Genomic DNA, 115,343 nt, shown 5'->3' on the forward strand with positions numbered 1-115,343 from the left:
GAGATGCTTTCGTAAGTATTGGTATTCATTATGGCTTTAGGTTAATGGCTTATAAAAACCCAGTTAGAACCACATTTTCGAGTCCATATAGTCGATACAAAAATCTTTTGGTTGACATAAAACTAAATAATATTAATCAACTTTGGACGAGTGATATAACATACTTTAATGTTGGTGAAAAAGTCTATTATATCACAATGATAATGGATGTCTATTCCCGCAAAATAGTAGGTTATACCGCTGCAGATAATATGAGAGCAGAAAACAATTGTGAGGCTCTAAAGATGGCATTTAAAGCTCGGAAACAGACTATTTTTACAGAACTAATTCATCATTCTGATAGAGGTGGGCAGTACGTCAGCAATGAGTACGTAGAAATGTTAAATGCTGCCAAAATCAAAATAAGTATGTGCAACGAAGTCCATGAAAATGCTCATATTGAAAGAGTAAATGGAACTATAAAGAACCAGTACCTCAGATATCGAAATATTACAAGTTTTGAAGAACTTAAAAAACAATTGAGCCGAACAATTGAAGCCTATAACAATAGCAAACCACATGTAGCTTTGAATAAGCTATCACCAAACTCGTTTGAACAATATATCAAAGAACAATATGTCGAAAATCGACCGATATTACCAATTTGGACTTGTAATGAAACGAAAAATATCAACCCAAATCAATGTATATTACAATTTTAACTATATTACATTTGTCTAAAAAAACGTCAACCTATTTTAGGCAAGCACAGGAGAAGTTCGATTCTAAAATATTAGTTCCCTATCCTAATTTCAATCCTGAGGAATCACAAATTATCAAAGGCTGCTGACATAGGGTTGTCATTTCATAAAATTACTTTTGCTTCATAGAAATTTCAAATCGAATCTCCCGATAGCCATCGGGACGTAAATCTAAAATCGTAAATAAAACTATGATCTCTTTTATTGAAGCATTTAAGAAAGAATTAGAGGCAGAAGCCATCCAAACTCGCAGGATGTTGGAAATTGTACCAACCGACAAAATGGATTGGAGACCCCATCCAAAAAGCATGAACATCAAAACATTAGCTACTCACTTAGCTGAGATTCCACTCATGATAGTTATGGGTCTAAAACATGACAAGTGGGATTTTGGAAACTCTCCTTATCAACCTGCAGATTGCAACAATGCGGAAGAACTGTTGGCATGCTTTGATGATTGCATTGCGGAGGCGAGAATTGCTCTTGATGAATCAACAGATGACATTTTGCAAAACCTATGGCAAATGTGTTCGGGCGATCAAGTTTGGCTTACGCTAGAAAAATGGGAGACTTTCCGGCATGCCATGGGTCAAAATGCACATCACCGTGCTCAGCTGCAAGTATGCTTACGCTTGCTAGATATTCCTGTACCAGGTCCATACGGCCCAAGTGCAGACGAAATGTAGAATTTTAGAAGACCAAGCTCCTTCCAAAAACAGGCCCGAATTAAACGAAATCTAAAATTCAGGCCTGTTTTTTTTGAATTCAATAATATTTACGAATTTCTTAACGCCTTCAAAATTAAATGGACTCCATAAACGTAAGATTTCCGAAGTCATTTCTTAAAGGTTATTTGAACAGTATCTGGAAAATACTTGACAATCAAAACTTTACAAATTTCCAAACGGAATAGTTATTCGAACTGGAAGACGATGATTAAATTTCGGCCAACAGTATTTTACGATACTGAATACTCATATTATTGCCTGGGTGCAATTGTATACCCACTGGACCAGAGGTAGGTATTTTTTCAGAAGTATACGTCATTACTTCTTGACCATTTAGCCAAACAGTATAGGTTTTATCCACCACTTTTATTTTCATCGTATTCCAGTCACCCACATTCAGTATTCCCTCAGTTTTGGCTTCTGAAGGATATCGCAAGCCTGGAATATAAGGCGATGCCGTAAGGTCTCTTTTAAGCGAACCCGAAATCCCAATTTGAATCTGGTCGTTTTCACCTCTCAAAAAAACACCCGAATCCACCACCCCACTTACGTCTTTATATTCTACTTCAACTATAAAATCTTTGTAGGATTTCTCTGTCCAAAGAATACTTCCTTTGAGGTCATCACTACTTTTCACCAAAAGCATCTTATCTTTTACCGACCAATTGTCGTTATTGGGCTGAGGAACAACCCAACCGCTTAAATTTTTACCATTAAATATTTTTTTAAGTTTTTGGCCAGAAACAACCAGTGAAAAACCCAATATCAAGAAACAAAGTATTACTTTTTTCATGGAAAACTTTAATTATTAAAATAAGAAAGTACCCAAAACTGCTCCTAAAATTGGTCCGATAACTGGAATCCAAGCATATGACCAATCACTAGAGCCTTTGCCAGCTATTGGCAAAATAGCATGGGCTATCCTCGGAGCCAAATCTCGAGCTGGGTTTATGGCATACCCTGTTGTGCCACCTAAGGCATTTCCGATAACCCAAACGAGCATTCCTACTAGGTAAGGCGATAAGCCTGAACCGTCTGAGGCATAGATAGAGGAAACCCCAACGAACAATATAAATGTTCCTGCAAGCTCGCCAAAAAGGTTAGAGGGCGTATGTTTAATAGCTGGTCCCGTCGAAAAAACGGCCAACTTTGCTCCTTTATCTTCGGTAACAGCCCAATGTGGATAATAAAATAACCAGGTGCTTACGGCACCAAGAAATCCTCCAATCATTTGAGCGGTAATATAAGGCAAAACACTAGACCAATCACCTGATTTTAAGGCAAATGCGATAGTGAGGGCAGGATTGAGATGAGCATCCTGACTACCGAATTTTTGTGAAACAAATACCCCCATCATAACGGCCAAGCCCCATGCGGTGGTTATAACTATCAGTCCAGAATTGTGCCCTTTGGTGCCTTTGAGCAAAACATTGGCAACAACGCTTTCTCCGAGAAAAATCAAAACAAAAGTACCGAGCAGTTCGCCCAAAAATGGTGAAGGTGTCATAAATCTATAAGAGTTTTAAGGTTGATTGTGGGAGCAATTTAGTAATTTTGCGGTTTATTAAATATAATATGCAATTAAATTCTTTAAGTGCCATTTCGCCTATAGATGGTAGGTATCGCAGACAAGTGGAAGATTTGGCCGCCTATTTCTCTGAATTTGGCCTCATAAAATATAGAGTAAGGATAGAAATAGAGTATTTCATACAACTTTGTGAACTTCCGTTACCACAATTGTCTGATTTTCCTAAAAATCTTTATGCCGAACTGAGAAACATTTACTTGAATTTTTCAGAAGAAAATGCACTTGAAATTAAAGAAATAGAAAAAACGACCAATCATGATGTAAAAGCCGTCGAATATTTCATTAAAAAACGTTTCGAAAATTTCGGAATCGAGAAATATTCGGAATTCATTCATTTTGGCCTCACTTCTCAAGATATCAACAATACATCTATACCTCTTTCATTAAAAGAAGCACATGACACAGTGTTTTTCCCTAACCTGATGGCCGTAGTTGAGCAAATACAAGAATTGGCCGAAGCGTGGAAAGCCATTCCGATGTTGGCAAAAACCCACGGACAGCCTGCTTCTCCTACTCGTTTGGGCAAAGAAATGAAGGTATTTGTAGAAAGATTGGTAAATCAGATTGGACTTTTGGCCGCTATTCCATATTCAGCAAAATTTGGTGGTGCGACAGGAAATTTCAATGCCCATTTTGTGGCTTATCCTGAAACAAACTGGGTGGATTTTGGGAATAAGTTCGTAAATACCACGCTAGGACTTAGCCGTAGCCAAACCACCACACAGATAGAGCACTATGACAATCTTGGAGCTTATTGTGACAATATCAAACGTATCAATACCATACTCTTGGATTTTTCACGTGATGTTTGGCAGTATGTTTCAATGAATTATTTCAAACAAAAAATCAAAGCGGGAGAAATCGGGTCATCGGCCATGCCGCACAAAGTAAACCCCATAGACTTTGAAAATGCTGAGGGGAATTTAGGTATCGCAAATGCACTTTTCGAGCATTTTTCGGCCAAATTGCCTCTCTCGAGACTTCAAAGAGACCTAACAGATTCTACGGTTTTAAGAAACCTAGGAGTGCCTTTGGCTCATACGCTTATAGCCCTGAAATCACTGCTAAAAGGAATAGGAAAACTGGAATTGAACCAAGCCGCTATAGACGCTGACTTGGAAGAAAACTGGGCCGTAGTAGCCGAAGCTATTCAAACGGTTTTACGAAGAGAAGGTTTCCCGAAACCATACGAAGCCTTGAAAGATTTGACCCGTAAAAACGAAAAAATCACTGAAAGAGCTATCAAAGAGTTCATAGAGACCTTAGATATTTCTGAAAAAACAAAGTATGAGTTAAAACAAATAACTCCCTTTACTTTTACAGGAGTGTAAACAATAAGCTTTTGATAATGAACAAACTAAATAGACTTTCCATTGCATTTTTTGTATGCTTCATGGCTTTTAGTTTGTTCATTTTTACAGATATTTTTGTAAACTACCCTATACTAGACGATTTTGGTGCCATCGTGAATTTTATGGTGGATTACCTCAAAACCACTGGTTTTTCGGAAACAATAAAACTGCTTTTTTCTCAAAATAACGACTTCCGTTTGGTTGTATTAAAGCTCATTACGCTTTCAGATTATTACATATTTGGGAAAATCAACTTTCAGCATTTGAGAATTATCGGCTTCTCTTTTTTCTTAAGCACGTTGTTCTTGTTTTTCAAATTAGGCAGATTTCAAACTTCAAAATTCTATTACTTTTTACCTGTCCCTTTGCTTTTGATTTCTTTTGCATACGCCGAGATCAACAGTTTGGCAATGGAATCGCTTTCTCATTTTGTGGTGATTTTCTTTGCGATATCCTGTCTTTATTACCTTTTTGAAACCAAACAAATCGTTCTGCCCATCATACTTTTGTTTCTGGGCATATACTCCAATGGAAATGGCCTGCTGCTGGTCCCGATAGGCATTTTAGGACTTATAGTAACTAAAGATTACAAAAGACTTGGCATTTGGAGCCTTTTCTGTGCTTTGGCTATTTTTGTTTTTTTCCTAGACTATGAAAAAGGAAATACCCCGCTTGATGCATCGGTCTTTAAACGAATAGCCTACGTTTTCCCTATTTATCTGGGAGGAATCGGTGGTATGGAATCCATTAAAATCAACATGATATTTGGTATTTTGGGAATTATCCTAGCCATTTACTTTCTAATCATAAAAAAATCCTACAAAAATAATACAGCTCTATCAGCACTAATGCTTTTCTTTTTGGGTACTTATCTGCTTATATCATCCAAAAGACAATATACCGATTCCACAGCTCTTCTTAGAGGTGCTTACCTCATAAACAGCGTTTGTGTTTTTGTAACATTTTATATTCTTTTTTATAAAATACACCTATCGAAGTGGATTGAAGCCAAAAACACTAAACTTACAAATGGGTCTTTTCTTGCGATACTTTTTGTCTGTTTGGTTTACCAAGCAAGAAATTACACCAAATGGATTCAAGTTTTTGGATATCAAAAAAGGTCTATCCAAGCTGTGATGGTGATGATTTCGGGAAGCACCAAACAACTTTATGCTGATGAAGGAGCCATTCATAATATTCCTTTAAACATGCGTCCTGGGCTTGACACCTTGATTAACAAAGGCGTTTTTGACAATTCTGATGCTTTGGAATCATTAATTGTAAAGCCTATAAAATTTAATTCAAATGAAATTTCTGGAGAACTCAAAAACAAAATAGACATTATCAGCATAGATGGAACACAAATAATTGACAATCCGTACATAACCATTTCTGCAAGAATCAAAGACTATTTGAAAAATCCTTTAAATGGCTTAGGAATAGTTTGTATTCAAAATGGAGTGAAAAACTATTACGAACTTCCGCTCAAAAATGACAAGCTGTTTCTTATAAAACCTGTAAAGGGGAGAGATTTTTATTTTGAGTTTATGATACCGAAGAAAATACTAAAAAGTGGCAGTTTTGAGATGTCTTTCGTGAAGTTTGAAAACAAAAGAATATTTCAATCAAAAGAAACACTGAAAATAAATTGGAATGGCCAGACAAATTCAAATTTGGCTTTATCAAAATTCGTTAATTTAGATACGAAGAATTCCTCAGCAGACTCCGTTAATAAACCTGAGTTCTTTGAAGCCTATTACAATGGTTTAAAGCATGAAATTATAGTAGAATTAGACGCTAAGCAAAAGGAAAACACAAACTATTTACAGTTCCAAGATACCGAAAGCATAAACACTTTTCAAATAAAACTCGCCACTGATAATAGCCTTAGTGAGAACAATATGGCAAACGCTATTTTTAGCCAAAACGAAGCCAAGTCCTATTTAAAAAACAAAACCGGCCTTTTCAAATTATCCCTGATTAGTAAAAAAGGAGAAGAAAACTTTAAAACCTACCCTTTGAAATCGCTTTACTATTTTAGATTCTATTAAACAAAAAAGAGTCCTTTCAGACTCTTTTCATACTTTAAACTATATTGTAGGATTACACACCCGCAGTTTCTACTTCAGGCGAAATCTTCTTCACTAAACCTTGTAATACTTTACCAGGACCACATTCTACAAATTTTGTGGCACCGTCAGCCACCATATTTTGCACGCTTTGAGTCCAACGTACGGGTGCTGTCAATTGGTGAATCAGATTCATTTTGATATCCTCAACCTCAGTAAATGGCTTGGCACTTACGTTTTGGTAGATAGGACAAATAGGAGTTTTGAATTCAGTATTTTTGATAGCCTCCGCCAATTCTTCGCGAGCCGGCTCCATCAAAGGCGAGTGAAATGCTCCTCCAACTTGAAGAACCAATGCACGCTTGGCACCTGCCTCTTTCATTTTCTCGCAAGCAATATTAGTACCTTCTATGCTTCCTGAAATCACCAACTGACCCGGGCAGTTATAATTTGCAGCTACAACTACTTCCTTAGTTTCGGCATGAACAGCAGCACAAACCTCCTCTACTTTTTCGTCTGACAGATTCAAAACTGCAGCCATTGTAGATGGATTTAATTCACAAGCTTTTTGCATCGCATCAGCTCGTTTTGCAACTAATCTAAGCCCATCTTCGAAAGACAAAGCACCTGCTGCCACAAGAGCTGAAAACTCACCTAAAGAATGACCCGCAACCATATCGGGCTTAAAATCCTCGATAGTAGTAGCCAAAATAACCGAGTGTAAAAAGACGGCTGGCTGCGTCACATTGGTTTGCTTGAGTTCATCGTCAGAACCTTCAAACATTATTTTTGTAATATCAAATCCTAAAATTTCATTGGCTTTGTCAAAAAGAGCTTTGGCCTTTTCGTTGGTTTCGTAAAGCTCCTTTCCCATGCCACTAAACTGTGCACCTTGTCCCGGAAATACGTATGCTGTCATCTTATCAGAGGTTTTGTTTATGGTACAAAATTAGTTAAAAAGTTTGGAAGATGGAAAGTTGGTAAGTTGGTATGTTAGAAAGTTGGTAAGCTCGAAAGTCGGGAAGAAAATGATCGAAATTAATGCGATAAGGTTTGTGCCAAACGCATAGGCCTTCGCTTGTGTTCTCACAAATGAAAACCATTCAAACCAAAAAATCCCCGAATTGCTTCGAGGATTTTTGAATATTAACATTTTTCGCCTTGAAGTTTGTTAAGACACAAACTTCGGCGACACAAACATTTGCGGTTCTTAGTTATTTTCTGGTCTAAGGCTTCTTACAGTCTTACCAGCTCTCCACATTTCTGATTCACGAAGTTCTGCTAACTCAACTTCCAATTTCTCACGGTAGTCTGGCTGAGAGTTACGCTCAATAGAAATCGAAGCTTCATTTTGAGTAACTACAGAATTATATAATTTCTCAAAAACAGGCTTAGTTGCATCACGGAAAGGCTTCCACCAGTCCAAAGCACCTCTTTGAGCAGTTGTTGAACAGTTGGCATACATCCAGTCCATACCGTTTTCTGCTACCAATGGCATCAAGGATTGCGTTAATTCTTCCACAGTTTCGTTGAAAGCCTCAGATGGCGAGTGACCATTTGCACGTAATACTTCGTATTGTGCAGCAAAAATACCTTGTATAGCACCCATCAAAGTTCCTCTTTCTCCAGTAAGATCAGAAGATACTTCTTTGTAAAAATCTGTTTCGAACAAATATCCTGAACCAACACCGATAGCCATTGCGATACATTTCTCACGAGCCTTGCCAGTCGCGTCTTGGTAAACGGCGAAAGATGAGTTCAAACCTTTTCCTTCTACAAACAAACGACGAAGTGAAGTACCCGATCCTTTTGGAGCAGCCAAAAATACATCAACATCAGCTGGGGGAACAATACCCGTTTTTTCTTTGTAAGTGATGCCAAATCCGTGAGAGAAATACAATGATTTTCCTGGAGTAAGGTATTTTTTAACAGTTGGCCAAAGCTCGATTTGAGCAGCATCTGAAAGCAAATAACAAATGATTGTTCCTTTTTCAAGAGCTTCTTCGATTTCGAAAAGTGTCTCGCCTGGTACAAATCCGTCAGCAACAGCTTTGTCGTAAGTTTTACCTTTACGTTGTCCAACTATTACCGGAAGACCGTTGTCACGCATGTTCATTGCTTGACCAGGACCTTGCACGCCATATCCAATCACAGCGATTACCTCGTTGCTTAATACTTCTCTTGCTTTTTCAAGGGGAAATTCTTCTCTTGTTACTACTTCCTCCTCAACACCACCAAAATTTAACTTTGCCATTTTTATTAATTACTGATTTGTTTTAAAATTACGTTATATTTTATTTTTTAATAGTTCACCAAAATCTTCTAGTGAAATTATATTTATTTTCGGAAAATCAATGCTCTTCAAAATATTGTAATCGTTATCATTTGTTACTATATAATCTACATTTGCAGCAAAGCCACAATCTACGAACTTGTTATCGTCAGGGTCGTTTTCGATTAGACCCAATTTAAAAGAAACATTCATTTTTTCTACATTTTTCGCCGAAACTAATAACTCGTAAAACGGTTCAGCAACACTTGTAGAAAAATATTTTCCAATTATTTCCTCATATTCATTTAGAATTTCAGTCGTTAAACATATATTAAATTCATGGTTTACTAGAGACTGAATTAACCAATTATACTTAGATTTTCTTGAAAGTGCCACCAATAAACAATTGGTATCTATAACAACTTTCATTTCCTTAAATCTTTACTTAACCACTCATCCATTAATAAATTCGAGAAGCCTTTCTCATCCCACTGCAAATCAGCATTATCCTGCACTTTATTTGCTAAATAATTCACTATCAGTTGATTTATAGCTTTCAAATCATCGTCAGACACACCACTCTCGTAGAGTTTCAAAAACTCCAATTGAAGATTAGAAAAAGGAAGTTTAGCTATTGCACCCATGCATAATTTTTAATTTTAGCTCTGCAAATTTCCGAATAAATTCGGCGAAAACCAAGCCAAAAACCAACTTGGATTTTATTTATTATTAATCAATTACAAACTTTATATTCTGCAGTTGAGTCTTTTTGCCAATGGATTTTATTTGCTAAATTCAAATCTGCAACACAAATATTTTTTATTTTATTATCACTACAGGTCAAATAAGTCAAATTCTTGTTTTTAGCAACATTTAAATTAATTAAGTTATTTTTTACACAACGCAAACTCACTAAATTGATATTTGAATTAAGGTTTAATTGTGTTAATTGATTAAAATCACAAATAACTGTTTCCAAATTAATATTTTTATTTAACAGCAATTCCTTAATTAGATTGTGAGAACATCCTAATTCTAAAAGGTTAACATTATCAATCAAGTTTATATGTTCAATGAGATTATTATCACAAGACAAAAATTGTAACGAGATATTAGTCTTAAAATCAATCGAACTCAACATGTTATTTGCAATTGTTAATCTTGTTAATTTACGATTGTTAGTTAAATCAATTTTTTTTAAACGATTGTTAGAGCAATTTAAAACAGTAATATTAACATTTGAATTAAGGTCTAAATCTGTTAACAAATTATCAAAACAACGCAAATCTTGAAGATTTACATTTCTTCTTAAATCTAAATTATTTAACTGGTTTTCAGAACAATACAATCTAGACAAGTTAACATTATTACTAATTTCTAGATGCTCCAACTGATTATTGTTACATGATAAATGATTTAATAATACGTTCTCCCTCAAATCTAATTTAATAGAACTATTATACCCACAAACCAAAACTTCTAGTTTTAAATTGTTTTTTGTTTTTAATTCTAAAATATTATTATTCATGCAATCTAAAACACCTAAAAGAACATTTTTACTTATATCTATTAATTTTAATTTATTGAAACTAACATTTAATGTTTCCAAAACTACATTTTTTGTAATATCTAGATTTTCAAGTTGGTTACCACTGCACTCTAAGTGATATAGTTTAAGATTTTTTGTCAAATCCAAATTGGAAATTTTATTATTTCCACAATTTAATCTAATCAATTCTTTATTATATGACAAATTCAAGAGGGCCAGTTGATTCCTATAACAGTAGACCTCTTTTAACTTAACATTTGTTTTAAAGTCCAATACTTGTAAAGAATTTTCCTCAAAATTAACATACTCTAAATTAACACAATCGGATAAATCTACCTCAACAAGCTTATTAAAACGGGAATCCAATCTTTTTAAATTTTTTAAATTATTTAAAGAAATTGTACTTATTAAATTGTTATCAAATTCTATGTTTTCTAGATTTTTAAGATCTTTTATAATTAAATTTGAGAGTTGATTATTATTACATATTAGACTTTTTAAATAAATGTTCTTTGATAAATCTAACTCTATTAATTCATTACGACTACAATCCAATTCTATCAAATCTTTAAATGCATGAATCCCACTCAAATCTTCAATCCCCATTCCGTATAAATTCAATTTTGCAACTCCAATTACATCTTTATTTGCAATTTTTTGGTCTATTTGTCCATCTTTATCGATGCCCAAGTCAATTAAAGCCTTTTCAAAATTTGCATCTGGAATATTTACAAAACCATCATCCTGTTTTACAAAAAATGACTTTTGCTTATTTTCATTGAACCCTATCAAAAGGGAACTAATAATACTTAATAATACTATGTAATTCATTATGTTGATTTCAATAAGACTTCTTCACTGCCCAATCAATTCCCTAATCACAATAATAAAATTCTCGGCTTCAGAAATAAGTGGTTCTATTTCTTCCTTTGTAAATATTTTTACATCCTCGTAATCTCCTTCTTGTCTTTTGTTGAATAGATTTCCGTAGAGAACTCCTAAATCTTTTTTTACAAGACCAGTTTTAATGAATTCATTACTGAAGGTTGACCTTGCTCCAGAATGAGACTTTGTCCTGAAACTTTTTTTAAATAATAGTGCGATTACAATGTAAAAACAAGCGTAATACAGCCTATTTGCAACAGTGTTCCAATGATTTCCAGTAGAGAGAATTTTAGCCTCTTCAAGCGTTTCTAAAGCTCTATCTATTCTGTACTTTATTATTGTCTCTCTCTCGTAAATCATAAAACAATGCCATCTTCATGCACATTTTGATAGAAATCCGTAATGGCTTGCCCTTTCCATTCTATTCTATTTTCAATAAAACTCGAGAAACATTGGCCAGTCTCCATTTCTTTTTCAAAAAGATTTCTTCTAAAAACTGTCTTCAGAGGCTCATTTACATTCCTATCCGTCAAAATCAAAAAATCCCAATCTGAGTCCTTTTTATAATCTCCTCTTGCCCTTGAACCAAACAAAATCACCTCAGCGTTCGGGTCAAATTCTATCACTGTCTGCTTAACTTTCGAGGTTATCTCATAAAATAATTTTGTTTGTACTTTTCTCATGTTATTGAAATTCAAGGTTCAAAGATACAAAATTTCAAATTATCACAGATAATATTCCCATTCCTGATCCTCAGGTAGATACTCAACCAATCCTTGTGGAGTTTTACCTATGGCCACTCTTCCAGAGCGGACAAATTCTATGATTCCGTGGGGTTTGAGATATCTGAAAAAATCAAAAATTTCTTCTTCCGTACCTGTTTTTTGGATGGTTACATAGTCCAAGCCCCAATAAACCACCCAAGCCTTATAAATGCGGTTAATAGTGTCTATATCTAAGGCTTTTCCACCAATTGGCGTAGATATCTTGAAAAGAGCTATTTCGTTGTAAACGATTTCGTCGTTCAGATATCCAAACACTGCCAAAACTTCTACAATTTTTCTGATTTGGCGAACCAGCTTTTCTACCTCTTCACGCTTTTCGTGTTTGATAACTATCGTAAAACGAGAAACGCCTTTTCTGACAGTTTCAGAAACGGTGAGGCTTTCTATATTTATTCTTCTACGTGTAAATATTACCGTGATCTTATTCAAAAGACCAATGCTATTTTCGGTAAAAACACATATGGTATATTGCGTCATAATTTTTCTAATTTGCTGTAAATGTTACTCTTAAATTGTTTTAAACAAGTCTGATTTCACTTACACTTCTTCCGGCAGGTACCATAGGAAATACATTTTCCTCTTTCTCTACCACTACTTCCAACACATATCCGCCATCATGAGCCAACATTTTGTCAATGGCCTCACTCAATTGTTCTCTTTCTGTAATTTTCTCACCTTCCAGTCCAAATCCCTTCGAAATCATGATGAAGTCTGGATTTTGAAGCTCTACGAAAGAATACCTTTTATCAAAAAACAATTGTTGCCATTGACGGACCATTCCTAAATAGTTGTTATTCAGAATAATCAATTTCACTGGCAATTTACTCTGAGCAATAGTTCCCAATTCTTGTATAGTCATCTGAAAACAACCATCACCAATGAATGCAATTACGTCTCTATCCGGAGCTCCCATTTTGGCACCTAAAGCTGCCGGTATGGCAAAACCCATGGTTCCTAATCCACCCGAAGCTATATAAGAATTGTGTCTTTTAAACTCAAAATATCTGGCCGTAACCATCTGATGTTGACCTACATCTACTACAACACAAGCTTCACCTTTGGTTTTATCCGAAACCATTTTCACCACCTCAGCCATTTTTATTTGACCTTCAAACTTGAGGTCTCTGTCGGTAACGGCTTCTTTTTCTTTCGGTTCAAGTTTCCTGAATTCGTTCTTCCAGCCTTTAAAATCACCCTTTTTCACCAATGGTGTTAGCAACTCCAAAACTTCTTTTACGTCCCCAATTACAGGAGCTTCTGTTTTCTTAATTTTTTCAATTTCTGCAGGGTCTATCTCGATGTGCACAATTTTTGCCTGCTTAGCAAAAAGTGAGGCATCTCCCGTAACTCTATCGTCAAAACGCATACCGATGGCTATCAAAACATCACACTGGTCGGTCATTACGTTAGGTGCATACATACCGTGCATACCCAACCAACCCATATAGTTGGGGTGGTCTATTGAAATGCCAGAAAGGCCTAAAAGTGTACTAGCACATGGAATATCGGTTTTTTCTACAAACTCTTTAAACTCCTGCATAGCACCTGAAATAAGCACTCCATGTCCAAAAAGTATATAAGGTCTTTTGGCTTTGTTGATCAGTTCAGCGGCTTTCTCCACTTGGTCCATTTTCGGAACTCTCCTTGGGTGATAACCTGGCAGTCCTTCCACTTTTTTATACTCAAATGGCTTCGTCATGCTTTTTACCTGAGCATCTTTGGTGATGTCAATCAAAACCGGACCAGGCTTTCCAGCTCTCGCAATAAAAAATGCTTTCGCCAATATCAACGGAATCTCGTCTGGATCAGTGATTTGGTAGTTCCATTTACAGATGGGCGTAGTAATACCAATTACGTCGGTTTCTTGAAATGCATCAGTTCCCAACAAATTTGAAGCCACCTGACCTGTAATAGCCACCATAGGCGTACAGTCAATAATGGCATCGGCGATTCCCGTTACTAAGTTAGTAGCTCCAGGGCCTGATGTGGCCATACAAACACCTACCCTACCACTTGATCGGGCATAGCCTTCGGCAGCATGCGAGGCACCTTGCTCGTGACGAACTAAAATATGGTTTATACGATCGGTGTAGTCGTAGAGGGCATCATAAATAGGCATAATGGCTCCACCTGGATACCCAAAGATGGTATCTACACCCTCTGCCACGAAGCACTCCATCAATGCCTGACCACCAGACAAAAATTTCACCTCTTCTATTTTAATGTCTTCTTCCATGAAAGCTATTTCTTTACTCATGGTATATTTAGTTTTTATTTGTTTTTTTTCGAGAGTCTTTTCTTTAGAATTGGGGATTCGTAAAGAAATTATAAATCAGTCACACAGCCTTTGCTGGCTGAGCTAACGTTTTTCACATATTTTCTTAAAATTCCTTTTGTAAATGGCGAAGGAATCTGTTTCCACTGAGCCCTTCTTATGGCCAATTCGTCATCAGAAACATGCAGCGTCAATGATTTGGTGACTGCATCAATCGTAATTTTATCTCCATCCTTGACCAATGCAATAGTACCGCCTTCGAATGCCTCTGGAGTGACATGACCTACTACAAAGCCGTGGGTACCGCCTGAAAATCTACCATCGGTAATCATGGCGACAGAATTACCCAAACCTGCACCCATCACTGCAGAAGTAGGCTTTAACATTTCTGGCATACCTGGGCCGCCTTTTGGTCCCTCATTTCTAATCACTACAACCTGTCCAGGTTTTATCTCACCTTTCGACAAAAATTCTATGGCATCCTCTTCACACTCACAAACCTTGGCTGTACCTTCAAACTTCTCACCTTCTTTTCCTGTAATTTTAGCCACGGCACCTTCTGTGGCAAGGTTGCCATAGAGTATCTGCAAGTGACCGCTAGATTTTATAGGATTGGATAACGGACGAATAATCTTTTGATTCTCGAACTCTAGATCAGGAACATCCGCTAAATTTTCTGCGAGAGTTTTACCTGTAATGGTCATACAGTCGCCGTGTAGTAAATTGTTATTTAGGAGATACTTTAACAAGGTTGGAAGGCCTCCGATAGATAGCATATCTTCCATGTAGTACTTACCTGATGGTTTTAAATCTGCCAAAAACGGAACACGGTCAGAGATAACTTGTATATCATCAAGTGTAAAATCAACATCTGCTGCATGGGCAATAGCCAAATAATGCAAAACCGCATTGGTAGAACCACCCAGAGCCATCACAACAGTTACTGCATTTTCAAAAGCCTTGCGGGTCATAATGTCTTTTGGCAAAATATTCAGCTCCAGCATATTTTTCATTGCAGCACCTATGGCTATACATTCAGCGGTTTTGCCTTCATGTGTAGCGGGGTAGCTTGAGGAGTTTGGCAATGTCAAACCCATCGCTTCCATTGAAGATGCCATGGTATTGGCCGTGTACATACCTCCACAAGCACCAGCACCAGGTATTGCATTTTTTATAACTCCTTCATAATCCTCATCGGAGATATTTCCTGCGAATTTCTTCCCAAGTGCCTCAAATGCAGAGACTATATCCAGTTTTTGACCTTTATATTCGCCAGAGCGGATAGTACCTCCATAAACCAACATTGCGGGGCGATTAAGTCTAGCTATGGCTATCATGGCACCGGGCATATTTTTATCACAACCCACAACGGCTATCACTCCATCATACCATTGAGCAGAAACCACGTCTTCAATCGAATCTGCGATCAAATCTCTACTAGGCAAAGAATATTTCATTCCGTTGTTGCCATTGGTCATACCGTCAGATACACCTATCGTATGAAAAATAAGACCTACCATGTCGTTGGCCTGAATCCCTTTTTTCACATGTACAGAAAGTCCATTTAAGTGCATATTACAGGTATTGCCTTCATAACCAGTACTTGCAATACCAATCTGCGGCTTTTGCATGTCATCTGAAGAAAGGCCTATACCGTAAAGCATGGCTTTAGCGGCTGGATTCGTGATTTCTTGCGTTAGGGTTCTGCTGAACTTATTGAGGTTTTGCGACATTTTATTTTTAAAGTAAATTGTTAATTAGCGAAAATTCGCTAAAATACTTATTTCAACTTTACAAATAAAAAAACATAAAATAATAATTACAAATAAAACTTGTAAAAATCGGCAGCAATAGGCCTCCTTGTTGAATTAGTGAAATATCGCACTTAAAAAAGTACAATTATTTGGAGTCCATTCCCTCCACATTGAACATATCAAAGCCCTCGTTTTTCTTTTTTTGGCCGAAATTGTAGCGAATGTTGATGCCGAAACGACGAGAATCGTTTCTGCGGAAGCCTGTGGCGTTGATATTTCCCTGGTTAAGCGTAAAGGAATAGTTATTAGAATAAAACAAATCTCGCATCTGGGCAGTAACGACCAACTTCTTGTTAAAAAACTGCCTATTGATACTCAAATCCAGGTTGCCAAAATTGCTGAGTTCATAGAATTGTTGCTGTCCGTTGGTTCTGAAAAAACCATTCATGTAAACTGACGAATTACCATCAATTTTGAGTTGGTGAAAGGTAAAGAAAGACCAAGTGCCTTTTGAGAAAGTGATGGGTTTATTGTCCAGTTGCCCTTCATAATCGTTAAACATAAACATAGTACCCACCACAAAAAAATACTTTTTGCCAGGAGGAACAGCACCCAAAAGCCTGAAATACGTTTCAGTATTTTTACCCAAATTTTGATAAGTTCTGTACGAAACTCTAGCGTCCGATTTGTCCTGAAGCACCACCGAAGTGAAGATGTCCTTCACGTAGTTGCGACCAATGGCGAAAATCGGCCTTTCATCAAAACTAATATTGGCCTCTATATTATTGGTAAACTGTGGCCTTAGGGATGGATTTCCAGCCTCATATATGTATTGATCCACAAAACGAGGAAATGGATTCAGGTATTCATAAACTGGCCTACTAATGGTTCTGCGTGCTATTAAATATCCGCGAAGGTCATAAGATGCTATTTTAAAGAGTTTTCTACTGAAGAAAATATAAGGAAAAAGATCTGTTCTGTTGATACTAAAAGTAGTATCCGAAGGCACTGTTTGACGACCTTTCATTACGGTATTTTCTAACCTTGCTCCAGTCTTCAACACATACTTTCCGAAGGATTTTGACATTTGGGCATAGGCTGCATTAATGTTTTCAAAATAATCAAAGGCGTTGGTTCTAAAAGCATCTTTTGCCGTAATGCCATTTCTGGTTATGGTGTATTCGGTTTTAGAGTCAAAATTCTGAATCGAAGTTTTCAGACCAGTCTCCAAAGTAAATTTTTGGGGAAAAAGATATTTAAAATCTAGCATCGAAGCGAACAATGTCCTTGAATTGAGCCAGTCACCTGCACCACTGAAACTTATGGGTGTTGGAATCAAAAAGTTAGTACTATAATCCTGCACTCCGTTGGTCTCAAAATAATCTAAAGACGTATCAAACCTTAATTCTGAGCCTTTTTCATCAAATTTATATTTGGCGTTTACGCCTTGATTAATGTTGTAGTTTTGGGTATTATTATCTACCAAGTTGGTGTTTTGAGAAAACTTTTCAACAAAACTCGCAGAATTGACCACCTCACTATTGTTTTCGATTCGACTTTTATTATCGTTAAAACTCAGTCTTCCGTCATACCCAATTTCTAGTTTTTTAGACAAGTCAAAATTCGCCCCAAAGCCAGAGAAAATACTGTAAGCTGGAAAAATAGAATAGCTATCCGTATTCAGATTTCGATTTTCTGTTTCTAAAACACGCTCAAAAGTCGATTCGTCAAACGATTTGCGGTGGTTGAAGTTTAAGTTGAGATACGAACTTCGGGTTTCTAGACTCCGGTTGAGATTTATTCCTACAAACTGATTCCCGAATCTTCCTTGGTTAAAACCTGCGTTTATCGTACCCGTTCTTCCCAATTTTACGCCTTTTTTTAAAACTACATTGACTGCTCCGCCCGAACTGGAGGCATCCATGCTGGCCGATGGGGTTCTGATAATTTCTATTTTTTCGATGCTATTGGGCGGCAAACTCTTGAGAATTGAAGCAATATCCGAAGGTCCCAACTTTTGTTCTCGGCCGTTGATATAAATTCTCGCTGGACTCGAGCTATTAAGATAAACATTGCCATCCTGGTCCACAAAAAGCCCTGGTGTTTTTTCTATCAACTCAAAAGCATTGGTGCTCATACCAGCTAGAGGCTCTGGATCTACAATGGTTTTGTCGTCTTCCTGAGTCATGAGCGGCTTTTTGGCCGTTACGGTAACCGAACTAAGCGTTTGAGAATCATCCTGCAAAGTAAAAATATAGGCTTTACCCTTTTCAGAAGTATTTATAATTGAGGTAAAAGGCTTGTACCCAACCGAACTTGCTTTCAGAAGATAAATAGAATTGCTTTTAAGATTAAATTCCGCCCTTCCAGAAGTATCCGTGAAATTGTTTAGCTGAAAAGATTTATTCAAAGAATCTCTTAAATTGACGGTAACTCCAAACAGCGGTGCTGAAAACTTATCGACGAACTTTAATTGTATTTTTTGAGAAAAAGCTTGGAGGCCTATATTAAAGATTAGGAAAAGTAGGAAAAGCTTTTTCATGCTGATTTGAGAGAGTCGAATTAAATTGGATTCAAAATTAGGTATTTTCCAAGAGTTTCATGACGGAAATTGATGAACGGATAAACAATCACTGTTTCACAGCCCTCGTTTCATTTATATTTCCCTCACAGGTAACTTTTCCAAACAATTCTATCATTTTTAAACGTTTCAGGGAAGCTAAATGTAACCTCAATGCCTCCTCCACTATTTCCTCTTTAGTTTTTAATGGCACCAAAAGTTGAGCTTCATCCAAAAGTATGTTATCAATTTGAAGTTTAATTTTCATTTAAATTCTTTGGTCATTGTCTCTAAGGATACAAACTAATAGGGTAAAAAAAAGTATCCGCATTTTTTTAATCACGCAAAAAAAGCCAATTTCGCAAAGAAACCGGCCTTTTCAAATATCCTAAAACGCCAAACCTCACTTCTTCTCCGCCAATTCCTGAATTTTTTGGAATTTAAAAATCAAAAAAAACTAATTTCATTTTTCAAAATACCCTATGATTGTTTTTATTTTCTTCTTGTTAATTTTAGAAATTAGTTTAGAATTCTCAACATGGTTTCTGATTGCTCCAAAATCGTGAACTAAATCAAAAAAAGGAACTAGCTCAATTATTTCGCTTTCATTTAACTCAAAAAGTGGATTTACCTCAGACATCGCAATTTTATCCAAAAAAGCAGAAACAATTCTAAAGTTATTAGTGTAAAATTCTTCCAATTTAATATTACTTGATAATGCCAATTTAGGATCTCCGTTCAAGATATACAATTCTTGCAGTTTTACTTTAAATTCTTGTTCAAATGAACCCTCCAAAACTTTAATTGCTTTATTTAGCTCCTTTAATTTTATGTAAGAATCAACTAACATTTTTTTCTGAAAATCAATCAGTTTATACCCTTCCAAGTTAGCAATTACCTCATCAAATTTATTCTCTTTGAACAATCTCTCAGTCTCTTCACTTTTTTCTGCTGTAATTCCTCCATTAATATAACCCAATCTAACATTTTCAGATTCAGGCATTTCAAGAAACATATTATCAATATTTTCCAAATGACTATAATCCTCTATTTTCAATTCAACTATTTTAAATTCGAAGTTATCAACTTTGGAAATCTCAATTGATTCTTCTTTAAAAATATTACTTCTAAAAATTTTGGGGAATTCAATTTCTAAAACAACATAATATTTTCTAATCGGACTGTCATAATTAAAAGAAATTGTCCCGGTTGCATTTTTTTTCTTCCCAAAATTATTACTTACAATTATTCTCTCCTTAGCATTAATACCAGTCAAATCTTTAAAAGAATTAATTTTTGACAACGATTTACCCCATAAAGTATAGAGGTTATTTGCGGAAACTTTGATAGCAATAGATTTTCCCTCTTCTGAAAATAAACCTTCGTGGCAGGCACAAATGCAGCTAATTAATTCTACATCGCTAAACTTTTTACGATTCAACTCTACAGTATCTTTTCCCTTATTAATTAATTGATCTGAAACAAAAAAAACATCTACTTTCTGTGCAAAAGTTAGTGTTTGACTTATAGTTAGTAAAACAAATAAAATTAACCTCATTCTTAATTATTTAATTTAAAACTCAATAACTTACTTCTTCTCAGCCAATTCCTGAATTTTTTGGTGGATCATTACTTGGTTGGAGGCTATTTTTGAGAAACCTCTTACGTCGTCACCAGACCAAGCATTGTTCATTTCGCCGTAGCTTCCGAATACTGGGGACATTAGGTCGTAGTCTGATTTTATACCTAAAATCTGGAAATTGTAAGGAGCCAATTGTACTCTTACTACGCCAGACACATTACTTTGGCTATTATCAAAATAAGCTTCTATGTCACGCAAAACTGGCTCATTAAACTGACCTTCGTGTAGTAACATCCCGTACCATTCGGCCAGGTTTTGTTTCCAGTATTGTTGCCATTTAGTCAGTACATGTTTCTCTAGCAAATGGTGTGATTTTATGATAATCAAGGGTGCTGCAGCTTCGAAACCTACACGGCCTTTGATGCCGATGATGGTGTCGCCCACGTGTGTGTCACGCCCAATGGCATACGGAGAAGCCAATTCATGCACTCTTCTGATGGCTTCAACTGGATTCTTAAATCTGCGATTGTTTACAGCTTTGAGCTCACCTTTTACAAATTCTAAGGTTATTTCGGTTGGCTTTTTCTTGGTCAATTGTGTCGGCCAAGCACTTTCAGGGAGGTTATCCCATGAGTTCAGCGTTTCTTTTCCGCCAACTGAAGTTCCCCAGAGACCTTGATTGATAGAATACGTTGATTTATGCCATTCACGCACAACGCCTTTGGCTTTCAAAAACTCTATTTCTTCTTCTCTAGATAGTTTTAAGTCTCTGATTGGCGTGATAATTTCGGCTTCAGGAACTATAATTCTGAAGGCCATGTCAAATCTCACTTGGTCGTTACCCGCTCCTGTAGAACCGTGGGCGATGGCGTTGGCACCAATGGATTTGGCATATTCTGCCACGGCGATGGCCTGAAAAATACGCTCTGCACTTACCGAAAGCGGATAGGTATTGTTTTTTAGAATATTTCCGAAAACCAGATATTTGATGCACTCTTTATAGTATTTGTCTGCAACGCGAGCGGTGTAGTGAGATTTTACACCCAGTTCATAGGCTTTTTTCTCAATGTCAGCTACTTCGGCGTCTGTAAATCCACCTGTATCTACCAACACAGAATGCACTTCCATGCCTTTTTCTTCGCCCAAATACTTCACACAAAAAGATGTGTCTAAACCACCGCTGTAAGCCAAAACTACTTTTTTCATCTATCTGATTTTAAAAACCCCAAAAATTTCCGCAAAATTAGGACTTAATGGCTTTAATTGGAAGTTTTATCAATTATTGTTTACCCCAGAAACCAAAAATGTCTCTTTAGTTTAGCCCAAAGAGACATTTAAGCAAAGAAAAACGTATCAACGCATCTCTTTTTTGTATTTTTCAATGTGTTCTTTTATTCTGCCTATCCTGTTGTCTGGACTTGGGTGCGAGCTCATGTACTCATCTCTGCTTCTACCACCTGAGGCTTCTGCAAGAATTTCCATTACCTCTATCATCGATTCGGCATTGTAACCTGCCTTGAGCATATATTTCACACCAAATTCATCTGATTCTAACTCATCGTCTCTACCGAATTTCATGAGTTTAACTTGGGCCACATAATTGGCTATTTGGGAGGCTCCCATGTCGCCAGCAGCAGCAGTGGCTGCCCCTGCCAAGCCTTGGTAAAACTCCGTTTTGGCCATTTGTTCAGACGAATGCCTGTACACTACATGTGCAATTTCATGCCCTAAAACTCCGGCAATCTGATCCTCGGATTTTAGCCTACTAAGCAATCCAACGGTTATAAAAATCTGTCCACCGGGAAGTGCGAAGGCATTGACAGTTTGGGGATCACGAAGAACGTGAAAATCGAATTGATAAGGGTTTCCATGGCCAAATGACTCCACTTCTCTGTTGAAAGTAAGAACAAGCTCACGCCCGATGGATTTAATTTTCTGCTGTACTTTATCGTCGGGATATAAACCTCCATATTCTTGGGCCATTTGGGGAGCAGACTGCAGACCCATAGCTACCTCCTCCGCAGGAGACAAGCTAACTTGTTGTTTTTCACCTGTTAGTGGATTTTCTTGGGTTTTACCGTAATAACTCAAAAGAGCCATACCAGCCATTACCAAACCTATAACTAATCTTAATTTTAAACCGTTACTATTCATTTTTATAGCATAAATTGAAAACTATCTCGGAATTCCAAACCTAAAATTAGGATAAATAATAAACAAAAAAAACGGTTTGCAGTTAATAAAATCAATGACTTCAAAAAAGGTAAAAAAATATTTTTGTTACTAACTTTTTGATGTAATTTTGAAATAAAGAATCAAAAAAATATACTACGCTCAAATAATGACAGACGCAGACCTAAAACTTACTGAACCCTTACTGATTGAAGACCCAAATCGATTCGTAATTTTCCCTATCAAACACTCGAATATTTGGGAATTTTACAAAAATGCTGAAGCCTCGTTCTGGACAGCCGAAGAGTTAGACCTATCACAAGATACCAAAGATTGGGAAGCCATGAATGACGGCGAACGTCACTTTATCTCTCATGTTTTGGCATTTTTTGCAGCCTCCGATGGTATAGTTAATGAAAACTTAGCTGTTGGTTTCCTTTCAAACGTACAATTTCCTGAAGCCAAATGTTTTTATGGTTTTCAGATCATGATAGAAAATATACATGCAGAGGTATATTCATTGTTGATAGATACTTACATAAAAGACCAAAAAGAAAGAGACAGACTATTGCACGCCATAGACCACATTCCTTGTGTGGCCAAAAAAGCTGCTTGGGCGATGCGTTGGATAGAAAACGGTAACTTTATCGAGCGTTTGATAGCATTCGCTGCTGTAGAAGGCATATTTTTCTCAGGTTCGTTCTGCTCGATTTTCTGGTTAAAAAAACGTGGTTTGATGCCAGGTTTGACCTTCTCAAATGAGCTAATCTCGAGAGACGAGGGTTTGCACAGAGACTTTGCTTGCATGTTGTATACCGAGTACATCAAAAACAAAATGAGCCCTTCTGACGTGACAAGAATTATCACTGATGCAGTAGAAATAGAGAAAGAGTTCGTTTCGGATTCATTGCCAGTATCTTTGATTGGCATGAACGCACCGCAAATGTGCCAATACATAGAATTCGTGGCTGATCACCTTTTGGAGCAACTGCAACTTCCTAAAGTTTACAATGCCACCAACCCATTTGATTTCATGGATTTGATTTCGTTACAAGGCAAAACCAATTTCTTCGAGAAAAGAGTTGGGGAATATCAGAAAGCTGGTGTAACATCTGATAGAGAGAAGATGTCATTCTCATTGGACGAAGACTTTTGATTAGAACTTAGTTTTTTAGAAATAACAATAAAAGCCTCACTCAGAAAGTGGGGCTTTTGACATTTATTATTAACCTAAACTACCTTAATTCTATCTAAATCATGTCCGCAATAACCAGCGGACACACTTTACATGCCCTTGTGCCGTCTTGGGCATACCAACGGCAATCATTCATGATGGGGCAATTCTGAGATTTAAAGTCTTGTACTTGCGACTCCAAAGTCAGAACTTTGTCAACCACCCCGCACTTTTCACCCGTCCACTGCCTACAGCCTGATTCAGCACAGGTATTGGTATATCTAAACCTAGCTTCGGGGTTTCCACGGTTATTACCGGCCTTAATCAACTCGGCATCCAAAGGCACCACATGCGGAAGAAATTTCACGAAACCATCGTTACCCACAATACCGAAAAGCGATGCCCCCTCGCTGTTGGTAGCGGAAGGGCATGCGTACTTTTGTTTTTCCATTGCTCAAAAAGGCTTGAAAGTCTTCGCTTTGTTGAGTAAGGCCTCGTTTTTGAACTTTTTGAGCCAAATACCCAACCATTCAGGATTGATTCGAAGTTTTGTACCAATAGATTTGCTGACTTGAGCATTTACCAAATGCTTGGCCACCAATCCATTTACCTCTTTTTCAAGCCCTTTCAGTTGACTATCGGACAAGTCAAATCCTTCAAGAACGATTTCTAATTTTTGATTTCTCATGGCTATAAATTTTAACAGTTTTCATGATGTAAAGCTACACCAAGTACCCTAGCCATTTTAGCGTAAAATGTCCTGATTTTGAATAAGGTAGAAATACTTTAAGAGCAAGTAAAAAAGACCTAAAGGTCTATTTCTTGAGGATATTTTGCAAAAAAGCCGTCAAAATTTTAAGGCCATTTTCAAAATGTTTGTTGTTGTTAATGATGATGTCGGCGTCTTGCTTGGTAGGTTTTATAAATTTTTCATACGTAGGTGCCACATGATTTTCCCACCTGTAGAGAACTGAGTCCAAGTCATACCCACGCTCATTGTTGTCTCTGATTATTCTTCGGCGGATTTTGATATGCTCCAGTGCATCTATAAATACTTTGAGGTTGAGCAATGCCGAAATGTACGGATCATGAAATACAAAAATACCCTCTACAACGATAATGGGAGCAGGTTTGAAAACCAGTATGTTGGGTTCTTTGTCAAAAATATCAAAAGTATATTCTTGCATTCTGACCTCCTTTCCGCTCTTGAGGTCGTTGATATGCTGCGAAAACAATTCAAAATCGATAGACTCGGGTAGATCAAAATTTTCAACTTTATTCTTGTCTTTTGGTACCAAATCACGGGTTTTATAATAATTGTCTTGAGAGATAAGACAAACCTCGTCTTTTGTAAAATGGCTAAGTAAACTATGCAGAAAATAAGTTTTACCCGAAGCACTACCTCCCGTAATACCGATTATGTAAGGCTGAGCCATTTAAATTACCAAAATTGTTTAAAAATTAAAATTTCGGATACAAAACTAATAAATCTCGCTGTGGAATTGGGCATTTTTGAGCAGAAAACATTTTTTCTAAACCATTATATTTCAAAATTCGTTGTCAAAAGACTATGAATACAATATCGATTTTAGGTTGTGGGTGGTTGGGAAAACCTTTGGCCTCGGCTTTTTTATCCAGAAAATTTAGCGTGAAAGGCAGCACCACAAGCTCAGAGAAAATGGAGGCTTTGAAAAAAAATGGCATCGAAGCCTTTCAAATAGCATTTCAACCGGCCTTTGTCGGTGACAGTGTTTTCTTTGATTCCGAAATATTGATAATAAACATTCCGCCCAGGGCAAAGTCTCTGGGAGAAGAGTTCCACCTGCAACAGATTGAAAATATACTGGAGGAATGCAAAAAATCTGAAACCTTGCAGAAAATAGTATTTGTAAGCTCCACATCAGTGTATCCTAACCTCGAAAAAGAAATGAAAGAGGACAACGCCAACCCAAAGCATTTCTTATTTATGGCTGAAAATTTGGTCAAGAACTTTTGTAAAAACCACAATAAACAACATTTGATTATACGATTTGGTGGTCTGATGGGCTATGACAGAAATCCTTGTAAATATTTCACATCACAAACTTCGGCCGATTATTCAAGGGTCAACTACATCCATCAAGACGATGCCGTTGGTGCAATCCTGAGTTTGGTTGAAGAAAACATTTGGGACGAAACATTTAATATTGTTAGTCCCGAACATCCTACAAGGTCGGAAATTTGGGCGAAGTGTGGTGAAAACAAACCAGAGGCAAGTTCCAAAAACAGAGATTCATCTAAAAAAATTATCTCGATTGAAAATTTCTCGAGTAAAAGCCAATACCAATTCCTATTTCCTGACCCTTTGGCATTCAAGTATTTATAAGAAATTCGAAATTTAGATTTTAGCAGATTCCAAAAACCAGAGGATTTTCTTAAAATATTTTTAGGAAACTGTTTGGAAGAATTGCAAAGGTGGCTTAATTTTGCACCCACATTACAGGATTGGCTTATGGTGTAATGGTAACACAGCGGTTTTTGGTGCCGTTATTCAAGGTTCGAGTCCTTGTAAGCCAACAGAAAAAGTCGCTTTCGAGCGACTTTTTTGTTTTTTCTCCATCTCCCACTTCATTTTCCTTTTTAATATTTGCTTATCCTAAAACTTTTTGCCTAATTGAATTCCAAATAATATTCAATTCCTTACCCATGAGTTTTACGGAAAAAGACCTTAAACAAATAGCTAACAGAGGCAGCGATTTAAAAACGATAGAACAACAAATAGAAAACTTCAAGACGGGGTTTCCATTTATGACTGCCAAAAGAGCCGCCACCATAGGTGATGGCATGATAAAACTCGACGAAAAAGAACTCAATGAATATCTAGAGATTTTTAACCAAGAAACTTCCAAAAAGAAACTTTTGAAGTTTGTACCAGCCTCAGGTGCGGCAAGTAGGATGTTCAAGTCGCTTTACGCAGCCAAAGACGAAGGCAAGTCAGACAAGTCGGTGGAACAATTTCATGAGCAAATCAAATCTTTTGCGTTTTATAATAGTCTGTCCAAATTTTTAAAAACCAACGAAAAACAAGAACAATTAGAAGCACTATTGGGCTCAAATGGGCTGGATTATGGCAACTTACCCAAAGGCCTTCTAGAGTTTCATGCCTATGGAGATTCTACCCGTACAGCATTAGAAGAACACCTTGTGGAGGGAGCACAATATGCCAACAACAAAGGTAAAGTAAGGTTGCACTTCACCGTTTCGCCAGAGCACCGAAAAAAATTTAAAGACCTCATAAACAAGGTTTTAAAAAGCTATGAAGCCGAATACAATGTAAAGTTTGATATATCATTTTCTGAACAAAAAGCCTCCACTGATACCATTGCGGTAGGTATGGACAATGAGCCTTTTCTAGACAATAAAGGTGATTTGCTATTTAGACCAGCTGGCCACGGAGCTCTACTCGAAAATCTAAATGATGTTGATGCCGACATTATTTTCATCAAAAATGTAGACAACGTAGTGCCTGACCACCTCAAAAGTGAGACTATTCTCTATAAAAAAGCCTTGGCGGGTTTATTGTTGTGTTTCCAAAAACAGATTTTCTATTTCCTTAAAAGATTAGAAAAACCTGAACCTTCGGTTTACATGGTCAACAAGGCTATCAGATTTATCAAAGAAAACCTCAGTGTAGAAACTCCGAAAGGATTTAGAAATTGGTCGCCTGAAGAAAAATATAAATTTGCGATAGCCAAACTCAATCGTCCACTTAGAATTTGTGGCATGGTAAAAAATGTCGGTGAGCCGGGTGGAGGACCTTTCTGGGCGAAAAACAGTGACGATTCTATATCTTTACAAATCGTGGAGTCGGCTCAGTTTGATATGAAAAACAAAAAACAAAAAGAGATTTTTGAAAAAGCAACACACTTTAACCCGGTAGATTTGATTTGTGCCACCAAAAATCACAAAAAAGAAAAATACGATTTATTGAAATTCAGAGACCCGAAAACTGGATTCATTACTGAGAAATCACAAAGTGGAAAAACGCTAAAAGCTCAAGAATTGCCAGGTCTATGGAACGGAGCCATGTCTGACTGGAACACGCTTTTTGTGGAAGTACCTTTGATTACCTTCAACCCGGTGAAAACTGTGAATGATTTGCTTAGGAAAGAGCATCAACCGGCATAATTACAATTTTTTGTAAAGTAAAAAAGAGTGGCGATCCACTCTTTTTTGCTTTTGATATTATCAGTACACTTTCTCTCCTTTTTTGACCCACACACCCCATTTCTGGTTATAGGCATGTACTTTTTGCGTGGGCTTCTCCTCCATATCTACCACCTCGTTGCCTTGGTTTACCCATTCAAAAATACTCCCGTAGCAGTTTCTAACGTTGGTATAGCCAGCAGCCAATAACTTCTCGCCTATTTTTTCACTTCTTACACCGATTGAACAATATACCACAATAGGACTGTTTTTGGGAATATCCTTTATACTTTCTATCGAAAAATCGTTAAAACCCACATAACGTGCATCTCTTAAATGACTCACCTCAAACTCCTTTCGCTCACGTGCATCCAGGAGAACGACCTTCTCCTTTTGGGATTTCAGTTCCTGTACTTTTATGATAGGCACAGTTTTTTTAATCATACTTCTCAGAAGCAAATCGAATGACTTGGATTGGGCAGACACGGCTAGGGTTTGAAAAATGGACAAAACAATAAAAATGATTTTCTTCATTAGTTGGATATATGACCTAGATAAAACAAAATAAAATCAATAAAATTTCATAATTTCGCAAAAAACCAAATAAACTAACATGCGTTTCATTAAACACTTCTGGAGCTATCTGGTCATGGTCGGCTTGATCTATCTCCTCCATAATCCCATCGGTATGCTCCCTCCTTTGGGTAGGTTATTCAGTCCTTTCGAAGGATTTTTACAAAATAGTACAAACAAAAGCACCCTTTTGGATCAAAATCTTGACTTAGAAGGTGTAAAAGAAGAAGTAAAGGTAATCTATGACGTGAACCAGGTACCTCATATTTTTGCAAATAACGAGGACGACCTCTATTTTGCCCAAGGTTATGTGATGGCCAAGGACAGAATCTGGCAGATGGAGTTCTACACCATGGTGGCAGCAGGCCGACTGACCGAAATTGTAGGTGAAAGAGCCTTAGAATATGATAGATACAACAGAAGACTGGGAATGGCCAGAGCTGCGGCCAAAATTGCCGAAAACCTCAAAAGTGACCCTATCTCTTCGAAAATATTAGATGCCTATACCAATGGCGTAAATAGTTACATTGCTCAGATTGACTACAAAAACCTTCCAGTAGAGTACAAAATATTGGGTTACAAACCAACCGCGTGGTCGCCCTACAAAACAATTCTGATGCTCATGAATATGCGTAACACCCTCAATGGCGGTAGCGACGACTTCAGAATGAGCAATGTAGTGGACGAATATGGCTTAGATACCGTCAAAGATCTTTTTCCTAATTATCCCGCAGAAGAGTCTCCGATAATCCCTGTAGGTACACCTTGGAACTTTAAACCTTTACCAGTTACTACTCCGAGCAAAGTAATGGCAGGCAAAAATGACGATAAAGTAATTGTGAAAATACCTAGTCCTGCACCAGAAATTGGATCAAACAACTGGGCCGTGGGCGGAGCTAAATCTGCTACAGGATTACCAATTTTATCTAACGACCCACATCTTGGGCTTACATTGCCTTCGATTTGGTATCAGATGCAGTTGAGCTGTCCAACGGTAAATGTCTATGGTGTGGCATTGCCTGGTTGTCCTGGCATAGTAATTGGCTACAACAAAGACATTGCTTGGGGAGTGACCAATGTGGGTAGCGATGTGATGGACTTTTACAAAATAAGATTCAACAATCCTGAAAAAACGCACTATATGTATAACAACAAGTGGACTCCAACCACTAAATACACAGAGGAATTCAGACTTAAATCAGGAAAAATCGTAAAAGACACCTTGATTTATACACACCATGGACCCGTTGTTTACAACGAATCAAAAGAATCTAATTTTAACAAAAACGCTCCTGCGGGACACGCTATGCGTTGGATAGCTCTAGAAACCTCTGGCTCGGACCTGATGATTTTTTACTATCTCAACAGAGCCAAAAACTACGATGATTATAGAAAAGCTCTAACATTCTACACGGCACCTGCACAGAACTTCATATTTGCAAGTAATCAGAACGATATAGCCATCACGCCAAACGGCAAACTCCCACTCAAGTGGAAAGAACAGGGCAAATTCATATTAGATGGCTCTATGCCCGAACACGACTGGCAAGGATGGATACCGGCGGAGCAGAACCCGACCGTTAAAAACCCACCTAGAGGGTTTGTAAGCTCGGCCAATCAGTTTTCTGCTGACCCAACTTATCCGTATTACCTCGGTTGGAAATTTGCCGCACCAAACCGTGCAGTTAGGATAAATGAAAGACTTACGGCCATGAAAAACGCCAATGCGGATAGTTTAAGGTCGATTTTGAACGATAATTACAATGTGGCAGCGAGAAGAATTTTGCCTACTTTGTTGCCCATTTTAGAAACTTCAAAAGATGCAAGCATTGCTCCGGCCAGAGAAATTATGAAGAAGTGGGATTTGATGAATAATCCAGATGCAGTAGGAGCTACAATTTATGAACGTTGGGTGAAAGAACTTGAAAATTGGATTTGGGAGGATGAATTCCCAAGCAAACAATTTATGCTACATCCTACGGAAGATAGAACTTTTGAAATGATTAAAAAGCAATCAACCGCCAAATGGTTTGATAACAAAAACACAAAAGACAAGGTGGAAACCATCAATGATATTGTATTGGGGAGTTTCAAGGCTACCTTAGATAGTCTAACACTGCACAATGGCCCTTTGACACCAGAAACTTGGGCATGGGCAAAAGTTAAAAATACATCAATTTCACACTTGGGTAAAATTCCGGGATTTGCGAGAAGTGGCATAATGAATGGAGGGGGAAGGGGCATTGTAAATGCCACAACCGAATCAACTGGCCCATCTTGGAGAATGGTGATAGAACTAGATAAAGACTGGCCAAGAGGCTATGGATTATACCCAGGCGGACAGTCGGGCAATGTAGGTAGCAAATATTACGACAACATGGTAGATAAATGGGCTGCTGGCAAACTCGACACTTTGGTTTTTATGAAAAACAAAGACGAAAAATCAGCCAAACTGACTAGAACAATGACAATTAAACCTAAAAAATAAAATACTAGATTATGTTATATTTATTGATATTGATAATTGGAGGCATAGCCTCATACTTCGGCCCTTGGTGGATTATTGCCCCAGTGGCCTTAGCTCTTTGTTGGTGGAAAGCCAAAACTCCAAAAGAGGGTTACTTAGTTTCTGCTGCCGCCACTGTAAGTTTGTGGATTGGTTATGCCACTTTTTTAAACGCCACGGCTGATGTGAGTTTGGTGGACAAAGTAGCCGAGATGTTCACAGGTGGCGTGGGTTTTTTATCCAAAATACCTAAGATTGGGCTGGTCTTTACAGTAATGACCCTCATTGCCACGGCAATTGGAGGTTTTGCTGGTATGTCAGGGGTACAAATGAGAAGATATTTTAAGTGAGGAACGTGCTTGAAAAATCGGTCAAACGGTTTTTCAAGCGGTTCTTTTTTTTGACTTTACGGTTCCTGAAAGGGCTCCCGATGTCTACCGGGAGGCTTTAAGTATTTATGAAACTATAATGTTCGTAAAGAGAGTATTTTAATGTTTTTGATATTTAATAATAACGCTTTTATATCTCGAAGTTATTCTATTTGAACGTTTTCTAATCCATATGGAATTTTATCCCAACACTTGGGTGGAATGTAATTTAGCGTATCTGGCACTTTAATATCCCAGACTATCTCTGAAAGTTTGGGGTCTTCGCAATAAAACTTTACAAAATACCTTCGGTTTAAATAGTAATCCTCTCCGTTTTTTCTATAGTCCATTTTATCAAGCATTTCTTCAGTTTCTATTTCTTGAGATATTGAATTGAATGTATAGTGTATTTTAAGAATTGCTTTTCCGCCACCTGAAACTTTTGTAATTGTTCCAATTGTAACTTTAAAACAGTCTGAAATTAAATATTTACGATAATATTGTTTAGTAATAATCAAAATAAAAAACAATGCTACAACTAAATATAGAATTGCATTTAATTTTTTCCCCTTCATTTGATTGTGCTATTTATTTTTATCTAATTGTTTTGGTGTCTCTGCAGTAATGAATGAATTTGCAATTGATTGTTGACAAATTATGCGAAGGCTCGACCTAAGTAATAGTGTATTTCGGTCTTTGACGAAGTAAGATATTTTGAGTTTTGCCATTCATTTATTTCAATTATACGGAGAATTCAGGAGATGAGTGCAACATTTGATAAAATTTTCTCTACCAAAAACAATCCAAATTAAATTCCATTTGGCTAATTATACGCTTTAGACAACGAAGAAGGTAATAAACTTCGCAGGAATGATATTTCTAATTTGAAAATACCAATTTCCAAATCAACTAAGTTTTAACACATCTCTTTTTATTCTGGAATAAAGGAAATATTAACAATTTGCCAATTTGTTCCTTGTTTAACACCTAGTCCCGAGAATAAAAAAGTTTTCTTTGATCCAACAATTTTTCCGTCAAATTTCAAAGAATCAGAATTAAAACCAAATAGTTTTCTTCTATTTAAAGTAGACCCTCTAAATCCCCCCCTCTCTTCAACAAGTGCCTTGCTTTGCTCGAAACGAAACTCAATTTTATCCAAAGTAATTTCATCCTTTCCTGGGGATTCCAAATAACTTGAAAAGAAAAAAATGAAACAGTAAATCAAAACTAAGGACAGAATAAGTTTCAGATTTTTCTTTATGAGAATTATCATTTTAAATTTATTATTTTAATCAAAGAAAAACAATAACCAACCCTACTCTACCAAAAAACAATCCAAATTAAATTCGATTAGGATAATTATCCGATTTATAAATATTTAGACCTCAGAAAATCTCCATAATTTTCGATAAATAATTATATTTGCACCCTTATTCAGAAAATAAAACATTTAAATGAAAAAAATAAGCTTACTATTTTTAGGTCTTTCGATGGCCATTTTGGGTTGCGACAAAGCAGCTGGTGACTCAAAAACTGGCGGTCAACCTTCAGGAAGAATTGTATATGTAAACACAGATACATTATTGAACAACTACGAATATTACAAAGACGTAGTGAAAGAATTCGACAGCAAAAGATTTGCTCTTGAAAACGACTTGGCAAAAAGAACACAATCGTTCCAAAACGAAGTGGCTTTGTTTCAAAGACGTGCACAAGCCGGTGGAATGACCGAAGAGCAAGGAAAAAGCACTCAGCTGGCCCTTCAACAAAAAGAGCAAGACATCATGATGTTTAGAGATAATGCAGCAGGAAACTTGCAACAAGAACAAGCTAAAAAAACAGACGAATTGTTGACAAACATTCAGACCTACTTGAAAAAATATAACTCAGGAAACAAGTTTGATATGGTTATTGGCTACTCAAAAGGTGGTGGTGTATTGTATGCCAAAGAAGATTTGGATATCACTCAAGACGTTTTGAAAGGTCTTAACGAGGAATACAAAAATTCTGGCAAAAAACCTGCAGCAGCTGATTCGACTAAGAAATAATATTTTTAGAAATAAATATTCAAGAAAAGGCGAGACCAATAATCTCGTCTTTTTTATGTTTAAAACTTACGTTTCAACTCGAAATTCATACCCAAATACACCTTTCTCACCAACTCATCAGCCGCCAATTCCTCTGCAGTACCTTGTCTCAGAATTTTACCTTCGAAAAGCAAATATGCACGATCCGTAATGGAAAGTGTTTCGTTTACGTTGTGGTCGGTTATCAGTATTCCAATGTTTCGATGTTTTAGCTTGGCCACTATACTTTGTATTTCTTCTACTGCAATAGGGTCGACTCCTGCAAAAGGCTCATCCAATAAGATAAATTTTGGATCAACCGCCAAAGCCCGGGCAATTTCGGTTCTCCTTCGCTCACCACCCGAAAGCACAATACCCTTGTTTTTGCGAACATGTGTAAGGCTGAATTCCTCCAAAAGCGACTCCGTTTTTTCTTTTCGCTCTTGATTGGTCATTTTTGGCAAAGCCAGTTCCATTACGCCCAGAATGTTTTCTTCAACAGTCAAATCTCTGAACACGGAAGCCTCTTGAGCCAAATAACCAATTCCTAGTTTTGCTCTTTTGTACATCGGCAGACTAGTGATATCGACATCATCCAACCAAATTTTGCCCTCATTGGGCTTAACCAAACCTACCGCCATATAAAAAGAGGTAGTTTTACCAGCACCATTCGGCCCTAAAAGCCCAACAATTTCTCCCTGAGCTACCTGGTAACTCACTTCATTGTTCACGAGCCTTTGTCCGTATTTTTTTATAAGATTTTCGGTGCGTAATATCATTCTGTATCAATTTGGATGTAAAAATACCAATTTATTCTTTAAGTGAGGATGTTAAAAAATGTTAGGCGGTTCCTAAAACTTTATATCCCGCACAAACAACTGCAAAGTTGTTTTATCTCTAAACGTATTTTCCTCAATCGAATACGCCATGCTGAATTTGTTCCCAGCTTTTAGACCTTGATAAAAATCGTCCACCATTCCGAAGCCAATGGCCGAAAAAACTGAGCCCGTGTCTTCATCCAAAATCTCTAATTTTAGGTGTTTTTCTTTTAAAATTCTTGGCTCTGCCGATAAAGAAAGGTTCTCAGAAACAAAAATGGGCTGCATATTGTGAGGACCAAAAGGAGCCATTTGCTTCATGATTCTGTAAAACTTCGGACTGATTTCAGACAAATCTATTTTGATATCAATGTTGATTTTCGGAACCAAATGCTCCTCCAAAATCATTTCGTTCACTATTTGATCAAAATGAGCTCTAAATTCATCAATTTTATCTATTTCGATGGTCATCCCAGCAGCATGCATGTGCCCACCAAACTGTATCAGTAAATGTGCACTTCGTTCTATGGCCGCATATAAATCAAAGCCTGGAACCGAACGAGCAGAGCCAGCTGCTGTTTTATCTCCTGATTTTGTGAAGATGATGGTGGGTCTGTGAAAGTTTTCGATACACCTTGACGCCACAATGCCAATGACTCCTTTGTGCCAATTTTCCGAAAACAAAACCGTACTTTTAGCCATATTGAGCAACCAATCGTCTTTCCGAATCATATCTAAAGCTTCCTCGGTAATACGGGAATCATGGCCTTTTCGCTCGGTGTTGTTGGCTTGAATTTCGTAAGCAAACGCAAGTGCTTCATCAAAATCATCGGCCAAGAGCAATTGTACAGCGGCCTTGGCATGTTTTATCCTTCCTGCAGCATTTATTCTTGGTCCAAGAACAAAAACCACATTTTCAATACTCATTTCACCTGAAAAACCCGCCACTTGTTTGAGTGCCTTCAGACCAGTTCTAGGGTTTTCATTGATTTTTTTAAGTCCAAAATAGGCCAAGATTCGATTTTCACCGATGATAGGAACTATATCAGAAGCAATACTGACCATGGCCAAATCAAGAAATTCAAATAGATTTTCGATAGGTATTCCTTTTCGAATACAAAATGCCGTAAGTAACTTAAAACCAACCCCATTACCTGTTAATTCTTTGAAAGGATAAGGACAATCGTTACGTTTTGGGTCTAAAACCGCCACAGCTGCTGGGAGTTCATCACCCGGTTCGTGGTGATCACAGATAATAAAGTCTATACCGTATTTGGTTTGGGCGTATACAATTTTGTCGATGGACTTTATGCCACAATCAAGGCTAATCATCAACGATGCCCCAATCTCGGCAGCATAATCTATTCCTAAATTGGAAATCCCATATCCTTCTTTGTATCTGTCAGGGTTGTAATACTCGATGTTGGGGTAATAATTTTTCAGAAAACCATAAAATAAGGCCACAGCTGTGGTTCCATCTACGTCATAATCTCCGAAAATCAAGATTTTCTCATTTTCATCTATTGCTTTTATGAGCCTTTCTACGGCCACATCCATATCCTTCATCAAGAATGGATCATGTAAATCTTCGATTTGAGGTCTGAAAAAGTGTTTGGCTTCATCAAAATCCTTCACGCCTCTCTGCCAAAGCATGGTAGCCATCGACTTGGACACAGAGAGTTGATTTACCAAATCTCCTACAATTTGGAGATCATCTGACTGCGTTGGTGTGGGTTTAAAATTCCAGTTTTTTTCCATAATCAACAAATTTAGAAATTATGGCACAGAAATTGAAATCTATTAAAAAGAAAACAAAAAAGATTGACAATTCACACATTGTTCGGTTTTACCCAGAAAATGTAATTTCGTTAAATTTGTCAAATAATTCGTTTAAGGGAGTGTCGTGGAGGCACTCTTTTTTTTGTTTTTAGCAAATAATGAAAGTTTGTTTTGATAAATCCTCTTTCGTGTACTTATTTTAGATTCCAAAAAAAGTATTAATGAAAAAACTCCTCGAAAGCCTTATTTCAGCCACCGATTTGAACCTTGAAGAATCGCGAGATGCCATACTCAAAATCGGATCGGGTGAAATAAATCCTGCACAAATAGCCGCTTTTTTGATGGGAATACAACAAAAAGGCATTGCGGTGGAGGAGCTAAAAGGCTTTAGAGAAGGCATGTTGGAGTTGGCCATTGGCATAGACCTGAGCGAATTTGACGCTATGGACGTATGCGGCACTGGCGGCGATGGCAAAGACACTTTCAATATATCTACGACAGCGGCATTTGTGGTGGCTGGAGCCGGCCAAAAAGTGGCCAAACATGGCAATCATGGTGTGAGTTCATTGGTAGGCAGCAGTACCGTATTGGAGCATTTGGGTGTAAAATTTACCAATGATGCCGATTATCTGAGGTCTAAAATCGAAAAAGCCGGTATATGTTACCTCCACGCCCCACTTTTTCATCCGGCCATGCGGTTTGTGGGTCCTATACGTAAAGAACTGGGTATAAAAACCTTTTTTAATATACTCGGGCCATTGATGAACCCAGCCAAAGTACAAAAGCAACTCAGCGGGGTTTTTGACCAGAAAACTTTTGAACTTTACAAAAATCTTTTCCTTTCGTCTGGGACAAAATTTGGCGTTTTGCATGCTCTGGATGGCTATGATGAGGTATCGTTGACAGGGGACTTCAGATTTGCGAACGGACAAATTGATGATTTACTGAGCCCTTCAAATTTCAATTTCGAAAAAATCAATGCTAAAGAACTTTCAGGAGGAGATACTTTAGAAGAATCGGGAAAAATCATGATCGATATCCTGAAAAACCAAGCAACAAAAGCCCAAACCGACACCGTAATTATCAATGCGGCAATAGCATTGAGTGTAGCACAAGACATAAAAATAGAAGAAGGAATAGCCCAAGCGAAGGAATCCCTTGAAAGTGGTAAAGCCTTAAGGAGTTTGGAGCTTTTGGTGGCGTAAATTTAAAATTTCAATATATAAGATACCTTAAATATGCTAAAACTAGGTTTTGTGTCTGCCATACTTGCAGATTCGAGTTTTGAGGGAGTTGTCGATTTTGCGGCAAATAATGATTTCAAATGTGTGGAAATGATGTGCTGGCCGGGCAATTCGGCGGATGCTCGCAGATACGCAGGTGTGACACATATCGATGTGGAAAACATGGACATCAACTACATCAACGGATACTTGAAACAAAAAAATATCAGCATCTCTGGTTTGGGCTATTACCCCAACCCTCTTGATGCCGACACCAAAAAGTCTGAATTCTATATTGAACACATCAAGAAAATCATAAGAGCCTGCAACCAATTGGGTGTGCCAGTTATGAATACTTTCATAGGTAGAAATCAAGCACTTAACATGCAAGACAACCTCGAATTGTTCAAAAAACTTTGGAAACCTATCATAGAAACTGCTGAACAAGAAGACATAAAAATAGGCATAGAAAACTGCCCAATGTTTTTTACAAATGACGAATGGCCAGGAGGTAAAAACTTGGCGATTTCTCCTGCCGTGTGGGACAGAATGTTCCAAACCTTCCCTACCCCACTTTTTGGATTAAATTATGACCCCTCGCACATGATTTTTCAGATGATGGACGAAATCAAACCGATTTATCAATACAAAGACCGTTTGCACCATGTCCATATCAAAGACGTAAAAGTGTACAGAGACAAACTCGACAGAGTAGGAATTTTGGCCAATCCGCTAGAATATCATTCTCCAAAGCTCCCAGGATTGGGCGATGTAAACTGGAGGGCATTCTTTGCGGCATTGACAGACATCCGCTACCGAGGTCCCGTGGTGATAGAAGTAGAAGACAAAGCCTACGAAGGTAGTCAGGAAGATGTGCATGCGGCCATCAGAACTGCAAGGAATTATGTAAAGCAATTTTTGGATTAAAAATAGAAACTTTGGAAAATACCCTTCATATTTCTCATGATTACATTTCGGAAAAAGATAGAAATAATAAATTTGGTTTAAAACAAATTGTACTTCTATTTGGATTAGTTTTAATTATCAGTTTACTAAAAACAAGAAATTTTGGAGCTAGCTTTTTTATTGTTTTCATTATTTTTCTTTTTGGTTTTATTTATCATAAACTATGGTTTCAATCAAAGTTTTCTGACATATACTTAAGAGAAGTACAATCCAATGGGGCTGAAATTAGACTTACTTATTTAGAAGGAGAATTAGAAAAGAAATTAACCGAGAACCTAGAAAATGTAGAAATAAAAATCGTCAATACTTCAAGTAGAAGTGGTTTTAGTTGTTATTTGTCAATTATAACAGATTCTCTAGAATTCAATATTGATAATTCAATTTCTTGGACACTACTAGAAATAAAGGAAATTTTCATTTTTACAAAAAAATCAAAAAAAAACCAACTTAGCTTTAATGAAGAAGTACTATTAACCGCTATTAATGAACAGCTCAAACTACCATTAACTAAGACCATTGAAGAAATAAAATGGATTAATAAAATGTAAGTATTTCCATTAAAGTTTTATATCCTAAGAATAACATAAACTGAATCAAATATTTCTAGCTAAAACCCATTAGAATATTTATCAATAATAGAGAATACTTTCAAAATAAATTAACACCTAATTTACTATCTATCAATACTTTAATATTTATATTCGCAGCCATTTTATATATTTTTGCTGGTAAAATGGCTGTCAATAATTATTTATCCGCATCCAAAATGTATACATTTATGGTTGTTTTGGCTGCGAATATTTAAAAAATCGTCTCCGAAAACATCGCCAACAAAATTCAAATTTTCAAAGAAAAAACCAAAACTAGAAAATCGATTTTCATAACTTTCGTAACTGTTTTTGGACTTTTAGAAAACGAGTATAAACTGAGTCGGGTACAGAGCGAAATCAAGATTGAAGATTTATTCAAATAAATTCCAACGCTCAAGCGTCTTTCGGGGTCAATAAGAAAAAAACAACATTACAAATGAAAATGCTAACATTATTGGCCATAATGGCTTTCACATTTACTTCTTGCGAACAAACAGAAGTAGTAGTTGGAGAAAACTTCGCAGTAAGTTACAAGCCTACCCAATGCTCAGAACCATGGGATGAGGCTGCTTACACCAACAAAGGAAACCTTTCGAGAGAGGAAAGATTCAAATTATTTTTGAAAGATAAAGGAGTAAGTAATTTGAAAGAATTCAAAAATACGCAAGATGACAAAATATATTGTTCAGCTTGTACTTGTCCTTCCAACGACCTCTTCTCTTTCAAAGTAAGTGAGGCGGATTTAGCAAAATTGAAAACCTTTGAGCCCTTTAAGACTGCTTTAAAATAATCTAAATGGCTTTAATGAAAAGAGGCTGGAGCGATGCTCCAGCCTCTTTTTGTTATTTCAGGGAGTTTATATAACTAGCTATCGTTAGTGCATCTTTCCTTGGTACTTGCGGCATAGGAGCCATCGGAGTAGCAAAATCCGGCCAGTTCTCCGGTTTTGGATTATAAATCAATTGTACGATTTTCTCGTTGGTATATTTACGTTTTGCTATCTCTTTAAACGCAGGTCCCACCACTTTCTTGTCTTCAGCATGACAAGCCAAACAGGTGTGTTTTTGCAACAATGGTTTAATTGTAGCAAACGTCACTGGAGCAGCTTTTGCTGTCGTAATGGCTGCCGTTGGCTTACCTTTCCCATCTGGCGATACCACTTCTTTGGCAGTCTTAGATGGTGCAGTTGCTTTTGATTTGCCTGAATCAAAAGTCTTCAAATCATTGGCAGCCAATTTATTTCCTGTCGGAATTGAATTAAGCGTATAATAAACCGTTGGATGTACCAAAGACCAAGAGTTTGAAGCAGAACGAATTCCTTCAAGATTGAGCTCATGGATGTAATATGGACGAAGCCCGTCAATCACTATTCTCAAAGTTTTGCCATCTTCGCTAAGCTTTACACCTTTCACTTTCAAATCTTGTCTGTTAACAGGTGGTGAACCATAAACTGGATGGTGTTTGTAAATAAAGCTACTTGCGGCTATTGAGGCCAAATCTTCAGCAGATTTTCTGTCAACAGGCATAGTGAAGTTTATCTCAAAACCATCAGGCATGGCCTTACACGTTAACATTTCGAAAGGCACTTTACCGTTCCAAACCAATCTTTGCAATCCCTGATTAGCATCGCCTGCACTTCCCCAACCACGGTTGGTTTCGCCCACAAACATCGATCCGTCTGGCGAGAAAGTCATTCTCATCACACCTGATTGAAAACCTCCACGAAAATCCCAAGCGGCTCCTTGAAATTCACCATTGACTTTCTCCATAAATACACGCATAATCTTAGACTGGCCTTGGTCACCAATAAAAACTTGTCCCGCAAAAGGTCCAAAATCACCGTTAGTTTCGTCTCTAATGATTTCAGAATTAGAAATACCCAAAATTCCATGAGGCAACCAAACCACAGGAGTTTGAACCATCGGATACTTTTCTTTCAATTCGTAAAGCATTTTGAATTTCTCATCCACCACATTTTCAGGTTTGATATAATAACCTGAGGCATTTCTTACTTTTCTATTGTCTCTTTCCGCAAAAAATTGTTCCTCTGTAAGTTTAACAGGCGAATTTTGCATAGTGGTCCATTTCAAACTAGCAGGATGACCCACAAAAGCTCCCTTTTTCACATGCCAAATACCACCAGAACCCATCCAATCACCTTGGTTGTCAGAATAGAAAAGTTCCCCATCTATCATTCCCAAACCTGCTGGCGAACGCATACCTGCGGCCCATGGCTCATAACTACCGTCTTCGTAAATCTTAAAAATCGAACCTCTCGTTTTGGCTCTAGCCTCTCCTCTCCACCATTCCTCATCGCCAAAAGCCACGTTTCCACTCACAAAAAATCCACCATCTGGAGCAATTTTCGGTCCGAAAGAATATTCGTGATAATGCCCCGAAACTTCCCATGCATGAATAGTTTCATAGCTATCAGCTTTCCCGTCACCATTTTTGTCGGTCAATTTGGTCAGTTCTCCTCTTTGAGCACAATAAAACGAACCATCCTTATAAACTAAACCAAGCACTTCATGAAGTCCAGAGGCAAACTTCCTGAAGTATGGGTTTCTAGAACTTGGGTTTTCTACCACCCAGATATCTCCTCTTCGTGTGGCCAATGCCATTGAGCCGTTCGGCATCATCGTGACACCACCCACCTCAAGTAGAATACCCTCAGGCACCGGCAAGGTCACTATTTTGTAATAATCCTCTTCTTTTGGCGATTCTTGGGCCCAGACACCACAAGACATCAGGAATAAAAATCCCAATATTTTAATTTTCATCTCTATCGAATTTTTAGAATATGATTGAATAAATAATTTTGTTGTCCACTGGACTAGCTACTAACTCATTACCATTTTTTATGGTCGCCGGGCTGGCCGTTCTGATAAAATAAGTTTTACCATCTACAGCATAAAGGCCTTCTGCTACTTTTTCTATTTTCGAGCCTTCTGCTATTCGTGCCACTATATTCCCTGACTTTGAAAGACTTATCTCTCTGGTAAACATTTTATTGTCAGCAATTCTGATTTTGTCTTGTACATCAGAACCAAAAATCTTGTACTTGAAAGTCGGCAAATCGTTTTCATCTAAGATATAACCCATTGGTTTATAGCCCGTACCAACAGTATCTTTAGGCCATGAAGAATTTTGGTTGTTCGTCAAGGTCAAATCGTGATTAAGTAATGTTACACTTCCCAATGGCCTAGAGGAACCATCTCCCCTGTCCTCCCACATTGGAGTGGCATCTAGAAACTGTCCTTTCCAAATTTGAACAATCGCTCCTTTGTCCAAATCGTAAGTGTAATGCATTTTCTCAGGCGAACCCACCGATATAGCGTGTACAATTCTAAAATTCTTGTCATTTGGTGATTTCTTAAAATCCATGAAACTTCTAAGCGAAGTATTGGTATTTGCTTCCACCAAAATTGGATCGCTTGGCTTAGAAGCTATCAAAGAGCCTACCACGTGATGAGCAGTGCTTCTGAATCCCGGACCTTCAGACCAAAAACCCAGAGCAGGTTTTATCCAACCATCTCTCTTGTTATTGAAAATCTCGAAAGTATGCTCTCCTGCTGTAAGTTCAATACTCGCCTGACGCTGCTGAGAGGCTAATGTCCAATTGTTACCCAAGATCTCCTTGTTATCAATTTTCAGAGTACTATTTCCTCCTAATTGAGTATAAAAAGTATATTTACCGGCCAAAGGAGCTGTGTATGTTCCTTTAATTACAAAAACATAATCGTTTTGTTTTTTTGTAACTTCCCAAGTAAGGTCTTCTGTTTTGCCACGCTCATCTATCTTTAATGTTGATAAGTCAAGATCGTGCATGTAGTTTCCATAGTAAACTTTGTAACTCAAATCTGACACTTTGCCTGGAGTTTTATCATATTGACTTACCATGATATTTCTAAAAGCTACTGAACCGTGGTCTCCTTGTATTCTCAATGGACCACTTTTAGTTTCTTCTTGTGAAATACTTCCACGCGTTACACCCGAAAGCTCCACATTTTCATGAAGTAAGACATTATTGAGTTTGATGGAAAGAATTTTAGCATTCGCAATTTTCTTCCCATTTGCGTCAAATCTTGGTGCCTGGAAAGATATTTTCATGTTTTGCCAAAGACCAGGAGCCTTGTAAGCATTGAATCGAGGTGCGTAGCCTTCGTAACCTTTTTGGCCATCTGGTTTGCTGTCGTTCCAACGTTCGTAAATACCGCCACAATCATAATACTTAGGAACGTTTGCTCCCCAACTATCGTTTAGTTGAATCTCATATCTACCTTGAAGATATACTCCTGAATTTGAGCCTTTGGCCATCATAAAGTCAAATTCTATGTCTAAATCTCCATGTTCTAATTTGCTAAATAGATCATAATCCAAGCCATATTTACCTTGTTCATGCTCACAAAGAAGTACACCAGTACCAGCAACAGAAATAACTGTATTCTTTTTATCAATATCCACGTTTACATCACCTACAATCCTCCAATTGGTAGATTTAGATACAAATGAAGATAAATCATTTAAAGGAATGGGCGTTTGAGCATAGACCAAACTCTGACAGAGAGCCAGCAGCAGAAATAGTTTTTTCATAAAAGAAAGGTTTTTTATTGCAAAAATAAGGCATCATTTTCCTTAATTCGATATTTTTTAAAAATTTTTATTAAATATCTAAAATGCCTAAAACAAAAAAAGGTTGAGACCACAATAGCCTCAACCTTTTTCTCAAAGAATAAATATCTGTTAAACCACAGCCTCGGCCAAAACCAAAACTTTGTTATTAAATACTTGTAAAACTCCACCATCTACTACAATGGTTTCTTTCTTGTTTCCAATTTCATAAACCAAATCGCCCGTTTTTAGCGTACTCACCATAGGAGCGTGATCTTTCAAAACTTGAAACTGACCGTTTTTACCCGGAAGTATAACTGAATCTACTTCGCCATTAAAAACGTTTTTTTCTGGAGTTATTATTTCTAAATTCATAATGCTAATTTATTAATGTGTCAATTTGATTATTCAAATTAACCAATTATTTCGAAGCTTCAGCAATCAATCTCTCACCTTTCACTACTGCGTCTTCGATAGTACCTACCAAGTTAAAAGCAGCTTCAGGAAGATGGTCGTAATCACCAGCCATGATTTTGTTGAATCCTTTGATGGTATCGTTGATATCCACTAGTACGCCTTTCAAACCTGTAAATTGTTCTGCAACAAAGAATGGCTGAGAAAGGAAACGTTGAACACGACGAGCACGAGATACAACCAATTTATCGTCTTCTGAAAGTTCTTCAAGACCAAGGATGGCGATGATATCTTGCAATTCTTTATAACGCTGAAGAATGTTTTTCACGTTTTGAGCACAGTCGTAGTGAGCATCGCCCAAAACTTCTGCCGAAAGAATTCTTGAAGATGAATCCAATGGATCCACCGCTGGATAAATACCAAGCTCAGCAATTTTACGACTCAATACCGTAGTGGCATCTAAGTGAGCAAAAGTTGTTGCTGGAGCAGGGTCAGTCAAGTCATCGGCAGGTACGTAAACGGCCTGTACCGAAGTGATTGAACCTCTTTTTGTTGAGGCAATACGCTCTTGCATCACACCCATCTCCGTAGCCAATGTTGGTTGGTAACCTACCGCTGAAGGCATACGACCCAAAAGGGCAGATACCTCAGAACCCGCTTGTGTAAAACGGAATATATTGTCAATAAAGAAAAGGATATCACGTCCTTTACCTTCGCCGTCACCATCACGGAAGTGTTCTGCAACAGTAAGACCCGAAAGGGCTACTCTCGCACGAGCACCAGGAGGCTCGTTCATTTGACCAAATATAAATGTAGCTTGAGACTCTTTCAAAGCTTCTCTATCAACTGAGTCAAGATCCCATCCGCCTTCTTCCATTGAATGTTTGAAAGCCTCACCGTATTTCACGATGCCTGACTCGATCATCTCACGAAGAAGGTCATTTCCTTCACGAGTACGCTCACCTACACCGGCAAACACTGAAAGACCAGCATAAGCCTTAGCGATGTTATTGATAAGTTCTTGGATCAATACGGTTTTACCCACACCAGCACCACCAAACAAACCAATTTTACCACCTTTTACGTAAGGAGCAAGAAGGTCGATAACTTTAATACCAGTAAATAATACTTCAGTGGCAGTAGCCAAATCTTCAAACTTTGGTGCACTACGGTGAATCGAAAGACCTGGAGTGTTAACAGCTCCCAAACCGTCGATAGCCTCGCCCACAACGTTGAAAAGACGACCTTTTATTTCTTCGCCTGTAGGCATTGTTATTGGAGTACCCAAGTGTGTAACTTCTTGTCCTCTCTGAAGACCGTCAGTACTATCCATAGCGATGGTACGGATTCTATCTTCACCAAGGTGTTGCTGACACTCAAGGATTACTTTTTGACCATTTGACTTTGTTACAGACAAAGCATCTAATATTGCAGGTAGAGAAGCGGCTTCCCCCTCAAAACTTACGTCCACAACGGGTCCGATGATTTGTGAGATTTTACCAATATTTGCCATTTATGAAATATTTAAAATTTATCTACTGATTTTTGGACTGCAAAATTATGAATTCTGCATGATAAAACAAATCTGAAACAAATCTTTTTTTGTATTTTTTTTAGAGAATACCAAAAAATTGGCACTTTTTATTGTAGTAAACTATGAATGTCAGAAACCGCAACTATCAGATTCTAGAAGAAAACGCATTTCTAATTTCTCCGTACCTCTGGAATGTATTTGGTTTACTTCAATCAACAATCTCGATTAGGGATCTCTATTTACTTATCTTTTCTCTCCATCAAAGCTTTTTTGAAAAATACACCATGACGTGTCAAGTCGTAGTTCCAGTTGGAGAATAAACTAGGAGCCCAGCTTGGGTCAAAAACCCAAACTACCCAAGAAATATTCTTTGTATCGCAATATTTCATGATGGCTTCTCCGTAGGATTCATCACTAATTACAGGCACATGGGCACCTTTTTCTTCGGCACCAGCGAACCCGATTTCGGTTAAAATCAGTGGATATTTTTCTTTTACAAATCCCCAATCTTTGGTCCATTTTTCTTCCCATGGTTTTGGTCTTTTCTGAGGATAAGGATGCGAAACATAGCCAATTCCTTCAGCATTGATAGGCTCAGAGGCAATTTCAGTTAAGTCGTAAGCCCAATTGAAGCCCGCAACTAGCGGTATGGCGGTATTTCCATGTGCCCTGATGATTCCGATTATTTCCTCGTTGAGTCTTTTCCAATCTTGCCAGCTGCAAGTCCCCAACTCACCATTGTAAGTGGTAGGTTCGTTGAAGATTTCAAAAAACGCAACCGTATTATTTCCTTTAAAGTGCTTGGCCATTGTTCGCCAAAACTCAAAAGTTTCTTTTTGTGTAGTTTCGTATCCCTCTGCCTGATACATTTCTGTTCTGAGATTCCCTATCGAATGCCAATCAATAATGACGTACATTTTCTGACTTCTTGCCAATAATACTCCTTCATCAAGCAGTTTTAAGTATTTTTCTTTTCCTACTCTCCGCCAAGCAGCTGGGTGAACCGGAAATCTGACCACATTTGCACCCCAAGATTTCATTGCTTCAAAATAGGCCAAGTCCCAATGACCTTGATTGGATAATTTTTCAGGATCGCTGGTGTTCAGCCCTCTCATCACAAATGGCTTATTATTCACGATGAACTCATTGGCTTTAACACTGACTTGCGGCAAATCAGAAGATTGAGAAAAACCGCTTAGGCTTTGGAGGAAAGTAAAAATTAATAGAACGATGTTTTTCATTTTCAAGGTTTTGAAAACAAAAATAGGAGAATTAAACAAAAAAAAACTTGCACGAGGCAAGTTTTAAGATTGTTTTAGTTTAGATTCAATAGTCTGCTGAGTGTGAGGAACCGCCCTAAGTCTTTCCTTCGGAATTAACTTGCCCGAATCCCTACAAATACCGTACGTGCCATTTTTGATTCTGATAAGTGCCGCCTCAAGTTGAGAAGCAAACTTCTGAAGTCTCGAAGCCGACTGGCTCAGTTGTTCTTTTTCTCTCACGTCTGCACCGTCTTCGAGCGTTTTAGAACCCACCGCGGTGTTATCGGTACCGTTGTCGTTTTTTCTACTTAATGTCTCTTTTATGAAGTTAACTTCATTATAAGTGGCGGCCAATTTTTTATTGATAATTTCTTCAAATTCTGCCAATTCGGTTTCCGAATATCTGGTTTTTTCTTCTATTGAATTAGCCATAATTAAATCTGTTTTCTTTGGGTTGTTAATAAGTAGTTTTTAAAAATTTCCGCAAATATAAGTCATTTAAAAAAACTAGCAATCTTTTTTTAAATATTCCCAAAATTGACTGTTTATCAAGGTGTTGATTAAACTTAATTGGTTACAAAAAAAATGATTCAAATTTAGCTTTTGGGCAAACTAAGGGGCATTCGAATCAGTAGCTTCAACCAAATATAATTTTGTAGAAAAAAATTTTCATATCTCATTTTTTACAAAAGCCATAGAATCGACTGTTTTTAAACTCAAACACCTATTTATCTATTTCTTTTTGCCAAAATATCAATATAACTAATTTTAGAATAAATATGAAATTTGAAAGAATCGAAAACTTTGTATTAAGTTTGCACCCAAATCAAATAATAAAATAAATGACCTATTTAGAGCCGGCTCCAATAAAGGACAAAGAAAATCCTTTGGAGTCAATGATGTCTAGGTTTGACGCTGCGGTGAAAATCCTTGGAATCAGCGACGAAATGTACAATATATTGAAAGTACCCGCCCGACAAGTAATTGTAGGATTGCCGGTAACGATGGACAATGGCAAAATCGAAGTTTTTGAAGGTTATCGGGTAATTCACTCTACTATTTTAGGTCCGGGAAAAGGAGGAATCAGGCTAGATCCAGATGTTACCCTTGATGAAGTGCGGGCTTTAGCAGCTTGGATGACTTGGAAATGTGCTGTTGTGGATATACCCTACGGTGGAGCAAAAGGTGGCATAGCTTGTAACCCAAGAAATATGTCGGCAGGTGAGATAGAGCGATTGATGAGGGCATATACACTCTCGATGCTTGATATCTTTGGGCCAGACAAGGACATTCCGGCTCCAGACATGGGCACCGGCCCAAGAGAAATGGCTTGGTTGATGGATGAATATTCCAAAGCAAAAGGCATGACGGTGCAAGCCGTAGTTACTGGAAAACCCCTTGTTCTAGGAGGATCGTTAGGAAGAACGGAGGCTACAGGGCGAGGGGTAATGGTATCAGCCTTGTCCGGTATGGAAAAACTTAAACTGAACCCTTACCGTGCGACTGCAGCCGTTCAAGGCTTTGGAAATGTTGGCTCACATGCGGCGGCACTTTTGCACGAAAAAGGTGTCTCTATAACAGGTATCAGCGATATCAGTGGTGCATACTTTAACGACAAGGGAATTGACATAGACAAAGCCATGGCTTACCGAAATGCAAACAACGGCACTTTGGAAGGTTTTGGTGGAGCCGAAAAAATTGACGCTGAAGAATTATTATTTTTACCAGTTGATTTGTTGGTTCCTGCAGCCAAAGAAGACGTTATCACTAAAAACAATGCCGGAAAAATACAAGCCAAACTTATTGTGGAAGGAGCTAATGGACCGACCTCTGCAAAGGCTGACGACATTATCAATGAAAAAGGCATCATGGTGGTTCCTGATATTTTGGCCAATGCGGGTGGCGTTACTGTTTCGTATTTTGAGTGGGTACAAAACCGTATCGGGTATAAATGGACACTCGACAGAATAAACCGTAGAAGCGACCGAGCGATGAAAGACGCCTTCAACAACGTCTTCGACATTTCTCAAAAACATAAAGTACCAATGCGGCTGGCGGCCTACATTTTGGCCATCGACAAAGTATCTAGCTCTTACAAGTTTAGAGGTGGATATGGATGATTCGATTTTCGATTGATTCGATTGACGATTGTTGATTTTAGATTGACGATTTTGGATTAACGATTGAAGATTTTAGATTAACAATTTTAGATTTTTTTGAAATTAGACTTTTGCCTTGGGTGAAAGTCTTTTTTTTTGAAAGGCGGGACAATTGATTTATTAAAATTTTACCTTTGCACAAACCTAAATTTATAAATGAAAGACTTAAAGGATAAAATAGTTTGGATTACTGGAGCTTCCTCGGGTATAGGAGAAGCAACCGCTTACCAAATGGCCAAGGAAGGAGCTAAGCTCGTACTTTCTGCTAGAAGAAAAGAGGAACTTGAAAGGGTAAAAAAAGCATGTAATCTACCTGATAACGATATACTTGTGCTTCCTTTAGACGTTGAAGATTTTGCTTCATTTGAAAAACACAAAGAAAGCGTTTTAAATACCTTTGGCAGAATAGATTTGCTTTTCAACAATGCCGGAATATCTCAAAGAGGCGGAGTGCTGGAGAGTAATCTAGAAGTTTTTCAAAAAATAATTAATATCAATTTGGTTGGTGTGGTAGCTCTCACCAAAGTGGTTTTGCCCGAAATGGTGAAACAAAAATCGGGTCATATAGTTGTTACCAGTAGTTTATCTGGCAAACTGGGTTCGCCAAAAAGATCGGGCTATTGTGCCTCTAAGCATGCCTTGCATGGTTTTTTTGATGCATTGAGATCTGAGGTTCACAACGACAACATCAAGGTGACCATGATTTGCCCAGGATATATACAAACGGAAATCTCTATAAACGCCATTGGGGCTGATGGTTCACAGCACGGGCAAATGGACAACAACCAAGCTAACGGAATTCCGGTAGAGGTATGTGCCAGCAAAATAGTTAAAGCCATCAAAGCCGACAAAAGTGAGATTTATATTGGCGGAAAAGAAGTATTGGGAGTATATTTGAAAAGATTTTTCCCGAAGATTTTAGAAAAAATCGTTTTAAACCAAGCACCAAAGTAAAATTATAAAGTTCTAAGCCTAAAAGAAATGGAGAAGAATTTACTACTCGTAAGACACGCCACAGCCGAAGACATAACCAACTCTGCCATGGTACGAGACAGAGACCGCGAACTTACCTCAAGAGGTATAATGGAATCGGCTCGAATAGGTAAATACCTTAAAGACAACGGATTAAAAATAGACGCCATTCTTTGTAGTCCGGCTACAAGAACTCATACGACAGCCAATTTGATAGCCGAGCAACTAAAATTCGACACCGACAATGTTGAATTGGCCGATGGTCTCTACGGAAGCGGTCCCAGAGGTTATTTAGCACTTTTAAATGGGCTAAATGAAAGTTTGGAAACTGTAATTATTGTTGGCCATAACCCAGATATTACATTTTTTGCTGATTACCTTTCAAGTCAAGACTGTGGCGGAAGTATGTCAAAAGCCACAGTGATTCATTTAAAATTCGATGATTTGAGCTGGGCTGAAATTTCTCAAAAATCGGGTTCTTTGGTGAAAAGAGTAGACGTTAAAGATCTAAATTGAGATGAAGAACAATAAAATTTTTAAGATTGTATTCTTTCTATTTGTGCTAGGTGTAATCATTGTGTTGATAGACATGGCTCGTCAAACCACTGCACCTTGGAACAAGAAAAAACAATTGGAAAGAGCGTTGCCGAAGTGAGAAAAGCGTTTTATTTACGATTTGAGATTAACAATTTAAGACTGGCGATTTAAGATTAACGAATCGCAAATTTCGATTAGCAATGTTCTGTTAATAAGTTAGCCACTCTCCTATTTGAACAACTTCATAAAAGTAGAAGTCAACCACGATTCTTCGGCTTTGGTTACTAGTTCCAGAGTATTGTCGGCAAAGCCAGCTACTGCATAAATATCATTTACAACTTTCAGAAATTCGGCACTTTCGGGCGAATTGTCACTCACACCTTTTTTGATTTCCTCCATCGTTTCGAGTATTGGAGAAAGTTCTCTTCTGCGTCTTTCTCTACCTATTTGTCTTGCGGCCTTCCAAATATCCTTTTCGGCTTGAAAATATTCTTTACGCTCGCCAGGAAGTAGTTGTTTATATATCAGACCCCAGCTCATAAGATCACGAAGGTTCATGTTTACGTTGCCTCTCGAAATCTGTAATTCTTCCATGATTTCATCGGCATTGAGCGATTTGGGTGAAAGCAGAAGCAATGCGTGAATTTGCGACATAGTTCTGTTTATCCCCCACTGTGTGGCAAGGGTACCCCAGGTATGGATAAACCGATCCTTCGCTTCTTGTAATTCCATAAAATAGGTCTGTTATATAATAGCACGTACAATAAGTTCCAAATTAAAATAGTTATTTTGAATTTTCAAAATATTCTGAAAGTTTTCTTTCTAAAAAAAAGACTTTTGGAGTCTTTACGGTACGTTTTTTGAGCATTTTTTAATATTCCTAATAATGCATACTCCAAAAACGTGCCAAATAATACAAAAATGAAAAATCATCTTTTGCTTTTACTGCTATCCGTAACGTTCTTATTTTCTTCCTGCGAAAAAACCGAAAACAACCCCACCTTAGGTGATTTGGTGGCAGGTGAATACAAAGGAATTTCGATCGTTTTGGGTGGAACCGAGATCCCCTTGCCCCTAGAAAGTGGAACTAACTTCCTAAACCTAAATTTTACAATATTTAGAACTACCGAAATAACGGCCGATTTAACCTTAATTTTTGAAGAAAAGACCAACGGCATATTGAAAACCGAAAAAGAAGAACACAAAGGATTGATTCTCAATAGAAAACCCGATGGAGGTATTTCTTTAATGGAAGATGGAAAGGAATTGGCAGTAGTTTCAGGTCAAAATATTGAAATGACCGTAGTTATTGAAGATTTAACCACCACTTTTAAAGGTCTCAAAAAATACTGAAATCGGTTAAGTTTTTACCAGAATATTAGCAGCGACCATCTGACTCAAGTTTTGTTCGGAGGTTTCATTTACCAAAACTCGCATGGTTTTATCGAATTCCTGAATCTCTAAAACCTTGATAATATCGCCCAGTTTTAGATTTAACTTATCGATTAATTTCAAAAAACTATCCTGAGAAGAACCAACAGACATGAACATAACCATTTGATTTTCAACACATTCTTCCAGCTTTTTGTAATTCTGAAAAACAACCTCTCCGTTGATGTCAGGAATTGGTGAACCGTGCGGATCAACCTTTGGAAAGTCTAGTAATTGATCAATCCTGTCAAAAAATCTTTGAGATTTGATGTGTTCTATTTGTTCCGCAATCTCATGGACTTCGTCCCAACCAAAGCCCAAATGCTGCACCAAGAACATCTCTACCAAGCGATGCTTTCTGATGATGAGTCCAGCGGCACGTTTACCACTTTGGGTGAGCATAAGTGGCTTGTACTTTTCATAAGAAATCAAACCTTTACCTGAGAGTTTCTTGACCATACTATTTACCGTAGGCATTTTTATGGTCAGACTTTTGCTCAAATCCAACACCGAAACTTCTTCATTCTCAGTACTTAAATGAAACAAAGCCTTTAAATAATTTTCCTCTGTCAAAGTCATCATTCACAAATTTATCCGATTTTATTTTCTGAAATAAATATTTAATCTAAAATTTTTGTTAGACTAATCTAACATTTTAGTTTTAATCTACTACCTTTGTGCATTGATTAGAATCGATTCATGAAAAAATATATATTTATTTTACTCATTATCATGTCCTTTGCGAACATTTCGCCCGGGCAATATGAGTTGAAAGGCCAAATATTCACCAAAGCAAAAAGTGAAAAGTTACCTTTTGCCAGCGTAAAAATCAAAGGCACCACAATAGGAACGACCACCAATGAAGAGGGAGAGTTCTCTTTCAAAAACCTTCAAAAGGGAAAAGTGACGCTGATAACCAGCTTCATAGGCATGCTCGAGAAACAAACCGAAGTCATTCTCGACAAAAATACTTTTGTAAAAATAGAACTAAATGACGACCCCAGTCAGCTAAACGAGGTAGTGGTGACTGGAAATTTGAAAGAAATGAGTAAAGCCGAAAGTGCCATTCCTATTGATATTATAACACCTGCCTTTTTTGCAAAAAATCCCACTCCCAATATCTTCGAAGCACTGCAGAGTGTGAATGGTGTGAGGCCACAAGTTAACTGCAATGTGTGTAACACGGGCGATATACACATCAATGGCTTGGAAGGCCCGTACACTATGATTCTGATTGATGGAATGCCCATAGTTTCCTCACTTGGCTCGGTTTATGGCCTATTCGGAATTCCAAACGGTCTTATTGAGCGGATTGAAGTGGTAAAAGGGCCAGCATCCACGCTTTATGGCTCTGAGGCTGTGGGCGGACTGATAAATATCATTACCAAAGTGCCATTAAAAAGCCCCAAACTGAGTTTAGAAACCAACAGCACGAGTTGGGGCGAATGGAATTCAGATTTGGGGTTAAAATACAAATTGGGCAAAGTAAATGCTCTTTTAGGCGTAAATTACTTCAATTTTGGCCAAATAATAGATAAAAACCTAGATGGTTTCACAGACTTGAGCCTTCAAAACAGGATTTCGGTCTTCAATAAATTTCAAGGCAAAACTGGCTCTGTAGCTTTTCGTTATTTCTATGAAAACCGATGGGGCGGCCAAACCAACTGGACGCCGAGGTTCAGAGGTACTGATCAAGTATATGGCGAGAGTATTTTCACCAAAAGAGTGGAAGTTATTGGAGCACAGAATCTCTCTAATGCATTGTCTATTAACTACTCTTACAATTCTCACCAACAAGACTCTTTCTATGGAAATGTGCCCTTGATAGGCACGCAACATATAGGTTTTCTGCTTACCAAATACCAGAAAACCATTGGAAACGATGATTTGCTGATTGGCCTACCCCTGAAATACAATTTCTATGACGACAACACAGTAGCTACCCAATCAGAAAAACAGAACCAACCTCTGAAAGTTTGGGTACCAGGCATTTTTGCTCAACATGAACGTAAAATCGGAGAAAATTTCAAAACTTTGGAGGGAGTAAGGCTCGATTATAACCAAAATCACGGGTTGATATTCACACCAAGGTTGGCTTTGAAATGGAATAATAAACTCAACATTTTGCGACTAAATGTTGGAAAAGGTTACAGAATAGTCAATGTTTTTGCCGAGGAACATGCAGCTATGACTGGAGCAAGAGAAGTGGAAATAACCGAAAACCTAAAACCCGAACAAAGCTGGAATATCAACCTTAATTTCAACAAAAAAATATTACTCAACGACGGCTTTTTTGGACTAGACGCATCGGCTTTTTATACTTACTTTTCCAACAAAATTATTCCAGATTACGACACTACATATAAGATTATTTATAAAAACCTTGAAGGATTTCTAATTTCGAGAGGTTCGAATGTAAATATTGATTTGAATCTCAAAAACGGCTTAAAACTGATGGGCGGAGTAACTTTTCTGGATGTTCAAAAAAATGAAAATGGAGTAAAAACTGTTCCGTATTTCACCGAAAAATTCTCTGCCAATTATACGATTTCGTATGAAATAATGAAACCAAAAATCTTGATAGACTATTCCGCAAATTTGGTGGGACCAATGAGGTTGCCCTTACTCAACGAATACGACCCACGCCCAGGAAAATCACCCTGGACCAATATCCAAAACTTGCAATTGACAAGGGCGTTTGGTGAGGATTTCAAAATTTACGGTGGTGTAAAGAACATTTTCAATTTTGTTCCCTATCGGAATTTACCATTCTTGATTTCGAGGGCCAACGACCCATTTGACAAAAAAGTGATTTTCAATGAATACGGCGAGGCTGAGAGAACAGCAGAAAACCCTTACGGACTTACCTTTGACCCCACTTATGTTTATACTTCGCTTCAAAGTCGAAGGGTATTTTTGGGCATCAAATACAATATCCAGTAAATCAAAAAAGTCTAAATCTGTCTTGCAAAAAAAGCCAAAGGCACACTTTTTGATTATATTTGGGCGAACTAATGCATATTTTGCACCAAAAAAAGAGCCCAATATATGTTTAATAATAAAAAAGTGGTGGTGGTTTTTCCGGCATATAATGCCTCCGCTACCATCAAAAAAACCTACGATGAGATTCCGTTTGACATTGTGGACGAGGTGGTGTTGGTAGATGACGCCTCGGTGGATACTACGATAGAAATGGCCAGACATATAGGAATAAAACACATTGTGGCTCATCAAAGCAACAAAGGCTATGGTGGAAATCAGAAAAGCTGCTATAACAAAGCTCTTGAACTCGGTGCCGACATCGTCATTATGCTACACCCTGATTATCAGTACACTCCCTTATTGATTCGATCGATGGTGAGTATCATAGCCGAGGGGCTATATCCTGTGGTTATCGCCTCCAGAATTCTTGGAAAAGGTGCATTGAAAGGCGGAATGCCGATGTACAAGTATATTTCTAACAGATTCCTGACTTTTGCTCAAAATCTCATTATCGGCCAAAAACTTTCAGAATATCATACTGGTTACAGGGCTTTTTCGGCGGAAGTGATTCGCAATATCAATTTTATGGCCAACTCTGATGACTTTGTTTTTGACAACCAGATGCTCTGTCAGATTTTTAACAAAAACTACGAAGTGGCCGAAATCACCTGCCCAACTAAATATTTTGAAGAGGCTTCGTCTATCAATTTTTCAAGAAGCCTGAAATACGGCATTGGATGTTTACAAACTTCTGTGCAGTATTGGCTACACCGAAAAGGACTTTCTAAAAACGTTATTTTTGAATAAAAAAACTCCCCGAATTTTCATTCAGGGAGTGAACTTCGGCTTAGCCCTTTGACCAACAATATTGATCGTATCTTTTCAATCCTTTGTTGGTGCAGTTGGCGGTTTTGGCGGAGATGGCAAGTCTTTCGATGATATTATACTTTTGGGTGCCTTTGGTGCTTTGGGCGAAATTACACTTTTTGGAGCTTTGGGAGCCTTTGGAGCTTTTGGAGGAACAGGAGGATTAGGTCTGTATTTCATGATACTCGACCTGATTTCAGCTGGCATCAGCTCTATAATTTCTTCTATATTTTTATCCATTTCAATAGAGATAGCATCCATGGGTGCTGATATTTCATCCATTTTAGCAGATATAGCATCCATGGGTGCAGAAACCTTATCCATCTGCGACGACAACTCGTCCATTTGTTTGCTATAAACTTCCATCTGCTTATCGTATTCAGCCATTTCTGCATCAAACTTTTTCGAAAAAGCATCCAAGTCCTTGTCTCCAAACTTCTTGTTGTTCAACTCGGTGGTATATTTTTTTGCAGCCAACTCCATTTTTTTGCCAATCAGCTCCATTTTCTTCCCTATTTCTTCCATAGGTTTAGAATTTACCTCCATTTGAGAGCTATATTTTTCCATTTCATGGCTTTGGGCTTCCATAAGTTTGCTTTGGGCTTCCATTTGCTGTTGATTGACCTGAACCGCCTTCAGTCTTACATTTACTTTTTCTTGCACTTCGGGGCTCAATTGCACCTCTTTGCCATTATAAAAAATCTTGTTGTCTTTGATTCTAAAATCATTCAAATCGTCTTGAATAACAATGAAAGCCTCATTTCTCTTCGGTGAGATGAGCGTATCAGCAGTGGAAGAACTTCTGGAAATGCTCGTAGAAACTATCTTTTTTTCTTCATTTTTTTGAGCAAAAGCAAAAAACGTCACAAACAAACCCAGCACTATCCAAATGCTCTCTTTGTTGAAATTTCTTGGCGAACTGATGCCCACAATGCGTTGAACACGCTCCAATAAAGAATAACTTTTTTTGCCAAAAGCCATGGCCAATTTTGGCGTATAGGTCGTTTCTTGCAATTGAACCAAAGTCTTGGCCAACAATAACTTATTGCCGGAAACTTCAAGAGCTAAGTCGTCACAACAATTTTCTCTTTCTTTCCTGATTTGGGCAGAAAGCAACCACATGGCGGGATGGAAAAAATAGATTACGTCCAGTACTGACTGTAAGCCATTTAATAGAAAATCATGGCGTTTAAGGTGAGCCAATTCATGAGCCAAAATAGTCTCCAATTGTTCCTGACTAAATCCAGAAACCAGACTGGCTGGAATCAGAATTACGGGTTTCAGAACACCCATAATCATAGGAAGCGACACCATTCTTGAAACCTTTACTTGCACGTTTTTTGTGATATTCATCTTCTGTTTCATGTCCGACAAAATCTGGGTTAATCTTTCATCAAACTGATTTTTGGGGCTATTTTTCAGTTGATTTACCCACAAATATCCCAGAATTAACCTGGAAAAAAGTATGGCACATCCCAACACCCAAATGCCTACCACAAGTGGCAGATTAGTTTGGAGAAAGCTCAACATAACTTGCACGCTGTTCAGCATTTTAGGAGCCAAAGCTACACCACCAAAAGTTTTTTCCGATGAAGAAAACTCACTGATAATAAAGAAAGTAATACCGCTGGCCATAAATTGCAGCAGCAACAAAGACATACCTGACCAATATCGGGTATTGGCTTTTTTGGTAAATATTACCACCAAAAAGTAAACCAACGTAATGGCCAAAATCTGCCATAAAGAGTGAACCAATGTCCAGCCAAGTGTCTTGGCCAGGGGATTAGAGAAGAATTCTGTGATGTTTTCCATAAGATTTTTTGAATTACACTCGGTGGCTTCAAATCTTCACTTCGGCTCCGCTCAGTGAACAATTTGTAACCAACAAGGGATTGTTTAATTTTTTAAAATAGCTTTTTCATAAATTGTTACTTGTCTTGTTCGAGTTGTTGGATGAGTTTTTTGAGTTCAGATAGTTCTTCTTCCGAGGCGTGATGATTGCCCAGAGCCTGCATCACCAAGCTCATGGCATTTCCTTGGAAGGTGGAATCTATAAAACGATTCAAGAGCGATTTTTGTGTTTCCTCCTCCCCTACAATGGCTTCAAAAATATGCTGTTTGCCTTCGGCATTTCTTGAGACAAGGCCTTTTTCAAACATTATCTGCATGATTTTCAAAGTGGTCGTGTAGCCCGTTTCCTTGGTTTTGTTGATTTCCTCATTCACTTGCTTTACTGTTGCACGGCCCATTTGCCACAATACTTTGAGTACTTCAAGCTCCGACTCTGTTGGTTTTTGGAAAGTTTCCATCTATCTACGAATTGTTTCGTACAAATGTAATACGAAAAGATTCGTACTTCCAAATTTTTTCTACGAAATTTTTCGTACGTAGATTGCATTTATACCGCAAAGACGTTAGGTCGCAAAGTGTATCGAATAGCACAGATGAACGAAAGCTCTAATAATGAATACTTTGTGCAACTCTGTGCAAAACTCCGTGACCCTCTGTGGTAAAAAAATCAAAGCCCCAAAACTCCCCGAATCTCCAAAAGTTTTTCCTCATAAGAAGACCCCACAGGTATCTCCTTACCCAAGATCCAAACAGAATTGCGACTAATTTTCTCGATTTTTGACAATGAAATAAGATAAGAACGATGAATTCTGACGAATTTGTCGGCGGGCAGTTGGCCAAGAGCATCCGATATACTCTGCCTCGAGAGCAGTTTTCGGTTGTTCAGCACATAAGTCATGTAATTTCCTTCAGCTTCTATGTAGTGGATTTCGTCCAGCAGCACCTTCTCTTCTTCGTAGCCCGTTTTCAAGAAAATAAAATCTGGTGAACCTTCGTCTTGCATTTTCTTCATATCCAGGGCTTTGTTGCAGGCCTTTGTAAATCTGGCCAGGGAGAAAGGCTTCAATAGATAGTCGATGGCGTCTAGTTCAAAGCCCTTAACGGCATATTCGGAGTAGGCTGTGGTAAATATCACCATCGGGCATTTGGGCAGGATATTCACAAACTCTATCCCTGAGATATCAGGCATGTTGATGTCCAAGAAAAGCAAGTCTATTTTGTTGGTTTGCAGATAGGGTATCGCATCAAAACAGTTGGTAAAAGTAGCCTCCAAGTTCAAAAAAGGCACTTTTTCTGAGAGCATTTTTACCACCTCCAAGGCGTGTGGTTCGTCGTCGATGGCGATGGCTTTTATTGTCATTTCAAATCAAGAATAAATAATGGCATTAATTTACTTTATCATACCATTCAAATAAATATTTCTCATTGTATTCAATTCTAAATTTTTCCAGAAACTCTAAATATTCTTCTTTGAAAGTTTTCTTTTTATGATGTTGTTCCTGATTTAGTATATACCGATAAACATTGTCTATATGTGAATGAGAATAAGAGAAAGAGCCAAAACCTTCCTGCCAACTAAATTTTCCTTTCACCCATCCATTTTCATTCACATACTTGGAAGAATTGTTTTTTATATCTCTGACCAGATCTGAGATAGCCATAGCAGGTTTTAGTCCAACAAAACAATGTACATGGTCAGCAACACCATTCACAATTATTGACTTTTGGCCTTTTCCTGTAATTATTCCTGAGATATATTTGTGTAATTCATCTCTCCATTCTTTTTCAATTAAATTTTGACGGCCTTTAACAGCAAAAACTATTTGAATGTATAATTGTGAATATGTACCGGGCATATGTTTTAAAATGGTTTAAAATGCGTTTGGAATTAGGTTCGAAATGGAAATTAATAAAATTCTAGAGTAATATTACACCTTCGGTTTATTTTTAAATTCAATTTGGTCACGTATTTCGTAGAATAATATCACCTTCTAGAATAATATCACGCTAGAATAATATCACCCCTTCGGGGTTTTTGGAATATTATTTTACAATCTGTTTTCTAGAATAATATCACCCCAATGGGGTTTTATACCCCACAAAAACCCCGAAAGGGTGCAACTATTATAACCCACCGAAACATCACCCTAAATCAAAACCCCAAAGGGGTGAAACTATTATAACACCCACCTCAACTATAACACCCACCTCAACACACCAAGGAACAAAAACCCCATAGGGGTGAAACTATTATAACACCCACCTCAACACACCAAGGAACAAAAACCCCGAAGGGGTGAAACTATTATAATAGCAAAAAACACCAAAGAACAAAAACCCCAAAGGGGTGAAACTATTATAACACCCACCTCAACAAACCAAAGAACAAAAACCCCATAGGGGTGAAACTATTATAACACCCACCTCAACAAACCAAAGAACAAAAACCCCATAGGGGTGAAACTATTATAACACCCACCTCAACACACCAAAGAACAAAACCCCGAAGGGGTGAAACTATTATAACACCCCTCAATACACCCCCAACACCAAGCTCACAAAATAATCATGATCCGTGGCCTGAATCTCCAGCTTATGGCGGTTCGGATATATCAATTCCAAGCGTTTTTTTACGTTTTCTAGTCCTATTCCGTGGCTTTGGTCGTCCAAAGTGTCTTCAGTTTTTTGGTGGATGCTGTTGTGCACCTTAAAATACAGATGCTGGGCATCGTGCGTCAGCGTGATGTATATCCACGACGCCGACCTGAAACTGATGCCGTGCTTAAAGGCATTCTCTATAAAAGGATTCAGCAACATCGGGGCTATAAAAATCTCACGGTCAGCATTTTGTATATTCACCTCTATTTTTATGTCGTGGCTTTCGTCTATCCGCATCCGTTGGATATCAATAAAATTGTTGAGGTACTCTATCTCCTTCACCAACGGTATACGGTCTTGGTGGTTTTCGTGGAGCATAAACCGCATCATGTCGCCCAGTTTTTGTATACCATCAGAGGTTTGGGCGGCGTTTTCTCTCAGCGAAACCGAATACAGCGTGTTCAAGGCATTAAACAAAAAGTGTGGATTTATCTGCGACCTCAGGTTACCCAACTCGGCCGTTTTTTGGCTGATTTGCGTCTTCAGTTGCGTCTTTTCCTTCGTAAACACCTTCCTCAAAAAAGCCAACACCACGGCCGCAATGAAAGAAACCATAAACATCGTCACCATCCACTCGGCATGCCAGCCAAACGGCACCTGCTGAAACGAATGCCAACCAATAAACAGAATACAATACATACCAAACGTACCCACCAACAGCGTCAGCCCAAACTTCAGCAGGCCAGTCTTAAACTCCGCCGAGCGGTAATCTCTGTAATTGGGCAAAACCTCCAAATAGAAAAAATTCTGAGCAAAAAACACCGTAAACGCCCCAATGGCCATCATCGAGAGTTCTTTCACGGCTCCGTACCAATAATCCTTGCGGGGCAGATTAGCAAAAAACGCCAGAAAAAGCAGCAAAACCACCACAGAAGCCACCAAAACATGACCAATAAAACCACCCTCCTGCTCCTCTTTGAGTTTGGCCTCCACATAGTAATAAAGCTGTGCAAAAAGCTCATAAAACACCAAAACTATCACCACCGCTATGCTGTCGGTCAGCAAAAACAGCTTGCGAAACTCCGAAAACACCCTGAGGCCTACAATCACCTCGGGGTCGTCCGAACTCATGGCCCGGTAATACAGCCTGAAATAATTATGCACAAAAACACTCCCCACCACCAGCAGCACCGTCAGCACCGCATACACCACTGTACTCACCGATGACTCCGACGCCCGCAGCTTCGGAAACAGCCCCACATGAAACACCGCCCACGCCGCAAAGAACAACAAACCACCGCTGGCTATCGGAAAGATGGCGTTCCAAAAATGCGAGTAATGATCCAGCTCACGCCAAATCAGCCACATCACATTGCCCGGCACCCTGGGCTGCAGGCCGTAGATAAAACTGTCAAACCCATTGGCCTCCTGAAACAACCGCCTCGCCACATAAATGGCCACACAAACAAAAACCAACAAAACCTCTAACCGACGACCCTTCAAAATTTTCTGCATAGTATTTTTCATTTTACCGCCAGGTTGCCAAGACGCAAAGAGGCTTTTCCTCTCCTTGTGTCCAAAGCCGCCCGAGCTTTTTCATAATTGTAGCCCAAAAGTAGGAACCGCACCCAAGCCAAACGAAAAAATGTTGTGAAAGCCACCAAAAAAGTGACCAAAAACCATAAACCCCAAACATTGGGCAGCCACGCCGCCTGCGTCAGGCGTGCCGGGCAGAGCTACGCTCGCAATCTTCGCACTCCCGTGCTTGTTTGTTCTCCTACTCCTCGCGGCTTCGCCAGCTGTGGGGTATCCGCTACTATCCCTGCTGCGGGGATTGGTGGGTGAAGAAATATTCTGCTAAAATTTGTAGAAAAACAAGGCCCAGATAATACCAGAACGCATTGTTACTTATCGGATGTTGATAAAATCATTTTTTTAAAATAAATTTACTAAAAACAGTGTTGGAACAAATAGGAGTAATTTACTATAGATTTGCATGTTTTAGTATAGAATTACTAAAAATCCGAAATGGCCAAAAGTTCATTTACCTTTTTAATCAACAAGGTAAATACTTTTACATTTTCAATAGTTTCAAAGGCCTTTATTTATATTTACACCGAGGCATTTCTACTTGTATTTATATTACTGAAGACGAATCAATATTTGATTTAGAAATAGAATTATTATTATCAAAAATTTATCCATGATAACTGTTGTTTGTGCCATAATAATTATTGAAAATAAGATTTTAGTTGCACAAAGAAGCCCGAATATGTCTTTGCCATTAAAATGGGAGTTTCCTGGCGGAAAACTAGAACAAAACGAAGATGAGATTTCTTGTATTAAGAGAGAAATTAAAGAAGAATTAAATATTGAGATTATAATATTAAAAAGACTAATACCTGTAACTCATAAATATCCAAATTTCGAAATAAATTTAATTCCATACGTTGCACATTATCAATGTGGAGAATTAAAATTAAATGAACATATTGACTATAAACTAATTAAGATAAATGAATTAAAATCGCTTGATTGGGCAGAAGCTGACATTCCAATTTTAAAACAAATAACACACATATAATTATGCTAGAAGGTATATATGAAGAGCTGGTTACAAAACTTGTTAATCACAAAATTAATGAACTCGATAAAACCAGTTTTCAAATAAAGAAAACAGAAATTGATAAAGCCGAAGCTGCACAATTACTTTCATCTCATATTGGCAAAACTATAAAATATGCTTTAACTCTTATAAAAGGTGACGATGTTGTCGATACTCAAATAGATATTGCAAATAAAATAATTCGTTTTCTGAAAGATGAGTTTAAAAAAGAAGACTTTGAGGACGATTTAATCGAAACAAAGGGAAAAATATTAAAAGCTGTTTTTTCTAAAATTGATTCTCATTTTACAGATTTAGATTTACACCTTAAAGAAATAACACCCTATACTCGGTTAATTCACAGTGAACTTTTTACCGGAGGAAATTGCTCGACATCACTTGAAAGTGAATTACGAAAAGAAATATTATCTTCCAATAAAATAGATTTACTTGTTTCATTCATAAAATGGCAAGGAATAAGGATTTTGGAAAAAGAACTTGTTGAGTTTACTAAAAGAGGCGGAAAGTTAAGGGTTATAACAACAACCTATGTTGGTGCTACAGATTCTAAAGCCATAGAGTTTTTATCTTCACTTGAAAATACCGAAATTAAAATATCCTACAATACTGGAAATGAAAGATTACATGCCAAGGCTTATTTGTTTATAAGAAACTCTGGATTTCACACTGGCTATATTGGTTCTTCAAACTTTTCTCGTTCAGCTTTAACTGATGGCCTAGAATGGAATTTAAAGATAACTACAAATGAAGTAGGTCACATAATTGATAAGTTCAGAAAAACATTTGAATCATATTGGCAAAATTCTGAATTTGAAACTTTTGACAAAAATATTCATGTTGAAAAACTTAAATCAGCACTAAAACAAGGAAAGTTTTCTAAAGAATATACAAATTCTGCGGCTTATTTTGATTTAAAACCTTTCCCCTATCAAAATGAAATTTTGGAAAAACTTGATGTTGAAAGAACAATTCATAATAGATATAAAAACTTAATTGTTGCAGCTACGGGGACAGGAAAAACGGTAATTTCAGCATTTGATTACAAAAACTTCAAGTTAAAGAATAAATCTTCAAAATTACTTTTCGTTGCCCATCGAAAAGAAATTCTTCAACAAGCAATGGCAACATTTCAAGGGGTTTTGAAAGACAATAATTTTGGTCAGCTTTGGGTAGATGGAATTGAGCCGACTAGCAATGAATTTGTTTTTGCATCTGTTCAAACTTTAAATAATCGGTTAAAAAACTTAAATGTTAAGCCAGATTATTACGATTACATAATTATTGATGAGGTTCATCATATTGCTGCAAATACTTATCGACCAATAATTAATTATTTTCTGCCAAAAATACTTTTAGGATTAACTGCAACTCCCGAAAGAATGGATAACGAAGATATTTTAGAGGATTTCTGCCATAAAATTGCTGCCGAAATTAGATTACCAGAGGCATTGAACAAAAAATTGCTTTCTCCATTTCAATATTTCGGAATAACAGATAGTGTAGATTTAACTAATGTAAAATGGGAAAGGGGAAAATATTCGGTAAGTGAGTTAAACAATATTTATACGAAGAATAATATTAGAATTAATCAAATAATAAATAGTTTAGATAAATATACTTTAGACTTAAATGATTTAAGAGCAATTGGGTTTTGTGTTTCTGTAGAACATGCCATATTTATGGCTGAAAAATTTAATCTAGCTGGACTAAAGTCAAGATATTTAACAAGTATAAATAGCAATGAGAGAGATAGTATTCGAGACGATTTTAAAAATAAAAACTTCAATTATCTGTTTGTAGTTGATATTTTTAATGAAGGAGTAGATATTCCCGAAATTGATACTGTATTATTTTTAAGGCCAACAGAAAGTTTAACAGTTTTTCTTCAACAACTAGGTCGAGGATTAAGATTAGCCGAAGGTAAAGATTGTTTAACAGTACTTGATTTTGTGGGAAATTCAAGGCCTGAATATGATTTTGAAAGCAAGTTCAGAGCCTTAATTGGGAAAACTAAAACCTCTGTTCAGAAAGAGCTAGAAGATGGTTTCCCTCATCTCCCTTTGGGTTGTTCAATTGTACTTGAGAAAAAAGCAAAAGAAACCATATTAGACAATATCAAAAGAGCCACAACACTCAATATTAATCAATTAATTACTAAAATCAGAAACTATAAACATCAAACAACGCTTCCATTTTCATTAAAAAACTTTATTGAATTTAATAATATCCCTATTGAGATAATTTATAAAAAGGATAATTGGTCACGATTGTGTCAAAAAGCTGGAATTATTGAGGATTTTAATCCAAAAAATGAAAAAGAAATTTCTTCAGCAATCTCTAACAAATGGATTTCTGTAAAGTCACTAAGTTACTTTAATTTCATTTTAGAACTCGCTAAATTTGATTTCAACTTAAAAAATAGAGATTTTTCAGATGCTGAAAAAATAATGCTTTTAATGTTACACTACGATGTTTGGCAAAAACAAGGAGGTTTCAATTCTCTGGAAGATAGCATTCAAGAAATTGGAAAGAATAAAGTTTTAATAAAAGAAATTGTTGAATTTTTGGAAATTCAAATTGATAAAATTGACTTTATTGAGTCTGAAATAAGATTGCCTTTTGTTCAACCATTAAAACTTCATTCTAGATATACCAGAGATCAAATATTAGTGGCTTTTGGATTAAGTACATTTGAAAAAAAGTCTTCAAACAGAGAAGGATGTGCGGAAAATAAAGCCTTAAATACAGAAGTGTTATTTATAGACCTAATAAAATCGGAAGAAGACTTTTCTCCAACAACAATGTACGATGATTATGCAATTAGCGAAACATTATTTCATTGGCAGAGTCAAAATGCTTCTAAGCCAGAAATCGGTAGAGGTTTATCATATATTACTCAAAAAGAGACAAATAAAAAGATATTATTATTTGTTAGAGAAAAAGCAAAAGATGAATTTGGAAATACAATGGGATATGTATTTATAGGTGAAGGAAACTTAAAAGAATATGAAGGCTCGAAACCAATGAGTATTAAATGGGAATTAAATGAACCGATTCCAAACTATCTATGGAAAGATTCAGCAAAGTTATCAGTTGGATAATGTTTCTGTTTTTTTAAGTGCTAAACCAATAAATTGCATCAAATTTCAAGTGCAAACATGCCAAACCTAGAAAAATATCTACAGACCAGCATTGAAAAAATTTGCGGAATGTTTAAGTATAGCTTTGGGAATGATTTTACTAGATACACCGAAGCATAATTTTATATTTTAGTATGAAACCAACCATAAATACCGCTTTTATAATCAAATTATAGATTTGCTGCAAGCCGCACGAAACAATGCGGTGCGTGCTGTTAATCAAACAATGGTCTTGACTTATTTTAAAATTGGGGAAAGTATTGTAGAAGAAGAACAAAATGGCTAAGACGGAGCAGAATATGGAAAGAGTCTGTTACATGGTTTATCGAATGCCTTGACAAAAGAATTTGGCAAAGGCTTCTCTGTTACCAATATCCAGCAGATGAGAAACTTTTACTTGGTTTATGAAAACAACAGACACTGTCTGTTAAATCTGAAAAAGAGCAGACAGCGTCTGTTATATTCAATCTATTTGGTCGCATTACTTGATACTAATACTCCTCGTAAAAAACAATTACAACAATTCATTGAAAACAAAGAGAATTAGAGTTTTGTGTGTTAAACAAACTACTTAATAATCTAAAAAGGCTATATTGATAGTAAATCCAGTGTGTACAAAATTTGCACATACTGATAAAGATGCAAAAAATAAACTTTTTCAAAAATCCAGTAGACAACAATTTGTTTCAAAGAAAAAGATCAAATTTTTCATTCATACGAAAACAGTACAACTCAAACCTGAAAATTTCAATCGGTTACAACCCGTAACCACCCAAAAAACCAATAAATTGCGTCAAATTTCAAGTGCAAAAATGCCAAACCTAGAAAAATATCTACAGACCATTATTGATAACGTAATAGCCTACGCACCGAAATTGGTGGGGGCCATTGCCGTTTTGATTATTGGATTTTGGGGAGCCAACAAGCTCGAGAAAGTGGTGATAGAACGCCTCAAACGCTCCAATTTCTCTCCCGAAATTACTTCTTTTTTAGGCTCAATGTTTGGCATTGCTCTCAAGATAGCTGTGCTTTTGATGGCTGCGGGTATTGCGGGTTTTGATACTTCGGCTTTGGTGGGTATGTTGGCTGCCGCCGGTTTTGCGGTAGGTTTGGCCCTTCAAGGTGGCTTAGGCAACTTCGCCTCGGGTATTTTGATCCTCATCTTTAAACCCTACAAAGTTGGGGACTGGATCGATATCAACGGTAAGTTTGGCAAAGTGGAGGAAATTCAGATATTCAATACGCTTTTGATTTCGCCCGGCGTTAAGACCCTCATTATTCCCAATGGCCAAGTGACTTCCAATGTCGTCACCAATTATTCTAAAAAGGGACATATTCGTTTGGACATTTTGGTGCATATACCCTACGAGGAGAGTTTTCCGAGGGCAAAAACCATCATTGAAGACATTTTAAAGCAAATGCCTAACGTTCTGAAACAACCCGAGCCACAGATAGGAATTGAGAGTTTTGATAATTTTTCGGTGCAAATCAGCATAAAACCCTACGTTCATCCCGACCTCTACTGGGATGTCACCTACGAAATCAGGGCCAATGTAAAGGCAGCCTTCAGCCAAAACAACATCCAAGTCATGTACCCTGACAGTGTAAAACTGGGTAAAATTGGAGACTAATTGGTGAATTTTGTTGGCTTAGAGAATCCAACCCAACACCAAATAAAACAAAGAAGGACAAAGCAAACAGCCCAATCCTGTATAAAAGGTAGCTGTAACTGCTCCGTAAGGCACCAAGGCTGGGTCTGTAGCCGCCAATCCAGCCGAAACGCCAGAGTTGGTACCCATCAATCCGCCAAAAGCCATGGCTGCTGCAGGATTATTTAAGCCCACTCTTTTGGCCAAAAGTGGTGTAAGAATAGTGACTAAAATGGCCTTTAAAACGCCGATGGCAATACTCAAGGCGATGACGTCGGAGCTGGCACCCAAGGCCGCACCAGTAACGGGCCCAACAATATAGGTGCAAGAGCCCGCCCCAACCGTGCACAGGCTTGCGGCATCCCGAATGCCCCAAATGTAGGCCAAAGCTACTCCAAAAACAAAGAAAAAAACTATCCCAAAAAGCAAAGAAACCAAACCCAGCCATCCGGCTTTTTTCATGGTGAGGTAGCTGGCACCCATGGCAGTGGCCACGATGGTAAAATCTCTGAACATAGAACCCCCAAAAGTGCCTACGCCTTTCAGATAGGGTAAATCAGAAAGTCCTTTTTCGGCATTGGTAATGATTCCTCCAAAATACGCCAAAATCAAGCCCGCCAATATGGCTATGGCCGAACCGGGCAAATAGCCTTTGAGGACTTTCTTGGAGAATATTTCAGAAAGAAAAGCAAGGACACCAATGACCAAAAATCCTACTATGAGGCCGTTTTTATCAATAAAATTTTCAAAAATCTCCATGAATTATTTTTGGCTAAGTTTGATTAAATAAGGCAATGTAAAAAAAGCAGCTACTACAGGTACCACGCCTACCAAAACAGCCAAAAAACCACTCGAAACAGCCACTTTTACGTTTTGAGAAGCACTCATAGCGATGATGACTGGGATGTACATTTTGTTCCAAAAGTCTACGCCTTTTTCAAATTCACCATCCAGCCAACCTTTTTTTTGTAACCATTCTTTGCAAAGCAGCAGTATAATCATCGCAAAACCCACTCCCCCGACGTTGGCTTTTACACCTAAAAATTCGCCGAGATATTCGCCACAAAGCTGACCCGTGAGGTAAGAAAAGGCCAGAATGGCCACTCCGTAAATAATCATTTTCAAATATTTTTAAAGAGTTCTTTTACATCATTTTTGGTTACTTTACCCATGGCATTACGAGGCAACTCCTCCACTATGAGATATTTACGGGGAGTTTTGTATGCGGGGATCATGCCACGCATCCACTCGTTGAGTTGCTTCAAATCTAAAGCTTTATTCCGAACCACAATGCTGGCCACCACCAATTCGCCCCATTCATCGTCAGGAATACCCACCACGGCACAGTCGTTCAGCTGTGGATGTTTTCGCAAAACTTCCTCTATCTCTAAGGCAGATATTTTATACCCACCCGACTTAATAATATCAACAGAATCACGACCCAAAATACGATAATAGCCGTTTTCTACTACCGCCACGTCACCAGTTTTAAACCAACCGTCTTCGGTAAATGCCTTTTCAGTAGCTTCGGCTTTACCCCAATATTCTTTAAAAACATTGGCTCCTTTTATTTGTATTTCACCCGGAACCTCCTCTTTTTCAATCACTCCGTATTCGTCAATCAGTCTCACAGACACACCCGGAAGAGGCTTGCCGATATAGCCAGCTTTTCGCTCGCCCTCATAAGGATTGCTGATACCCATGCCGATTTCGGTCATTCCGTAGCGTTCCAACAAAGTATGACCCGATATTTCCTGCCATTTTTCCATCACAGACACCGGTAAAGCTGCCGAACCCGACACCATCAACCTGAATTTCTGAAGATTTTCGGTGATTTCGGCTTTTTCGGTATCTGGCAAATTATCCCAATAAGTAATGAGTTTAAAATAGATGGTCGGCACCGCCATAAAGACATTGATCTTGCCGAAAGCAAAAGCCCCAAAGACTTTTTCAGGACTGAAACCCTCTAAAAACTCCACTGTAGCACCGGCCCACAAGGCACAAGAAATGACATTGATAATGCCATGCACATGGTGCAGCGGCAACACGCAGACGGTATGGTCGGCAGAAGTCCAGTGCCAAGCCTTCACCAAAGTACTTATTTGAGCCTCCAGATTGGCATGGCTTGTCACTACGCCCTTCGGTAGACTGGTGGTACCACTGGTGTAAAGTATCATCGCATTTCTGTCGGTGGAAATTTCTGGCAAATTGAATTCAGATAATTCGTTCGCAGAAAAATCAGCAATCGTATAGAACTTAAAAGTATTGGCATGTACCAGTGGTATCAAAATATCCACATATTCAGGCCCTGCAATGACTATTTCGGCACCTGTATCTTCTATGACGTATTTCAAGGAAGGCAAAGGATAGGTGATACACAGTGGCACGGCCACACCACCCGCTCGCCAAATACCCCACTGAAAAGCCACATAATCAAAACCCGGCGACACCATGAAAGCCACCCGTTTTTGCTGTAGGTCTGCTTCACCATTGAGGAGTTTGGAGGCTATTTGGGCTGATTTTGAATGTAAGTCAGCATACCTAAATGCCACACCTTTATCTAAAATCGCACACTTATCTACAAAATTTTCAGAATTTAAAATTAATTGAAGCATTCCCAAAAGTTAAATTTCATTTTACAAAAATGATTCTTACAATAAAATCAAGCTAAAATACAAATGTAGTTTCAGAAAAATCCTTTAGAAAATATTTACCAAAAAATGATTTATCATTATTCAAATAAATAATTTACGATTGTCCCTTCCATATCCTATCTTTTTCTAAAAATCCTCCAAAGGGCTAAATTATGCCTATATTAAAAAGCATTGTAACATTCTACCCAATGCTTGTACTTTTCATATATGTATGGTATTATTCCAATATTATCATGGCATCCTGTGAAGAACTTTACAATTCGGCCTTTTAGGTAATTGACACGTATTCAATTTGTTCTGTACATTTGCAACATCAAAGGTTTTCTAGAACGGTAGATTTATTCAAGTACAAAAACAAGATTTAAATTTTTATCAAATTAGAAAACAAAAAAAGAAAATTATGAAAAAGCTTATTTTATCAGTAGCAGTTTTGATGGGAGTATCAGCTGCTAACAACACTTTCGCCAACGACAATTTCAACGGAATCAAAATCGTTGAGATCAACGCTGAAGCTACTGAGCTTCAAGTAAAGGCTTTCAAAGGCCTTAAGTTCCAATTGACCTTAGACAATCTCGATAAAAAAACATATATAGCTATCAAAGATGCAAACGGAAATGTATTCCACAGTGAATATGTTTCGAAAACCGAAACTTTCAGCAAGCTTTACGATTTGTCTGCATTGGTAGATGGCGAGTATTTCTTTGAGGTTGTTACCGGAAAAGAAAAATTAGTGAAAAACTTCCAGATAGCTACAAACGTAACAAGAACTGCTACTGCTCAGTAATAGTTTAGCGTTGTAGCCGAATCTAAAAAACCTTTGAAGAAAAACCCAAGTTATCATAGCTTGGGTTTTTTATTTATTTAAAATTCTGAGCATTTTTTTCTTAAATTTGTACCTCAATTTCTAAATAAACAGGTATGTTTCAGAATCTTCAGGATAAACTCAACGGTGCATTTAAGACCCTCAAAGGCAAAGGACGAATCACTGATGTAAATATAGCCAGTACAGTAAAGGAAATACGTCGTGCTCTGATGGACGCCGATGTTAACTATAAAGTAGCCAAAGACGTAACCGATAGAGTAAAACAAGAGGCTCTCGACCGAAAAGTAATGATAGCGGTTGAGCCAGGTCAGCTTTTTGTGAAGATCGTGCAGGAACAGTTGCAAGACCTCATGGGTGGCATGGCCCAAACAGTAAACCTCAAAGGTTCCCCAGCCGTGGTTTTGATTGCTGGTCTTCAAGGTTCGGGTAAAACCACTTTTTCAGGAAAATTTGCAGCTTATCTTAAAAAACAAGGTAAACAAGTGATGTTGGTGGCTTGTGACGTGTACCGTCCTGCGGCAATCACGCAATTGCAAGTTCTAGGTGAACAAATTGGCGTAGAAGTCTATGCAGAACCAGATAACAAAGATGCCGTTTCTATAGCCAAAAATGCAGTAGCAGCGGCTAAAGTTAAAGGAAAAAGCATTGTAATAGTCGATACCGCCGGTCGTTTGGCCGTTGACGAGGTCATGATGACCGAGGTTGAAAACATCAAAAAGACAATTTCGCCTTCTGAAATATTGTTCGTGGTAGACTCCATGACAGGTCAGGATGCCGTAAATACAGCAAAGACTTTCAACGAGCGTCTCGATTTTGATGGCGTAGTACTCACCAAATTAGACGGTGACTCACGTGGTGGTGCGGCCCTTTCTATACGTACGGTGGTTGAGAAGCCTATCAAGTTTATGAGTACGGGAGAGAAAATGGAAGACCTTGACATTTTCCACCCCGATCGTATGGCCAGCAGAATCCTAGGCATGGGTGACGTGATATCGTTGGTAGAAAGAGCCCAGCAGGCTTTTGACGAAGACGAAGCTAAAAAGATGAACAAGAAGATGCGTGAGAACAGTTTTGATCTCAACGACTTTCTTTCTCAGCTGGAGCAAATCAAGAAAATGGGTAATATCAAAGACGTGATGGGCATGATACCTGGTATGGGTTCAGCTGTTAAAGACTTGGATATCAGTAATGATTCGTTTAAACCTATAGAGTCTATCATAAAAAGTATGACTCCAAAAGAGCGTGAAATGCCTGATCTCATAGACGGAAGTCGCAGAAAGCGTATTGCTGGCGGAGCTGGTAGAACAATTCAAGAAGTAAATAACCTCTTGAAGCAATTTGACCAAATGAAAAAAATGATGAAGAAATTCAACAAAATGAGCCCAAGCGGCAAATCAAGGATGTTTGGTTGATATTTTTGTAATTCGATATTTCCCGTCACAAGAAAATTAATGTCCCCCCCTCTCCTGTGGAGAGGAACGGGGTGAGGTAAAAAGCCGTTTAGAGAAACCTCCAAACGGCTTTTTTTTATTTCTTAGTGTAATAATATAATTTGGGAGCAGTGGGTTGTCCACCTCGCTCGCTTATCGTATAATAGCCTTTGGCTTGGTAGTCCCAACAGATAGATTCTCCTTGGTTTTCTTGTATATAAGGTGCTCCGACATCTCTTGTTCGCGATAGTGCCTGAAAGACGGTCTCGTTCGTCTTGCGTTTCCAGTAAAATACCGCAATGTAGGTCTTAAGCAAAATCTCATTCCCGTCTGCCGAAATATCTCCACCTACAATTCCCCAATACGGTATGGTTCCTAAATACTCTGCTTCAAAAGGTTGGTTGACTGGTTGAGGGTATTTAAGTCTAAAAACCTTAACATTAAATTGGTCCTTCGTAATCACGTACAAGTCTTTGGTCTTTGCGTCCAAAAGTAGCGTTTCAGAGTTGTTTGACTCGTAGTTTGGATAAAAAAACTGAATAGCATCTACTTTTTCTACAAAACTCACGCTCGAATTTGGCTCTTCAAATCTATAAATGGTATATTGCTTGTGCACGTTTCCGTTATCTCCAATATCTGCTGCATAAATGTAGCTTTTACCTGTTTCAGGTCCATCTCCTGTGGCTAAATCCTCCCAGTCGCGATTCTGGGCATTGATATTTACAAATTTCTGATAAGAACCGTCTTTAGAAAAAACATGGTATCCTGCAGCCGCCTCACTGTCGTCGACTATAAATAGACTTCCAAAATACAATCTCGAAGGAGCTATGCCAGAGGCTTCGTTGGTTTTATCTATCGGTGTGTCAAAAATCTGCGGAGTAGTATTAAAAGCCGTGGTAGAGTCTTTAGGGGTGGGCTTAGGATCATCACCACCGCTACCGAACAAAAAGCACGAATTTAAACCAACACTTATAAATACAAACCCGAGTAATCTCTTCAAAACTTAAATTTCTTTATTTTGGAAACGCAAAAAAGATACCTTTCAATAAACTTTGGGTAAATTTATTTTTGGTGGCTGTTTTCCAAAACCAATTCTTCGAGCAAATTAACCCAGTTTTCGGAGTCATTAAGACTTTCTACCAAATCCCATTTTTCGCCACCATACTCTTCAAAAAGTTCTTTATATTCATCACCCACCTCAATAGTAGTCTCTAAACAATCAGACACAAAAGCCGGTGAAAAGGCCAAGACACTTTTGATACCTTTTTTGCCAAATTCTTTTATGACATCATCACTGTAGGGCTTTATCCAAGGAGTTTTGCCGAGTCTCGACTGAAAACTGGTAGTATAAGTTCCCTCTTTCAAACCTAACTCTTTTACCAAAAGTCGGGTGGTTTCAAAACACTGAGCACGGTAACAATGCTGGTTTTTCTCGGTGATGTTGTCACAACAAGTACCAAACTTACAAACATTATGACAGTCGCCCTTGGTTATTTGTCGCTCTGGTATGCCATGATATGAAAACAGAAAATGCTCATAATCAAAATTTTCCATATGTTTGCGGGCATTTGCCGCAAAACCAGCTATAAACTTTGGATAATCGTAAAAATTATTGACGATTTTTATTTCAGGTATCACCAACCATTTCGATACGATTTCCATCACTTTCTGATACACCGAACCCGTAGAAGCGGAAGCATAGTGCGGAAACAAAGGAATGACTATCAAGTCCTTAATACCTGAGGTTTGAAACTCATCTAACTTAGACTGAATAGATGGATTCTGATATCTCATGGCCAACTTTACAATGTATTGGTCGCCCAGTTTTGTTTGTAAATCACGCTCGTTGGCTAGACCATAAATTTTAAGAGGAGACCCATTTTCAGTCCACAATTCTCTATACACTTTAGCCGATTTTGGTGACCTAAACGGAGCTATAATGGCATTCACCAACAACCACCGAGGTACTGCAGGTATGTCCAACACTCTTTCGTCCCACAAAAACTCTCTTAAATATTTCCGAACATCTGGCACACTAGGTGAATCAGGCGTGCCTAAATTTACCAACAATACGCCTGTCTTTAACTCTTTACTCACTTTATTAATTCTGGTTTTTTAAAATCTGTAAAAACACTCTCATCAAGTTTCTGATAAACCGCAATGTCTGTCAGCTTTCTCTCACCCCTATCTCCCGAAAGTAATATTTTACCATACATTTTATAGTCTTTCCAGGGCATGGTAAATCTCGGTTTTTCGTCGGCGAAATTAGAAAAATGGCTCCATTGTGTTATCAAGTGCGATTTCTTGTCGAAATAAATCCAATACTTGTTATTTGGAGTTACGCCAACTTCTTTGAAAGTCATTTCTAAATACTCGGCTTCATTGCCATCAGCTGTTTTGGAGTCGCCCATGTATTTGAGGCTTACACCAGGGTCTCCAAGTTTCCAAGGCATCACCAACCAATACGAATGGTTTATCCAAATTCTCTTGGCTTCCTCCAAAAATTTATTTAAGCTGTCAGGATGTGTTTGTTCCACACCTTTTTTGAGAATCTTGCCCGTTTTATCGTTGATGTTGAGGATATATACGGAGTTTTCTTTCAAAAAGTCTATTCTTACTCGGCTCTTGTGCTTGTCCCAGGTAAGCGATTGATTTCCAAAAAAAGTCCAATGAATGTATCTGGTCTTTTCATAGTTTTTCTGACCACCCATTGCCTCCAATACCTTGGACTTTAGGCTTTCTACATCTTGAGCATAGAGATTGGCAGTATTGGCCAGTAAAAAGATGGCCAAAGAGATTTTTTTAAGAAAACTGAATTTTGTCATATTTTATCTTATTTAGAATGCTTTATTTTATTCTCTCAAAAAATGGTGAAAACCTTATAATAAAAAATAAAAATATACTTTGCGAATTTTCGCTTTCTAACTAATTTTGAACTCAATTTTGAAATCAACAATCATGAACAACATCACCAACGTAATCGAAAATCCTAAAAATCAGTCGTCTTTGGGCATTAAGGACTGCTTGAAATTAATTGGTATCAAAGAACTCACTGCAAATATTTATGCTGTTCCAAGAGCAAAAAAAACCAAAACCGAGCTTTTGCCCAACTGAAAAATATTTTTGGTATCGACTTATAATTGAAAAACCTCCATTGGAGGTTTTTGTTTTTAATAAGCTCTTACCAGTTTGCCTTCCATGAAGTTTATAAACGCCTTGTTTACCACTTTGTTTCCACCAGGTGTCGGGTAATTACCCGTAAAGTACCAGTTACCCAAATGGTTTGGACACGCCTTACTAAGATTTTCCACTGTTTGATAAACAACCGCAACTTCAGCATTGATACCAGCAGGGCTGATTATTTCAGCTATTTTTTTAGAAATATCTTCGTCAGAAAAAGGCTCAAACAACGACTGAACTAAGTTTTCTTTGTGCAATTGCCCGTTTTTCTGAAGTTCCCGACAAGCATTGTAAACCTCTTCTTTTTTATACTCTATTCCACGTTCTTTCAGCAAAGCCAACATGGCTCTAAAAGCCACGAACTCCTTCACTTTAGACATATCTATACCGTAGCAGTCAGGATAACGAATCTGCGGTGCGGATGATACAATGACGATTTTTTTCGGACCAAGTTTATCTAAAAGTTTCAGGATACTTTTTTCCAAAGTAGTTCCTCGTACAATAGAATCGTCTATGATGACCAAAGTATCCACTTTTTTACGAATAACTCCGTGGGTCATTTCATAAACATGCGAAACCATCTCTGAGCGATCGTCGTCGTTGGTGATGAAGGTACGCAGTTTAACGTCTTTAGATACCAATTTTTCAAACCTTGGCTTGAAATTCAAGATTTTATCCAATTCCTCATCGTTGAGTTTACCCGATTTTATCCGCTCTTTACGCCATTCGGCCAGGTGGTCTTCTATACCTTCTACCATGCCATAAAAGGCTGGTTCGGCGGTATTGGGTATGTAAGAAAAGACAGTATTCTCAAGATCGTAGTCGATTTCTTTCAGAATCTGAGGTATTAACAAACGGCCCAAAGTTTTCCTTTCTTGGTAAATATCTGGATCTGAACCTCTTGAAAAATATATCCTCTCAAAACTACAAGATTTTCTTTCGGTTTTTGGCAAAATATTAAACTCGCCAAACTCACCATATTTATCAATTATCAGGGCATTTCCTGGAGAAATTTCTACTATTTGGTCGTATTTGGCACCAAAAGCGGCTTTAATTGCTACTCTTTCAGAGGCCACCACAATCACCTCGTCGTCGTACCAATAATAGGCCGGACGAATACCAGCAGGATCACGCACCACAAACGATGCTCCAAAGCCTGTGATACCTGCCATGGCATATCCACCGTCGAAATCACGACATGAACGATGCAAAACACGCTGCATATCCATGTTGTCTTCAATGATATCGCTGAGGGCAGGATTTTCATATATTCCTTTAAAACGCTCAAAAACTCTTTGATTTTCCTCGTCCAAGAAATGGCCAATTTTCTCCAAAACAGTTATGGTATCACCTTGGTCTTTTGGATGTTGACCTAAGTGAACTAGTTTTCTGAAAAGTTCGTCGGCATTGGTCATGTTAAAATTACCCGCACACACCAAGTTGCGGCTTCGCCAGTTGCTTTGGCGTAGCATGGGGTGGCAGTTTTCTATTTCGTTGCGACCGTGCGTACCGTATCTCAAGTGCCCCAAAAATACTTCTCCCGAAAACGCAATGTTTTTCTGCAGCCAAGCCGCATCTTTCATTTTGTCAGGATTGTTTTTTTGTACTTCGAGATATTTGTCGTTGATTTTTTTGAAAATATCCACTACTGGACGATTTTCAACTGAGCGATAACGGCTGATGTAGCGGCTACCTGGAGGCACTTCTATTTTGACATTGGCCACACCAGCACCGTCTTGTCCACGGTTGGTTTGTTTTTCCATCAAAACATACAGCCTGTTTACTGCATAGAGAGGTGTGCCATATTTCTCGATGTAATATTCGAGAGGTTTTCGGAGCCGAATGAGGGCAATGCCGCATTCGTGTTTGATAGCGTCGCTCATGATATTTGTTGAGGCGTGCAAACCTAAAATTTTGCACAATTTTTTTAGACCACAAAGGTCAAAATATTTACTATCAGGTGCAAGTTAAAACTCAAAATATTTATTGCCCCTTTGCCCCAAGTGGGGAAAACTGAACATCAAAACCAGATGTCCGAATCTTGCAGCCGTGGCTATCGGCTTCAGTGTTTCTAAAATTAGAATAAAATTCGTGCACATCCATGCTACCGAAGGTATCATGTCATCCGTGTACCATTTCAACTTCAAAATATAAATCCGTGCAAATCAGCGTTGCCGCAGGCATCTGCGTCATCCGTGTTCAATTCAACACCAAGAAAAAAAATCCGTGCAAATCAGCGTTGCCGCAGGCATCCGCGTCATCAGCGTGCCATTCAACGCCCAGAAAAAAAATCAAAAACTTTCAATCCAAAAAATCATCCTCTACGTAACTGAATCAAATTTCTACTAATAACATGAGAAAAGGAATCAAAATTACGCAGTACAGTTTCGCAGCAATGTTTATTGGTCTTCTGGTGTATGCCAATTGGCAACCGAAACCTCTTCACGCTTATGCCAAAGACTCACAGTTGAGTATTTATCAGCTTAAAAAACCAGCTACAGAGCAAGATTTACAAAGAATCAACGATGAGTTGGAACAAGTGAAAGGGATTTCAGCAGTGGCGGGTAATACCGAAAGTCAGATGTTAAGTGTAGTGTTTCATCCGGATGAAATCTCAGAAAACGATGTAAAAACTTGGCTCGCCGAAAAAAACATCGGGTTTGATAAAGCTGATTTCTCGATAGACGGTCCACCGGCGGCTGAATGCCCAGTTCCACATGAATATATCATGGGATTTCAAAAAATTAAGTACGCATTAAATTTTCGTTAAACATAAAACAAAACAATTATGAAATTGGTAAAGATTTCGATGTTAGCCTTGGTGCTAGGTATGATGATGACCTCTTGCAAAGAGGAAGAGGAGATGGTGGCTACCCCAACACTTTACGAGCGTTTGGGCGGTGTGAATGCCATTTCAGCAGTAGTAGATGAGTTTATTGGCCGTGTGGCAGCTAATCCAGACATGAAACGCACTTTTCAACCATTGTTGACAGAAGTGGGCGAAAAAGGAGCAGCTTCTCCAAAGTTAATAGCTTTGAGACAAAACCTCATAGACCAAATAGGTGAGGCTTCAGGTGGACCACAAAAATATATGGGTAAAGACATGGTAACGGCTCACAAAGGCATGAATATTACCGAAGTTGAATTTAACTCTTTGGCAGGAAACCTTTCAGGTGCATTGGATAAATTCAGTGTTCCGGCTACAGAGAAGAACGAACTATTAACTGTAATAGGAAGCTTAAAGCCATCTATCGTAGGAAAATAGTTTAAATGGGAGATAAGGATAGTTAAACACCTCTGGGCTTTGTCTGGGGGTGTTTTTTTTATTTCAGAAACTGAAAATAATTTTCTTGAATAATGACTCCTTGCCAGTTTGAAAACTCTTTTTTCCAAATTAGTTTGTTGGTAGCGATACTCACTCCCCTGTTCGTAAAATCAGAATATTTAGCACTAGTTATCAAAACAGAATCACTTTCCCACTTTATTGGATACAGAAATTGAAACTCACCAATTTGTCTAAGTAAGTGCTGATTAATATTAGAAATTGTATCTTTCGATATAGCCAATGAATGAAAAACTCTAGAATACCCCAATGCACCGTGATCGAATTTATAGGAAAAGACCACATTTTTCCGATTGGGAGAAAATAGCCTATTCTCAATAATTAAATCTTTGTCCTTAGGGGTTACTACCATTATTTCAGGCATTTCTTTTTTAAAGAAAGCATCATAAAAGAGAATTACAATTAAACCAGAAAGTACAAGTACAATAATTTTAAATTTCATACATCAACCGTATTTCTACAAAGGTAAAAAAAATAGAATTATCTATATTTTATAGTTTAAAAACTCAATCCCAAAAAAATCCAAAACCTATCCCAAGTCATTTTTTAGAAAAACTGCGAAATATACTTTTACAACCTGAACTGGTAAACTGCAATTACGCACCGAAGCCAGCCAAATTGTTGATTGATAACCAAAAAAGAATTTCTTTCCAGCCAATATGCCTTGGGGCTCCAAAATCATAGCAACGGGCATATTCTCAAAAAACTACAATTATGACAGCACATTCATTTCATATTCCTGTAATGGGACTAGGTTACACTGTCGAAACGCCAGCCAAGGTTGCACACTTTGGTATTTCGTCGGTAATTTCTATCGTTGAGGACAATTTGATAGAAAAAATGAGGAAGATGTATTACGAACGTGAAGGACTTGAATATCAGGAAATAAAACTTAAAGATGAGGATTATAGAGCCAAAAGAATCACTTCATACTTGAACATAATAAAACGTGTGGTTGATGCCAATTTTGAAAGATTGAAAAGTCAAGAATTTGAAGCAGGAACTCAATTGACCAACTATTTTGAACTCCTACCGGACAATGCCGACTTGAAAAAATTATATCTAGAGATGTTGTCAGCTGATGAAACTGACAAACTTGAATTAGGTAAAGAATTGAAAGCCAAAATGATAAAGGGTTCTATTGATGTGAATATCATGACCAAGCTCGACAAGTTTAATTATGATAAAAACGGCGAGCAATTGGCTCCTGAATTTTGCGATGCTATGGCCGCATTGAGAGGTTTTGCACTTTCTGATTTAAATTCAGGAATTGTTTTTTCAGCAGGCATGAACCCTCGTTTGTTTAGTTATTGTACTTCTTTCCCTGATTTTTTCCCTGATAAAAACGGAAATTTTAAGAAACAAATCATCTTGAAAGTAAGCGATTACCGCTCAGCATTGATTCAGGGAAAATTTTTGGCAAAAAAAGGCCTTTGGGTCACAGAGTTTAGAATAGAATCTGGCTTGAATTGTGGCGGACACGCTTTTGCCTCAGGAGGTACACTTTTGGGTCCAATTATGGAAGAATTCAAAACCAAAAAACAAGAACTCGTTGCCGAATTAAAACAGATATGCGAGAAAACTTGGAAAGAAATGGGCCTTGAAAACATTAGCCCGTCTCTAAAAATTACGGTTCAAGGTGGCGTGGGTACGGCTAATGAGCACAATTTCCTTTTGGAGCATTACCAAGTCGATAGTGTGGGTTGGGGAAGTCCATTTTTGATGGTTCCTGAAGTATTAAGTATTGACAATGAATCGCTTAGCCTTTTGGTAAATGCAAAAAAAGAGGACTACTACTTAAGTGATGCCTCGCCTTTGGGAGTTCCTTTTAATAATATAAAAAATACTTCTTCAGAACTATTGATACAAACTCGAATGGACAAAAATCGCCCAGGCTCGCCTTGTTACAAGAAGTTTTTGCAGTTTGATACTGAGTTTACGAAAATTCCGATTTGTACGGCTTCGAGAGAATATCAAAATTTGAAGGAGATTCAGATGAAACAGCCCGAAACCCCAGAAAAAGTAATCAAAAAAGGTGAAGAGATACTAAAAGTAAAAGAATGCTTGTGTGAAGGTTTGGCAGCTTCTGCCTTGATGGCGAATGGAATTGAGCCAGACCGCAACCTTTCGGCCGTTTCTATATGTCCAGGACCAAACTTAGCGTATTTCTCCGGCATTTTTTCAATGAAAAGCATGATTGGACATATTTATGGAAAGGAAAATTTGTTGAATAGTTTGGAACGACCCCACATGTTTGTAAACGAACTTGAACTGAATATAAAATACCTTAAGAATCAAATCAGGAAGTTTACAGATGAGACCATTGAGCAACAAATAAAATTTGTGGAGACATTTAAAAACAATCTTTTCGAAGGTATAAATTATTACAAAGAATTGGCTGATAGCATGAAAGCTGAAACTAAAACTTTCATTGAAAAAATGAAAAATGATTTGGAAGAAATCGAGAATGAATTGTTCCAAATTACTATCGGCGAACCCGAATTGGCCTAAAATTATCTATTCCACCATGCATCTCAAAGCCTCTTTTCTTTATTGGGAAGGGGCTTTTTTGTGATTTCTAATGGCACACGGATTTTGTGGATTGGACCGCACCGGCGGCTCGGACGGATAGAATTAAAAGATGAGTTGGAAATAAAAAATTTAAGAAAAAACTAAGTGTTTTGGCAAAAAATATCTGTGTCAAATCCGTGTTAATCCGTGTTCCATCAACCAAAAAACATCACTTCAAATACCCCCCAACATTTTCCTTGGTCACCAATTCAAAAGGAATCAAAACTTCTTTCTCAAAAGGCTGTTTCTTAGCGATTTTTACGGCGGTTTCAATGGCACCAGCACCTTGTTGGTTGGCATTTTGGAAAACTGTGGCATTTAGTTCGCCCTTCTGCACAGAAGCCAAAGCATCTTTGATGGCATCTACACTAATTACCAATACTTTATCTTTTTGTCCTGCAGCTTGGAGAGCTTTTACTGCACCAAGGCCCATCTCGTCATTATGTGCAAATACGGCGTTTATTTTATCACCATAGGACTGAATCCAGTTTTGCATTAAGTCCATACTTTTAGCTCTGTCCCATTCGCCTGTTTGTTGTGCAATTAGCTTTATATCTGGATATTGTTTTAAAACTTCCTTGGCTCCTTCTTCCCTTTGGAGTTGTGCGGCCTGTCCCATCAAGCCATGTATCATGACCATATTTCCTTTTCCTCCCAATTTATCCGCAATAAATTTCATGGCTATTCTTGCTGATTCTACGTCATTGGAACCGACAAAGGCAGTCGGGGTGGCACTTGTAGCCGAATTTACATTGATTATCGGAATTTTGGTCGCCAAAGCTTTGGTCACCGCAGGTGAACTGGCCTCAAACTCTATGGGATTCATGATAATTACATCCACTTTTTGGGCAATAAAACTCTCTACCTGTTCGATTTGTTTCAAAGGAGAACGTTCTGCATCCACAATTATCAATTCAGCTCCCAATTCATCCGCCTTTTTTTGCATTTCATCAGCAATATTTACGATGAATTCATTTTGCATACTGAGCATCGTGGCACCTATTTTTAACTTCTTTTCGTCAGATTTTTTTGAAGAATTACAGGAAAATAGGCAGATAACAGTAAGAAAAATGAATATGTTTTTCATGAAATGTTAAGGTTTATTACAGTAGTTTTAAGAATATAAAGGTAAGTAAGGCATAAAAGTTTTGGCACTTTGAATCTGTCTTTTAAAATCAAAAAGCTTAAAAAATTCAAAATCTCAATTCAATCCTTCTAATCTCCTATTCAATTCTTCATCAGGTATATAATCACTTTCAGATTTATCATAAATCGAAACCAAAAAGACAGTTTCTTTGAGTATTTTGACACAGGTTATAACCCTTGCTCCACCACTTTTTCCACCCGATTTAGACCCAATAGCCATTCTTATCTTAAAAAAGTTCTTTCCTAAAGGTGTACCCAAACTCGGATTTTCCCTAATGAGCTTTGCTAAATTTAGAATATCTAGCTTCAGGGACTTGTACTTCTTATAAAGCTCTTTGAAATCTTTTTGAAAATCTTTAGTAGGTACAATTTTATAGTTCATCTAAAAACTCCTCTAAAGTCTTCAATTCGATTTCTCCTCTCAAATGTTGATTGATTTGTTCAACACTTCGTGAGATACCATCCAGAATTTCTTGCTTTTTCCTAGCTTTTTGCGTTTGATCCAAACTCGACCGCAGTTTTGTTCTTTTAATGAACTCCATTACAAACTGCTTTTCGCTATCGTTTCGTGGCTTGATTGTTATGCTTTCCATATTTTTTTGAAATATTAGTTAACAAATATAGCTTTTTTAGAATTTAGCCCACCAAGGGTTAACCTATTTTTTACAACATCGATCAGGCAAAAACAAATCATTTGCCAAGATTGGTTATTAATGCTTCACAATCTCCTTGACAATTCCACCCTGGGGTTCTCTGACTGTACTAGTGAAAATAAATGATTTGGGATCAATACTGCGAACTATATTCTGCAACTTACGAACCTCTAGACGAGTAACTATGGTGAAGATAATATCAACGTCAGAACTTACATCAAAAGATTCTTTCATAAACCCACGCTCGCCCTTATAGATGGTTATTCCTCGATTCAAATTCATCACAAGTTCCCTTTTTATTTCCTCGCTTTTTCCAGAAATAATAGTTACACCTGTGTAGGCCTCAATACCCTCTATAACGTACTTAGTTACCTGACTGGCCACGAGATAAGTCATTATGGCATAGAGAGCCGTCTCAATTTTGAGGAACACAGCCGCAATAATAAAAATGACTATGTTCATGGCCAAGATAATCTCGGTGATGCTGAAGCTACTTTTTTTGAAAGTCATAAGAGCTAAAACCTCCATGCCGTCGAAGGTTCCACCCCCTCGCATACACAAACCAATGCCTATTCCCATAAAAAATCCACCAAACATAGCCACCAAAAGTTTGTCGTGGGTAAGCTCGTGAAAAGGCACAAAAATTAGAATCAGTACAATCAACAAAATGGCGGACATACTTCTGATGGCAAAATGCTTACCCACAATAAAATAAGCCAAAGCTATGAAAGGAGCATTGATTACAACCAATATGATACTCAAATCCCAATGTTTTACTTCATGTGTCAGAAGAGAAATCCCCATTACACCGCCATCTAAAAAATGATTTGGGACAAGAAAACTCTTCAGAGCAAAACTTGCTGAGGTAACCCCTAACAACAGATAAATAATATCAGACAAAGAAAAAATGGGGCTATGGGTTTTATTTGTGCTCATGAAGGAGAATTACAATAATTTTGATTTTACGATTTTTAAATTTTCTTCTTTTTTAGGTTTTCTTTTTTGGTTGGATGTTTTGGTAAAGAAACTATGGCTCTCTAAAAATTTTTCCTGTAAGAAATTCCAATCACGTTCCGAACTTATAATGCCTAACATAGTGAGCTCATCAAAAAGTTTGTCACCAATTGTAAAAAAATCATCCCTTCCCAGATAATCCAAATCCGCATCGGCCAAAATTTCTTCTAAGTGGTTATGGGGTGTTTGAGGTATTTTGGTGGCCATAATCATCCCCTTTATGGTGTCTATCTGCGACTGAGAATATCCATAATTGGGCAAATATTCTTGTGCGATAACACAAGAATTGGCCTCGTGGTCTTTGGCTCCATGTAAAAACCCCGTGTCATGAAAAAGGGCTGCTGTTTTTAACAACTTTATTTCTTCAGCGTTCTTTTGCTCGGCTTTACCAATTTCAGCAGAAGCCTTTATGACATCTTCAACATGGTTTACACTATGATAGGTTAAATGCTTCGGAAGTTTATTTTTCAGCTCCGAAATTATCACTTTTTTTATCTCATTGTATCTCATAGAATACTAAATACTTTTTTTGACAAAATACATATCCAATGCACCTTTTCCTTTGGTTTCTATTTTTCCACGGTATTCGCAGTCAAATTGCTCACCAATAAGAGCATAAGTAGAACCCGAAACGTTCAATTTGCCCTTTTCTCCGTTTTGCTCCATTCTGGCGGCGGTGTTTACAGTATCGCCCCAAATATCGTAAGCAAATTTCTTCACTCCAACTATTCCTGCAATAACTGGTCCTGAATGAATTCCGATCCGAATTTCAAATGAATTTTCGTTTTGAGACCGCTTTTTGTTGATAAACTCCAATATTTCCAGTCCCGCATTGACAGCGTTTTGGGCATGGTTAATACTAGATGTAGGTAAACCGCTTACCGCCAAGTAGGCGTCACCAATGGTTTTTATTTTCTCCAAACCATACTTTTCCATGATGACATCGAACTCGGTAAAACAAACATTAAGTTCATCCAGCATTTTTTGTACGCCCAATTGCTCAGATTTCTGTGTAAAATTCACAAAATCAGTAAATAAAACCGATACTTCGTCATAATGTCTGGCACTGCTTTCACCATTTAACTTTAGTTCTTCAGCGACTTCGTGGGGTAAAATATTCAAAAGTAAATCATCCGATTTTCGCTTTTCCAAAGCTATTTTTTTGTTGTCTTTTTGTTTTTGGAAATAAGAAAATCCTGCAAAACCCAACAAAGCCAAAGAGAGAGCCATACCCAATGCCCAAATGTTTTTTTCGTATTTAGAGTTTTCTATTTCTGCCTTTGCCAAAGCATCTTTCTTCTCCTGATTTATTTTGGCAATCTCTTTTTCTTGGTTAAATTTCAGCGTTATAGCCTTTTGTTTTTCTTCATATTTTAGTAGAATCAACTTTCTCTTTAATTCTTCCTCCAGCACTAGCCTTTTCTTTTCTTCTTCGGTTTTGGCCAATGCTTGTTTTTTCTCAAACTCAAATTTTAGGGCTTTCAATTCTATCTGCTTCTCCAAATCGAGACGTTTGGTTTCTTCTTCCAGTTTGATTCTACTTTGCTCAATTTTCATCTGATATTCCGATTCGTAATCAGAGTATTCTCTCAATTTCTCTTGGCCGTAAACTATCTCTCGAGATTCGATTGACTTTTTCAAATAATAAAGTGCCAAGTCATAATTTTCTAGAATTTCATAACCTTTCGACAGTTTCTCGAAGTTCTTATAAAGGTAATATTGTGCACCTAAATTTTCTTCTAAAGTCTTTGAAGATGCTTCTAATTTTGATAACCATTCTTTTAAAACTTCTCGTTTCTTTGAATCGGTTTTAAGCGAAAGACTATCTTCTAAAAGCCTACTCACATTGACAAGATATAGTTGATTTCTAAATGATTTTTTATATCCTTGAATATCTTCCTCTGGGACTAAGTCTATGGCCTTTAATATATTTTGTTCTGCTTTATCAAAGATTTTTTCCTTTTCCGAAATCTGTGAGTTTGTGGCATAAACCAAAGCCAAAATTGTGCTATTCCCGGATTTTTCAAAAAACTCTTTGGTTCCATTCAAATAAAATTTGGCTGAATCCAATTGATTAAGTTGGACAAAACTTGATGCTAGATATGTTTTAGTTTGAGCTTCAAAAACCGCATTTTTTGTTTTGTTTAAACTCAAACTTTTATGAAATGAAGAAATAGCTTTTTTATAGTCATTACTACCAGAATAAAATATTCCGAGAATAAAGTAGGCGTCATTTAGATTATCAGGAAAATTAATTTTGACAAAATCAATATACTTATTTACGGCCTCAAAAGTCTTTTTAAGGTTATTCTGACTAAAATTACTCGAGAACAAACCCTTGAAAGATTCTAAAACTAATTGTTTACTAATCTTCTTCCCTGCATTATAGGCATTTATATTTTTCTGATAATATTCCTCGGCTTTACTTGTCTCTTTTTTAAATATGTGATACCCACCCAAAAGATAATTTAAAGTTGCCAGTTGGTTAATATTATCCGTGTTTTCAAATAGCTTTTCAGCTTTTTGTAAATAAATGTATGACTCATCCAATCTATTTTTAAACATAACAAGCTGAGCTTTGCCGAGATTTAAACTGCCAAGCATTTCTTTATCCTTTGACTCGGAATTCTCAGTTAGCATATAGTCAATGTATCTCAGTGAACTATCAATCTTTTGAATCTGAAAATACTTTTGATAAAGTTCATAATGTATCCTTGTCCTTGCTTTAAGTGTAGATGCAGTATCCAACTTTGACTTGAGGCCCAAAATTTCAGGAGTTTCTTGAGCCAAAATGACAAGACTGTGTAGTAGAAAAATAAAAGTTAGCCTGGTTTTCAAAATGGTTTTTTTTCAAAAATATACAAAAACGCAATGCTCTACAAATATTATTCACTCGAAATCATTATTACCTCAAAACAGAATACCCCTATTTTTTTGTAGAAATTCGAACTAATTTTTTGTGCAAATCGATGAGTTATTAAGAAATCTAAGTTTATTAAAGTCAAAAAACGAATGATTCATTTACTTACGAAGCCATTCTCTTTTGATTCCAACTGTCTAGCAGAACAGCTCCAATGATGATGGCTCCCATTATAACTTGTTGATAATAAGAACTTACATTTAACAAATCGAGACCGTTATTTATCACGCCAATCAACAATGCACCTATCAAAGTTCCAGCGATAGTGCCTGTTCCTCCACTGGTACTTGTACCACCTATAATGGCTGCCGCAATAGCATCCAGCTCGAAGCCTGCTCCTGCGTTGGGTTGACCTGTGGTTATTCTTGAAGTGAGTAATATTCCTGCTAAGCCGGCCAAAGTACCACAAAGTGCATATACGGCCATTTTGATTTTGTTTACATTGATTCCCGAAGCCCAGGCTGCTTGCTCGTTGCCCCCAATTGCGTAAACGTATCTTCCGAAAACTGTATTTTTCAATAGTAAATAACTGATAATAAACACAATGACTAAAACTATGATCGGAAATGGAATACCAAAAATGTCTCCACCGCCTATAAAATTGAAAGAATCTGATAGGTTTGAAATAGGTCGGCCGTTGCTTAAAATTAATGCCAATCCACGGCCGATGGTCATTATACCTAAAGTGACAATAAAAGGAGCAATTTTGCTTTTGGTGATGATAAGTCCATTGAGAAGTCCAAAAACTAAGCCAGCCAAAAGTCCTCCAAAAATGGGAACAATCAATGGCAAATCAGGCGGAGAAGCTAACAATGCGGCTACTACCCCAGCCACCGCAAGGATTGACCCAACTGACAAATCAATGCCGCCGGCGATGATGACAAACGTAACGCCAAACGCCAAAAGGGCATTTATAGAAACTTGGGTGATGATAATTGTCCAATTGGACAACGTCAAAAACTGAGAGCTTGCATAACTCAAAAAACAACAGATAAGTAAAAACGCAAGAAAAATCCCGTATTGACGAATAGAATTAATGAACTGCATATTGCATAATTTTTTCTTGTGAAGCCTCAGATTTAGGCAAAATCACTTTTTGCTTCCCTTTAGAAAGCACCAAGATTCGGTCACATAGACCTAGAATTTCCGGCATTTCAGAGGAAATTAAAATAATGGCCAATCCTTTGGCTTTTAGGGTATTAATTAATTTATAAATTTCAAATTTAGCTCCTACGTCAATTCCCCTTGTGGGTTCGTCTAGGATGATAACCTTAGGATTTGACATTAAAACCTTTCCAATCACCACCTTTTGCTGATTACCTCCACTCAGACTAATCACTTTCTGACCCAAACCCCTTGCCTTTACTTTCAAATCTTCGAAAACTACTTGCGTACTTTTTGTCTCTGAATCCGTATCGACAAAACCCAGTTTAGAAAAACTTTTCAGCGAAGAAAGTGAGATATTCTCACGAATATTCATTTGCGGTATAAATCCCAAGGCTTTTCTGTCCTCACTCACAAAACCTATTCCGAGTTCAATAGCATCAGAAGGTGAATTTATTGGGACTTCAAGACCTTCTAGTTCAATTATTCCCGAATCATATTTATCCAATCCAGCAATGGCTCGAGCAATTTCAGACCTCCCGGCTCCAACCAATCCTGCCAAACCCAAAACTTGTCCTGCTTTAACTTCAAAATTTATGTTTGAAAATACACCTTTTTTGGAAAGATTTCTAACTGAAATAAGAGTCCGTCCCATTTCAGTTTTGGATTCTGGAAAAATCTCCGAAATTTCTCTTCCTACCATGAGTGAAATCAAACTATTGCTATTAAGCTCAGAGGCTTTTTGAGTAGAAATTAACTTCCCATCTCTCAAAACCGCAAGGGTATCAGATATTTGAAAAATCTCTTCCATTTTGTGTGAAATATAAATTATCGCAACACCCTCACTTTTAAGCTTTTCTATGATTTGAAAAAGCGTTTTTACCTCAGTATCAGACAAAACCGAGGTAGGCTCGTCCATAATTATCACTTTGGCCTTATTGCTGATGGCTTTGGCTATTTCCACCATTTGGCGGTCAGCAATGCTTAGGTTTTTTACTTTAATTTTTGGAGAAATGTCTAGTTTTAAATCTGCAAGAATTCGTTTAGACTTGGTGTTTATTTCAGACTCATTTAGCCAAGAAAACCTGTGGCTTTCTTTGCCCAAAAATATATTCTGAGCCACACTTAAATCTGGCACCATCAATATTTCTTGGTGAATCATGGCGATGCCCTTTCCTAAAATAGCATGAACTGAAAGTCCAGAAATCACTTCGCCTTCTAACAAAATCTCACCTTCATCAGGCTGTAGTAAACCCACCAAAATCTTCATCAAAGTAGATTTCCCAGCACCGTTTTCACCCATAAGGGTATGTACTTTGCCTTTTTCTATCTGCAAAGAGATATTATCGATGACTCTATTCCCAGAAAAGGATTTTGATATATTACTAAACTCAAGAATTATTGACATTCAAAATATCTTTTAACCACATAGGGCACATAGACCCACCTAAACACATTTTTCACTTAGGTACATAGTTTCAATCTGATGTTTATTTTCTTTATATACTTTCGTATTCACAAGATTAAATACTCACTTCAAATTTTAACCATACCAAGCACTTTGACTCCTTTATTCATGTTTTTACATAAAATCAAAGCCTAATTCTATGCACCTATGTGGCATTTCCCTATGTCTCTATGTGTTTATATAAACTCACCACACATACTTCCCATCCACATGCGTATCCTTCCAGCTTTTAGAATTCGCCGAATCTATCACCGCCGCACAAACTTTCTGAGTTTGAAGAGCCTCCTCAAAAGTCGGTGAGCATTTTGAGCCATCTTCCAAACTCTTTAAGAAATCGGCCACTTGGTGTACAAAACTATGCTCCCAGCCAATTCCACAACCAGGTATCCACCAGTTTTTGATATACGGATGATCCCCATCGGTGATATGTATCGACCTCCAGCCACGAGTTTGACTTTCGTCACGGTGGTCAAAATATTCCAATCGGTTCATATCATGCAAGTCCCATTTCAAAGAAGCATCTGCACCATTTACCTCAAAAGTATAAAGTGCTTTGTGTCCACGAGCATAGCGAGTAGACTCAAAAAGCCCAAGCGAACCGTTTTCAAAATGACAATGAAAAAGACAAGCATCGTCTATACCAACAGGTTCAACCTTACCCGTTAACTGATGCATACGTTGCTTCACAAAGGTTTCGGTCATAGCCGAAACATCAGTAATGCCACCATTGAGCCACATTGCCGTATCTATACAGTGAGCCAAAAGATCGCCCGTAACTCCCGAACCGGCAGCTCCTACATCCATTCTCCAAAGACCCTCACCACCTTGTGGTAGGTCCTCACTTATAGTCCAATCTTGCAAGAAATTGGCTCTGTAATGATAGATTTTACCCAATTTGCCAGAGTCAATAATATTTTTCGCCACCGTAACCGCCGGAATTCTTCTGTAATTGTACCAGACCGTGGTTTTTACGCCTGCCTTCTGAATTGCATCTACCATTTGTTGGCCTTCCTCCAGCGTTCTAGCCAAAGGTTTTTCGCATAATATCATCTTTCCAGCTGCAGCACAAGCAAGAGCAATCTCAAAATGTGAGTCATTAGGCGTGCAAATGTCCACTGCATCTATATCCTCACGTGCCACCAACGCCTTCCAGTCTGTTTCATATGACTCAAAATTCCACTGAGCAGCAAAAGCCTTCACTTTCTCCTCATTTCTTGAGCACACCGCCACCAACTTGGGCTCATATTGCAATGCCGGAAAAAAATTATGTATTCTGTTGTAGCCATTGGCATGAGCTCTGCCCATCAAACCAGTACCTACCAAACCTATTCTTAGTTGTTTTTTGTCAGCCATATCTTTAAATTTTTCAATTTTAGAATCAATTATATTTAGGCGTGCCCCGTCCCGATAGCTATCGGGAGGGTCTGGCTATCCGTTCCCGCTTTTTTTATGGGCCAAGGCCACATAAAAAAGAGCTCCACTTCTATCCCTCACGCAAACCAGACTATACCTACTCTACCCAACCGTGTTGTTTTCTCACCTGAATCATAGCAGCTAGGATGTCATTCCAAGTTTGTTGCTTGGTCATTACCTCGTTGGCAAACATGCATCCATCCCAACAAATATGTTTGAATGCCTTCGTCAAAGCACCCGACTCATCTCTTAGCCAAAGACCAGCATCGTGTGCAATATCCAGTTTGCCATTAGGGTCTGTAGCCAGGCAATGGCGACCAGTTTTGTCATGCGAACCCGTTCCATGCACAGTTCCATCGTTTTGAGCCACATGAAAATCAATCGTCCAAGGACGCAATGCAGCAGTTAATTTCTTTAAACCTTCTAAAAATGTAGCTCTATCGCCCCATTGAAAATCAACAGGTAAAACTCTGTCTTCAGGAGCATTGTAGCCCAACAAATACAGCGTAGTATGCGACATATCTGCCTGAAAACCAAGTAGTCCTGGCCTATCTACCATTTCCATGGTTTCGATTACTTTCTTCCAAGAGTGCATACCTCCCCAGCAGATTTCGCCTTCAGCGGCCAATCGCTCGCCATAATCGGCAGCAACATCACAAGCTTCTCTCCAGGTCTGAGCTATCAATTTCGTATTTCCAGCTGGGTCTTTCGCCCAGGCTTCTGGACTCGAAGCCGAATCAATACGCACGATACCATTTGGTCTGATGCCCATATTTCTGAGTTTCTGACCTATTTCGCAGGATTTTTTCACCATTTCCACGAAAGTCTTGCGTTCGTCAGCAGTTCCCATGGCTGGTCCACCCCAAATTGGAGCTACCAAACTTCCGATTTCTAAACCGTGTTTTGCAACCTTGTCGGCCAATCTTTTTACCCCATCATCTGAAGTATCAAGGTCATAATGTGGGTCAAAAAGACCTAAATCAACCCCGTCGAATTTCATACCGTCCACTTCAGCAGCGGCGGTCATTTCGAGCATGGTATCGAGGGCTATCGCAGGCTCCGAGTCTGGGCCTTTTCCAACTATGCCCGGCCATGTGGCATTGTGGAGTTTAGGATAATTATTTTCCATTTATATTTTTTATTTAAGATTGTACTTTACTTCTTCTGAACCTTTTTTCTTCCAGCATTTAAACTCAGAACTATTTCAGGTCCGACCTTCGGTGCTGACCTTATTTTAGAATTTCTCCACAACCAAGTCGGGATTTTTCGGCCCAAAATGTTTCAGAATCACAATTGGGTCAGTACTAGAAGGATTTGAAATCACAACTCCTTCTTTAGCAGCCTTTTCGGTGATAAAAAACTCATCGTTGGTCAATTGTCCATAACGAATCAAAGCCGGAGTTTCGATGTCCCAAACACCCATTTTGCCATGTCCTTGCATCACGATACAGCCATACGCTGCCGAATCTTTAATGGTTACTGTTTGTCCAGGTAATACAGTTAATTCTTTCGCACTAAAATCTTCCGATTTGTAGCAAATCCAATTTTCTATAAATCCTTCGGCTTGCATTTCCGCAAGTGATTTTACAGGTTTTGGAAGCATGAAAAACTTCTCAACAATATTCGGGTCAGTGTTTAGTTCCCAGTCAATTACACTGACCAATTCATCATAATCACCGATTTTATCTTTCGGAGTTCCTTTCCAAAGCAATTCTTCTGGCACAATAGCCTCATTTACAAGACTTTGATACATGGCAAATATATCAGAGGCTTTCTGTGGCTCGTATGTGCACAAACTACCAGGTGCGTGCAAAACTCCCGGCGGAACAAACCAACCCGTACCCGGCTCTAATCGCTGAGCAGCGGAATAATTGGTAATTTTGTTGTCTCCTTCGGTAAAGTTCATTAAGCACTCCTTTATCTGCTCTTTGGTAGTTCCTGGGGTTATTCCAAAAAAGGTATAAGGAAAATCACCACCGTGGTTGTTCAATTGTGGCGGAAAATAATAGGCTTCTGGCTTACCATTTTGGCCCACCAAAGCTGCTTTTTCATCATTGTGATGAATATGATGAGGCAATGGCCCCATATTGTCAAAAAACTTAGAGTACATGGGCCATGCTCTGTATTCGTTCCAAAGCCTTTCTCCGATGATTTCGGCACCTACTTCGTCGATAGCATCTTTGAGGGATATTTTTTCATCATTGTGCACAATCATGCTCAGGCCTTCATTCTCACCTGTAAGAGGACCATTTTCAGCGGGAGTGGTGGACGAAAGCCAACGCTCATCTATACCTCCTCTTACACCTCCAAGCACATAATAATCGTCGGGGTGGAGTTTGATTCTTCGCCCGGGTACACAGAACGAACGCGGTACCCATGTTGGGGCTAATCTTAATATTCCTTGGCCTTGTTCTAGGGCTTTTTTTATACTACTCATGGTTGAATTTTTTGTTTAAATATATATTTTTTTAAGGATTGAATAAAGCTATTTATTTTATTCCTTCGTTTTTATTTATTATCATCAATTTAAAAAAAGTACAGGAATCCGTTTACAATTCAATCTTATAAACGACTATTCGATTATTGATGCCATCTGTAATATACAATTTATCTTTGTAGATATCAAAGTCAGTAATATGATGAAACTCACCTATTTTAGACCCACGTTTCCCTCCCAAATAGCCTAATGGATTACCATTTAAATCTGCTACAACTATTTTGTTTAAATCTGCAATGAAAATTTTGTCCTCATAAATTTTAAATTTCATTATACCCTCAAAATGCATCATTTTGGGTTTGTAATCACCTATTTTTAGCTGTATTTTATCATTTTCTTGGACAACACCTGTGTTCAAATCTTTCCTAATTTCCTTACCATAGCCTCCAATTTCACCAATAAAATATCCCAACGGATCAACAATGGAAATATACGAACCTTGTGAAAAATAAATGTTACCTTTCAAATCTGCGTCAACCCAAAATGTTTGAATTTCTTTGTTATTTTTATCTTTATCAATTCGTTTGATAAATTGTCCATGTAGATTGAATACCAGAATTTGATTACTCTTTCTTGACAATTCCTCTACCACAAAAATTGTAGTATCTCTACATATGGTATTTTGAGGAGAGTTAATTGGTATATTTGTCTTCCAATCACCTATTAAATTCCCCTGCTCATCAAAAAGAATAATTTTCTTATTTTTGGTATCGGTTACAAATACTTTTCCACTTTTAGCTATACATATTGGGTTAAAATATTCATAAAGTGACGATTTTTTTTTTAGTTCCAGATTCGATGGTAAGACATCACTAAAAGAAGGGCTAGTAATTAAAAGTTGTTCTCGGTCAAGCTTGTCCTCAATGCTTGCATAAACTATAAGATCTCCATTTTTATTTACAACAACTTTCCGAGGACTATTAAAGAATGCATAGTCTTGATTGATTTTTTTTTTGAATTTTCGGAGTAAATTAAAATTTTGTCTAGATAATACAGTAATTTCATTTTTATAGTAATATCGAAGGTAAAAATGCTGTCTATCAACTATAAGTGACCCAATTTCAGATGCAGAATTTTGATTAGGTTGTTTCAAGGCATCTTTATAGGTATCTAATAAAACATCGTTATTGGAAAGTATAAATAAAGAACCATTATCAGCTAGAATATAAATATTGTCTTTTTCATCTATCGAAATCAAAGGTGCCTTAGTTATAGTTTTTGAAAATGAGTATATTTTCAAGAATTTACCATTATTGTCAAATTTCTTAATAGAATTGCCGTAATCTGCTACAATAATATTTCCTTTACTATCTATCAAAAAATCAGAAGGTTCATTAATGTTTTCAAACTTATACTCGTTAACCCGTGTTTCAGGAGACTTTCTGAAATTGGCACTGAAATCATTTGGGGTGCCAATAATGCCTAAAAAATTCCAGTTTTTGTCAAATTTCTTAATGTTGCTGTTTGTTCTATCTAAAACATAATAAATATTTCTATAAATTCTGATCTTAACGGGATTCATTACGCCTTCTCCTTTAACTAGTTTATCACCTCCATCCAAAAGTATCTTTATAAACTCTCCTTTTGGTGAAAATAATTTAATTCCCTCCCCTCGAAACTGCCCAGTGCATATTATATAATTACCAAATTCATCAGAAATAATATTATTGCTTTTTGAACCAGTATTGTCTGTTGTTTCAGACAAGCCTCCAAATTTACATTTTAAATTACCTAGAGAATCAATAATAACTATTTTATCATTGTCAAAAACAGCTAAATTATTGTTAACTAATTCAATTGCAGATAAATCTTTAAAAAAATATTCATTATTATTTTCCTCCCCGATTACTTTTTCGAAAATCAGCTTTTGAGAATAAGCTGAAGAGTATAGCAAACAAAACAAAATTAACAAATACCCCATAGAACTGGCAAGCCTATGGAATCTATCCTCTTTCAATTCTAGAATTTTTCGGACTGCAATAACTTTTTTTGCCAAATGACTAAAGCTTAAGTTTAATGTTTTCACAATTAATAAATTTTCAATTTTACTTCAAACCTTCTACTCTCATTTGGTTTCAAAAAAATGAGTTCTTGGTTTTCTCTTGCTTGTTTTTGGCCTATGGGCCAATTTGTTCCTGGTTCTAAACCTGTTACATATTCACCTTCACCAAAATGCTGCCAGTTGGTAAGGGTCGGTAATTGAGTTTTGTCGAATTCCATTTCTATTCCAAAGTTTAGTTTTGGATTAAATAATCCACATCTACATTTTCCATTTTCATCGGCTTTCGGGGTTATCAAAGCCACTTCTTCCCCTCCACCCTTGTGGCTTTCTAACGGTGCCGGACAAGTTTTGAAGTCGTTTCCTACTTTGAAAATCTTTGGATATTCCCCGCCAAATCTGGGCTTCCATTCTCCCTCCCAAAGAATTCTTGTGCCTTCCTGAACCAATGGATATCCAAAGTTGAAATGATACAAAAGCATCAAAGGTGTTTCGGTATTTCCACGATTGATTACTTCGTCTTCAATTTTAATTTCAGCCGACCCTAAATGGCATGAAATCTTTCTTCTTAATTCTAGATTGGGACCGAAAATCTTGGATTCTTTCACAATTCCCGTGATACTCATTTCCATTTGTCCTCTATCCAAATCAGGCTGAATAATGGACTCGATCTCTGCGGGTAAATTGCTGATATTTCCATGAATACCCCTTTCACCGAATTCGTCAGATTCTGGTCCGCCAACGTGTTGAAGTCCACAGGTCGTCAATAAGCCGCCACCGAAAGTTCTCAACCAATTTATGCCAATATCTGACAAAGTTTGTGATGCTGGAATACCTCCATGACTCAGCCAAGTAAGACAATGTTGGTTAAAAAAAGCTTCCCCAATGTCCATGCCTCTATCAAAATTCACTTTGAATCGTAAACCCGAACCTGTATTTATCCAAGCGATACGGTTTCCTTTCCCTATTCCATTGTCGAGAATGGAAGTTTCTATACCGCCTATTTGGTGGTGGTTATTAATATATTTGTCTTTATATTGGAACACAGATGATACTGATTTTACCGATTAATGCTGATTTATTCAATTATTTAATAACCAATCACTTACCCTTTTATTAAAATCTTCCAAGTTTTCGAAATGGAAAATATGGCCGGCATTTTCATATAAAAAAAGTTCGGCATTTGAAATGGCATTGGTAACTTCTTCGGCCATCCAAACTGGGGTGAAAATGTCCTCTTTACCGCCAATTACCAATGTCTTTTGAGTAATTTTATGCAAATCGGCTAATGCATTGTGGTTAATACACGCATGAGCTTGTCCCACCAAGCCATGTAAAGGCTGTGGATTGGGGTCTAAATGTGCACTTTTTCTTCCTTCAGCTAAATCAGCCACTACTTTTTCATCATCCCAAGATGCTTTAGAATAAATCAAAAGCTGAATATACCTCGTAAATTCTTCAGAATTCAGATGAGCTTTACAGGCCATTATATGCTGAAAAATCCCTTTGGCGGTATTATCGCACCTCGCCCATGGACACATTAGCACCATTGAATCTACCTTTTCAGGATGGCGAATGGCTAATTTTTGGGCTATCGTGCTGCCCATGGAACAGCCTATCACTTTGGCTTTTTTTATGCCCAAGTCATCCAAAAGACCAGCATAATCGTCCGCCATTTCGTCTGTACTGTATGCTCCAGCGGGTTTATCGGTCTGTCCAACTCCTCTATTGTCACCTACAATACACCTGAAATGCTTCTCGAACTCGGCCAAATGCGGCTCCCAAACAGAACCTGGTGCTGTAATACCCATTATCAAGAGCAGCGGTTCGGCAGTCAAATTGCCCCGCTCCTCATAAAACATCTTTATTCCGTTGGTTTCTAATACTGGCATCTTATTTCAAAGCAGGAATTAAGTCATTTTTTATCCAATTACCGTCATGTAGTGTCACGTAGTCGGGATCTTCTAATGCCTCAGGACCTTCGTCTTCACAGATAATCCAACCGCTGTAGTTGATATCCTTTAGCCACTGTGTGATTCCAACCAAATCTACCTTACCATTGCCCATGATGGTCCACTCAGGCGTACCGTTCCAGTCTTTGTAATGCACATGATTAATAAGGTGTTGGTATTCTTTCATTTTAGTCAATGGATCCATGTTGCCATTAATGATATGGCCAACATCTGGTGTCCAGCCAGTTACTTTTTCGTTGAGGCCTTCTAACACGATTTTGTAGTCTTCGGCAGTACGAATTATAGAGCTATGCGGCGAGTTTGGATGATAGCTACATGCAATTCCTTTATCGTGAGCCCTTTGCGAAACAGAATTTACAATATTTACCAATGATTTTTGCCTTGCCTCTAAATCGTGTCTTCCTGTTGGAATTTGAACAGTATTCAAAACAGCATTCGGGAAATGTTCCAAAAGGGCAATGGCATTGTCAGAAATTGTTCTTTCCTCGACGGTCTCTTCTTTACCATTCCACTCTTGAGCTAAGGCCAAAGCAGCCAGTTCAATGCCGTTTTCCTGAAGTTTTGCAGCCAACAGGTCTGGGTCTACCAAATCTCCCATCCAGGTAAAAATGGGCTGAATACCAGTAAAACCAGCTTTGGCGATTATTTCTAACATGTGGCCCAATCGGCCTTTGTGGGTTTCGCCATTGCCGGCCATGTACCAAGTGTATACTTCTGAGCCGAAGCGGAAGGATAAGTCTTGACTGTGATTTTTTTGATTTATTGGATTATTATGATTTTGCATAAAGTAAATTAATAAGTGACTTTTCGAAAAATTTTGATTGTGAAAAAAGACATACTATGGAATCTAATTAATCCTAAAAATCAAATAAATCCCAGTTAAGATAATTGGTGCTTTTCACACATCATTTTTATGAATTTATAGCCCTGTTCTGCAATGTCCCATGGAGCATTGTATTCTCTCCAAACGCCTATGGCATTAGCAAAGTCAGGATCGTTTCTTGAGAAAGCTTCGATGGTCAAATAGCCTGAATAGTCTATTTTTTTCAAAGTTGAAAAAGTGTCATCAAACTGAATATGTCCCTCACCGGGCGTACCACGGTCGTTTTCGCTGATATGCACATGGTGCAAATATGGGGCGATGGTTTCGATGGCTGAAGTGAATTTCTTTTCCTCCATGTTGGCATGGTGGGTGTCAAACATTGCCCTCACATTTGGATGATTGGTTTCCTTTAAAAGCCTCACCAACTGCTCCATTGTGTTGCAGAGGTAGCATTCAAATCGGTTTAAGGCTTCGGGGCCAAGAACAATGCCAGCTTGCTGAGCATAATCTCCCGCCTGATAAAGTACCTCAGCAGCACGTTCGTATTCCACATCAAGAGCTGGGTGTGCTTCGAAATGGTTATGAGCAGAATGAATAGGGCCACAAAGTAAGGTTCCGCCTAAGTCGTGGGTTCTATCTATGGCCGTTTTGATGGCATCAAGACCCGCAGCTCTCACGGCTGGAGAAGCATTGATGGGATTGGTGTCTTTCCCGACAACAGTAACCGTGGTAACATCTAATCCTAGATCTTTTGCATGTTGGCCTACTTTTTTGCAATTTTCAGACTCCGCTCCTCCGACAAAAAATTCTACTCCGTCGTAACCAATTTTCTTAAGCCTATCCAGTGTGGGGAACAATTCCTCCGAAACATTGGCCGTCCAAGCCAACACATTAAATCCAATTTTAACCATTATTTAGCTTTCAGCTCTTAGCAATGAGCTTTGGGCTTATTGCTAAAGCTCATTTATGTTTTACAAATTTTTAATTCTTATGTTTCGATATTGTACTTTCATAGGTGGTCCAACGTGCACCTGAACGCCCAATAGGCCTTTCGCCTTACCGTTAACTGTATCATTATCAGTTACATCACTCATCAATATGCCGTTTACGTAATGTTGCAAACGATTTCCCTTAACCACCAATCTGATTTCGTTCCAATCTTCTGCTTTGATTTTGGTCTTTAGAGCTTCATTTTCGCCCAGTGAGCCAGTAACTTTTAGTTCAGTCCAGGCATTTTTTGCCACTTTGGCTCGTACTTGTTCGGGAGTCATATTGGCACTTTGGGCGTTTATTACGGTTATTTGGCCTCTGTAAGCCAAGGTTGTCCGCCCTCTTTCTTCGTAATTCTGACCAGTGTACCTATTTGCACCATCAATGTCAGCCTGATAACCTTTCAAGGCATTGGGTACATCAGGAAATATTACACTTCGATAATTTATTCCAGTGTTCCCTTTCTCAGTGATATTAAACTCTGCTTTTAGTTCAAAATCAGCTGGTTGTCCTCCTTCCCAAGTCAAAAAAGAATTTGTTTTTAGAAGTGTTTCTGGTGTGATTTCACCTACAATACAGCCATTCTCTACTCTCCAATATTTGGTATCTCCAGACCAGCCTTTTAGGCTTTTGCCATCAAAAATAGTTTTGAATCCTTTTTCAGAATTTTGAGCAACATTGGAAGTTTTACAGGCAAAAAAAAGCCCTACAACTCCAAAAAGTATATATTTTTTCATTTTTATTTAAGGTTAAAACCCACCTCTATCCCCTCTCCAAAGATGAAGAAGGGAGAAGGTTTCGAGGTTTTTATTTCTGAACTTGAGCTTTGAACATCGGATTTTTCGGATTACCCCCAGCTATCAAATAGGCCATCAAATCCTTGAATTCCTCTTCGTTCAGACTGTTGATAAGCCCTTGAAACATCATCGAAACATTTGAGGTTTTGGTTGAACTTACGTTCTTTTTCAAAACTTTTTCCAAAGCCTCTGGAGCATAAGGATTCTGAGAAACATAATAGGCCAACTTGTCTTCATTTACCAAACGGCCCACTATGGAAGTACCATTTTTTAAAGAAAATTGGGTTGCCGCATATTGATCTGATATGGTTTTATCAGGATCCACAATTGCTTCTAAAAGATCTTTGGGTGAAAAACGCGTACCTATTTGTGTCAGATCAGGACCTGCGGCTCCACCTTGGCCCTGCATGGTATGACAACCTTTACAAGTTGTTGCTGCAAACATAGCCTTACCTTGCTCGAAGTCTCTATCAGTCAAGCCTTTTTCTAAAATAGGCGTACCAGATTGCAATGTCCATCTTCTACCGGGGCCCTTCGGATAGGCCGATGACACCAAATTGTTTCCGTTCGAGCTCAAAAGCTCAGCACCAGAAAGCTTATCATAATAAGCTTTTTTATCCTCTGGAACATTCTTAAGTGCCAATTTACGTGATCTATCGATAAAACCTACATAACTATTACCACCTTTGTATTTGAAAGCATCGTTGAACCATTTGAAATAGGTTTCTCTATCTTCGTTTGTCCATCCTTTTTTGGCCATTGTCAAAACATTGGCATAGTAAGTTTGCTGCATCGGAGGCAAATTGGCCAAAGTATTTGCAATATCTCCACCGTATTGTGTACTTCTCGCTATCAAATCACTAGAATTGGTCGCGGTTTTAAGCATATTGTCTGTGGCACCCGGCTCGTCTTTGAGTTTCATCAATGCCATCGTTTTTTGGATAGCACCAGGGGCATCAAGATACAATAGGTTTTTACTCAACATTTTGTTCAGCTCCGCAGTATTTGCTGGGTAATTGGGATTCAGATAAGCAATGATTTTAGCTTTATTAGACTCAGTGGGCATTCCCATTCTCAAAAATGACAATTCAAAAGCTCTCAAAACATCAATCTTTTGAGATTCTGTTAAAGCTTTGAAATTGATTTTCAACAAAGCATTGATTATCTCGTTTTGTTTGTCGCCCTTGCCCATTCTGATCAAAGAAATCAAAGACTGAGTTGAAGCCACTGGGTCTTTCTCTGCCAAAGCCAAGTCTTGCCATTGAGCAAGGGGTTGATGTTCCAAGGCCAATCTCGCCGCATAACGAATAAATCTATCCGTACTTTTTAGATGTGGCCAAGCAGTTTTAATAGCATCTGGATTTGCTCCACCTGTATGGAATTTCTCTAAACTACGACGTAAAGCATTGGCCTCATTTATAGGTGTAACGGCTATTGGGGCTGTAGATTCACTTCCTACATAAGTAACTCTGTATAAATCAGACTCCAATCTTCGTCCGCCTGTCATAAAATAAATAGAACCATCAGGACCAACTACTCCATCGGTTAAAGGAAGTGGTAAACCTGAAAGGAACTCAGTGCGTTCGGCTGTATAAGTTGAGCCAGAGGGTTTAAGATGAATGGCATGCATAATACCAAAACTCCAATCAAAAGCAAGCAGAGTCCGTTGATATTTGGCAGGAACTTTTGCATTTTTCAAGTGGATTAAATTCGTAGGTGAGCCTTGTCCAATATTGATAACAGGTGGAAGGTTATCAGGATAAGTTTGAGACCATTTACTATTACCTGTCCGCCAGCCAAATTCTGCCCCAGAGGTAGAATGAGAAACTCGTGTTGGCCTATACCAAGGTGTACCAAAATCCCACTCCATGTCGGCATCATAAACGAACAAATCGCCTACTTCGTTGAAATCAAAATCAAAAGCATTTCTATAACCTGCATTCAGCAATTCCCAATGCTTGCCTTCAGGGTCAAGCTGAGCAACCCAACCACCAGGTGCCATACGGTCGTTTGCGTGGCCACGAGGGTCTTTGATTAATGGAAAAAGTTGATCTTCTTGCCAGTTCTTAGGCAAACGGTAGTGATCCATTGGAGGTACATCGGTATGATTTCCAGAAATTACAACCAAAGATTTACCATCTGGTGAAAGTTTGATACTATGAGGACCATGCTCTCCGTCTCCGTCCATGGGTTTCATGAAAGTCACTTTCTCAAACCGGTCGTCGCCATCCAAGTCTTGAAGGCGATACAGGCCACTTTGTCTGGTGAAGGATTTATTGTTTTTGCTATTGTTTACCATCACATATAGACTATTGAAAGCATATAATAATCCCTGCGAATAGCCCATCCCCATTGTATCTGCCCCGATTCCTGTGCCAATTTTAAGATTTTCAACTTCTGGAGTTAAGGAAGATGAACCAATTGCAGGAATTTTTAACCGGTATAGCTTTCCATATTGGTCTGATGTTATCAATCGTCCCTTATCATCAAAGGCCATGGCTACCCAAGAGCCCTGATTATTTGCCGAAGGACTATAGATATGTTCTGCTGCGAAACCTTCGGATAATCGCAATTTTTTGATTTTTGGATTGTCCTCAATGGCATGTTTTGAGAAAGGATTTTTAGTAATTGTAAAAGAAGCTGCACCTACTAAGGCAAATAATGCCAAGAATAGTGATAGTTTTTTAAGGTTGAATAACATGATGATTATTTATTTGAGCTATTAAATTAGGCATTAAAAAACATGCTACACAAGAATCTTTTAACTTTTTCTTGTGTAGCATGAAAATTTATTAAAACTTTTTAAAAATGCGGTGATAGAGCCGCCTCATCAGCAGGTAATCCATAATAAGGAGTGATATTTGTGAAGGCATCACTTGGAACAAAACCTTCAGCCGGAAAATAATATCTAAACTTATCAGCCTTAACTTTTTCGCCATAAGCTTTGATTACAGAATCAAAACGCCCTGTTCTAACCAAATCATAGAGTCTCTTAGATTCAAAAGCCAACTCTACCCTGCGTTCTTGATAAACGGCATTACGAAGATCCGTTTGAGAAGTAGCCTTGGTTGCTTCAAGGCCCGCACGGCTTCGAATTTGGTTAATAAAGGTGGTGGCCTCACCTAGTTTGTTTTGTTCAACTAAAGCTTCAGCAAGAAACAATAATGCCTCAGAATATCTATAAACTGGCCAATTCATTCCATGATTGTCATGCAATGAGTGGGGCCTCGCAAATTTCTTCATATATGGAAACGATTTATTGGCATGCACAGCACTCGCAATAGTAATGAAGCCTATTGATGCCTCTTTTCTTTTATCACCTACTTCATAAGCTTCAACCAAATCAGGTGTAGGTACATTATTGCCATCACCGGTTAGTGCCTGGGCATTTGATGTGCCTGTCAATGTGGCTAATTCTGGACCTGAAATTGGCCTTGGAGTCATATTGTAAAAGAAATTTCCTTGCAATCCAGCTGCTCCTTCAAGATATTGAATCTCAAAAATGGATTCTTTACCATTCTTCAAACCATTTGTTGTAGTGAATGCATCCGAATAGTTTGGCATTAGACTGTATTGACCACCCGAAACTATTTTTCTGAGTTCGGTTTCGGCCTCAGCCCATTTCTTCTGAATGATATAAACGTTGGCCAAGACCATTTGAGCAGCACCCGAAGTTGCTCTACCGGGAGTTTGCGTATTTTTGTCTGGCAACAATGTAGCTGCCTCAGCTGCATCCTTGATAATTTGGGTGTAAATCTGGTCTGCCGTACCCAATGGAGCGGCAGCATCTTCACGGCCTGTCACTGGTTTAAGCTGCAATGGTGCCCTATTAAATAGTCTAACCAAATCTAAATAAGTAATTGCCCTAAGAAATAAAGCCTGACCTTTAACATTCTTCTTCACAGATTCGGTGATGGCGGCCTCATCAATCAGTGACAACACCTGATTGGCACGAGCAATAACAAGGTAACTCTGTCTATAAAAACCTAAAACATTGGTATTGGTAGTTAAACCGTTGGCAGTAGGCACATTGAAATCTGCCAAATTCGACTGGTTTTCGGTAGCACCAAACAAAACATTACGGACATATCTGGCATTGTCAGAGTGCTGCTCTGTTAAATAAACCGAGGTAATGTTGTGAATAGCCCGCTGAGGTGCATAAGCAGCATTTACGGCTTGTATAAAGTCCGAATCTGTTTTAAAAAAGGTATTCGTACTTAGGTTAACCTCCGGAGTTATTGTTAAAAGGCTATCGGAACAGCTAAAATTTACCAAGCTGAATATAAGCGAAAATATTATTACTTTTTTCATGTTTTCTTAAAAGTTAAAGTTTACACCAAATGTTGTAGTACGCGGTACAGGATAGTTAAATTGGTCAACACCAGGACTTAAGTTTCCGCCATCACCATTTCCATCATTCTGAGAACTGACCTCAGGGTTTTGCCCTCCCCAATATTTAGTTAAAACCAAAGCCTGTTGGATAGAGGCATAAACTCTAGCAGATTTGAACAGCTTATTAGACTTGTTGATAGTATAGCCAAGGGTTATGTTTTTGATAGTGAAAAAAGATGCGTCAGTGATGAAGCGACTGTTCCACCAATCACGCTCGATACCCGTTACAGTACCACCACCAACAGTAGTACCATAAAATCCTTTCCCAGGATTTGCCTCCGAACGCCAACGATATTTTACTTCTTTGTGAAAGTTAAATACACCATCCAGGTTCGCGGTGCTGTATAAGTGACGTACCATTAAGTCGTTACCTTGTGAGCCAGAACCTACTATATTCAAATCAAAGTTGCCATAGGTAAGATTTGTAGTGGCACCATAAATAAAATCAGGAAAAGGATTTCCCATTATGGCTCTGTCGTCGTTGTCTCCACCGTTGGTAATTACGCCGTCACCGTTAATATCCAGTAACTTAATGGTACCTACAAACGAACGACCAGGTACTTTAGGCGAGTTCTTTAGATCTTCTGCATTCTGATAAACGCCGTTGGCTATATGTCCATAAAACTGCCCGAATGGTTGTCCCACTTTTGTGATATGATGTAGCCCGTAAACTCTGTCAATTCCAGGTGCCAATGCTAACACTTTGTTGCGGTTAAATGAGATATTGGTGTTCAAAGTCCATTTCAACTTTCCTTTTGTCAACAATCTTGTAACCAATGCCACTTCATGTCCCCAGAATTTTATTTCACCTATATTGTCATTGAAATTGGAGAAACCTGCCTCCTGAGGTATTTGTACAGCAAACAACAAATTGCTGGTTTTTTTGGTGTAATAATCATAAACCAAGGTGAATCGATCGTTTAATAATCCCAAATCCAAACCGACATCCACCTGGCGAGTAGTTTCCCAACCCAAATTAGGGTTTGCAAGAGAGGTAACCGCCGCCCCTGGTGCTATGGTGCTGCCAAACACGGCATTGACGGTATTATTAACCAAAGCATATTGGGTATAATTACCGATGTTGTTGTTACCAGTAACACCCCAACTACTTCTTATCTTTAAGAAAGATATTTTGTCGATATTCTTGATAAAATCCTCGTCTGACAATACCCAGCCCGCAGAAACAGACGGGAATGTACCCCAACGGTTGTTTGAGCCAAAACGAGAGGAGCCGTCACGACGAATAGAGGCCGTAAAAAGATATTTGTTTTTGAAATTATAAGACAAACGAGACAAAATAGAAGTAAGAGCCCATTCTTGAATATTGGTACCTGTACCTCCAAAAGTTCCAGTGGCACCAAAACCCGAGCGACTTATATTGATACCGCCCTGTATAGTAGGTAGACGGTCGTCAGAATATGTATCGGCAGTGATACGATTTATATCACCTCTGAAAGTCTGATTGGTGTATCCACCCAAAAGCTCGAAATTATGCTCATTTATACTTTTGGTATAGGTAGCCAAGTTTTCGTTTAGCCAACCTATGTTGTTGGTATATTCACGTGTAGAAACCGCCGTTACAGGAATTGCCGTATTAATATTGCTTGTGGCAGTGGAAGGGTTGAAATAGAAAAAGTTCGATCCCAAAAGCTCAGCATTGAAGGTTGACTTTAAAACTAAACCTTTTATTGGGCTGTATGATATGTACGCATTTGTCAATAAATTGGTTTGCTTGGTTTCGTTTTTGATCTCTTGGGCTGATCTTACATAATTGGGATAGGCAAAAATATTACCCGTGGATGCCGGGAATCTATTGAATAAGGTCAAAGTTTTGCCATCGGCCTCATAGATAGGCATAATAGGCCAAGTGTGCATGGCATTAAACAATATACCAGTACCTCTTGTACCATCTGTACGAGGTGTGTTATCCATTACATAACTCGGAGCCAAATTCATGCCTATCGTCACCTTCTTTGAAACGGCATACTCACTGTTTAATCTTAGCGAATATCTATTGTACTTGGTATTTAAAACCACACCCTCTTGATTAAAAACACCCGCTATCACCGAAGTCTTAAGTCTGTCTTTATTGGATGTCATGGTGAGGTTATAACTCTGAACAGGAGCCCTTTGTAGCAAGGCATCAAACCAATCGTTGTTCTTACCTGCGTACTGAGATGGATTTTGAAACTCTGCGGGCACGGGTAATTTGGAGTCTTCGTAGTGTTCTTTTTTGGCCTGAGCAAACTCTTCAGCAGTCATCATCTGGAATCGTCCTTTCATTGGTACTACTTGTGTACCTGCAAAAGTGTTGAAACTTATATTTGTTTGACCAGATTTGCCTTTCTTGGTATTGATGATAACCACGCCATTGGCCGCTCTAGAGCCATAAAGTGAAGTAGAAGCGGCATCTTTCAAAATCGAAATATCTTCAATTTCATCAGGGTTTAGTTGTCCAATATTTCCTGTAATAGGAAAACCATCTACGACATAAAGGGGATCGCTACCAGCTGAAACAGATAGCTGGCCTCTTATTCTTACGTTCATTCCTTGTCCTGGCTTACCCGTAGTCTGATTAATCTGAACGCCTGCCAATTGGCCTTGAAGTTTTTGTGCCATTTGTGAAACTGGAATGTCCTTGATTTCTCTTGATCCCACGGTCTGCACGGCACCAGTAACCGATTTCTTTAGCTGCGAGCCGTAGCCTACCACTACCACTTCGCTAAGTAGTTTGTCATCTAAATCGAGCGAAACATTAATATCCTTTTGGCCTGTTACATTGACCTCTTTGGTTTCGTAACCCACAAAGCTAAAAACCAAAACAGAATTGTTGGGAGCATCAATGCTATAGCTTCCATTAACATCTGTTTGAGTTCCTTTGGTGGTGCCTTTGATGGCCACACTCACCCCAACGAGACCGTCGCTGTTGGGATCGGTTACCTTTCCTTTTATTTGGGAATACGCAAATGAAGTACAAAGGAGCATCATACCAGTCAATAAACCTAGTAGATAAACCCCTCCACTTCGAAAAGTAGTTTTTTGGTTCATAAAAAAAGTAATTTAAGGTTGAGAATAAGAGAATAGGTAAAAAATAAACCATCGTTATTTTTTATAAATTTTAGAAAACTATCAAGAATTAGTGTCCTGCCGTGTACTGCTTTTGGTAATAAAAGAATAAAAAATATGAAAAATATAAGAAGGATTGATTCAGGTCAAGAGACTGTTTGGACCTAATACTGAAGAATAAGAAAAAAAAAGGTGCGGAAAAAAAATCCCAGAATCTATGGGGAATTCTGGGACTCAGGAACAGGGTATAAAAAGTTCTAAATTTCAGTTGCAAACTCTTTATTCAAACTCAGATAGCTGTCGCCAATGTCAATTTTTTTTACGAGGTCGGATATTTTTAAATTTTCAAAAGTCTTAAATATGGCACTTCGGCAACCGTCAAACTCATCGTGCAATGGACAAGGATTTATTGAAGAACACTCTTCTCTACCCAAAAAACATTTTTTAAAAATCCCAAGTCCATCAATCGCCTCTACTACTTCTATTAAGGGCGTGTCTATGGTTTTAGAATTCACAAAAAACCCCCCGTGAGGGCCTTTAATAGAACTGATGATTCCTCTACGTACCAAGTCTTGCAATATTTTACCCAAAAAATGTTGCGGTATTTGCAAATCCTCGGCTATTTCCAAGATTCCATGCTTTGTACTTTTGTTTTGTTCTAATGATAAAAAAACTATTCCTCTGATGGCATAACCACACGTTTTTGAAATCATTTTATTGTGCTAAGTATTTTTCCTCCAAGTTAATAATTTTAGGAAAAAGTATATTGTTTTCGAGATGAATATGCTGAATTAAATCCCGATCTAAGTCTTTAAGCTTATCTAACATTACTAAGTGAGAGTTACAAGCCTCTTCTGGTGCAGTGTAATTATGGGTTATTTCTCTGAGCCTATGCAATATTGTACCAGCTTCTTCATGTTCACTGTGCATGATGTGTATAGGATTGTTCACCGTTCCGAAAAAAGGCGAACTGGGAGCCGTATTATTTTTAATATCATGAACCATTTGTTTTACGAACGGAAATAAAATATTTTCTTCTTTAGGCAAATGACCCACCAAATCAGCCTCTAAGGCATTATAAAGTTCATACAATTCTGGCAAATAATCGAACCTTTCACCGTGTTTTTTGAAAACCTTATCTACAAAAAACCTTACCTCTGGAAGATTTTTATATAGATATTGATGATGAACATTCACAATATAGTCAGCCAGAAAGTCTAAATCAAAACTATCAAAATTTAACTCATTTGTTGAATTAGATTCTATCGATATATTTAAAACCCTTTGCCATACTTCCTGACTATCAAGACCCTTAGATTTACAAACTTCATCGAAAAGGACATTCCCACCGCAACAGAAATCTATACCCATTGTAGAGAATATTCCTGCAGCTTTAGGGTTTTTTCTTACTATTTCACCAACTTTCAATCCCTCGTACTCTTCTAATATTTCCATTTTTATCTTAAATTTTTTGATAAAGATATTAAGGTCTTTTATTCTATTATATGACAACAATCATCTTTTAAACTGCCTTTTGGTCATTAAAAGATTGCAGGTCTCAAAATACTTTTGTTAAAAAGATATTTAACTCTTTTATTATTTATTTTAAACATATTTAGTATGAAAAAAATTATTCTACTGCTCGCAGTTATCCCTTTATTCTTCTGGAGCTGTGGCGGAGCTGAGCAAAGAGCTGAAACACCCAAAACCGACGATTCGGTACTTGAGAAACAAGAAGAAGTACATGGCGAAGAGGTCAAAGAGCTGGCTCTCAGTACGCCTTTAGACCAAGCCATGGTAAAAGAAGGCCAAGGAATTTATGACCTCAAATGTTCTGCATGCCACAAACTCTCCGAAGAAAAACTTGTAGGGCCCGGTTGGGCGGGTGTAACAAAACGCCGCCAACCCGTATGGATTGTAAACATGATCACCAATGTGGACATGATGCTGGCCGAAGATGCTGAAGCCCAAAAAATGTTAGAAGAGTGCTTAGTCAGAATGCCCAATCAAAACATAACAGCACCTGAAGCTAGAAGCCTCATAGAATTTATGAGACAAAATGACGGTGAAAAGTAGGAAAGACCGATCGAAGTTTAATTTAAAGTTTACTAAAAAATGAAAAACAGATTTTTAAAAATTGCAACCTATTCGTTGGCAATTCTAGGAGCATGGTCATGCAAGCCTTCGGCTGATAAAACCGCAAGTAGTTCTTTTCTAGCGGGAGACGCTGCCGAAAAAGTGTACGTAAAACCCGGAACACATGATGAGTTTTATAACATTGTATCAGGTGGATTTAATGGGCAACTTTCGGTAGTAGGCTTACCATCAGGCAGAACCCTCAAGATTATTCCAGTCTTTTCTCAGTTTGCTGAGAGTGGCTGGGGATATAGCGAAGAAACCAAACCGATGCTGAACACTTCGCATGGCTTTGTGCCTTGGGACGACTCTCACCACGTGGCGTTATCCACTACCAAAAGCGAGCATGATGGCCGTTGGGCTTTTATTAATGGCAACAATACGCCAAGAATTGCCCGTGTAAGTCTTTCGACTTTCAGAACTGAAGAAATCATCGAAATTCCTAACTCCGGTGGCAATCACTCTTCGCCATTTGTTACTGCCAATACCGAGTATGCAGTGGCTGGAACACGTTTTTCAGTTCCGCCAGACAATAAGGCCGATGTGCCAATCAGCTCATTTAAACAAAACTTTAAAGGTTACATCAGTTTTGTGAGTATAGATAAAACTTCGGGAAGAATGGGTATTAAATTCCAACTAAAAACTCCTGGCGTAAGCTATGACCTCGCACGTGCTGGTAAAGGCAAATCGGCAGGTTGGTTTTTCTTCTCCACTTATAATACAGAGCAAGCCAATAGTCTTTTAGAAGTGAATGCTTCTCAAAAAGACAAAGACTTTATTTTGGCTGTAAATTGGAAAAAAGCTGAAGAATATTTAGCTCAAGGTAAAGGCAAAAAAGAACCTGCAAAATATGCTCATAATGTCTACAGTGAAGAGACGCACTCTGCCACTTCTACCATCATAAACGAAGTAATGACACTCGACCCCAAAGAGTGTCCTGACTTACTGTACTTCATGCCTTGTCCAAAATCTCCACACGGCTGCGATGTCGATCCAACCGGCCAGTATATAGTTGGATCAGGAAAATTAGCTGCTGTTATCCCTGTTTTCTCTTTTGACAAAATGTTGAAGGCTATCGCCAACAAAACTTATGATGGGAATTTTGACGGAATTCCAGTTTTGAAATACGACGCTGTGCTACACGGAGAAGTTAAAAAACCAGGCTTAGGACCATTGCACACAGAATTTGACGGCAGAGGCAATGCTATAACTTCATTCTTTGTGTCATCAGAATTGGTAAAATGGAACATAGAAAAACTTGAAGTGGTAGATAGAGTGCCAACATTTTATTCTGTGGGTCACTTAAGTATTCCGGGCGGACCAACTGCCAAACCTTGGGGTAAATACGTGGTGGCCTACAACAAAATAACGAAAGACCGATATTTACCTACTGGACCAGAATTGGCTCAATCGGCACAGTTGTATGATATTTCGGGCGACAAAATGAAACTCTTGTTAGACTTCCCAACCATTGGCGAGCCACACTATGCTGAGTCTATTCCGGCTTCGTTGATTGAGAAAAACAACAAGAAAATTTTCAAACTCGAAGAAAACAAACACCCCTATGTGGCTAAGGGTGAAAAAGAGACCAAGGTGGTTAGAAAAGGAAAGGAAGTACATGTCTATATGACTTCCATTAGGTCGCACTTTAGTCCCGATAATATTGAGGGAATAAAATTAGGCGATGTGGTTTATTTCCACCTTACCAACCTAGAACAAGACTGGGATGTTCCCCATGGATTCGCTGTAAGAGGTGCCCTGAATGCCGAAATATTGGTTATGCCGGGCGAAACGAGTACTCTTAAATGGGTACCAACCAAAGTTGGAGTAACACCGATGTATTGCACAGACTTCTGTTCGGCACTCCACCAAGAAATGCAAGGCTATATTAGAGTATCGCCTGCAGGAAGTAATGTGCCGCTAACTTGGGGTACTGGCAAAAACAATCCATCAGCAGAAGCAGAAAAAAACGTAGCTAAAAAATAGTGTAAACTTTTAATGGAGCGGGGTGCCTACTCCGCTTCATTTTCAAACCAAAATCAAATGAAACCGTTAAAGAAAATATCTCAGATTAGCCTTGCTATCAGCTCCTTATTGCTTATCATAGCCTACTTCGTGCCTATTTGGAGAATAGACTTGTGGGCACCACAATATCCAGAAGGACTGTCTATGTCTATTTGGCTAAGTAAGCTGAGTGGCCAAGTGGACATTATCAATGGTCTAAACCACTACATCGGCATGGCCCACATCAAAGAAGAGATGTTTCCGGAATTCAAAATACTTCCCTATGCTGTTGCAACAATAATTGCCCTTGGTTTAATGACGGCATTTCTTAAAAACCGCAAAATCTTGATTGGATTTTTGGTTATTTTAATTCTTTCAGGCATAGTGGCCATGTATGATTTTTGGAGCTGGGGATACGAATATGGACACAATCTCGACGATTCAGCTGCTATAAAAGTACCCGGCATGGCCTATCAGCCACCGTTAATAGGTTATAAAGAGCTGCTCAACTTTGGAGCATACTCTATCCCTGACATAGGCGGTTGGCTATTTGTTTTGCTAGGCGTAGTTACTATTTCGACACTAATCTTTGAGATAAAAACCAACAAATGAGTCTTTTATGAAAACTTACATTATCAATAGAGTCTTAATTTTTATAGCCTTCTTCTCATTTTCAGCTTGTTCTTTCGAAACTGAACCTATCAATTATGGAAAAGAAAACTGTGCTTTTTGCAAAATGACAATCATGGACAAGCAATTTGGAACAGAACTCGTAACCCTAAAAGGCAAAGTATTCAAGTTTGATGACCTTAGCTGTATGTCAAAATACATGAAAACCGCCGAATTACACGAGGCTGATTGCAAACATGTGGTAGTAAACAACTACGAAAAACCCGGAGAATTCATCGATTACAACAAAACTTTTTTTGTTCAAGCAGAAAATCTTCAAAGTCCTATGCTAGGAAATATTGCTGCTTTTGATAACGAGGTATCCCTGCAGGAATTTATATCTACTGACAGCACAGCAAAAAATATTACATGGACAGGCATAAAAAACCTTTATAAATGAAAACGCTATTCACGTTCTGTTTATTTATATTAAGCTTTGAAGCTTTCTCTTATAATTGGCCTGTAAAAACTGTTCAGGAATTGCAAAAGGCACTGTTTGAATCTAAAACCAATGATACCATTTTGGTGGCAAAAGGAAATTACAAAGTTTTGAATCTAGAAATCACCAAACCTTTAGTGATAATCGGGCAAAACCAACCGGTTTTGGATGCTCAATTTAAAGGCGAAATTTTTATCGTTAAATCAAACGATGTGTCCATTTCTGGGTTCAAATTCTTGAACGTTGGAGAAACCAGTATGATAGATTGGGCCGGTGTAAAAATACTGGAATCAGAAAATGTGAAAGTTTTCAAAAATGAGTTTATAAACTGTTATTTCGGCGTTTATCTTTCCGCATCTAACAAATGTTTGATAGAAAACAACCGAATAATAGGTACTCCCAAAGAAGAACAAACCACTGGAAACGGCATTCACGCCTGGAAATGCGACAGTATAAATATTTTCAACAATTATATAGAAGGTCACCGCGATGGCATTTACTTCGAATTCGTTACTAACTCACTTATTAAAAACAACTTATCAACCAAAAACATACGGTACGGATTACATTTTATGTTTTCTCATTACGATACTTACACTCATAATATTTTCAAGAAAAATGGAGCTGGCGTGGCCGTAATGTACACCAAACACGTCACTATGAAAGACAATTTTTTTGATAGCAATTGGGGTGGGTCGGCCTATGGTATATTGTTAAAAGACATTTCTGACAGTGACATTGAACATAATTTGTTCAATTCCAATACGGTAGGTGTATACATGGAGGGCTGTAGTAGATTAAAAATGCAAGAAAATGTTTTTCGAAAAAACGGTGTAGGACTTAGAATCCAAGCCAACTGCGACGAAAACAACATTCATCACAACAATTTCATGGCCAACACTTTTGATATCGCCACCAACGGATCGGTGACATTTAACTATCTCAACGACAACTATTGGGACAAATACGAAGGCTATGACCTCAACCACGACGGCAAAGGCGATATTTTGTATAGGCCCGTAAGTTTGTTTTCGACCCTAATAGAGCGTATGCCACAGGCTATGATTTTGTTGAGGAGTTTTACAGCAACCTTGCTGGATAAAATAGAAAAAATAATACCCAGCCTAACGCCTGAAAACCTGAAAGACGATAGCCCAAGTATGAAACCAAATGCCATAAAAGCGTTCAATTTTAAAGTGTAAATGATGATAAAGTTCGAAAATATAAACAAGTCTTTCGGCAAATTGGAAGTACTTCAAAACATCTCTTTAAATTTTGAGATGGGTCAATCTATAGCCATTTTGGGACCCAACGGCTCCGGAAAAACCACGCTGATAAAATCGCTTTTGGGTATGGTTATTCCTGATTCTGGACAAATACTTTTTGATGGAAAAAACATAAAAAATGAGTTTGCTTATCGAAGCGAAATTGGATATATGCCACAAATAGGTAACTACCCGCCCAATCTGAAAATCGCCCAACTGATAGACATGATGAAAGACATCAGAAAAGGCAAAAAAGAGGGAATTATTATAGACGAAGAAATAATAGCACTCTTCAAACTCGAGGAAATGTACCAAAAACCGCTCGGAACACTATCTGGCGGCACAAAACAAAAGGTAAGTGCAGCCCTGGCGTTTTTGTTTGACCCAAAAGTTTTGATTTTGGACGAACCCACCGCGGGACTAGACCCACTGGCAAGTGAGCTGCTGAAAAGTAAAATTTTGGAAGAAAAAAGGAAAGGCAAATTGATCATTATCACCTCACATATCATGGCAGACTTGGAGGAACTGTCCACCCATGTGGTGTATATGCAAGATAGCCGCTTACGACTTTTTAAAGAAATGGAAGCATTAAAAGAGGAATTTGGTGAAGACCGTTTGAGCAAAATCATTGCTCAAATAATGCAGAATAGTAAAAAAAAAACTGAGCTAGTTAAATGAAATCGCCATTTGTTTACATATTGCCATTGGCTATCCTATCCCTTATTCTGGGTATCTGGGGAGGCTGGGTACGTATGGGTTGGGCAATTCAAATTCCTTCAGCTATACCAATAAGCCAACACGGTATTTTTATGGTGGGCGGCTTTTTGGGAACTCTTGTAAGCCTTGAACGGGTAGCGACACTTCATAAAACAATTCTACTGGGCATTCCGCTCATGTTTGGTTTAAGCATACCTTTCTTTTTGTTTGACCTCCCAAACATAAGCTACCTTCTGTTGATATCGGGCAGCATTGGGTACTTGGGTGTTTGTGTTTATAACTACAAAAAATATAAAAGCGAAGGCGACCTATTGCTTTTGGCTGGAGCTACGTTTCAGATATTGGGGCATTTTGCACTTTCTAAAACAAACTCTTACCCCATTGCTTTTGCAGCATGGATGTTATTTTTACTATTTACGATAGTAGGTGAGCGACTAGAATTAACTAGATTTTTACCCAAAGGAAAATTCCAAAAAATAGAGCTTTATTTCTGGTTATTTCTTGTGATGTTCACCTCTGCTTTGTATCATTTTGGAACTGCTAAAATTCTAAGCTTAAGCCTTTTTGGATTGTCCCAATGGCTTATCAGAAACGATATAGCTCTTTTAAATATCAAAAAACAGAATAGCTATAAATTTTTAGGATTCAGCCTTCTTACGGCATTT

105 protein-coding genes, 1 tRNA gene and 1 pseudogene (1 of these 107 running past the window's edge) are annotated in these 115,343 nt (G+C 38.0%); 39 read left to right on the forward strand and 68 right to left on the reverse strand.

Annotation, left to right across the window (positions count from 1 at the left end; translation table 11 throughout):
* On the forward strand, positions 1-701 hold a 701-nt coding region (locus tag EGI31_RS24210; protein WP_255037101.1), incomplete at its 5' end, for an IS3 family transposase.
* Between the two features lie 230 nt (positions 702-931).
* Positions 932-1,426, forward strand: coding sequence for a DinB family protein (locus EGI31_RS24215; RefSeq protein ID WP_255039781.1), 495 nt, complete (start codon positions 932-934; stop codon positions 1,424-1,426).
* Positions 1,427-1,676: 250 nt separating this feature from the next.
* On the opposite strand, the gene EGI31_RS24220 is transcribed toward EGI31_RS24215, so the two are convergent.
* Complete coding sequence (locus EGI31_RS24220; RefSeq protein ID WP_255039782.1) at positions 1,677-2,261, reverse strand: 3-keto-disaccharide hydrolase; 585 nt, start codon at positions 2,259-2,261, stop codon at positions 1,677-1,679.
* Between the two features lie 15 nt (positions 2,262-2,276).
* Positions 2,277-2,975, reverse strand: a complete 699-nt coding sequence (locus EGI31_RS24225) for an MIP/aquaporin family protein (RefSeq protein ID WP_255039783.1) — start codon at positions 2,973-2,975, stop codon at positions 2,277-2,279.
* 68 nt (positions 2,976-3,043) lie between these two features.
* On the opposite strand from EGI31_RS24225, the gene purB reads away from it, so the two are divergent.
* Both purB and EGI31_RS24235 read left to right on the forward strand, forming a co-directional pair.
* Positions 3,044-4,387: an adenylosuccinate lyase gene (purB, locus tag EGI31_RS24230; protein WP_255039784.1), complete on the forward strand. Its 1,344-nt coding sequence runs from the start codon at positions 3,044-3,046 to the stop codon at positions 4,385-4,387.
* Between the two features lie 17 nt (positions 4,388-4,404).
* Positions 4,405-6,459 (forward strand): hypothetical protein, encoded by a 2,055-nt coding sequence (locus tag EGI31_RS24235; RefSeq protein WP_255039785.1) that lies wholly within the window; start codon positions 4,405-4,407, stop codon positions 6,457-6,459.
* 52 nt (positions 6,460-6,511) lie between these two features.
* On the opposite strand, the gene fabD is transcribed toward EGI31_RS24235, so the two are convergent.
* The 15 genes from fabD to EGI31_RS24310 form a co-directional block, all read right to left on the reverse strand.
* Complete coding sequence (gene fabD / locus EGI31_RS24240; protein ID WP_255039786.1) at positions 6,512-7,396, reverse strand: ACP S-malonyltransferase; 885 nt, start codon at positions 7,394-7,396, stop codon at positions 6,512-6,514.
* A 291-nt stretch (positions 7,397-7,687) separates the two neighbouring features.
* Entirely contained in the window at positions 7,688-8,731 is a 1,044-nt protein-coding gene (gene ilvC, locus EGI31_RS24245; RefSeq protein WP_255039787.1) for a ketol-acid reductoisomerase, read from the reverse strand.
* A 33-nt stretch (positions 8,732-8,764) separates the two neighbouring features.
* The gene (locus tag EGI31_RS24250) at positions 8,765-9,178 is read right to left on the reverse strand and encodes a putative toxin-antitoxin system toxin component, PIN family (protein WP_255039788.1); all 414 of its coding nucleotides are present in this window, start codon (positions 9,176-9,178) and stop codon (positions 8,765-8,767) included.
* Positions 9,175-9,393: a DUF8507 family protein gene (locus EGI31_RS24255; protein ID WP_255039789.1), complete on the reverse strand. Its 219-nt coding sequence runs from the start codon at positions 9,391-9,393 to the stop codon at positions 9,175-9,177. The genes EGI31_RS24250 and EGI31_RS24255 overlap by 4 nt, the downstream gene beginning before the upstream one ends.
* An 89-nt stretch (positions 9,394-9,482) precedes the next feature.
* Positions 9,483-11,129 carry a leucine-rich repeat domain-containing protein gene (locus EGI31_RS24260; protein WP_255039790.1) on the reverse strand — a complete coding sequence of 549 codons (1,647 nt, stop codon included), beginning with the start codon at positions 11,127-11,129 and terminating at the stop codon, positions 9,483-9,485.
* Between the two features lie 24 nt (positions 11,130-11,153).
* Complete coding sequence (locus EGI31_RS24265) at positions 11,154-11,543, reverse strand: HEPN domain-containing protein (RefSeq protein WP_255039791.1); 390 nt, start codon at positions 11,541-11,543, stop codon at positions 11,154-11,156.
* Positions 11,540-11,866, reverse strand: coding sequence for a nucleotidyltransferase domain-containing protein (locus tag EGI31_RS24270; RefSeq protein ID WP_255039792.1), 327 nt, complete (start codon positions 11,864-11,866; stop codon positions 11,540-11,542). The genes EGI31_RS24265 and EGI31_RS24270 overlap by 4 nt, the downstream gene beginning before the upstream one ends.
* A 42-nt stretch (positions 11,867-11,908) precedes the next feature.
* Positions 11,909-12,445, reverse strand: coding sequence for an acetolactate synthase small subunit (gene ilvN / locus EGI31_RS24275; RefSeq protein WP_255039793.1), 537 nt, complete (start codon positions 12,443-12,445; stop codon positions 11,909-11,911).
* A 40-nt stretch (positions 12,446-12,485) separates the two neighbouring features.
* Positions 12,486-14,225: a biosynthetic-type acetolactate synthase large subunit gene (gene ilvB, locus EGI31_RS24280; protein ID WP_255039794.1), complete on the reverse strand. Its 1,740-nt coding sequence runs from the start codon at positions 14,223-14,225 to the stop codon at positions 12,486-12,488.
* Between the two features lie 68 nt (positions 14,226-14,293).
* On the reverse strand, positions 14,294-15,976 hold the full coding sequence (gene ilvD / locus EGI31_RS24285) for a dihydroxy-acid dehydratase (protein ID WP_255039795.1): 1,683 nt from the start codon (positions 15,974-15,976) through the stop codon (positions 14,294-14,296).
* 166 nt (positions 15,977-16,142) lie between these two features.
* On the reverse strand, positions 16,143-18,539 hold the full coding sequence (locus EGI31_RS24290) for a TonB-dependent receptor (RefSeq protein ID WP_255039796.1): 2,397 nt from the start codon (positions 18,537-18,539) through the stop codon (positions 16,143-16,145).
* Between the two features lie 88 nt (positions 18,540-18,627).
* Positions 18,628-18,825, reverse strand: a complete 198-nt coding sequence (locus EGI31_RS24295) for a type II toxin-antitoxin system VapB family antitoxin (protein ID WP_255039797.1) — start codon at positions 18,823-18,825, stop codon at positions 18,628-18,630.
* A gap of 195 nt (positions 18,826-19,020) precedes the next feature.
* Positions 19,021-20,115: a hypothetical protein gene (locus EGI31_RS24300; RefSeq protein WP_255039798.1), complete on the reverse strand. Its 1,095-nt coding sequence runs from the start codon at positions 20,113-20,115 to the stop codon at positions 19,021-19,023.
* A gap of 30 nt (positions 20,116-20,145) precedes the next feature.
* Complete coding sequence (locus tag EGI31_RS24305) at positions 20,146-21,345, reverse strand: argininosuccinate synthase (protein ID WP_255039799.1); 1,200 nt, start codon at positions 21,343-21,345, stop codon at positions 20,146-20,148.
* A gap of 147 nt (positions 21,346-21,492) precedes the next feature.
* Positions 21,493-22,293 (reverse strand): M48 family metalloprotease, encoded by an 801-nt coding sequence (locus EGI31_RS24310; protein WP_255039800.1) that lies wholly within the window; start codon positions 22,291-22,293, stop codon positions 21,493-21,495.
* 187 nt (positions 22,294-22,480) lie between these two features.
* Here EGI31_RS24310 and EGI31_RS24315 point away from each other — a divergent pair, with 187 nt between their 5' ends.
* Positions 22,481-23,467: a ribonucleotide-diphosphate reductase subunit beta gene (locus EGI31_RS24315; protein WP_255039801.1), complete on the forward strand. Its 987-nt coding sequence runs from the start codon at positions 22,481-22,483 to the stop codon at positions 23,465-23,467.
* 94 nt (positions 23,468-23,561) lie between these two features.
* Here EGI31_RS24315 and EGI31_RS24320 read toward each other — a convergent pair whose 3' ends face one another.
* From EGI31_RS24320 to udk, 3 genes are all read right to left on the reverse strand, one after another.
* On the reverse strand, positions 23,562-23,936 hold the full coding sequence (locus EGI31_RS24320; protein ID WP_255039802.1) for a hypothetical protein: 375 nt from the start codon (positions 23,934-23,936) through the stop codon (positions 23,562-23,564).
* 3 nt (positions 23,937-23,939) lie between these two features.
* Positions 23,940-24,173: a hypothetical protein gene (locus EGI31_RS24325; RefSeq protein WP_255039803.1), complete on the reverse strand. Its 234-nt coding sequence runs from the start codon at positions 24,171-24,173 to the stop codon at positions 23,940-23,942.
* A 127-nt stretch (positions 24,174-24,300) separates the two neighbouring features.
* On the reverse strand, positions 24,301-24,921 hold the full coding sequence (gene udk / locus EGI31_RS24330; RefSeq protein WP_255039804.1) for a uridine kinase: 621 nt from the start codon (positions 24,919-24,921) through the stop codon (positions 24,301-24,303).
* Positions 24,922-25,055: 134 nt separating this feature from the next.
* Here udk and EGI31_RS24335 point away from each other — a divergent pair, with 134 nt between their 5' ends.
* From EGI31_RS24335 to EGI31_RS24345, 3 genes are all read left to right on the forward strand, one after another.
* Positions 25,056-25,850, forward strand: a complete 795-nt coding sequence (locus EGI31_RS24335) for a Rossmann-fold NAD(P)-binding domain-containing protein (RefSeq protein ID WP_255039805.1) — start codon at positions 25,056-25,058, stop codon at positions 25,848-25,850.
* Positions 25,851-25,970: 120 nt separating this feature from the next.
* Positions 25,971-26,041, forward strand: a tRNA-Gln gene (locus tag EGI31_RS24340).
* Positions 26,042-26,170: 129 nt separating this feature from the next.
* Positions 26,171-27,652, forward strand: coding sequence for a DUF4301 family protein (locus EGI31_RS24345; protein ID WP_255039806.1), 1,482 nt, complete (start codon positions 26,171-26,173; stop codon positions 27,650-27,652).
* Positions 27,653-27,712: 60 nt separating this feature from the next.
* Here EGI31_RS24345 and EGI31_RS24350 read toward each other — a convergent pair whose 3' ends face one another.
* Positions 27,713-28,204 carry a rhodanese-like domain-containing protein gene (locus EGI31_RS24350; protein ID WP_255039807.1) on the reverse strand — a complete coding sequence of 164 codons (492 nt, stop codon included), beginning with the start codon at positions 28,202-28,204 and terminating at the stop codon, positions 27,713-27,715.
* 79 nt (positions 28,205-28,283) lie between these two features.
* On the opposite strand from EGI31_RS24350, the gene EGI31_RS24355 reads away from it, so the two are divergent.
* Both EGI31_RS24355 and EGI31_RS24360 read left to right on the forward strand, forming a co-directional pair.
* Entirely contained in the window at positions 28,284-30,731 is a 2,448-nt protein-coding gene (locus tag EGI31_RS24355) for a penicillin acylase family protein (protein WP_255039808.1), read from the forward strand.
* Between the two features lie 11 nt (positions 30,732-30,742).
* Positions 30,743-31,099, forward strand: a complete 357-nt coding sequence (locus EGI31_RS24360; RefSeq protein ID WP_255039809.1) for a hypothetical protein — start codon at positions 30,743-30,745, stop codon at positions 31,097-31,099.
* Between the two features lie 182 nt (positions 31,100-31,281).
* On the opposite strand, the gene EGI31_RS24365 is transcribed toward EGI31_RS24360, so the two are convergent.
* A complete protein-coding gene (locus EGI31_RS24365; RefSeq protein ID WP_255039810.1) occupies positions 31,282-31,692 on the reverse strand; it encodes a hypothetical protein in 411 nt (136 codons plus the stop codon).
* Between the two features lie 356 nt (positions 31,693-32,048).
* Entirely contained in the window at positions 32,049-32,390 is a 342-nt protein-coding gene (locus EGI31_RS24370; RefSeq protein ID WP_255039811.1) for a hypothetical protein, read from the reverse strand.
* A 181-nt stretch (positions 32,391-32,571) separates the two neighbouring features.
* Between EGI31_RS24370 and EGI31_RS24375 the strand changes: the two genes are divergently transcribed.
* Positions 32,572-33,165: an OmpH/Skp family outer membrane protein gene (locus tag EGI31_RS24375; RefSeq protein ID WP_255039812.1), complete on the forward strand. Its 594-nt coding sequence runs from the start codon at positions 32,572-32,574 to the stop codon at positions 33,163-33,165.
* Positions 33,166-33,224: 59 nt separating this feature from the next.
* Here EGI31_RS24375 and lptB read toward each other — a convergent pair whose 3' ends face one another.
* Complete coding sequence (lptB, locus tag EGI31_RS24380) at positions 33,225-33,962, reverse strand: LPS export ABC transporter ATP-binding protein (protein WP_255039813.1); 738 nt, start codon at positions 33,960-33,962, stop codon at positions 33,225-33,227.
* A gap of 72 nt (positions 33,963-34,034) precedes the next feature.
* Positions 34,035-35,759 carry a single-stranded-DNA-specific exonuclease RecJ gene (recJ, locus tag EGI31_RS24385; RefSeq protein ID WP_255039814.1) on the reverse strand — a complete coding sequence of 575 codons (1,725 nt, stop codon included), beginning with the start codon at positions 35,757-35,759 and terminating at the stop codon, positions 34,035-34,037.
* A 242-nt stretch (positions 35,760-36,001) separates the two neighbouring features.
* On the opposite strand from recJ, the gene trpD reads away from it, so the two are divergent.
* The 4 genes from trpD to EGI31_RS24405 all read left to right on the forward strand — a co-directional run bounded on the left by trpD (position 36,002) and on the right by EGI31_RS24405 (position 39,349).
* A complete protein-coding gene (gene trpD, locus EGI31_RS24390; protein ID WP_255039815.1) occupies positions 36,002-36,985 on the forward strand; it encodes an anthranilate phosphoribosyltransferase in 984 nt (327 codons plus the stop codon).
* Between the two features lie 33 nt (positions 36,986-37,018).
* Entirely contained in the window at positions 37,019-37,930 is a 912-nt protein-coding gene (locus EGI31_RS24395) for a sugar phosphate isomerase/epimerase family protein (RefSeq protein WP_255039816.1), read from the forward strand.
* An 11-nt stretch (positions 37,931-37,941) separates the two neighbouring features.
* Positions 37,942-38,517, forward strand: a complete 576-nt coding sequence (locus tag EGI31_RS24400; RefSeq protein ID WP_255039817.1) for a hypothetical protein — start codon at positions 37,942-37,944, stop codon at positions 38,515-38,517.
* Between the two features lie 478 nt (positions 38,518-38,995).
* The gene (locus EGI31_RS24405) at positions 38,996-39,349 is read left to right on the forward strand and encodes a hypothetical protein (RefSeq protein ID WP_255039818.1); all 354 of its coding nucleotides are present in this window, start codon (positions 38,996-38,998) and stop codon (positions 39,347-39,349) included.
* Positions 39,350-39,401: 52 nt separating this feature from the next.
* Here EGI31_RS24405 and EGI31_RS24410 read toward each other — a convergent pair whose 3' ends face one another.
* The 6 genes from EGI31_RS24410 to EGI31_RS24435 form a co-directional block, all read right to left on the reverse strand.
* Positions 39,402-41,339: a c-type cytochrome gene (locus EGI31_RS24410; RefSeq protein WP_255039819.1), complete on the reverse strand. Its 1,938-nt coding sequence runs from the start codon at positions 41,337-41,339 to the stop codon at positions 39,402-39,404.
* Between the two features lie 13 nt (positions 41,340-41,352).
* On the reverse strand, positions 41,353-43,152 hold the full coding sequence (locus EGI31_RS24415) for a 3-keto-alpha-glucoside-1,2-lyase-like domain-containing protein (protein ID WP_255039820.1): 1,800 nt from the start codon (positions 43,150-43,152) through the stop codon (positions 41,353-41,355).
* 150 nt (positions 43,153-43,302) lie between these two features.
* On the reverse strand, positions 43,303-43,545 hold the full coding sequence (gene atpC, locus EGI31_RS24420) for an ATP synthase F1 subunit epsilon (RefSeq protein WP_255039821.1): 243 nt from the start codon (positions 43,543-43,545) through the stop codon (positions 43,303-43,305).
* 46 nt (positions 43,546-43,591) lie between these two features.
* Positions 43,592-45,097, reverse strand: a complete 1,506-nt coding sequence (gene atpD / locus EGI31_RS24425; RefSeq protein ID WP_255039822.1) for a F0F1 ATP synthase subunit beta — start codon at positions 45,095-45,097, stop codon at positions 43,592-43,594.
* A gap of 260 nt (positions 45,098-45,357) precedes the next feature.
* Complete coding sequence (locus EGI31_RS24430; RefSeq protein WP_255039823.1) at positions 45,358-46,359, reverse strand: glycoside hydrolase family 5 protein; 1,002 nt, start codon at positions 46,357-46,359, stop codon at positions 45,358-45,360.
* Between the two features lie 63 nt (positions 46,360-46,422).
* On the reverse strand, positions 46,423-46,812 hold the full coding sequence (locus tag EGI31_RS24435; RefSeq protein ID WP_255039824.1) for a TraR/DksA family transcriptional regulator: 390 nt from the start codon (positions 46,810-46,812) through the stop codon (positions 46,423-46,425).
* A 410-nt stretch (positions 46,813-47,222) separates the two neighbouring features.
* Between EGI31_RS24435 and EGI31_RS24440 the strand changes: the two genes are divergently transcribed.
* The 4 genes from EGI31_RS24440 (at position 47,223) to EGI31_RS24455 (ending at position 50,166) form a co-directional block, all read left to right on the forward strand.
* On the forward strand, positions 47,223-48,500 hold the full coding sequence (locus EGI31_RS24440; protein ID WP_255039825.1) for a Glu/Leu/Phe/Val family dehydrogenase: 1,278 nt from the start codon (positions 47,223-47,225) through the stop codon (positions 48,498-48,500).
* Positions 48,501-48,695: 195 nt separating this feature from the next.
* On the forward strand, positions 48,696-49,493 hold the full coding sequence (locus EGI31_RS24445) for an SDR family oxidoreductase (protein ID WP_255039826.1): 798 nt from the start codon (positions 48,696-48,698) through the stop codon (positions 49,491-49,493).
* A gap of 27 nt (positions 49,494-49,520) precedes the next feature.
* On the forward strand, positions 49,521-50,027 hold the full coding sequence (locus tag EGI31_RS24450; RefSeq protein ID WP_255039827.1) for a SixA phosphatase family protein: 507 nt from the start codon (positions 49,521-49,523) through the stop codon (positions 50,025-50,027).
* A gap of 1 nt (position 50,028) precedes the next feature.
* On the forward strand, positions 50,029-50,166 hold the full coding sequence (locus tag EGI31_RS24455; protein WP_255039828.1) for a hypothetical protein: 138 nt from the start codon (positions 50,029-50,031) through the stop codon (positions 50,164-50,166).
* A gap of 110 nt (positions 50,167-50,276) precedes the next feature.
* On the opposite strand, the gene EGI31_RS24460 is transcribed toward EGI31_RS24455, so the two are convergent.
* Positions 50,277-50,780 (reverse strand): GbsR/MarR family transcriptional regulator, encoded by a 504-nt coding sequence (locus EGI31_RS24460; RefSeq protein ID WP_255039829.1) that lies wholly within the window; start codon positions 50,778-50,780, stop codon positions 50,277-50,279.
* 189 nt (positions 50,781-50,969) lie between these two features.
* Here EGI31_RS24460 and EGI31_RS24465 point away from each other — a divergent pair, with 189 nt between their 5' ends.
* Positions 50,970-51,401, forward strand: a complete 432-nt coding sequence (locus EGI31_RS24465; RefSeq protein ID WP_255039830.1) for a hypothetical protein — start codon at positions 50,970-50,972, stop codon at positions 51,399-51,401.
* A 6-nt stretch (positions 51,402-51,407) separates the two neighbouring features.
* On the opposite strand, the gene EGI31_RS24470 is transcribed toward EGI31_RS24465, so the two are convergent.
* Positions 51,408-52,061: a metal-dependent transcriptional regulator gene (locus tag EGI31_RS24470; protein WP_255039831.1), complete on the reverse strand. Its 654-nt coding sequence runs from the start codon at positions 52,059-52,061 to the stop codon at positions 51,408-51,410.
* Between the two features lie 117 nt (positions 52,062-52,178).
* Between EGI31_RS24470 and EGI31_RS24475 the strand changes: the two genes are divergently transcribed.
* Positions 52,179-54,422 carry a TonB-dependent receptor gene (locus tag EGI31_RS24475; protein ID WP_310586243.1) on the forward strand — a complete coding sequence of 748 codons (2,244 nt, stop codon included), beginning with the start codon at positions 52,179-52,181 and terminating at the stop codon, positions 54,420-54,422.
* Between the two features lie 105 nt (positions 54,423-54,527).
* Positions 54,528-55,268: a glycosyltransferase family 2 protein gene (locus tag EGI31_RS24480; RefSeq protein WP_255039833.1), complete on the forward strand. Its 741-nt coding sequence runs from the start codon at positions 54,528-54,530 to the stop codon at positions 55,266-55,268.
* Between the two features lie 75 nt (positions 55,269-55,343).
* Here the strand turns inward: EGI31_RS24480 and EGI31_RS24485 are convergent, their stop codons facing one another.
* The 5 genes from EGI31_RS24485 to EGI31_RS24505 all read right to left on the reverse strand — a co-directional run bounded on the left by EGI31_RS24485 (position 55,344) and on the right by EGI31_RS24505 (position 61,292).
* On the reverse strand, positions 55,344-57,140 hold the full coding sequence (locus EGI31_RS24485; RefSeq protein ID WP_255039834.1) for a M56 family metallopeptidase: 1,797 nt from the start codon (positions 57,138-57,140) through the stop codon (positions 55,344-55,346).
* Positions 57,141-57,256: 116 nt separating this feature from the next.
* Positions 57,257-57,637 carry a BlaI/MecI/CopY family transcriptional regulator gene (locus EGI31_RS24490; protein WP_255039835.1) on the reverse strand — a complete coding sequence of 127 codons (381 nt, stop codon included), beginning with the start codon at positions 57,635-57,637 and terminating at the stop codon, positions 57,257-57,259.
* 209 nt (positions 57,638-57,846) lie between these two features.
* Positions 57,847-58,539, reverse strand: a complete 693-nt coding sequence (locus tag EGI31_RS24495) for a LytR/AlgR family response regulator transcription factor (protein ID WP_255039836.1) — start codon at positions 58,537-58,539, stop codon at positions 57,847-57,849.
* A gap of 25 nt (positions 58,540-58,564) precedes the next feature.
* Entirely contained in the window at positions 58,565-59,035 is a 471-nt protein-coding gene (tnpA, locus tag EGI31_RS24500; protein ID WP_255039837.1) for an IS200/IS605 family transposase, read from the reverse strand.
* Between the two features lie 676 nt (positions 59,036-59,711).
* The gene (locus EGI31_RS24505) at positions 59,712-61,292 is read right to left on the reverse strand and encodes a sensor histidine kinase (RefSeq protein WP_255039838.1); all 1,581 of its coding nucleotides are present in this window, start codon (positions 61,290-61,292) and stop codon (positions 59,712-59,714) included.
* A gap of 688 nt (positions 61,293-61,980) precedes the next feature.
* Here EGI31_RS24505 and EGI31_RS24510 point away from each other — a divergent pair.
* The 4 genes and pseudogenes from EGI31_RS24510 to EGI31_RS24520 all read left to right on the forward strand — a co-directional run bounded on the left by EGI31_RS24510 (position 61,981) and on the right by EGI31_RS24520 (position 67,174).
* Complete coding sequence (locus EGI31_RS24510) at positions 61,981-62,361, forward strand: (deoxy)nucleoside triphosphate pyrophosphohydrolase (RefSeq protein ID WP_255039839.1); 381 nt, start codon at positions 61,981-61,983, stop codon at positions 62,359-62,361.
* A 2-nt stretch (positions 62,362-62,363) separates the two neighbouring features.
* Positions 62,364-65,504, forward strand: coding sequence for a DUF3427 domain-containing protein (locus EGI31_RS24515; RefSeq protein ID WP_255039840.1), 3,141 nt, complete (start codon positions 62,364-62,366; stop codon positions 65,502-65,504).
* Between the two features lie 217 nt (positions 65,505-65,721).
* A pseudogene (locus EGI31_RS25520) lies at positions 65,722-66,090 on the forward strand (DUF1016 N-terminal domain-containing protein).
* 265 nt (positions 66,091-66,355) lie between these two features.
* Entirely contained in the window at positions 66,356-67,174 is an 819-nt protein-coding gene (locus EGI31_RS24520; RefSeq protein WP_255039842.1) for a mechanosensitive ion channel family protein, read from the forward strand.
* Between the two features lie 18 nt (positions 67,175-67,192).
* On the opposite strand, the gene madM is transcribed toward EGI31_RS24520, so the two are convergent.
* The 3 genes from madM to EGI31_RS24535 are packed head-to-tail and all read right to left on the reverse strand — an operon-like array spanning position 67,193 to position 69,807.
* On the reverse strand, positions 67,193-67,951 hold the full coding sequence (gene madM, locus EGI31_RS24525; RefSeq protein WP_255039843.1) for a malonate transporter subunit MadM: 759 nt from the start codon (positions 67,949-67,951) through the stop codon (positions 67,193-67,195).
* 3 nt (positions 67,952-67,954) lie between these two features.
* The gene (gene madL, locus EGI31_RS24530) at positions 67,955-68,311 is read right to left on the reverse strand and encodes a malonate transporter subunit MadL (protein ID WP_255039844.1); all 357 of its coding nucleotides are present in this window, start codon (positions 68,309-68,311) and stop codon (positions 67,955-67,957) included.
* Positions 68,312-68,313: 2 nt separating this feature from the next.
* Complete coding sequence (locus EGI31_RS24535) at positions 68,314-69,807, reverse strand: acyl-CoA synthetase (RefSeq protein WP_255039845.1); 1,494 nt, start codon at positions 69,805-69,807, stop codon at positions 68,314-68,316.
* 439 nt (positions 69,808-70,246) lie between these two features.
* Here EGI31_RS24535 and EGI31_RS24540 point away from each other — a divergent pair, with 439 nt between their 5' ends.
* Positions 70,247-70,630 carry a T9SS type A sorting domain-containing protein gene (locus EGI31_RS24540; protein ID WP_255039846.1) on the forward strand — a complete coding sequence of 128 codons (384 nt, stop codon included), beginning with the start codon at positions 70,247-70,249 and terminating at the stop codon, positions 70,628-70,630.
* 134 nt (positions 70,631-70,764) lie between these two features.
* On the forward strand, positions 70,765-72,081 hold the full coding sequence (ffh, locus tag EGI31_RS24545) for a signal recognition particle protein (protein ID WP_255039847.1): 1,317 nt from the start codon (positions 70,765-70,767) through the stop codon (positions 72,079-72,081).
* A 115-nt stretch (positions 72,082-72,196) separates the two neighbouring features.
* On the opposite strand, the gene EGI31_RS24550 is transcribed toward ffh, so the two are convergent.
* From EGI31_RS24550 to EGI31_RS24560, 3 genes are all read right to left on the reverse strand, one after another.
* Positions 72,197-73,099: a YjiK family protein gene (locus EGI31_RS24550; RefSeq protein WP_255039848.1), complete on the reverse strand. Its 903-nt coding sequence runs from the start codon at positions 73,097-73,099 to the stop codon at positions 72,197-72,199.
* A 62-nt stretch (positions 73,100-73,161) separates the two neighbouring features.
* Positions 73,162-74,196 carry a ferrochelatase gene (hemH, locus tag EGI31_RS24555; protein ID WP_255039849.1) on the reverse strand — a complete coding sequence of 345 codons (1,035 nt, stop codon included), beginning with the start codon at positions 74,194-74,196 and terminating at the stop codon, positions 73,162-73,164.
* A complete protein-coding gene (locus EGI31_RS24560; RefSeq protein WP_255039851.1) occupies positions 74,193-74,924 on the reverse strand; it encodes a hypothetical protein in 732 nt (243 codons plus the stop codon). Before EGI31_RS24560 ends, hemH begins: the two co-directional genes overlap by 4 nt.
* A 133-nt stretch (positions 74,925-75,057) precedes the next feature.
* On the opposite strand from EGI31_RS24560, the gene EGI31_RS24565 reads away from it, so the two are divergent.
* Positions 75,058-75,213 carry a hypothetical protein gene (locus EGI31_RS24565; RefSeq protein ID WP_255039853.1) on the forward strand — a complete coding sequence of 52 codons (156 nt, stop codon included), beginning with the start codon at positions 75,058-75,060 and terminating at the stop codon, positions 75,211-75,213.
* Between the two features lie 56 nt (positions 75,214-75,269).
* Here EGI31_RS24565 and EGI31_RS24570 read toward each other — a convergent pair whose 3' ends face one another.
* A complete protein-coding gene (locus EGI31_RS24570) occupies positions 75,270-77,162 on the reverse strand; it encodes an amidophosphoribosyltransferase (RefSeq protein ID WP_255039855.1) in 1,893 nt (630 codons plus the stop codon).
* 470 nt (positions 77,163-77,632) lie between these two features.
* On the opposite strand from EGI31_RS24570, the gene EGI31_RS24575 reads away from it, so the two are divergent.
* Together EGI31_RS24575 and EGI31_RS24580 are read left to right on the forward strand one after the other, a co-directional pair.
* Complete coding sequence (locus EGI31_RS24575) at positions 77,633-78,049, forward strand: hypothetical protein (RefSeq protein ID WP_255039856.1); 417 nt, start codon at positions 77,633-77,635, stop codon at positions 78,047-78,049.
* A gap of 18 nt (positions 78,050-78,067) precedes the next feature.
* Entirely contained in the window at positions 78,068-78,544 is a 477-nt protein-coding gene (locus tag EGI31_RS24580) for a group I truncated hemoglobin (RefSeq protein ID WP_255039857.1), read from the forward strand.
* A 58-nt stretch (positions 78,545-78,602) separates the two neighbouring features.
* Here the strand turns inward: EGI31_RS24580 and EGI31_RS24585 are convergent, their stop codons facing one another.
* The gene (locus EGI31_RS24585) at positions 78,603-79,064 is read right to left on the reverse strand and encodes a hypothetical protein (RefSeq protein ID WP_255039858.1); all 462 of its coding nucleotides are present in this window, start codon (positions 79,062-79,064) and stop codon (positions 78,603-78,605) included.
* Positions 79,065-79,336: 272 nt separating this feature from the next.
* Here EGI31_RS24585 and EGI31_RS24590 point away from each other — a divergent pair, with 272 nt between their 5' ends.
* On the forward strand, positions 79,337-81,133 hold the full coding sequence (locus tag EGI31_RS24590; RefSeq protein WP_255039859.1) for a hypothetical protein: 1,797 nt from the start codon (positions 79,337-79,339) through the stop codon (positions 81,131-81,133).
* 229 nt (positions 81,134-81,362) lie between these two features.
* Here EGI31_RS24590 and EGI31_RS24595 read toward each other — a convergent pair whose 3' ends face one another.
* The 22 genes from EGI31_RS24595 to ric all read right to left on the reverse strand — a co-directional run bounded on the left by EGI31_RS24595 (position 81,363) and on the right by ric (position 108,903).
* Entirely contained in the window at positions 81,363-82,280 is a 918-nt protein-coding gene (locus EGI31_RS24595) for a substrate-binding domain-containing protein (RefSeq protein WP_255039860.1), read from the reverse strand.
* 114 nt (positions 82,281-82,394) lie between these two features.
* Positions 82,395-82,721 (reverse strand): type II toxin-antitoxin system RelE/ParE family toxin, encoded by a 327-nt coding sequence (locus tag EGI31_RS24600; RefSeq protein WP_255039861.1) that lies wholly within the window; start codon positions 82,719-82,721, stop codon positions 82,395-82,397.
* Positions 82,711-82,932, reverse strand: coding sequence for a hypothetical protein (locus EGI31_RS24605; protein WP_255039862.1), 222 nt, complete (start codon positions 82,930-82,932; stop codon positions 82,711-82,713). The genes EGI31_RS24600 and EGI31_RS24605 overlap by 11 nt, the downstream gene beginning before the upstream one ends.
* 117 nt (positions 82,933-83,049) lie before the next feature.
* On the reverse strand, positions 83,050-83,928 hold the full coding sequence (locus EGI31_RS24610) for a YitT family protein (protein ID WP_255039863.1): 879 nt from the start codon (positions 83,926-83,928) through the stop codon (positions 83,050-83,052).
* A 9-nt stretch (positions 83,929-83,937) separates the two neighbouring features.
* Positions 83,938-84,516, reverse strand: coding sequence for an HD domain-containing protein (locus tag EGI31_RS24615; protein WP_255039864.1), 579 nt, complete (start codon positions 84,514-84,516; stop codon positions 83,938-83,940).
* Positions 84,517-84,522: 6 nt separating this feature from the next.
* Positions 84,523-86,844 (reverse strand): adenylate/guanylate cyclase domain-containing protein, encoded by a 2,322-nt coding sequence (locus tag EGI31_RS24620; protein ID WP_255039865.1) that lies wholly within the window; start codon positions 86,842-86,844, stop codon positions 84,523-84,525.
* 187 nt (positions 86,845-87,031) lie between these two features.
* Complete coding sequence (locus EGI31_RS24625; protein ID WP_255039866.1) at positions 87,032-87,973, reverse strand: ABC transporter permease; 942 nt, start codon at positions 87,971-87,973, stop codon at positions 87,032-87,034.
* Positions 87,960-89,438, reverse strand: a complete 1,479-nt coding sequence (locus tag EGI31_RS24630; protein ID WP_255039867.1) for a sugar ABC transporter ATP-binding protein — start codon at positions 89,436-89,438, stop codon at positions 87,960-87,962. Before EGI31_RS24630 ends, EGI31_RS24625 begins: the two co-directional genes overlap by 14 nt.
* Positions 89,439-89,684: 246 nt before the next feature.
* The gene (locus tag EGI31_RS24635; protein WP_255039868.1) at positions 89,685-90,851 is read right to left on the reverse strand and encodes a Gfo/Idh/MocA family protein; all 1,167 of its coding nucleotides are present in this window, start codon (positions 90,849-90,851) and stop codon (positions 89,685-89,687) included.
* 157 nt (positions 90,852-91,008) lie between these two features.
* Positions 91,009-92,040 carry a sugar phosphate isomerase/epimerase family protein gene (locus EGI31_RS24640; protein WP_255039869.1) on the reverse strand — a complete coding sequence of 344 codons (1,032 nt, stop codon included), beginning with the start codon at positions 92,038-92,040 and terminating at the stop codon, positions 91,009-91,011.
* Positions 92,041-92,145: 105 nt separating this feature from the next.
* The gene (locus tag EGI31_RS24645) at positions 92,146-93,348 is read right to left on the reverse strand and encodes a hypothetical protein (RefSeq protein WP_255039870.1); all 1,203 of its coding nucleotides are present in this window, start codon (positions 93,346-93,348) and stop codon (positions 92,146-92,148) included.
* Positions 93,349-93,460: 112 nt separating this feature from the next.
* Positions 93,461-95,434 carry an NHL repeat-containing protein gene (locus EGI31_RS24650; protein WP_255039872.1) on the reverse strand — a complete coding sequence of 658 codons (1,974 nt, stop codon included), beginning with the start codon at positions 95,432-95,434 and terminating at the stop codon, positions 93,461-93,463.
* Positions 95,435-95,436: 2 nt separating this feature from the next.
* Positions 95,437-96,453 carry an aldose 1-epimerase family protein gene (locus EGI31_RS24655; RefSeq protein ID WP_255039873.1) on the reverse strand — a complete coding sequence of 339 codons (1,017 nt, stop codon included), beginning with the start codon at positions 96,451-96,453 and terminating at the stop codon, positions 95,437-95,439.
* A gap of 36 nt (positions 96,454-96,489) precedes the next feature.
* Positions 96,490-97,299 (reverse strand): alpha/beta fold hydrolase, encoded by an 810-nt coding sequence (locus EGI31_RS24660; RefSeq protein ID WP_255039874.1) that lies wholly within the window; start codon positions 97,297-97,299, stop codon positions 96,490-96,492.
* Position 97,300: 1 nt separating this feature from the next.
* Positions 97,301-98,077 (reverse strand): sugar phosphate isomerase/epimerase family protein, encoded by a 777-nt coding sequence (locus EGI31_RS24665; RefSeq protein ID WP_255039903.1) that lies wholly within the window; start codon positions 98,075-98,077, stop codon positions 97,301-97,303.
* Between the two features lie 182 nt (positions 98,078-98,259).
* Positions 98,260-99,114, reverse strand: coding sequence for a sugar phosphate isomerase/epimerase family protein (locus EGI31_RS24670; protein ID WP_255039875.1), 855 nt, complete (start codon positions 99,112-99,114; stop codon positions 98,260-98,262).
* Positions 99,115-99,174: 60 nt separating this feature from the next.
* Positions 99,175-99,930 carry a 3-keto-disaccharide hydrolase gene (locus EGI31_RS24675; RefSeq protein WP_255039876.1) on the reverse strand — a complete coding sequence of 252 codons (756 nt, stop codon included), beginning with the start codon at positions 99,928-99,930 and terminating at the stop codon, positions 99,175-99,177.
* Positions 99,931-100,000: 70 nt separating this feature from the next.
* Positions 100,001-102,691 (reverse strand): c-type cytochrome, encoded by a 2,691-nt coding sequence (locus EGI31_RS24680; protein ID WP_255039877.1) that lies wholly within the window; start codon positions 102,689-102,691, stop codon positions 100,001-100,003.
* A 101-nt stretch (positions 102,692-102,792) separates the two neighbouring features.
* The gene (locus EGI31_RS24685; protein ID WP_255039878.1) at positions 102,793-104,301 is read right to left on the reverse strand and encodes a RagB/SusD family nutrient uptake outer membrane protein; all 1,509 of its coding nucleotides are present in this window, start codon (positions 104,299-104,301) and stop codon (positions 102,793-102,795) included.
* Between the two features lie 6 nt (positions 104,302-104,307).
* Positions 104,308-107,370, reverse strand: coding sequence for a SusC/RagA family TonB-linked outer membrane protein (locus tag EGI31_RS24690; RefSeq protein ID WP_255039904.1), 3,063 nt, complete (start codon positions 107,368-107,370; stop codon positions 104,308-104,310).
* A gap of 335 nt (positions 107,371-107,705) precedes the next feature.
* Positions 107,706-108,161, reverse strand: coding sequence for an RrF2 family transcriptional regulator (locus tag EGI31_RS24695; protein WP_255039879.1), 456 nt, complete (start codon positions 108,159-108,161; stop codon positions 107,706-107,708).
* Between the two features lies 1 nt (position 108,162).
* The gene (gene ric / locus EGI31_RS24700; RefSeq protein WP_255039881.1) at positions 108,163-108,903 is read right to left on the reverse strand and encodes an iron-sulfur cluster repair di-iron protein; all 741 of its coding nucleotides are present in this window, start codon (positions 108,901-108,903) and stop codon (positions 108,163-108,165) included.
* 165 nt (positions 108,904-109,068) lie between these two features.
* On the opposite strand from ric, the gene EGI31_RS24705 reads away from it, so the two are divergent.
* The 7 genes in view from EGI31_RS24705 to EGI31_RS24735 are tightly spaced (at most 57 nt apart) and all read left to right on the forward strand, a layout consistent with a single transcriptional unit that may run on beyond the window.
* On the forward strand, positions 109,069-109,524 hold the full coding sequence (locus EGI31_RS24705) for a c-type cytochrome (protein WP_255039882.1): 456 nt from the start codon (positions 109,069-109,071) through the stop codon (positions 109,522-109,524).
* 39 nt (positions 109,525-109,563) lie between these two features.
* A complete protein-coding gene (gene nosZ, locus EGI31_RS24710; RefSeq protein WP_255039883.1) occupies positions 109,564-111,570 on the forward strand; it encodes a Sec-dependent nitrous-oxide reductase in 2,007 nt (668 codons plus the stop codon).
* A gap of 57 nt (positions 111,571-111,627) precedes the next feature.
* Positions 111,628-112,200 (forward strand): hypothetical protein, encoded by a 573-nt coding sequence (locus EGI31_RS24715; RefSeq protein WP_255039884.1) that lies wholly within the window; start codon positions 111,628-111,630, stop codon positions 112,198-112,200.
* 7 nt (positions 112,201-112,207) lie between these two features.
* Positions 112,208-112,657 (forward strand): nitrous oxide reductase accessory protein NosL, encoded by a 450-nt coding sequence (locus EGI31_RS24720; RefSeq protein ID WP_255039885.1) that lies wholly within the window; start codon positions 112,208-112,210, stop codon positions 112,655-112,657.
* Positions 112,654-113,898 (forward strand): nitrous oxide reductase family maturation protein NosD, encoded by a 1,245-nt coding sequence (nosD, locus tag EGI31_RS24725; RefSeq protein WP_255039886.1) that lies wholly within the window; start codon positions 112,654-112,656, stop codon positions 113,896-113,898. The genes EGI31_RS24720 and nosD overlap by 4 nt, the downstream gene beginning before the upstream one ends.
* The gene (locus EGI31_RS24730) at positions 113,899-114,639 is read left to right on the forward strand and encodes an ABC transporter ATP-binding protein (protein ID WP_310586244.1); all 741 of its coding nucleotides are present in this window, start codon (positions 113,899-113,901) and stop codon (positions 114,637-114,639) included.
* Positions 114,636-115,343 carry the 5' portion of a DUF8744 domain-containing protein gene (locus EGI31_RS24735; protein ID WP_255039887.1) on the forward strand. The gene runs 363 nt beyond the window's last position, so the window shows 708 of its 1,071 coding nt (coding positions 1-708); it begins with the start codon at positions 114,636-114,638; its stop codon lies off the right edge, out of view. Before EGI31_RS24730 ends, EGI31_RS24735 begins: the two co-directional genes overlap by 4 nt.

Source organism: Lacihabitans soyangensis (genome assembly GCF_024343775.1).
Lineage (GTDB): Bacteria > Bacteroidota > Bacteroidia > Cytophagales > Spirosomataceae > Leadbetterella > Leadbetterella soyangensis.

Coding starts and splice junctions, on each gene's coding strand:
- EGI31_RS24215 (WP_255039781.1), top strand. CDS start 932: ATGATCTCTTTTATTGAAGCATTTAAGAAAGAATTAGAGGCAGAAGCC.
- EGI31_RS24220 (WP_255039782.1), bottom strand. CDS start 2,261: ATGAAAAAAGTAATACTTTGTTTCTTGATATTGGGTTTTTCACTGGTT.
- EGI31_RS24225 (WP_255039783.1), bottom strand. CDS start 2,975: ATGACACCTTCACCATTTTTGGGCGAACTGCTCGGTACTTTTGTTTTG.
- purB (WP_255039784.1), top strand. CDS start 3,044: ATGCAATTAAATTCTTTAAGTGCCATTTCGCCTATAGATGGTAGGTAT.
- EGI31_RS24235 (WP_255039785.1), top strand. CDS start 4,405: ATGAACAAACTAAATAGACTTTCCATTGCATTTTTTGTATGCTTCATG.
- fabD (WP_255039786.1), bottom strand. CDS start 7,396: ATGACAGCATACGTATTTCCGGGACAAGGTGCACAGTTTAGTGGCATG.
- ilvC (WP_255039787.1), bottom strand. CDS start 8,731: ATGGCAAAGTTAAATTTTGGTGGTGTTGAGGAGGAAGTAGTAACAAGA.
- EGI31_RS24250 (WP_255039788.1), bottom strand. CDS start 9,178: ATGAAAGTTGTTATAGATACCAATTGTTTATTGGTGGCACTTTCAAGA.
- EGI31_RS24255 (WP_255039789.1), bottom strand. CDS start 9,393: ATGGGTGCAATAGCTAAACTTCCTTTTTCTAATCTTCAATTGGAGTTT.
- EGI31_RS24260 (WP_255039790.1), bottom strand. CDS start 11,129: ATGAATTACATAGTATTATTAAGTATTATTAGTTCCCTTTTGATAGGG.
- EGI31_RS24265 (WP_255039791.1), bottom strand. CDS start 11,543: ATGATTTACGAGAGAGAGACAATAATAAAGTACAGAATAGATAGAGCT.
- EGI31_RS24270 (WP_255039792.1), bottom strand. CDS start 11,866: ATGAGAAAAGTACAAACAAAATTATTTTATGAGATAACCTCGAAAGTT.
- ilvN (WP_255039793.1), bottom strand. CDS start 12,445: ATGACGCAATATACCATATGTGTTTTTACCGAAAATAGCATTGGTCTT.
- ilvB (WP_255039794.1), bottom strand. CDS start 14,225: ATGAGTAAAGAAATAGCTTTCATGGAAGAAGACATTAAAATAGAAGAG.
- ilvD (WP_255039795.1), bottom strand. CDS start 15,976: ATGTCGCAAAACCTCAATAAGTTCAGCAGAACCCTAACGCAAGAAATC.
- EGI31_RS24290 (WP_255039796.1), bottom strand. CDS start 18,539: ATGAAAAAGCTTTTCCTACTTTTCCTAATCTTTAATATAGGCCTCCAA.
- EGI31_RS24295 (WP_255039797.1), bottom strand. CDS start 18,825: ATGAAAATTAAACTTCAAATTGATAACATACTTTTGGATGAAGCTCAA.
- EGI31_RS24300 (WP_255039798.1), bottom strand. CDS start 20,115: ATGAGGTTAATTTTATTTGTTTTACTAACTATAAGTCAAACACTAACT.
- EGI31_RS24305 (WP_255039799.1), bottom strand. CDS start 21,345: ATGAAAAAAGTAGTTTTGGCTTACAGCGGTGGTTTAGACACATCTTTT.
- EGI31_RS24310 (WP_255039800.1), bottom strand. CDS start 22,293: ATGAATAGTAACGGTTTAAAATTAAGATTAGTTATAGGTTTGGTAATG.
- EGI31_RS24315 (WP_255039801.1), top strand. CDS start 22,481: ATGACAGACGCAGACCTAAAACTTACTGAACCCTTACTGATTGAAGAC.
- EGI31_RS24320 (WP_255039802.1), bottom strand. CDS start 23,936: ATGGAAAAACAAAAGTACGCATGCCCTTCCGCTACCAACAGCGAGGGG.
- EGI31_RS24325 (WP_255039803.1), bottom strand. CDS start 24,173: ATGAGAAATCAAAAATTAGAAATCGTTCTTGAAGGATTTGACTTGTCC.
- udk (WP_255039804.1), bottom strand. CDS start 24,921: ATGGCTCAGCCTTACATAATCGGTATTACGGGAGGTAGTGCTTCGGGT.
- EGI31_RS24335 (WP_255039805.1), top strand. CDS start 25,056: ATGAATACAATATCGATTTTAGGTTGTGGGTGGTTGGGAAAACCTTTG.
- EGI31_RS24345 (WP_255039806.1), top strand. CDS start 26,171: ATGAGTTTTACGGAAAAAGACCTTAAACAAATAGCTAACAGAGGCAGC.
- EGI31_RS24350 (WP_255039807.1), bottom strand. CDS start 28,204: ATGAAGAAAATCATTTTTATTGTTTTGTCCATTTTTCAAACCCTAGCC.
- EGI31_RS24355 (WP_255039808.1), top strand. CDS start 28,284: ATGCGTTTCATTAAACACTTCTGGAGCTATCTGGTCATGGTCGGCTTG.
- EGI31_RS24360 (WP_255039809.1), top strand. CDS start 30,743: ATGTTATATTTATTGATATTGATAATTGGAGGCATAGCCTCATACTTC.
- EGI31_RS24365 (WP_255039810.1), bottom strand. CDS start 31,692: ATGAAGGGGAAAAAATTAAATGCAATTCTATATTTAGTTGTAGCATTG.
- EGI31_RS24370 (WP_255039811.1), bottom strand. CDS start 32,390: ATGATAATTCTCATAAAGAAAAATCTGAAACTTATTCTGTCCTTAGTT.
- EGI31_RS24375 (WP_255039812.1), top strand. CDS start 32,572: ATGAAAAAAATAAGCTTACTATTTTTAGGTCTTTCGATGGCCATTTTG.
- lptB (WP_255039813.1), bottom strand. CDS start 33,962: ATGATATTACGCACCGAAAATCTTATAAAAAAATACGGACAAAGGCTC.
- recJ (WP_255039814.1), bottom strand. CDS start 35,759: ATGGAAAAAAACTGGAATTTTAAACCCACACCAACGCAGTCAGATGAT.
- trpD (WP_255039815.1), top strand. CDS start 36,002: ATGAAAAAACTCCTCGAAAGCCTTATTTCAGCCACCGATTTGAACCTT.
- EGI31_RS24395 (WP_255039816.1), top strand. CDS start 37,019: ATGCTAAAACTAGGTTTTGTGTCTGCCATACTTGCAGATTCGAGTTTT.
- EGI31_RS24405 (WP_255039818.1), top strand. CDS start 38,996: ATGAAAATGCTAACATTATTGGCCATAATGGCTTTCACATTTACTTCT.
- EGI31_RS24410 (WP_255039819.1), bottom strand. CDS start 41,339: ATGAAAATTAAAATATTGGGATTTTTATTCCTGATGTCTTGTGGTGTC.
- EGI31_RS24415 (WP_255039820.1), bottom strand. CDS start 43,152: ATGAAAAAACTATTTCTGCTGCTGGCTCTCTGTCAGAGTTTGGTCTAT.
- atpC (WP_255039821.1), bottom strand. CDS start 43,545: ATGAATTTAGAAATAATAACTCCAGAAAAAAACGTTTTTAATGGCGAA.
- atpD (WP_255039822.1), bottom strand. CDS start 45,097: ATGGCAAATATTGGTAAAATCTCACAAATCATCGGACCCGTTGTGGAC.
- EGI31_RS24430 (WP_255039823.1), bottom strand. CDS start 46,359: ATGAAAAACATCGTTCTATTAATTTTTACTTTCCTCCAAAGCCTAAGC.
- EGI31_RS24435 (WP_255039824.1), bottom strand. CDS start 46,812: ATGGCTAATTCAATAGAAGAAAAAACCAGATATTCGGAAACCGAATTG.
- EGI31_RS24440 (WP_255039825.1), top strand. CDS start 47,223: ATGACCTATTTAGAGCCGGCTCCAATAAAGGACAAAGAAAATCCTTTG.
- EGI31_RS24445 (WP_255039826.1), top strand. CDS start 48,696: ATGAAAGACTTAAAGGATAAAATAGTTTGGATTACTGGAGCTTCCTCG.
- EGI31_RS24450 (WP_255039827.1), top strand. CDS start 49,521: ATGGAGAAGAATTTACTACTCGTAAGACACGCCACAGCCGAAGACATA.
- EGI31_RS24455 (WP_255039828.1), top strand. CDS start 50,029: ATGAAGAACAATAAAATTTTTAAGATTGTATTCTTTCTATTTGTGCTA.
- EGI31_RS24460 (WP_255039829.1), bottom strand. CDS start 50,780: ATGGAATTACAAGAAGCGAAGGATCGGTTTATCCATACCTGGGGTACC.
- EGI31_RS24465 (WP_255039830.1), top strand. CDS start 50,970: ATGAAAAATCATCTTTTGCTTTTACTGCTATCCGTAACGTTCTTATTT.
- EGI31_RS24470 (WP_255039831.1), bottom strand. CDS start 52,061: ATGATGACTTTGACAGAGGAAAATTATTTAAAGGCTTTGTTTCATTTA.
- EGI31_RS24475 (WP_310586243.1), top strand. CDS start 52,179: ATGAAAAAATATATATTTATTTTACTCATTATCATGTCCTTTGCGAAC.
- EGI31_RS24480 (WP_255039833.1), top strand. CDS start 54,528: ATGTTTAATAATAAAAAAGTGGTGGTGGTTTTTCCGGCATATAATGCC.
- EGI31_RS24485 (WP_255039834.1), bottom strand. CDS start 57,140: ATGGAAAACATCACAGAATTCTTCTCTAATCCCCTGGCCAAGACACTT.
- EGI31_RS24490 (WP_255039835.1), bottom strand. CDS start 57,637: ATGGAAACTTTCCAAAAACCAACAGAGTCGGAGCTTGAAGTACTCAAA.
- EGI31_RS24495 (WP_255039836.1), bottom strand. CDS start 58,539: ATGACAATAAAAGCCATCGCCATCGACGACGAACCACACGCCTTGGAG.
- tnpA (WP_255039837.1), bottom strand. CDS start 59,035: ATGCCCGGTACATATTCACAATTATACATTCAAATAGTTTTTGCTGTT.
- EGI31_RS24505 (WP_255039838.1), bottom strand. CDS start 61,292: ATGCAGAAAATTTTGAAGGGTCGTCGGTTAGAGGTTTTGTTGGTTTTT.
- EGI31_RS24510 (WP_255039839.1), top strand. CDS start 61,981: ATGATAACTGTTGTTTGTGCCATAATAATTATTGAAAATAAGATTTTA.
- EGI31_RS24515 (WP_255039840.1), top strand. CDS start 62,364: ATGCTAGAAGGTATATATGAAGAGCTGGTTACAAAACTTGTTAATCAC.
- EGI31_RS24520 (WP_255039842.1), top strand. CDS start 66,356: ATGCCAAACCTAGAAAAATATCTACAGACCATTATTGATAACGTAATA.
- madM (WP_255039843.1), bottom strand. CDS start 67,951: ATGGAGATTTTTGAAAATTTTATTGATAAAAACGGCCTCATAGTAGGA.
- madL (WP_255039844.1), bottom strand. CDS start 68,311: ATGATTATTTACGGAGTGGCCATTCTGGCCTTTTCTTACCTCACGGGT.
- EGI31_RS24535 (WP_255039845.1), bottom strand. CDS start 69,807: ATGCTTCAATTAATTTTAAATTCTGAAAATTTTGTAGATAAGTGTGCG.
- EGI31_RS24540 (WP_255039846.1), top strand. CDS start 70,247: ATGAAAAAGCTTATTTTATCAGTAGCAGTTTTGATGGGAGTATCAGCT.
- ffh (WP_255039847.1), top strand. CDS start 70,765: ATGTTTCAGAATCTTCAGGATAAACTCAACGGTGCATTTAAGACCCTC.
- EGI31_RS24560 (WP_255039851.1), bottom strand. CDS start 74,924: ATGACAAAATTCAGTTTTCTTAAAAAAATCTCTTTGGCCATCTTTTTA.
- EGI31_RS24565 (WP_255039853.1), top strand. CDS start 75,058: ATGAACAACATCACCAACGTAATCGAAAATCCTAAAAATCAGTCGTCT.
- EGI31_RS24570 (WP_255039855.1), bottom strand. CDS start 77,162: ATGAGCGACGCTATCAAACACGAATGCGGCATTGCCCTCATTCGGCTC.
- EGI31_RS24575 (WP_255039856.1), top strand. CDS start 77,633: ATGAGAAAAGGAATCAAAATTACGCAGTACAGTTTCGCAGCAATGTTT.
- EGI31_RS24580 (WP_255039857.1), top strand. CDS start 78,068: ATGAAATTGGTAAAGATTTCGATGTTAGCCTTGGTGCTAGGTATGATG.
- EGI31_RS24585 (WP_255039858.1), bottom strand. CDS start 79,064: ATGAAATTTAAAATTATTGTACTTGTACTTTCTGGTTTAATTGTAATT.
- EGI31_RS24590 (WP_255039859.1), top strand. CDS start 79,337: ATGACAGCACATTCATTTCATATTCCTGTAATGGGACTAGGTTACACT.
- EGI31_RS24595 (WP_255039860.1), bottom strand. CDS start 82,280: ATGAAAAACATATTCATTTTTCTTACTGTTATCTGCCTATTTTCCTGT.
- EGI31_RS24600 (WP_255039861.1), bottom strand. CDS start 82,721: ATGAACTATAAAATTGTACCTACTAAAGATTTTCAAAAAGATTTCAAA.
- EGI31_RS24605 (WP_255039862.1), bottom strand. CDS start 82,932: ATGGAAAGCATAACAATCAAGCCACGAAACGATAGCGAAAAGCAGTTT.
- EGI31_RS24610 (WP_255039863.1), bottom strand. CDS start 83,928: ATGAGCACAAATAAAACCCATAGCCCCATTTTTTCTTTGTCTGATATT.
- EGI31_RS24615 (WP_255039864.1), bottom strand. CDS start 84,516: ATGAGATACAATGAGATAAAAAAAGTGATAATTTCGGAGCTGAAAAAT.
- EGI31_RS24625 (WP_255039866.1), bottom strand. CDS start 87,973: ATGCAGTTCATTAATTCTATTCGTCAATACGGGATTTTTCTTGCGTTT.
- EGI31_RS24630 (WP_255039867.1), bottom strand. CDS start 89,438: ATGTCAATAATTCTTGAGTTTAGTAATATATCAAAATCCTTTTCTGGG.
- EGI31_RS24635 (WP_255039868.1), bottom strand. CDS start 90,851: ATGGCTGACAAAAAACAACTAAGAATAGGTTTGGTAGGTACTGGTTTG.
- EGI31_RS24640 (WP_255039869.1), bottom strand. CDS start 92,040: ATGGAAAATAATTATCCTAAACTCCACAATGCCACATGGCCGGGCATA.
- EGI31_RS24645 (WP_255039870.1), bottom strand. CDS start 93,348: ATGAGTAGTATAAAAAAAGCCCTAGAACAAGGCCAAGGAATATTAAGA.
- EGI31_RS24660 (WP_255039874.1), bottom strand. CDS start 97,299: ATGCCAGTATTAGAAACCAACGGAATAAAGATGTTTTATGAGGAGCGG.
- EGI31_RS24665 (WP_255039903.1), bottom strand. CDS start 98,077: ATGGCCGGCAATGGCGAAACCCACAAAGGCCGATTGGGCCACATGTTA.
- EGI31_RS24670 (WP_255039875.1), bottom strand. CDS start 99,114: ATGGTTAAAATTGGATTTAATGTGTTGGCTTGGACGGCCAATGTTTCG.
- EGI31_RS24675 (WP_255039876.1), bottom strand. CDS start 99,930: ATGAAAAAATATATACTTTTTGGAGTTGTAGGGCTTTTTTTTGCCTGT.
- EGI31_RS24680 (WP_255039877.1), bottom strand. CDS start 102,691: ATGTTATTCAACCTTAAAAAACTATCACTATTCTTGGCATTATTTGCC.
- EGI31_RS24685 (WP_255039878.1), bottom strand. CDS start 104,301: ATGAAAAAAGTAATAATATTTTCGCTTATATTCAGCTTGGTAAATTTT.
- EGI31_RS24690 (WP_255039904.1), bottom strand. CDS start 107,370: ATGATGCTCCTTTGTACTTCATTTGCGTATTCCCAAATAAAAGGAAAG.
- EGI31_RS24695 (WP_255039879.1), bottom strand. CDS start 108,161: ATGATTTCAAAAACGTGTGGTTATGCCATCAGAGGAATAGTTTTTTTA.
- ric (WP_255039881.1), bottom strand. CDS start 108,903: ATGGAAATATTAGAAGAGTACGAGGGATTGAAAGTTGGTGAAATAGTA.
- EGI31_RS24705 (WP_255039882.1), top strand. CDS start 109,069: ATGAAAAAAATTATTCTACTGCTCGCAGTTATCCCTTTATTCTTCTGG.
- nosZ (WP_255039883.1), top strand. CDS start 109,564: ATGAAAAACAGATTTTTAAAAATTGCAACCTATTCGTTGGCAATTCTA.
- EGI31_RS24715 (WP_255039884.1), top strand. CDS start 111,628: ATGAAACCGTTAAAGAAAATATCTCAGATTAGCCTTGCTATCAGCTCC.
- EGI31_RS24720 (WP_255039885.1), top strand. CDS start 112,208: ATGAAAACTTACATTATCAATAGAGTCTTAATTTTTATAGCCTTCTTC.
- nosD (WP_255039886.1), top strand. CDS start 112,654: ATGAAAACGCTATTCACGTTCTGTTTATTTATATTAAGCTTTGAAGCT.
- EGI31_RS24730 (WP_310586244.1), top strand. CDS start 113,899: ATGATGATAAAGTTCGAAAATATAAACAAGTCTTTCGGCAAATTGGAA.